The sequence below is a fragment of the Sphingobacterium mizutaii genome, assembly GCF_900187125.1.
Lineage (GTDB): Bacteria > Bacteroidota > Bacteroidia > Sphingobacteriales > Sphingobacteriaceae > Sphingobacterium > Sphingobacterium mizutaii.
Genome location: NZ_LT906468.1, coordinates 4,323,283 through 4,438,625, shown reverse-complemented (window position 1 = coordinate 4,438,625; position 115,343 = coordinate 4,323,283). Strand labels below are relative to the sequence as shown.

The window sequence follows — 115,343 nt, the reverse complement described above, 5'->3', positions numbered from 1 at the left end:
CTGTTGAGAGGTTTATCTCTTCCGGGAGGAAACCACAAAGTGGAATTTGTTTTTGCACCGGATTCTATGCGAATCAGCAATATCATTTCATTGATCGCGTCGATAAGCCTGGTTTTAGGTCTAGGATTCGCAATATGGTTGTCCATAAAACATAGAAAAGAAAAAGCTAAATAAATAGGCTTATACGTATAGAAAAAGGAGATTCTTGTCTAGAGAATCTCCTTTTTTATGTGTTTTGGTTGTTGTGCTCGACTACGACGGCTATCGAGCGAAGCCGGATCCCGCTCAACCATCGGATGCTGTCGTGCTGTTCCATAAATCAAAGCCCAGGGTGATCCCCGAAGTCCAGGGGAGAGAAAATATATCCCCCCTAAAACAAAGTCAACTGCGGTTCAGTAACTCTAAAGGTCTTTCTATGGTGAGGTGTCAATCCCAGTTTTAAGACGGCTTGTCTATGTTTTATGGTCGGATAACCTTTATTCTGCATCCAATCATACTCAGGATAATCATTCGCAATGTTTTCCATATACTCATCCCGATAGGTCTTTGCTAAGATAGAAGCTGCTGCAATGGACAGGTACTTGCCATCGCCCTTAACGATGCATGAATGGGGAACATTAGGATAAGGAATAAACTTATTGCCATCAATGATCAGGAAGCCGGGCTTCACGCCCAGCATATCCAAGGCTTTGTGCATGGCGAGGTAAGAAGCTTTATGGATATTGATTTTATCAATCTCTTCAGCCGACACACTCGCTACTGCATAAGCCATGGCTTCATTCTCGATGACAGGCCTTAATTCCATGCGCTTTTTCTCAGATAGCTTCTTTGAATCATTCAATACCGGATTACAATAATCTGCCGGAAATATCACTGCCGCCGCAAATACCGGCCCCGCCAAACATCCACGCCCAGCCTCATCACATCCCGCCTCTATAAAATCCTGCTGAAAAGTCGATAGTAATGTAATTGAATTCATGCTGTAAAGGTAGTATTTAGTAATTAGTAATTAGTAATTAGTAATTAGTAGTTAGATGGGTCCAACGCCGATAGATTAATCGTTTGGAAAACAAGAAAACAATGCCAAAATCATTGAAACCCTGACTGAAGATAGAGTCTAAATACTAAATTCTTTATACTAAATACTCTCCAATTAAATGTAACAACTCCGTGATTAACCTCGTTTTACACTAATTTACACTTCTTGTGTTTTTCTTTGCTATGTATTCGGGAATATAAATTTTTTTCTTATACTGCTGGTAAATACAAGATTACTTGAATTGTATGAAAAGGAATATCATTATTGCCATTCTAATTTTTGCTAGTTCAACCCTGTTGGCGCAGAAGAAAAAAGACCGATATGCTATTTTACCCACTTTCCAAGTCCAGGTCGACGGAGACCTCAAGGAATGGGAAAATCAGCTATCTGTAATAGGTCAAGATTCCAGCTGGAGTTTTGCTGTTACAAACGACGCTAACTATCTGTACACCGCAGTTCAAATCAAGAACCTTGCCTTGCAACAGGAAGCAGCTCGAAATGGTATCATCGTGAATATCAACCCTGAAGGAAAAAAGAAAGATGGGGCTATTTTAGTCTTTCCGATTCCAGACAGCGAGTCAGTCAGAGCCATGGTAAACGACGAAAACCTCCCGAATATGAATGTTCGCGAAGAGTTGATCAAGCGAAGCAGGGGTTATGGTGTGAAGGGTTTTGCTCGGATTGTAGATGGTAGGCTGTCATTCGATAACACGTATGGCGTGCTGGCACTAGCAAAATTGATGGACAATGATGTTTTGGTTTATGAATCAAAAATTCCGATTCAGGCAATTGGTATCAAGGATCTAAAAGGTCCAATTGCTATCCAAATCATGATTAACAATAGATTTACCATATTACAGAAAACTATCAAGAGCAGACCTGACCCCAGGGGATCGATGTACGGTCGATACAGCCCGACGGTTAAAAGTCCGTATAAGACCAAGATTGATGCTTGGGTCTTAGGGAGGCTGAACAAGAATTAGTTTAATTGATATATGGATAGATTATTGAAAGCCTTGTTATGCTTATGCTTCATGGCGATGGGAATTACCGTGTACGGTCAATCTGGCCGTGTTGTATCTGGGATGCTTCGGGATACCGAATCAAGACCCATATCGGGGGCATCAGTGCGGTTGATGACTGCTACTGATACCATAGCAACCAGCTCCACCAATGCTGGTTTCTATACCTTTGAAAATGTTAAAGCCACAAAATTTAAGATCAGGGTGAGCAGCTTAGGTTTCTCTCCTTTTGAAAAGGAAGTGGATTTTCCTGCAGGGCAAAAGGAAATCCAAATCCCTAGTTTTGAATTGGCTGTCAATGAAAACCAAATCGAAGAAGTAGTTATCCAAGGTGTACTGACTGTGCAGGTTAAGGGCGATACGGTAGAATATTCTACCAAAGACCTCAAACTTCGTGAAGGATCGGTTGCTGAAGATGCCCTAAAGAAATTGCAGGGGGTAGAAGTTGACAAGGACGGGAATGTAACTGCACAGGGTGAAACCGTTACCAAAGTGAGGATCAACGGAAAAGACTTCTTCGGTGGAGACGTGAAAACCGCTACACAAAACCTTCCAGCTAATATTATCGAGAAAATTCAAGTCGTTGATGACTATGGTGACATGGCTAATGTGACCGGAAATAAATCAGGCGATTCGGAAAAGATCATCAATATCCAGATCGACCCTAAATACAATAAGGGATTTATGACCACGCTCCGTGCAGGATATGGTACGGACGATCGCTACCAAGCCACCGGTATGTGGATGGGGATGACCAATAAAACCCAAGTCTCCATATTAGGTAACCTTAACAACGTGAATGCTTCCCTGTTTGACTTCCGGACCATCGGTGGTGGAGCAAGGATGCGTCAAGGGGGTGGTGGGCGCCCAGGTGGTGGCGGCGGAATGTTTGGAGGCGCATCTGGTATAACCGATGTTGGGTCAATCGGGGTCAATATCCGTCATGATTTCTCTGAAACCTTGAAAGTATATGGTAGTTACTCTTATGGCAGGGATGACAATACAACCCTGACCAACAGTTTGACGAGCTATAACATGGGGTCAGATGGCGATAATCTGGAACAACGTTCAGACTCTACAGCTAATAATATAGTTTCAAGCCATCGTTTTGAAGCAAATTTAGAATGGAATATTTCGGATAAAGATTATATTAAACTTACTCCACAATTAGGTTTTTCTGGGACGAAATCAAATTCACATTCCGTAGGGAATTGGTTTGATTTTGTGAACGATAGGGAAACCAATGACAATAGGGTAGAAAGCGGAAACTTGGACGCGCCTAGGTTTGGGATCAGTGGTCTATACAATAGAAAGTTAAGCGATAAAGGAAGGAACTTCTTCATGAACTTCAATTATGATAATGCCGCTACAACCCAAGATTATCAAGGTGTATTGGATCGCTTAATCGAAGATCCGAACAACGCCAATACAGCTATGGTGGAAATCTATGAACAAACTATCCGTGAAGTCAACAATAAAAGCTGGAATGCTGGGGCTAGTGTATCTTATCTAGAACCGATTTCCCAAAATGGAAAAATTGAGATCCAGTACGACTTCAATAAAAATAATTATAACAATAAACAGAATCAGGATGCCTTTGATGAAGAAGGGGGTGCGTTACCTAATTTAGATGATCGTATCCTTAACTATCATTATGATCAGGATTATTCCTTTACCACCCATAGAGTCGGAGCAAATTATGCTTTTGAAAACGATAAGGTGAAATACTCCATCGGTGCTGCTGTTCAACCTTCTTTATTAAAAGGTACGACCTCAAGTAGTGATGACAATGCGATTATCGATCGATCTAACCTAAACTGGATGCCGATCGCAAGGTTTGAGTATAAATTCTCTAGACAAAAGAATTTGAGTGTCAATTATTCTGGCTCCTCGACGGAACCTAATATCAATCAGATTCTTCCTTATGCTGTCGGAAATTCATCAACCAATGTAGTATATGGTAACCCGAACCTGAATCCTGAATTCAGACATAGAATGATGTTGAGGTACCGTGGTGGTGATTTCCAAAAAGGGAATACCTTCTTTGCCATGATTAATGGTAACTTGACTTCAGATAAGATCGTGAGCTTCGTAAAACGTGAAAACAACCCTACAGGTGGTGTGATTTCGGAGACTAGGTACCTGAATGAAGCCGATCCGGTTTATAACTTGAGTTCATTCTATCACTTCGGTAAATCTCTAAAGGAAAAAACCTATAACTTGATGTTGATGGGAAGTGTGAACTTCAACAAGAACATTGCCTATACGGCCAGAGAGTTGAGTGCCACCGAAGGGATGAAGAATATTACGAACAACTGGGTATTTATGCAAGGCCTGTTTTTCCGATACAATCCTTCTGAAAACTTTGAATTGAATCCAGGGGTAAGATATTCATATAACTATAGCAGAAGCTCCTTAGGCAATTTTAACAATAACGTTTCCTCTTGGACACCTACCGTGATCGGTTCGGTGAACATCACGCCAACCACAATTTTCGGGGCAGACCTTTCCAAGACATTCAATAACGGTTATGGACCATTGACAAATGCTAATCCATTTATCATCAACACCTATATTGAACAAAAACTATTGAAAGACCAACGCGGAACCATCCGTTTCCAAGCATTCGATTTATTGAATGAGCAAACCAACCTTTCAAGAACCGTTCAAGAAAACATGACCATCGACAGGCAAACAAACCGCCTTGGTCGTTACTTTATGCTAACATTCACCTTCAAACTCCAAAAATTCTCTGGCATAGCCCCAACCGACAACGACGGCATGCCTCCTGGAATGAGAAGGCCTAGGATGTAGTAAATTAGATTTGAGTATTGAGATATAAGATTTGAGAAAAGGGCTCAAAATCTTGTTTAAAGATTATTTCAAACATATAAGGTCAGTGATTTTCACTGACCTTTTTTTGAACAAGATATTTATACCTCCTTGATTATTAATATATATTGATTTCCCATCTGCTTTTGCCGCTTTATCGTCCTCTCATATCTCACGTCTCACATCTCAATACTATTCCCTACCTTTGTCATTCAATTTTTCTATATGGATCATAAGATATTCCAACTTGATAACGGGTTGCGAGTTTTGTTTCAGCCCCATTCCTCTTCCATTACGCATATTTGTTTGATTGTGGATGCCGGATCTAGGCATGAGGAGTTCGGTAAGTTTGGAACGGCCCACTTTATTGAGCACTTGTTATTCAAGCGTACGGAACGCAGGAGCACCAATCAGATCTTAAACCGATTGGAATCCGTTGGGGGCGACTTAAACGCCTATACGACCAAGGAATATACTTGTATCCATGCTTCCTTTTTAAATCCTTATCTGGAAAGGGCATTGGACCTATTTGAAGATATCTTATTCCACTCGTTATTTCCGGAGGAGGAAATGGATAAGGAAAAAGAGGTGATCCTAGATGAGATGGCTTCTTACCTGGATAGTCCTGAGGAGTCCATCATGGATGATTTCGAAGATCAGGTTTTCAAGGACACTGGACTAGGCCACAATATCCTCGGACTTGAAGAGGACTTAAAGGCCATTGAGCAAGACGATATCAAACGTTTCATCGACCGACATTATGATGCTTCCAAGATCGTAATTGCCATCTCTGGTAATTATTCAGATAAAAAGGTACTTAAGATAGCGGATAAATGCTTTGGCAATCCAAATAACCATCAGTGGACACATGCAGCCGAAGACCTGGTCAAGCCAGGGGTTGCCATGATAGAAAAAGAAAGGCCCATCAATCAGGCCCATGTGGTTTTAGGGGGACCCGCTTTTGGAATCCATGATGACAGAAAAACAGGCCTCTTGCTATTGAACCATCTCTTAGGTGGTTATGGAATGTCCAATATCCTGAACCTTAATATCCGTGAGAAATACGGCATTGCCTATACCATTGAATCCAACTACAGTCTTTATTCGGACACTGGCCTATTCAGTATCTATTTTGGTACGGATGCTGAAAAAGTGGATAAAACCTTAAAACTGATTTATAAGGAATTGACTAAACTAAAAGAACAGGCATTAAGTGCACAAGCGTTGGAAAAGGCGAAGGATAAATTCAAGGGACAGATAGCACTCGCTGAGGAAAATAGGATGAGCCTGTTGATCGCCGAGGCCAAGAACATCTTAGATTATAATCGCGTAGTTGGTCTTCCTGAAGTGTTCAATAAAATTGATTTGGTCAGCTCCAAAGAGATATTGGACATAGCAAATGAGGTTTTCAGTAAAGAAAATCTTTCATCTCTTTCTTTTCTACCCGAAGATTAAGTATATTTTTGTTGAATTAAACAATTGCATATGAAAACAGCATATATTTTTCCTGGCCAAGGTGCGCAATTTGTGGGCATGGGTAAGGACTTATACGACTCAAACGAAGATTCAAAGGCTTTGTTCGAAAAGGCTAATGAAATTTTAGGCTTCCGTATCACCGACATCATGTTCAATGGAACTGAAGAGGATCTGAAACAAACTAAAGTAACTCAACCGGCTATCTTTTTGCATTCTGTGATATTAGCAAAAGCATTAGGAGATAGCTTTAAGCCAGCAATGGTAGCAGGGCACTCCTTAGGTGAATTCTCTGCATTGGTTTCTGCCGGAGCATTATCTTTCGAAGATGGATTGAAATTGGTTTCTAAGCGTGCAAATGCCATGCAAAAAGCAACGGAATTGGAACCGGGAACCATGGCAGCTATTTTAGGATTGGACGATGTAATTGTAGAAGAGGTTTGTGAACAGGTTGATGATATCGTTGTTGCGGCTAATTACAACTGCCCGGGGCAATTGGTTATTTCGGGTTCGGTTTCTGGCGTTGACAAAGCTTGTGAAAAACTCTTAGAGTCAGGTGCTAAACGTGCTTTAAAGTTAAACGTAGGTGGAGCATTCCACTCTCCTTTGATGGAAGCTGCAAAACAAGAATTGGAAGCTGCTATCCTGGATGTTGAAATCCAGGTTCCAGTTTGTCCAATCTATCAAAACTACGATGCGTTGCCTTACCAAGACCCTACTGCCATTAAAGATAATCTTATTGCCCAATTGACAGGTGCGGTTCGTTGGACCCAGTCTGTCGAGACGATGTTAGCAGATGGTGCTGAAAGTTTTGTTGAGGTAGGACCAGGTACGGTGCTCCAGGGATTGGTTAAGAAAGTTAATCGTCAAATTCCGACTTCTTCAGCAACAATCGCTGAGTAAAATAAAAAATTAATCATTATTAAATAGGAAGTAATAAGCCCCGCAATTTGCGGGGCTTACTCGTTTATGATATATGCCGGGACAGTGGAAAAATAGGGGTTAAATTTTCTGGGATTTCCCTTCACCTTATTCGAGACATATTCCGAATGTGTCTCGAATGAGGTCAAAGCAAGGTCTGAAGCATGGCACAAAAAAAAAGCTTGAAATTTTCAAGCTTTTTCATGTATGTTTTGATCTTAAAGACCAAATGCTTTTTTCACTGGCTCAACATAATCAAGCTTTTCCCAAGTGAAAAGATCCACTTCTAGAGTTTTGGTTTCGCCATTTGAGTTTTCGAACGTCTTGCTTACTGTTTTTGGGGTCCTTCCCATATGTCCATAGGCTGCGGTTTCCGCATAGATAGGGTTACGAAGACCTAAACGCGTTTCTATACCGTAGGGAGTCATATCGAAGATCTCGGCAATGACCTGAGCGATTTCTCCGTCTGTTTTGTTCACCTTGCTGGTACCATAAGTATTCACATAGATACCCATAGGGTCCTTAACGCCGATAGCATAAGAGATCTGAACCAGGATTTCATCTGCAACACCTGCTGCCACCAAGTTTTTAGCGATATGGCGCGTAGCATAGGCTGCAGAACGGTCTACCTTGGATGGATCTTTACCAGAGAAAGCACCGCCACCATGTGCACCTTTACCACCGTAAGTATCTACGATGATTTTTCTACCTGTCAGACCGGTATCGCCATGAGGGCCACCGATTACGAATTTTCCAGTAGGGTTGATATGGTATTTGATCTTATCTGTGAATAGCGTCTGTAGTTCAGGTTTCAATTGAGCTTTTACACGAGGAACTAGGATGTTTTCGATATCCGATTGGATTTTCGCTTGCATTTCTTTTTCAGAAGCGAAATCATCATGTTGTGTTGATATAACTATGGTATCGATGCGAACCGGTTTATGGTTGTCATCATATTCCAAGGTCACTTGCGATTTAGCATCAGGGCGAAGGTATTGGATTTCATTGTTTTCGCGTCTAAGAGCAGCAAGTTCATATAAGAGACGGTGTGAAAGGTCTAAAGCCAGGGGCATATAGTTTTCGGTTTCGTTATTGGCGTAACCGAACATAATACCTTGGTCACCAGCACCTTGTTCTTGTTTTGTGATACGATCCACGCCTTGGTTGATATCGGCGGATTGTTCGTGAATGGCCGAAAGGACTCCACAGGAATTCGCTTCGAACATATACTCGGATTTGGTATATCCGATCTTTTCGATAACCTGGCGAGTGATCTTTTGAACGTCCAAGTAGATTTTGGACTTCACTTCACCTGCTAAAACCACCTGTCCAGTAGTAACTAAGGTTTCAATAGCTACGCGGGCATCTTCATCCCAAGCGAGGAAGTTGTCGATTAAAGCGTCCGAAATTTGGTCTGCGACTTTGTCAGGATGTCCTTCAGATACCGATTCGGAGGTAAATAAATATGCCATAAAAATAATAAACGTTTGAAGGGAATAGCAGGCAGTATGTGAAAAATCATTTGTCCCGAATGGTTTTAGCACTTTTTTACTGTGGTTGCAATCTCCCATTTACATTATGATAATGCTAAATGCAAATCAGTCCACATTTTGTGTGGCACAAAGCTACGATACTTTGCAATATTTAAAAAGTATTTCAACCAAATTATTATCTTTAGCGGAATTAAATGACGTAAATGAGAAAGAAGCGCATACTGTTTGTAATCAATCCAGTATCTGGTGGGAAGAAGAAAACAACGTTTAATAAACAGGTACTCGAAGTACTGGATTTAAACAGATTTGACCCGACGTTTAAGATTACCAATCACGCTAATCACGCCTATGAACTTGCTAAATCTGCGATAGATGAGCAATATGATGCGGTCATTGCCGTAGGTGGCGATGGCACGATCAATGAAATAGGAACGGCCTTGGTCGGCAGTGATATTCCTTTGGGTATTGTGCCTGAAGGCTCGGGTAATGGATTGGCGCTCTATTTGGGTATCCCGATGAATGAGTCGGCTGCATTGCGCAGGATCAATAGATTTGAATCGGTGGGTATCGATTGCGGAAAGATTGGCGAGCGTTGTTTCTTCAACATTGCTGGGATCGGTTTTGATGCTTCAGTGAGTGATCGATTTGCCTCCGAAACATTTAGAGGGCCGGTCGGATACCTCCGCACCATTATTAACGTTATTAGTAAATACAAGCCTAAAAAGTATATCCTGGACATTGATGGAAAGGTCTACGAGCGGGAAGCCTTCATGATTTCGGTCGCGAATTCACCGCAATATGGCAACAATGCCTACATTGCGCCGAATGCATCTATTAACGATGGGGTGCTGGATGTATGTATCGTTCATAAATTTCCGTTATATACGTTGCCGATGATGATCTTCCATCTATTCAACAAGACGGCAGATCAATCCGAGTATGTGGAGATCATACCGGGGAAGAAGATCTGCATCGAGCAGGAGGGAAAGGCGCCACTACATCTGGATGGCGAGCCGATGGATTTAGGGAACAAGATTGATATTGAAGTGCAGGGCAATGCCCTCAAGATTATTTGTTAGTTATGGCAAAACAAAAAAAACAAAGATTTGAGGGGATCGTTTATTCGACCTCGGATGATTTTGACTATACGGATTCGAATGAGTTCGAGGAAGCGGATACGCTTCCCAATGAGAAGCAGAAACTGAAGGTAGGCTTGGACAAGAAGCAGCGGAAGGGAAAGGTTGTGACGATGGTGACGGGATTTATAGGATCCAGTTCAGATTTGGAGGATTTAGCCCGTAAATTGAAGCAACGCTGTGGCGTTGGGGGGAGTGCTAAGGATGGCGAAATATTGATACAAGGTGATTTTAAAGAAAAAATTATACAATATTTAAGTTCAGAGAAGTACCAAGTTAAATCCTTTGGTGGCTAAACATTGAATTGTCCTGTAAACGTTTAAAAAACAAAGAAATAATGGTGATTTGGTCAAAAAAGGTAGGCTTAAAGGCAGGGCGGATTGTAAGTAAACACTCACTTATTTTTAACATTTAACGATTTGATAATTTGCAATTCAAAAAAAAAATGGTTTTCATTGTAAAAAATATGGAATATTCAACCGTTATGTGATACGACAAAAGAAGCATTGATTTGAGAGCTGCTGAAGAACGTCAATGAGTAGGTAACACAGCCTAAAAGTTAAATAATCAGATATCTTCAAATTAATTTTGTTTTTAACAGAAAATGCTATATTTGTTTTGAATTAATGTAAAATAACGGCATTTAGCTTGCATTAAATTGAATTTAACTTAATAATTAAACAACAGTAAAAAATCTAAAAATTAGTAAAAAATGGCAAACGCACCAAAAACTACAACCCCAGCTAAACAAGAGAGTGGCAATGCGGGTAATCTATTTGCAAGTTTAGCAATTATCATTTGTCTAGTAATTGGTTTCTTGGTTTACAAGTTTGTGATGGGTGATCCTTCAAACTTTATCGATGAGAATCCAGCGAACCAACCAAAACCAGGTAACTACTACGGTATGGTTTACCATGCAGGATACGTAGTACCAGTTCTTCTTGGTTTATTCTTAATGGTATGGGTGTTTTCAATCGAGCGTCTTATCGTTATCGGTAAAGCGTCTGGAACAGGAAACGTAGGTAACTTCGTAAGAAAAGTACAAGGCTTATTGAGATCCGGTAACATTGATTCGGCTATCCAAGAGTGTGACAAACAAAAAGGTTCAGTAGCGAACGTTATCAAAGCTGGTCTTTTAAAATATAAAGATGTTGAAGCACATCCGGGATTAGATACAGAGAAGTCAGTATTAGCAATCCAAAAAGAAATTGAAGAGGCTACTACCTTAGAGATGCCAATGTTAGAGAAAAACCTAACGGTTATCGCAACCTTAGTATCTATCGGTACATTGACAGGTCTATTGGGTACAGTAACAGGTATGATTAAAGCGTTCTCGGCCTTAGCTACAGGTGGTGCACCAGATTCAGCAAAATTAGCAAACGGTATTTCTGAGGCCTTGATCAACACGGCTACAGGTATCGGTACATCAACAATCGCGATTATTTTCTACAACATCTTAACTTCTAAGATCGATACGTTAACATACTCTATTGACGAGGCTGGTTTCTCAATCGTACAAACATACGCTGCAAACCACAAATAAGAAGGTTCGAAAAAAAGTTGAATTTATTTTATGCATTGTTCAACGTTTTCGCATCATTATTAAAAAAGAATTAGAGTGTTCACATTAAAGAAGTAAAGAAATGGGAAAAGCAAAAGTAAAAAGAGCCAGCACATCGATCGACATGACGGCGATGTGTGACGTGTCTTTCTTGCTTCTTACATTCTTCGTTTTGACAGCAACTGCACGTCAGCCAGAAGTAATGCCCGTAGACACCCCTGCATCCACTACGTTGGATAAATTACCGGACGATAACTTAGCCGTTATTACTGTAGGTAACCAAGGGAAAGTATTTTTTGGAGAGAAGAACCCTGAGGTTCGCGTAAAGACTCTTAAAAATATGTCTGCAAAATATGGTGTTGCGTTCTCAGAACAAGACTATGAGAAGTTTAAAGGACTAGATGAGTTTGGAGTACCTTTCAAGCAATTGCGTGCCCTACTTTCATTACCAAATGACAAACGTACTTTAGAGGTTCAGCCAGGTATCCCTGTGGATAGCACCGAAGAACTTTCAAACGAGTTGTATCATTGGGTTCAACAAGCTCGCTTGGCAACGGTGGAATTCAACCGTGACCAAGAGACTAAAGTGAAGAACTGGTCAGATCCAGGAGCGATGAAAGTAGCTATCAAAGCAGATGCGGAAGAAAAGTACGCGGTAATGAATTTGATTATTGAAACACTGAGAAACCAAAAACAAAACAAATTCTTCTTTGTTACGGGTTTACGTCAGGAAAAATAATAAGAGAAAATGGCAGAATTAAATCAAGACTCCGGCGGCGGCAAAAAAGGTGGCAAAGTTAGGTCGAAGAAAAATGGAGGTCGTGTAGATCTAACCGCGATGGTGGATCTAGCTTTCCTTCTGATTACTTTCTTCATGCTAACAACTTCCTTGAACAAGCCACAAGCCATGGATGTTAACATGCCTGATAAGAATAAGGACATGAATGAGAAAAATCCGGAGATTGAGATCGCGGATAACCGTTCCATCACCTTATTGCTGGGATCAGATAACAAGATCGCTTGGTATTACGGTCAATTAGCAAACCCAATCTCGGCACCCGCTGTAGTAGACTATAGCAAAGAGGGAATCAGAAAGATCGTCCTTGAGAAGAAAGCTCAGGTTCCACAGGTGTCAGGAGGAAAAGACCTAATCGTCGTAATCCGTCCAAGTGACAGATCAGTACAACGTAACCTCGTTGATATACTAGATGAAATGAAAATCACTGATGTTAAACGTTTCATGATTTCGAAAATCAAACCTGAAGAAGTTGAGGTTTTGAAAACAAACGGAATCTATAACGAATAATTCATCAGACAAAAAGGAAAAAAATGATCGGTTCAAAATTAGATTTATTTAAGAAAGAATGGCTAGATGTCGTTTTCGAGAATAGAAATAAAGAGTACGGAGCATATGCACTGCGTAAATACGCACCAAAAGCTACCAACATCGCTTTATTCTCAGTTTCGGCAGTAGTCCTTGCTTTCACGGCTGTAAAAGCCTTCGATATAAAGCTTTTTCCTGAGAAACCTGTTGAGGAAGTAGTAGAAGTCACTCCAGTTACTTTAGAGGATCTAGAGATCCCTGAACCACCTGAAGAAGAGGAACCACTACCTCAAGAGGAAGAGCCACCTCAACGTATCGCGGAGGAACCACCGGCGGAAGACCTAATCCGTTTCCCAGAGCCTAAGGTTGTTGATGCGAGACAAGTAAAAGAAGAGGTTGTTTCTCAAGAAGAGATCAAAGAGAAAAACGCTACTCCAGCGCGAATTACCCTGAAAGGTACCCCAGGTGCATCAGGTGTTCCAACTGGGGAGTTCGGTCCGAAGAAAGTGGAAGGTGCTATCACCGGTAGTACAAAAGGAGTTGAGGACGGAGACGCTAACAAAGTCTATGACTTTGAGGCCGTTGAAGTTCCAGCATCTTACCCAGGTGGTATCAACGCATTCCGCCAGTTCGTGTCGACCACCCTTCAATATCCACAAGCTGCAATCGATGCAGGTGTGAAAGGTACAGTCGAGTTATCATTCGTGATCGACAGGACAGGTGCTTTGACAGATATTAAAGTGGTAAAAGACGTTTCTTACGGTACAGGTCAAGCAGCGATCACTGCATTGAAGAAATCAAAGAAATGGCAACCAGCTATCCAAAACGGTCGTCCGGTTCCAGTTCGTTATTCATTGCCAATTCGCTTAGACTTGTCGCAAATGTAATTCGGTATGTCGAATCATTCAACAAGAAATAATTTTAGACAGAAATCGCCCACACAGCGATTTCTGTCCATTTTAGGACTATTCATGTTCCTCTTTTATTTTGTGTTGGGATTATTGATCATCTTTTGGAGCGGGTTTCCAATCGAGATCGATCCAACCTATAAAAAGATCTTCGGGATACTCCTAATCGTCTATTCATTTATGCGTTTTGCCAGACTTTGGCAAAATAATTTCAGGAATTAATTAATCCTTGAGGCATTAAATCATTCTAAGTTAATATGAAGGGTAGATTATTGTATGTAATAGCGATACTCCTTGTCGTGGTTTCTGTAATTTCATGTTCACGAAATCGAAATACAGGACAGGAAAATGCCGACAGTACGACAGCTGGCGCTGGCACCAATGATATTTTAACAGGAGAGCTTTCGGTCATCGTTGATGAAGCGGTGCTTCCGATCATGTTGGAACAGGTTGAAGTTTTCAAGACCTCTTATGTAAATGCAAACATCAAGTTGATTCCATTGCCGGAGCGTGAGGCCATCAATGCCTTGATCAAAGGCCAGGCTGATATCGCGATCTTGGGCAGGCTCTTGACGAATGAAGAAAATGCAGGTTTCAGCAGCCGAAAAATTACCCCGCGGACTTTTCCTGCCTTCTATGATGGAGTGGTTTTTTTCAATAATTTGAGCGCTACAGATACTTCAATCAATATTCCGACGTTATCATCTTTATTGAAGGGTGAATCCAGCAATGGGAAACGCTTGGTTTTTGACAATGTGAATTCGAGCACTCTTCGACGCGTGAAAGAAATTGTAAAGTTGGATAAAGTCTCAGGGCAATCTGTAAAAGGTATGAAGACCTCCAAGGAGGTTGTAGAAGAGGTATTAGCTGATGCAAACAGTATCGGTGTAATGTCCTATGGTCAATATTTAGATTGCGTTTCCCAATTTGGAGAAGAAAATAAAATTCGTATCTTAAGCCTTCAAAGTTTGAGGGACGGGAAAAACCCAGGTTTTTTTAAGCCTTCCCAGACCACATTTGCTACCGATGAATACGCTCTGAAGACAGAGTTTCACGTGTTGAATTATCAACCAAATTTGGGTTTGGGAATTGGATTTTCTGCTTTCTTGACAGGAGACCGTGGGCAGCGGATTGTGCTGAAATATGGGTTATTGCCCGTGACGATGCCAGGTCGAGAAATTATCATACGAGAAGACAACATAAATTAGTTTATAACAAAGAGTAAATAACAGATTATGACAAACAGCAAATTATTTTTAAGCCTTTTGGTTGCGGGAGCTGTTGCTACAGGAACAGCACAAGCTCAAAGTATCAAAGATGCAAAGGCTGCAATTCAAGCTGAACAATATGACAAAGCTAAAGCTATGTTGCAAAATTTAGTTCAGAAAAAGGCAAAAGATGGTGAAAACTATTTTTACTTAGGTCAAATCCACTTGATCAACGATAAGGTCGATTCAGCACAGATCGTTTTCCAGGAAGGTGTAACGAACGCTCCTAAGGAAAAATTGAATACTGTAGGTCTAGGTATCGTAGACCTTGAAAAAGGAAACGTGAGTGCCGCTGAAACAAAGTTCTCAGAAGCTTCACAAGGTATAGGCAAAAAAGAGTATGAAATCCCTTACTTTATCGGTAGAGCGTACATTGATGCCCCAAAACCGGATTACAAGAAAGCGGTTGAATACTTGACCAAAGCGAAGGAAATGAATGCTAAGGATGCCTTAATCCCTACAGCATTAGGTGATGCTTACGCTGGACTGCGCGAAAGTAGCCCTGCATTCGTAGCGTACCGTGACGCTTTGGCAATCGATGACAAACTATTGGCTCCAAAAATTGGTCAAGCCATTATTTCCAGGAGAGCGCAAGCTTATGACGTAGTATTAGAGCAATTGACCACGTTGGCTGGTGAAAACCCAGAATATGGTCCAATCTACCGTGAATTGGCAGAAACTTATTACTTATCATCCATCAAAGCACCTGAAGAGCAATACCGTGAAATCAACCAGAAAGCAGTTGAAAACTATAAAAAATACTTGTCACTGACAGGTGATGCTTCCATTGATGCTAAAGTACGTTACGCTGACTTCTTGGTTTATTCAGGTAACTACGATGAATTGAAAACAGTAGCTCAAGAATTATCAACTGTAGAAGGTGTGGATGCTAAAGTGTACCGTTACTTAGGTTACATCTCTTTCTTGCAAGATAAAGACTATCCAAAATCATTGGAGTACATGACCACTTTATTCAGCAAAGTTGATACTGCACGTTTGATTGGTCGTGACTACTTATACGCTGGTTTAGCAAACTTAGTAGCAGGTGATGCTGCAAAAGGCGCTGAACTATTGAAAGTAGCTGAAACTAAACAGACTGAAGATGAGAACTATGATGAAGAAATTTCAGAGACTGCCTTTGAATACTTCAAGAACGGTGAGAACGAAATCGCAGCTAAGATCTTCAGGATCCCTGCCAGTAACGACAGCTCAGATTATTTCTTCGATTCAAACTTCTACTTAGGACAGATTGAGTACGGCATCGGTTCTAAATTGGTAACCGTTCCTGAAGGTACTGAATTGACTCCTGAAGAAGTTACTGCTAAGATGAATGAGGCTAGACCACATTTAGAGGCTGCAGTAAAATCGTTGGGTACAGTAGCTGCATCAACTAAAAAAGAAGTTGTTGACAAATACAAAATCCCTGCGTTATACTACAAAGGATTAACTGAATTAGCTTTGGATAACGTAATGTACGATCCAGAAAACGCTAAAGGTTTATTCGTAGATTCATTCACTCAATTGCTATCTGCTATTACCGCATCTGGCAAAGCTGAAGAAGAAGCGAACAAAACTTACGCTGCTGATGCTAATAACTATATCGGTTACTTCGCATACCTAAAAGGTGATACAGCTAAAGCTAAACAACATTTTGGGGAAACATTGAAGTTGAAACCAGATGATGCCTTCGCAACTCAGATGATGGGTGCACTTTAAGGGAGTTCGAACAAGATTTATATAATGGAGGCCGCTTTTTGCGGCCTCCATTATTATTTAGAAATTTAAGAGGATTGACCGTGGTTGGATTTGAATGGCCAGGCGATGAAATCGGGAATCCAAATACAAATACGTTAACGGTCATCAAGCGTTGATCTCCCTACGCCGTTTTGGTTGAAATCCGTATATTGTTCCATGAAGTCCTCAACTCTTTTATATTAAGTGCCTAGATTATGCGATAAGGGGATTTGATACCGGGACTAACCTAATTTTAAATGATTATTGAGGAAAGCTGGTTACTTGACCACTTTCTGACCTTTTCATCTTGTTCCGCTTGCCCAATCTTCTACTGTGTATTTCCTAAGATGTGATTTGCCCGGTCCAATGATCTTTAGTTTGAACCTGCCAGATTTTTTTCAACTACCTAAATTCCCCTGTATGGGATGCACATTCGTTCAAGATCATCAATTTCTTTTTAAGCGCGGTTTGCATATCCTTGCCAGGCCAATCAACCTTTTTTTTACTTCACCTTTCCTGATAAGTTAGCGTTTATGCAAAATGGCAAATTTTCCAAATTTTTCCTGTATTTGCCAAAATAATTACCGGTACCGTGAGTTCTGCAGGAGAATATAGGCTCAATTGGTAAAGGTCAGGGTTGTTTAACTGCTGTATAGTGGCCAGTCTTGCCCTAAATCTATCGGGCCGGCAGGAACAGCTTTTTTTAGTATATCACAACTGTTCTCATATCCGTTTGTGGGATTTTTGACAATACAGCTTCCCTAAATACTCACAAGCCAGTGGCGAGATAAAGTGGAGTGATTCTCCCAATTAGACCAAAATCATGAAACGATGCTTCTAGGATTAGATATTCAGGCCTATCTCTAATTCCTGGACTAGTTCATGGAGGCTAAAAAATCAATCTTGAACTGTATGGAGCTTCTTTCATTTTTATTTATTTTTGGCATGTGACGATTAATGAACTAAAAAATGAATTGCTCAACAGGCAATATGAAAACAACATACGGATCGCACCACACATTGTGGTGTGCAATGCAGAGCGGTTCCTTCAAAAACAGTTCAGGGACTGTGCCAATTGGAAAAAGGATCTTGATTCTTGCCCAAGCTACGATCGGTTGATTCTCTTCCATAAAGCTGTTTCAGGACGCTGATTGACCAGAACCAGGTTACCTGACTTAAGACTGCTTGTGTTTTTAAGCTAGTGATCCCATTGATCATGTGGAATTGAGTGATTTAGGACTATCAATTACCTTTATACTTGACGAAATGGAGTTTTGGATTGCTAGATAGGGACTCCATTTCCGGACCCTAATAATTGCTCGGCCAGTGTTACCTCAATTCTTAAAAAATGTAAAAAAACCACTTGACACTTGAATTTAAAGGATTTGATTTTTAGATTAGCCAAAACTTTATAAAAACGGGATTTTCCATTTCATTTGACATTTTTTCCAAAGCTATCAATTTAAAATAGTTTAATAGATTATGTTACGAGAAACCAAATTTTCCAGATTTCAGGCCAAGCCTTTTTTTATCCTTCTAATCTTCATGGTAATCCACTCGGGTTATGTGCTTAGCCAAAGCAACCACATCCAGACCAGTTCTACGCAGGCTCCATTTCGGAGTCGCTTGATGAATGTCGAGGCAGCTCGGAACGAGACATTTAGGTATCATGCAACCTTAGAAAACTTATCCAAGACAACTAAGATTTACATGCTCCAGGCCGAATTGCCTCCGGGGTGGTTAGCTAACTTCATGGTAGAGGGGACCCCCGTGCGCTCCCTAGAGATGACGGCTGGCAAAAGCTATGACATAAACATTGAGGTAAATCCCTCTCTATTGACCCCTCCGGGGAAAACGTCCTTTCTCATCCTCGCAATTTCCGAAATGGATACCCTTAAACTTCCGCTTGAGGCTGTTGTAAAAGGTTCATTCAATCTAGATCTCTCCACCCCTACCGGCAAGTTGAACGAGGAATTGGTTGCTGGGAGGAAAAAGGAGCTACTGTTTGAACTCAAAAATTCCGGCTCATTGCCTTTAACTGAAATTGAATTGAGCGGTCTCCCACCTAAAAGCTGGACGGTGACCTTCGAGGATGCGCAAGTGAAGGAATTGGCCCCCGGTAAGTCCATTACTGTAAAGGCTCTTATTGAGGTCCCTGAAAAGAGCATTGCGGGTGACTATGTCCTTAAGATTTCTGCAAAGAACGCCAATGTATCTGCAGAAAGTGCCATTAGGGTCCAAGTTAGGACCTCTGTCTGGACGGGGCTGTGGGGGATTGCCATAATATTGATTTCGATAGCCTCCATTTTCTTTTTGATAAGGAAATTCGGCAGGCGCTAGCAAATTTCCATCAGGTCCTAATTATATAATCCATTATTTTATTGTGGGTAAACTTCCATGAAATGAAAGAACCGATCATTGAATTTGAAAATCTTTGCAAAAATTATGGTAATAAAAAAGCCGTAGACAACTTGAACCTTCAAATATATGAAGGAGAAATCTACGGTTTGCTAGGTCCGAACGGTGCTGGAAAAACAACCACTATCTTAATGATGATGGGACTTACCGAACCAACTTCTGGTATGGCGTCCGTAGATGGCATGCAATCAAACAGGAACCCGATAGAGGTTAAGAAATTGGTTGGGTACTTACCTGACAGCGTGGGGTTCTACGAAGGAATGTCACCTTTGGACAATTTAAGGCTTATAGGCCGGTTAAATCAAATTCCTGAAAAAGAAATAGAAGAAAGATCGCATCTTTTACTCCAGCAGGTAGGGCTGGAAGAGGATAAGCAAAAGTTGGTGGGTACGTTCTCTCGGGGAATGAAGCAGCGTTTGGGCCTGGCAGAAGTGCTAATCAAAGATCCTAAAATTATTGTCCTCGACGAACCTACGTTGGGTTTAGACCCCCGCGGCATTAAGGAATTCCTGGCACTTATACAAGACCTTAGCAGGAGAAGGAACATTACTGTATTGTTGTCTTCCCACAATTTGCACCATGTCCAGCAGGTCTGTGACAGGGTGGGGATATTTGTCCAAGGAAAATTGATAGCGAGTGGAAATATTGCCGATCTGGGCCATTCATTGAATAAAAAAGATGGTTTTTTTACCAGTATTCAGACCCAGGTTTCGACCCTGGGGCCTTCTGTTTTGAAAACGCTTTTAAGGGAGCTTCCCGTCATGAGGATTGATTTAATTTCGGAAAACCATGCCGAGATCACTACCTCTGAGGAATGTACTGCTTCCATCGTAAAGATCCTTGTCACAAAAGGATACGATATTACCTCGGTACAAAGGGACAACCTGACCCTTGAACAGATTTACCAACAATATTTCCTTGAAAACCCTAAATTTCTATAAAGATGAATATCGATAGTACCTTACGCACAGCGCAAATTGGTGTAAGTCATTTTAGTAGTCCTTTTTGGATTCTGGCACGGAAAGAAATTGCTGACATGGTTAGAAGTTGGAGGTTCCGAATATTAATTTTGTTAGTTCTGTTAATATTAACGAGTTCCATTACCCACGTCGTGGAACAGGTGCCGGCCTGGATCCAGAACAATGATCTCTTAGAATCGGATTTTCCATTTCTCAAAATATTTACCTCGTCGGGTTCAACCCCTTCGTATTATGTACTCATAAGTTTCGTCGCTCCCCTACTTGGGATAAGCCTAGGGTTTGACAGAGTGAATTCAGAATTTCTAAGCGGAACGATGACACGAATTGTTACCCAGCCAATCTACAGAGACAATATTCTATTGGCCAAATTTTTTGCACCCATATTTGTCCTGAGTGTATTATTTCTTTGTGTAACGGGATTGGTCGTTGGAACCGGAATGATTTGGACTGGATTAAGCGTTCAGCTTGTAGAAATTATTCGGATATTCGCCTTCATCTTTCTGTTGATTGTTTACCTAGGGTTCTGGTTGGCCTTTTCGTTATTGATGTCCATAGTTTTTAGACAGCCCTCGTCTGCGGCCCTCACATCATTGAGTTTATGGTTGTTCCTGACCATATTTTTTCCCATGCTGACATCACTCATTGTCCAGCAGCTGCTGCCTTTGAAACCTTTCATGTCAGTAGAAGAGCAGTTCTCAAGGCAGGAATTGGTGCTGAATATATTGAGAGTCAGTCCAAGCCAATTGTTCATAGACGGGAGTACTTCCATCCTCATGCCAACCGTAAGGAGTTTAGGTCCGCTGAACATTGAGCAGATGGAGGCAGCGATCCCAGCACCATTGCCGATAATTGATAGTTTATTGATAGTTTGGTCCCAGTTAACTGGATTAATAGCGGGAACTTTGGCCCTCTTTGCCATATCCTACTATCTTTTTATGAGAAGGGAAATTAGAAATTAACCCGTTTCCTTACTGTCCCATGGCAAGGCCCCCACGGTAGCCAAATGTGCATAGCTGCAGCTCCAATGTAGGGGGACGAGCTTTTAGCGCGCAATCTATCTTCTGGCGATAGCATTAGGTTCTATCGAGGAGCTTGATTAGGGCGGACTGTAGTAGATCAAGGTAACCGTAGGCTTTTGGGAAATTTGGCTGTAGGTCCAATAACCAGGTGTCCAGACCACTTTCTTAGGATAAGCTAGGTCTTTGTCCTGCGGAATGGCGAGCGGCACACCAAATTGTGCTCGCTTACCGATGTGGAAAATCTAGCGGAATCTGAACGGTGCTGGTTCAAGCGTCAGGTATTGTCCATTGGGACTATTTATAATGTTTCAAAATAACAAAAAGCAGAGCTATACGGCTGTCCCTCACTTTTTTTATTGACATAAATTGTTATTTTTGCTAGACTACTAATAGCGATAAACTAAAGATATGGAAGGATTAGCAGGGCAAAGTGCACCTATAGATTATATTCCTATATTGATCCAATTGGCTGTGGCCGTTGGCTTCGGTGTTACGACAATCATCGGTACCCATTTAATTGGTCCTAAAGTGCGCACAGAGAATAAGCTTAGTGCTTTTGAATCTGGGGTTGAGGTTGTTGGGAATGCAAGGCAGCCGTTTTCCATCAAATATTTCCTGGTAGCAATCTTGTTCGTCATCTTTGATATCGAGGTGATCTTTATGTATCCATGGGCAGTTAACTTCCGTGAATTTGGCGTTCAGGGGTTGATAGAGATGTTTGTTTTCATGGGACTATTGCTTTTAGGGTTTATTTATGTCATTAAGAAAAAGGCATTGGATTGGGACTAGCCTTGGGCCTATTCCTAGAAGATCACTTTAATAAACAGAGAGATGAGTAATATTACCTTATCAGATGCGCCTCCTGGTGTAGAGGGAGCAGGATTTTTTGCAACGACTTTGGATAAAGCCATAGGTTTGGCGAGAGCCAATTCCTTATGGCCATTGCCATTTGCGACGTCCTGCTGTGGAATTGAGTTTATGGCAACGATGGGATCTACCTATGATTTAGCGAGGTTTGGTGCCGAGCGTCCGAGCTTTTCACCAAGACAGGCTGATATGTTGCTAGTGATGGGGACCATTGCAAAGAAGATGGCTCCGGTATTGAAGCAGGTTTATGTTCAGATGGCAGAGCCCCGTTGGGTAATTGCTGTTGGTGCATGTGCTTCTAGTGGAGGTATTTTCGATACCTATTCCGTGTTGCAGGGGATTGATGAGATCATTCCGGTGGATGTTTATGTTCCTGGCTGTCCTCCGCGTCCTGAGGCAATCTTAGATGGAGTACTAAGACTTCAAGATATTGTAAAGAACGAGTCTTTGAACCGAAGAAATACGCCTGAGTATAAGGCTTTATTAGAAAAGTACGGAATCGCAACAGATAATGGATAAGTTGACTAATCAAATGGTTATTGATAAACTGAATGCAGAATTCGGGGAATCAGTAAACCATATAACAGAACCTAAAGGACTGCTAACAGTCGAAACCGATAAGGAAAATATCATAAAGCTGTTGACCAGCATCAAGGATGATGAGGCGATGCAGTTTATTTATTTGACTGATATTACTGCGGTCCACTATCCGGAACGTGAAAAGCCTTTCGCTGTTGTGTACCATGTCCATAGTTTAGTTCATAATGTCCGCATTCGGATCAAGGTTTTCCTGGAAAAGGAAAATCCCAGTATTCCAAGTGCCACGGTTCTTTGGAACGGTGCGAATTGGATGGAGCGTGAAACTTATGATTTCTTTGGGGTCAATTTTGAAGGACATCCGGATTTAAGGAGAATTCTTAATATGGATGATCTGGGAGTTTTCCCGATGCGCAAAGAATACCCGCTGGAAGATCCAAACCGTGTGGACAAAAAGGATTTTTATTTTGGACGTTAAGAGAGGATGTCATGAGTAAATCGATTTCAAGAATATCACATAATGCACCAGTCTTTGATGATAATGATCCTCAAGACGATTTGGTGACCCTAAATATTGGTCCTACCCACCCTGCAACGCATGGTGTTTTTCAGAATGTCGTGCAGATCGATGGTGAGCGTATCGTCAGTGGGGTTTCCACCATTGGATATATTCACCGTGCATTCGAAAAAATTGCAGAGCATAGACCTTTTTATCAGATTACCCCTTTAACAGACCGCTTGAACTACTGTTCATCACCAATCAATAATATGGGTTGGCATATGACCGTTGAGAAGCTTTTGGATATAGAGATACCAAAACGCGTTCAATATATGCGCGTGATAGTGATGGAATTGGCGAGGATTGCTGACCACATCATATGTAACGGTATTTTGGGGGTTGATACTGGTGCCTTTTCAGGATTCCTGTATGTGATGCAGGAACGTGAGTTCATATATGAAATCTATGAAGAGATATGCGGAGCCCGATTGACGACCAATATTGGGCGTATCGGTGGTTTTGAGCGTGATTTCAACGACGTGGCATTTGAAAAGATCAGAGAATTCTTAAAGAGATTCCCGCCAGTTTTGAGGGAATTCCAAGAGTTGTTTGACAGAAACAGAATTTTTATCGAGCGTACCTCCAATGTAGCCGCGGTTACCCCAGAGGAAGCTTTAAGTTATAGCTGGTCAGGTCCAATCTTACGTGCAACAGGCGTGGATTATGATGTGAGAGCGCATTCGCCATACTGTTCATACGAGGAATTTGATTTTGATATTCCAGTAGGAACAAATGGGGATGTTTATGACCGATTTATGGTAAGAAATGAAGAGATGTGGCAATCCCTTCGAATCATTGAGCAAGCTTTGGAAAAAATAGACAAGGAGCCGAAAGGCATTTTCCATGCTGATGTTCCTGATTTTTACCTCCCGCCAAAAGAGCAAGTATATACAAGCATGGAGGCCTTGATCTATCACTTTAAGATCGTGATGGGAGAATGGGACGCTCCAAAGGCTGAGGTTTATCATTCCGTTGAAGGGGCAAATGGTGAATTGGGATTCTATATGGTACATGATGGAGGAAGAACTCCATATCGTCTGCACTTTAGAAGGCCTTCATTCATCAATTATCAGATGTTTGCGCCTATGAGTAGCGGAATGTTGATTTCAGATGCGATTATCAATATGAGTAGTTTAAACGTAATAGCTGGTGAATTAGATGCTTAGTGTTAAAGAAAATATGATTGTCGAGTTTTCGGCAGAGCTTTTGGGGAAATTCTCCGAAGTGGTAAGTCGTTATCCAGAAGGTAAGCAAAAATCAGCATTATTGCCTATCCTTCACCTCGTACAGGAGGAGTATGGATGGTTAAGCGTGGATGCCATGGAGAAAGTGGCGGCCTTCTTAACCATCCAACCTATTGAAGTGTTCGAGGTGGCGACATTCTATACCATGTATTTCCTACAGCCGCAAGGTAAATATGTCCTGGAGGTTTGCCGAACGGGGCCATGTTGCCTGGTTGGTGCAGAGAAGATCATGTCTCATATTGAAGAGAAATTAGGCGTAAAAGAAGGAGAAGTGACTGCTGATGGGATGTTCTCTTGGCGGGGCGTGGAGTGTTTGGCGGCATGTGGATTTGGTCCCGTGCTTCAGATCGGTCCAAGCTATACCTTCTATGAGAACCTGACACCGGAGAGTGTCGATCAATTAATCGGCGATTTAAAGAATAAATCAAAAAGCGAGGCTTAGTAATATGGGACGTAAGTTATTATTAGAACATATCAATGTGCCAGGAATCAATACCTTCGCTGTTTATCGGGAGAAGGGTGGTTACCGTGCTGTAGAGAAAGCCTTGAAAAGCATGTCTCCAGAGGATGTAGTGGAAGAGGTGAAGAAATCGGGTCTTCGTGGCCGTGGTGGAGCAGGATTCCCTACTGGAATGAAATGGAGCTTTTTGGCAAAACCAGAAGGCGTTCCGCGTTATTTAGTTTGTAATGGAGATGAGTCGGAACCGGGAACATTCAAGGACCGTTTCTTGATGACCTATATTCCGCATGCCTTAATTGAAGGGATGATCGTTTCCAGCTATGCATTAGGAGCACATACCTCCTATATCTATATCCGTGGCGAGATGATGCCTCAAATCCGAATTATGGAAAAGGCCATCGAAGAAGCAAAAGCGGCTGGATTTTTAGGTAAAAATATATTAGGGACTGGTTACGACCTGGAGATCTATGTACAACCGGGAGGGGGTGCCTATATCTGTGGTGAAGAGACAGCCCTGTTGGAATCCCTAGAGGGGAAAAGAGGTAATCCAAGGATTAAACCTCCATTCCCTGCTGTTGCGGGCCTATATGGCTGCCCAACGGTGGTAAACAATGTGGAATCCATTGCTGCGACAGTGCCTATCGTCAATGATGGCGGCGAGGAGTATGCAAAAATTGGAATTGAAAGAAGTACAGGAACTAAATTGATTTCAGCGTCAGGGAATATTGCAAAACCTGGAGTATATGAAATTGAGATGGGTGTCCCAGTGGAAGAATTTATTTTCTCCGATGAATATTGTGGAGGAATGGCAAATGGCAAGCGATTGAAGGCTGTAGTGGCTGGAGGTTCTTCGGTGCCTATCCTTCCTGCCAACCTGATTGTGAAAACGATGAAAGGCGAACCGCGCCTGATGACCTATGAGTCATTGGCAGATGGGGGCTTTATAAGTGGTACAGCAATGGGATCTGGAGGCTTCATCGTTTTTGATGAAGATCAATGTATTGTCAGGAATACCTATAACTATACTCGTTTCTACCGTCATGAGAGCTGTGGGCAATGTTCACCTTGTCGTGAAGGAACGGGTTGGATGGAAAAGATCTTGAACAAGATCGAGACCGGTCATGGTGACATGTCGGACATCGATCTATTGTGGCAAGTGCAACAAAAGATCGAAGGAAATACGATCTGTCCACTTGGTGATGCAGCGGCTTGGCCTGTTGCAGCCGCAATTCGTCACTTTAGGGATGAATTTGAGTGGCATATCCTACATCCAGAAGAAGCCCAGAAGAGAAACTACGGTTTAGCACATTATGCAGATCCATTGGTTCCAGTAACGGAATAATTAGGGTCATTTTAACAAAAAGCAACAATGGCAGAAGAAGTTCAAAATTTTAAAGTAACGATAGACGGAATAACGATTGAAGTTGCTCCGGGTACTACGATATTAAATGCTGCTAGGCAGATTGGTGGGGAGATCGTTCCTCCAGCCATGTGCTATTATTCTAAGCTAGAAGGTACAGGGGGAAAATGCCGTACCTGCTTGGTGAAAGTAAGCAAAGGATCGGAAAAGGATCCAAGACCAATGCCTAAATTGGTTGCATCATGCCGTACAACGGTCATGGACGGAATGGAGGTGCTGAATATTACCTCTCCAGATGTCGTGGATGCAAGAAAGGCGGTTGTGGAGATGTTATTGATCAACCACCCATTGGATTGTCCGGTCTGTGATCAGGCAGGCGAGTGTAAGCTCCAAGATTTGAGCTATGAGCATGGTGCTGAGAAAACCAGATATGAATTTGAGCGCAGGACATTTGAGCGAATTGATATTGGTGATAAGATCCAGTTGCACATGAACCGATGCATTTTATGCTATCGTTGTGTATATGTGGCCAACCAATTGACCAATAAAAGGGAACATGGTATTCTGTTCCGTGGAGACCATGCTGAAATATCGACTTATATCCATGAGGCACTGGATCATGACTTTATCGGTAATGTGATCGATGTATGTCCAGTTGGAGCATTGACGGACAAGACCTTTAGGTTTAAGAATAGGGTTTGGTTTACTAAACCGGTCGATGCCCACCGTGATTGTCCTAAATGTTCTGGAAAGGTGACATTATGGTACAAAGGTCCAGATGTGATCCGTGTGACGGGAAGAAAAGATGAGTACAATGAGGTTGATGAGTTTATCTGTGATACCTGCAGGTTTGAAACCAAGCGTACAGATGAGTGGATATTAGATGAACCGACCAAGATCAGCGATCAATCGGTTATTGCCTCCAACCACTACCATCAATTTGATCCTCCAAGTGTCATCAAGGACAATCCTGTATTGCAGGAAGCCAATGTGGAGCAGTTAGCAAGATCTGAAAAATTAAAATAGAAAATAGGGAAGATGGAAACGGCCTTTATTTTAGAGAAATTAATCTTAGTTGTCATCATATTCGTGGTTACCTTGGTCATTGCCATGTATTCCACGTTAGCTGAGCGTAAGATTGCGGGTTTTATGCAGGATCGCCACGGTCCGGATAGAGCTGGCGCATTTGGTATCTTACAGCCTTTATGTGATGGTGGTAAATTCTTTTTCAAAGAAGAAATCATTCCTGCGGGAGCACATAAAACCTTATTTATTTTAGGGCCGACCATAGCCATTATTACAGCCTGTATCAGTTCGGCGGTAATTCCTTGGGGGCAAACCTTGACCATTGGTGACAAAGCGATCAGCTTACAGGTTGCCGATGTGAATATCGGTGTCCTTTACATCTTTGGGGTTATTGCTCTTGGTGTTTATGGGATCATGCTTGGTGGATGGGCATCGAACAACAAGTTCTCGTTAATGGGAGCGATTCGTGCGGCTTCACAAAGTATCAGTTATGAAATTGCCATGGGTCTTTCCTTGATCGCTTTATTAATGGTGACCGGAACGCTATCCATTGGAGAGATCGTAGCACAACAATCAGGATTTGTAAACTGGAATATCTGGGTTCAGCCTTTGGGATTCCTGATCTTTATGACCTGTGCATTTGCAGAATGTAACCGTGTACCATTTGACTTGCCAGAATGTGAGACTGAGTTAGTTGGGGGATACCATACGGAATATTCATCCATGAAATTGGGTCTTTATATGTTCTCTGAATACATCAATATGTTCGTGTCCTCATCATTGATGGCAGCATTGTATTTCGGGGGCTATAATTTTCCATTTATGTATGATCTGGGTCTTTCAGAAAACTGGATCACCATCATTGGGGTATTGGTATTCTTTGCGAAGATATTTGGATTCATCTTCTTCTTTATGTGGGTAAGATGGACCTTGCCGCGTTTCAGATATGACCAGTTGATGAATTTAGGCTGGAAGATGTTGATTCCATTGGCCATTGCCAATATCGTTTTGACAGGGATCATTACCATCGTTAAAGATACTTACTTTTAATCGGGAGAGATATGCAGTCGTTATCAAATAGGAAAAAAGTATTAGAACAAAAGCCGATGAACTTTTGGGAGCGCATTTATTTGCCTGCTATCGCCAAAGGTCTATCGATTACCATAAGGCACTTCTTCAAGAAGATCCCTACCATTAAGTATCCGGAGGAAATCAGGCCTTATTCAAAGAACTTTAGGGGACAGCATTCCTTGAAGCGTGATGAACAGGGCAGGGAGCGTTGTACAGCATGTGGCCTATGTGCCTTGTCTTGTCCTGCAGAAGCCATTACGATGACTGCTGGAGAGCGCAAGAAAGGGGAGGAGAACCTGTACAGGGAAGAGAAATATGCAGTTGTTTATGAAATCAACATGTTGCGATGTATCTTTTGTGGACTATGTGAAGAAGCATGTCCGAAAGAGGCAATTTACCTAGACGGTAAACATGTTACTGCAGATTATTTACGTAAGGATTTCATTTATGGTAAAGACAAGTTGTTGGAACCAAAGTTTGATATCACCAAATTATCTCAAAATCAGCAAGCATAACCTATGACCATATTTTATTTTGTAGCGTTTCTATCGATATTCTTTGCGTTGATGACCATCTTCACGAAGAATCCCGTACATAGTGTACTCTACTTAGTTATCACTTTTTTCACCTTTACCGTGCATTATATCCTATTGAATGCGCAGTTTTTGGCCGTAGTTAATTTTATCGTTTACATGGGGGCGATCATGGTATTATTCCTGTTTGTCCTGATGTTACTGAACCTGAACAAAGATAGCGAGCCTATGAAATCCCATTTAGTGAAATTTATGGGAGCGATAGCTGGAATGTGCCTATTGGCCGTATTCTTAGGTGCTTTTAGGGTATTGGAATCTAATAATGAGTTTGTAAAGGGCCATGAAGATATTGGTTTGGTAAAGAACCTGGGCAAGGTATTGTTCAAGGACTTTTTATTACCATTTGAATTGTCCTCCATCCTGTTGTTAACTGCGATGGTTGGAGCTGTATTATTGGCAAAGAAAGAAACACGAGCGAAACAAAATGGGTAGTTTAATTGAAAATTTGCAGGGTATTCCCCTGAATCATTATTTGATATTCTGTAGCATCATCTTCGTGATCGGTGTGATCGGGGTATTGATTCGCCGGAACGTCATTATTATCATGATGTCGATTGAGCTGATGCTCAATTCGGTGAATCTATTGTTGGCTGCGTTCTCCGCTTATCGTGGGGATCCTAGCGGACAGGTTTTTGTGTTTTTTATTATGGCTTTGGCAGCTGCAGAGGTTGCGGTCGGTCTAGCGATAATTATTATGGTTTATAGGAATACCAAATCAGTGGATATTGATTCCCTGAATAAACTGAGGTGGTAAAAATAGATAAGAATTTTAGAGAGAATTGTATATGAAAGAATTCATTTGGATGCTCCCCTTACTTCCTTTATTAGGATTTCTGATGATTGGACTGCTGAGAAAAAGCACGCCAAGACCATTGATTTCAATTATTGGATGCGGAACAATCCTCATTTCATTTTTACTAAGCTGTGGTTTATTCAAGGAGGTTTATGATGCAAGACAAGCTGGGGGTGATGGTGTTATTTTCCAAGAAGTATTCAACTGGTTTACGGTAGGAAGTTTTAGTTTCAATATTAGTTTTTTGGTTGATCCATTGAGTTCAATCATGTTATTGATCATTACGGGAGTTGGATTTTTGATCCATCTGTACTCTGTAGGATATATGGCAAATGATGAAGGTTTTGGTAAATACTTCTCGTATTTAAACCTGTTTATCTTCTTTATGTTGCTTTTGGTATTAGGATCCAACTATTTGGTGATGTTCATCGGTTGGGAAGGCGTAGGCTTATGTTCTTATCTATTGATCGGATTCTGGTTCAAGAACAGCAATTATGCGAAGGCAGCGAAAAAAGCTTTTGTCATGAACCGTATCGGTGATTTAGGGTTCTTGATCGCCATGTTCTTTATCTTGGCCAATTTTGGTTCTTTAGAATTTCAACAGATATTTCCTGCTGCCGGACAACTGGCAATGGGCGATACGTCTTTATTGATCATTACCTTATTGTTATTTGTTGCAGCAACAGGTAAATCGGCCCAGATTCCATTGTTTACTTGGTTGCCAGATGCGATGGCAGGCCCGACGCCAGTTTCGGCCTTGATCCACGCAGCGACGATGGTAACTGCTGGTATCTATATGATCGCCCGTTCAAACATCATGTTCACATTATCTCCGGTTACCATGGAGGTTATTGCGATCATCGGTGTGGCAACGGCTTTGGTTGCTGCATTTATTGCGATTACGCAAAATGACATCAAAAAAGTATTGGCATATTCCACGGTTTCTCAACTGGGATATATGTTTTTAGGTTTAGGTGTTGGAGCCTTTACCGGAGCGTTTTTCCATGTGTTGACCCATGCATTTTTCAAGGCCTTATTGTTCTTGGGTGCGGGTTCCGTAATCCACGCGATGAGCGAGGAGCAGGATATGCGAAAAATGGGAGGCCTGAAAAAGTACTTGCCAATCACCTATGCAACGATGTTGATCGGAACGATAGCTATTTCCGGGATTCCACCATTGTCGGGTTTCTTTTCAAAAGATGAGATATTGGCACATGCCTTTGTTGCCAGTCCGATCTTTTGGGCGTTAGGTTTTATTGGAGCCTTATGTACCGCATTCTATATGTTCAGATTGTTGTATCTGACCTTCTTTGGTAAATTCCGTGGAACGGAGAACCAGAAACATCATTTGCATGAATCACCTAGCTCAATGACTATTCCATTGATCGTATTGGCTATTCTGTCGGTATTGGGTGGATTAATCAATATTCCTGAGGCATTATTCGGAGGCGCATGGTTGGCTAACTTCCTAAGTCCGGTATTTGCACAAACTAATCAGGTAGTGGAACCATTCCATCTATCACATAGCACAGAGTTTGTTTTAATGGGCGCATCAGCATTAGGTGCCATCATTATGGCTTTCGTTGCTTACAATAAGTACATTAAAAAATCAGATATTCCCGGGGCCGATGGTTCAGCAGAACAAGGCGGACTATATAATCTATCTTACCATAAAATGTACATCGATCAATTGTATGACACCTTATTTGTTCGTCCATTGAATGGACTGTCCAAATTCTTGCACACTGTTGTTGAAAAGACCGGTATCGATGGATTAGTCAATGGAATTGGCGAATTGTTTGTTTCTTCAGGGAAGGGCATTCGTCAGATCCAGAGTGGGAATGTTGGGTTTTATATATTTATGATGGTGATCGGAGTTATTGCTTTCATGCTTTATGGATTATTTACAATCTAGATCAGAATTTAGGAATCAATGGACAACCTTTTTATACTGCTAATTTTACCTGTAATAAGTGCTATTATTTTAGCCTTTATCAAGAACAGCTCTGCTAAATGGGCTGCATTGGTCTTGTCACTTATTCAATTAGGCTTAACAATTCCTTTCATCTGTACGTTTGTGCCTGATGCAAGTATTCAGTTTGCACAATCTTGGAACTGGATATCGAGCTTGGGGATTCAATTCCAGATAGGCTTGGATGGTATTAGCCTTCCTATGTTGATCTTAACAAATGGCTTGATCCCTTTAATCATCTTGGCAAGTTTTGGCCATGAGCAAAAGGGAGGATTCTATGGTTTAGTTTCCTTTATGCAGGCTGGATTGGTATTGGTATTTATCTCATTGGATGCTTTTTCATTTTATGTAGGTTGGGAAGCAGCTTTGATCCCAATTTACTTTATCTGTGCATTGTGGGGAGATGGAAACCGTATCAAAATAAACTTGAAATTTTTCGTATATACCTTCTTCGGGAGCTTGTTGATGTTGATTGCGATTATCTATCTATATCAACAAACAGGCGGAAAGGATATGTCATGGGCAACCTTGACTCAATTGGACCTGACAGATGCTGCTCAACGTTGGGTATTCTGGGCGTTCTTTATTGCTTTTGCAATTAAGATTCCTTTGTTCCCATTCCATTCATGGCAGCCAGATACCTATACTCATGCATCTACAGCAGGTACCATGCTTTTGTCGGGTATCATGTTGAAAATGGGTCTGTTTGGTCTATTGCGTTGGTTATTGCCTTTAGCACCTGAAGCGGTTTCTCGATATGGCAATATTGCATTGATCATGGGAATCATCGGTGTCGTTTATGGAGCGATCATCGCTTTCAAAATGAAAGATGCTAAACGCTTGATTGCTTACTCTTCTATTTCACACGTGGGTCTTATTGCCGCAGGTGTTTTTTCATTGACCCAAGAAGGAATGCAAGGAGCAATCCTGCAAATGATCAATCACGGTATTTCTGTTGTTGGTCTTTTCTTTGTAATCGATGTTATCCAGAGAAGGACAGGAACCAGGGATCTTGCTGAGCTAGGTGGTTTGGCGATTAAAATGCCTATCCTGGCGGTGACTTTCTTGGTGATCATCATGGGTGCAATCGGATTGCCACTAACAAATGGTTTCATTGGAGAGTTCTTATTGTTAAAGGGAATTTTCGGTAGTGGCGATAGTGGCGTTTGGTATGCTGTTCTTGGTGGTACGACCTTGATTTTTGCAGCAGTTTATATGTTACGTCTGTATCAGAAAACCATGTTAGGTCAGATCAATGACAATCAGACCCAGGTAAAGGATATTTCTGGCTATGAGGTGGTCTTATTATCGATCATTGTCATTCTAGTTATTTTAATAGGTGTTCTTCCGAATAGTTTATTACATCTTTCAGAGGCATCAGTTTCACAGTTATTACAACAAATTAAATAGTACGAGTTTAAAGATATATTATGGGTGCGATTATTACGCTTTCTTTGTTAGGTATTCTGCTTTTGTATTTAGGCTTGTACAAAGCTAAAAATGCATTACTGCCTGTTAGTATATTAGGCTTGTTGGTTGCCTTTGGGTTTGAAGCCTATTATTGGAATGTCCAGGCAGAGCCTTTATATAGAGGAATGGTTATTTTTGATCATTTTTCCCTTTCTTTTTCGATGCTATGTATAGCATTGACCATTCTGATCCTGTTATTGTCGAAAGAGTACTTTAAGTCTATTTCGGACAATATCGCAGAATACTATTCGTTGATCTTATTCTCCTTAACGGGTGCTATATTAGTTTGTTCTTACCATAATTTCGCCATGCTGTTTATCGGTCTAGAGATTATGTCGGTAGCCTTGTATATTTTGGCGGGGATCAGAAGGACCGATAAGGCATCCAATGAAGCTTCGTTGAAGTACTTCTTGATGGGGGCTTTTTCTACTGGTTTCTTGCTGTTCGGTATCACGCTATTATATGGATCAACTGGTTCATTCGATTTAGCTGTGATCAAACAATATATTATCGATAATCCAACAGACATTTCACCAATGTTCTATGGTGGTATCTTGTTATTGTTAGTTGGGTTGTGCTTCAAAGTTGGTGCTGCTCCATTCCATTTCTGGACTCCAGATGTATATGATGGTGCTCCTATATTGATCACGATCTTTATGAGTACCGTGGTGAAGATTGCTTCATTTGCTGGCTTCTTAAAATTGTTCAGTACCGTCTTGGTTCCATTGAATGAGTTTTGGACTCCGGTTTTATTGACCGTGGTGATCATTACCTTGTTTATAGGAAACGTGACTGCGCTTATGCAGACCAGTTATAAGCGTATGCTGGCTTATTCTAGTATTTCGCATGCTGGATATATGCTTTTTGCAATCTTGTCGATCGGTCCAAATTCAACTTCAGGAATCTTAACTTATTCAGCAGCTTACGGGTTGGCTTCGATTATTTCTTTTGGAGCATTGATCTTGGTGAAACGCCAAGCTGGATCGGATAGTTTTGAATCCTTCAATGGTCTAGGTAAAAGAAGTCCGTGGTTGGCATTCTGTATCACGATTTCTATGCTTTCATTAGCAGGTATTCCGTTGACAGCAGGTTTTATCGGTAAGTTTATGATGTTCTCCAATGTTATGAATGATTACCATACCGTACTGTTGGTTTTGGCAGCAATCAATGCTGCAGTTGGTGTGTATTACTACTTAAGGGTAGTGGTTCATATGTACTTCATGGATTCTAAGGAAGAGGTGACCGTTAGCATGCCGATTAATTTCCAGATCGTATTTGTTCTTTCCGTAATTCTGACTTTTGTGTTGGGAGTTTATCCGGATGCGTTGATTTGGTTAGCTAAATAGACATCAGACAATGGACATAAGACCTGGAGAATGGGTTTTGATGTCCGATAGAAGATATAAAGTAAAAAGGTCAGGATATCCTGACCTTTTTGTATTGATGTGTAGTTGTTGAAGATTTTTAGGCTTTGGTATTCCAGAATTCGTCTTCCCAAGCCATATCGTTTATTGGATGTTCGTGTTTAAGGCTGATATATTCCATTTCTTCATCGGTAGCTATGCTCTGAATGAGAGGGAACAGCTGTCTTTCTTCCATTCTGATATGGGATTCCATTTTTTCTTCAATTCTGTTGAGGGATTTGACGGTATGTGGCTCATTCAATATCAGTCTTTTTATAGCTCTATGTTCAGCAATAGCTTCGTTTGCAAGTTTGTTCTCAGAACCAAGGATTGGAAAAACATATTTCTCTTCAATATTGAAATGATGGGAGATCTGTTGATGCCAAGCATTGATCAAGAAGTTGCCGATACGGTCAGGGTCGATGTTTAGTTCCAGGCCGCGTCTTATCTTCCAACAAATCAAAAGGGAGAAATGATGTTCCTTACTAAGAGGCCTTAATGCTGGATGTCTTTTCAAAGGTCTAGTTTCCATGGTTCCAGTTTTTATGGTGATTCTGTTCTATAGAGGCACCCAGATCAACCGGGTGCCTATTTTCAAGAGCTGAACTCTTGGGCTACAGATTTATTAATTTAAAGACAGGGATGCTGGTCCAAATTCTTCGAAATGGATCGCTTCTGTGTCAACGCCCGCATCTTTCAGGAATTCATAATGTTTGCGGATAAAGCCTGCAGGGCCACATAAATAGTAGTTGGCTCCATTCAGCAATACCTTATCCTGAATCTCTTCGAGATTGACAACGCCAGATGTTGCATCAGCGCTTTCTTTTTCCAATTGTTCATAGAATAGATGATTCTGCAATGATGGATTGATGGCTGAAAGTTCCTGTAATCTATCTTTGAAAGCATGGACCTGTTCATTTCTACATCCATGGACCCAAACGATCGGTTGTGTACTGTTTTTATTGAGAATCAATTCCTCAAGCATGGCCAATAGAGGAGTCTGTCCGATTCCACCACTGATAAAGACTTGTGGATTGTTGTTTTCCTTTTGGTTCAAGACAAAGTTACCTGATGGTGAACTAATTTCGATCTTATCACCTACTTGGATATGGTCGTGCAATCTATTGCTGATCATGCCGTCGGGGTGTTTACTGCCTTTTTCTTTTTTAACAGAAATACGGTAAAACTTGCCGTTTGATGAGCTTGAGATACTGTATTGGCGAGGTTGGATCAGGTTTAATTCTGGTAAGAACAGCCTAACACTGATATATTGACCAGGTAAGTGGGCAGCGATATCTCCCTGATCGGTTGGATACAGGTAAAATGAGGTAATCTCTTGGGATTCCATTACTTTATCTCTGACCTCAAATGGCCTCCAACCGGTCCAGCCTCCTGGTCTATTTACTTTTGCTCTGTAAAGAGCGTTTTCATGACCGCTCATGATATCTGCCAATTGGCTGTAAGCAAGGGTCCATGCTTCTAACAGTTCGTCCGTAGCTGCATCGCCAAGAACTTCTTTAATGGAAGAGATCAGATGGTTTCCGACGATCTGATAATGTTCAGGGCGGATGTCTAAACTGGTATGTTTATGGCCAATATGGTCAACCACGCCTAAAAGAACCGACGGATTTTCAATATTTTCGGCATAAGCCAGCACTGCCATAGCCAAGGCCGTTTGTTGTTTCCCTGATTGTTGGTTGCCCATGTTGAAGACATGTTTAAGTTCAGGGTTGTGCTGAAACATGCGGTTGTAGAAATAGCTTGTTAATAATACTCCGTTTTCTCTCAAGACTGGTACTGTCGCTTTAATTAATGCTATTTGATTCTCTGTCATTACGTTGATAGTTTTCTAGTTTCTTATTTAAATTGAATTAAATTAAAACAAAGATAAAAAGAATAAAAGAGTTTTTTGTCCTTTATTAAGTTTCTGACATAAGAATGTTGTAGACGAGGGCGGGTAAAGAATAGGGCTCATTCTCAATTTTTATCCCTAATTTTGGAGAATGGGTATGTTTTCAAAGTCAACCGAGTATGCCATTCGAGCAGTCTTTTATATCGCTAAGTCCACACAACTTGGTAGAAAAGTGGGTATAAAAGAGATTGCCAGCAATATACAATCACCTGAACCCTTTTTGGGGAAGATCCTTCAGGAGCTGAGCAAGGGTGGTATTGTGAAATCTGTAAAAGGTCCCAATGGCGGGTTTTACCTGACTGAAGTTGAGATGAATAAGAGATTGTCGGAGGTAGTCAAAGCAATCGATGGGGATGATATTTTTATCGGTTGTGGCATGGGCTTACCGCAATGTTCCGAGGAACATCCATGTCCTTTGCACAATGAGTTTAAGGCCATCCGTTCGGAATTGGCAAGGATGCTCAACAGCATTACCCTGGGTCAGTTCAATGATGAGCTTATTCTGGGCAGCTTAAAACTGAACCGTGTTGATAAGAATCAATAATAAATCCATCGGTCCACAACATATTTTGCCCCCTTTTTTCGTTTAATAATTTGAACTTTCACAACAAATTGTATCTTTATAAAGTTCAGGTTTTATTATGAGAAGTGCCCCTTTCTTCTATTTTTTGTGCGCATTTGTATCGGTCCATTGCTTCACGGTTAACCTTTCGTTGGCCCAAACTGTCATTTCTGGCAAAGTATTGGATAAGGACAGCAAGCAGGCAGTTGCAGGGGCGACCATTCTGGATTTAGATACCAAAAGGGCAACTTCTGCAGATAATAAGGGCTTCTTCAGTTTGAGTTTGGATTCTCGGTCCAAACAGATTGAAGTCCGTGCCCTAGGCTTCAGGACCCTGATCGCCAATATCCCTGATTCACTTACCAATCTCGTCTTTGAATTGACCCATGATTCCAATAAGATCGAAGCAGTCTCCATTAGCCATAAATCTAAATATCGTAACAGGAACAACAAAGCGGTCGAGTTGATCGATTTGGTGATAAGACATAAACATCAAAACAGGTTGTCTGGAAAGGACAGTCTGGAGTTTGATCAATATGATAAGCTTAAATTCGGTTTTATTGACCCTAAGGTTTCCAATAAACAGGGAATGTTGGGACTGGGCTTTCTGTTCGGGAACATCGATAGTACCAGTTATGAAGGGAAAAAGCTGCTTTCCCTGTATTTGGAGGAGAGCAATGCAAAGGTCTATGGAAAGAAGGATCCCCCGAAATTTAAAAAGATAATAACCTCCCACAAAAAGACCGAGTTTGATAGGCGATATGTCAACAACCCCAACATCCAGGAATTCCTGAACTACATGTTCCAGCAGGTAGATGTTTATGATGAGAGTATCTATATCCTGAACAAGCAGTTCTTGAGTCCAATCGCAGATAACGGTAAACTGTTCTATAAGTATTATATCACGGATACTATCTTCAATGAAGAAGGATATTTTATCCAATTGAAGTTCGAACCAAGGAATAAAACGGATCTATTGTTCAATGGTATTCTTCAGGTAAGTATGGATGGCACCTATGCTGTTAAGAAAGCTAACCTCAAGATCAATGAGGAAACCAACCTTAACTGGGTAAAGGAAGGGGAGATAGTTTTTCATTATGAGAAAGACAAAACAGGGGTCATGTTAATGGACAGCACCCGGACTTTTCTGACTTTCGGAATTCGAAAGGGGGAGACGGTTTTTGCTGATCGCATAAGTATTAACGACAATTATCGCTTAGGAACCAAGTTCCCGATAAATGTTTTTTCAGGTCCACCGACTGAGATACTTCCCCAAGCAGACATAACCATCCCGAATCGACCAATTGCGTTGAACAACGCGGAACAGAATACGTACAGGAACATTGAAACGCTAAACCAGAAAAAGAGTTTTAAGACCGTTTTGGCTTTAGGCTACCTGTTGTCCCAAGGTTTCTATAACCTTGGGATGTTTGAGATAGGTCCGCTGGAATATCTGTACAGCCAAAATAATATTGAGGGGAACCGTTTCAGGATAGGGGGCAGGAGTACGCAAGCATTGACAGACAAAGCGTATTTTGAAGGTTATGTCGCATATGGATTGGATGATGCCCGATTGAAGTACTTTCTGAGATCTGCCGTTTCCCTGAACGGTAATTCGGTGGTGACTTTTCCAGCCCATTATATTGAAGGATCTGTTCAGAACGATATAATGGAGCCAGGTCAACAGATAGGTTTCTTAAAAGGGGATAGTTTCTTCAGGTCCATTCGAAGGAATAGACCTACAAAATGGTTTGATACCCGCGCTTATCAATTGCAACATGTTGTAGAATTTGGAAACCACTTCAGTGTTACCACTGGATTCACGCATAGAAACCAGAATACGGTTGGAGATTTGCGATTGATCAACTCAGGAAACCCAGAGGCGTTGCTGACCCATATCCAGAGCAATGAGGCACATGTGGACTTGCGATGGGCACCTTTTGAGAAATTCTATTATCGCAACTTAAATAGGAAGACCATCATTGAAAAACATCCGGTTTTCAACCTGACCTATACCCATAGTCTGGATGGTTTCTGGAATACGACCTATGCCTATGACAAGCTGACTGCTGCAGCTTCCAAGCGCTTCTTTTTAAATCAACTTGGTTTTGCAGACCTCAGGGCAGTTGGGGGTAGAATATGGGGAACCCTACCATACACAATGTTGGAGTTACCGAACGTAAAACAGCGTGAAGACCGACATGAAATCGATTTCGACATGATGAACCCCATGGAATTTGTTGCCGATAGTTATTTAAAGGTTGGGGTATACCATCAAATGCAGGGATTCTTATTCAATAAGATTCCATTGATCAAGAAATTGAATTTACGAGAGGTATGGGGAGCTCAGATGTTCTATGGTAAATTAAGTGACCAAAATAACCCGTATATTAGTAATGATGTGGTTGAATTCGACCGCAATAAGGAAGGAGAGATCTTGACAAATGTTCCTAATGGACAGCCTTATTGGGAGGGTACCTTGGGAATTGACAATATCCTAAATGTTCTGAAGGTTGAATATGTGAGGAGATTGAATTACAATGGACTTCCCAATGTCAGGAGTGAACGAGTAAGATTTTCAATCAATATTAATTTTTAGTATGAGCTATCAAAACATTACGCTAGAGATCAAGAATAAAACAGCCCAAATTACCATTAATCGCGAAGGCAAATTAAATGCCTTGAATCGCGATACTATTGCGGAACTGAAGGATGCAGTAAGCCGGGCTGAAGCTGATGGGTCCGTCAGGGGGCTGATATTGACCGGTGCAGGGGAAAAGGCCTTTGTTGCCGGTGCGGATATTAAGGAGTTCCTTGGCAAGAGCAAAGAGGAGGCAGAGGCGATGTCGAGGTCCGGGCATGAACTTATGAATAAAATTGCCAACCTTTCCAAGCCTGTGGTTGCTGCAATCAATGGTTTTGCGCTGGGGGGAGGGCTGGAACTCGCTTTGGCCTGCCATTTCAGGGTAGCGTCCTCTACCGCCAAAATGGGGCTCCCTGAAGTTTCCCTAGGTCTGATCCCTGGATATGGAGGGACTCAGAGGCTACCCGAGCTTATCGGCAAGGGGAGGGCTCTGGAACTGATCCTGACAGGCGAGATGGTCGACGCCAAAGCGGCGTACGGATGGGGCCTTGTAAGCTCGATCGTTGATCCTGATCTTCTTATTGACCAGTCCCAAAAACTCCTTGAAAGAATCTATTCCCGATCTGCTTCTGCAGTATCTGCGGCCATCGTAGCGGTAAACGGCAGCTCCCAGGGAAAGGTGGAAGGATACGGGCTAGAGATCCGGACCTTTGCCGAATGTTTTGTTTCCGAGGATTTCTCTGAAGGACTGAGTGCATTCACTGAAAAGAGGAAGCCAAGGTTCTGAGCAGTCCTTGCTGAGAAATCCATTTGTTTGCCTGATCCTTCGAAAAAAGCACCGTAAATATGGAGGTGGGGCAATTGGGGTTCGCAGGTGCCCAAAGTGAAATAACCTTGAGGTCCACATGCTTTTTGAGGAACCGCCTTATAGAATGATTTTGACATCGATAACCTTAATAATATTGCAATGGCAGGTACTATAAACCCTCTTCTGGCGTTTTCGGAAAATGTCTATCTGATGATTTTTTCGTTCGATCCCTCCAAATGGGAGATAAGGTACATGAACCATTCATTCAGATTTTTTATGGGATTTGAAAAGGTTGCCGAGAACCTAACGGAGATCCTTGACCATGTACACCCAGAAGATAGGGAATCTCTCCTAAGGGAAATCAAGGACATCAGGGTGAAGCCCATTGAAAAGAGAGCAGTCAGGTTTTCTGTAGCTGGAAATTTAAGGCACCTGAGACTTACCTTGTACCAGGTCGATACTTCAGGTAGGCCAGAGTGCGTAGGGTTCGCCGAAGACTTTACCGGAGAGGTCGAGTTCCAGAAGAACATACTCAGCCACAATGCAAAGAAAAATGCCATTCTCAATATATTGAGCCATGATATAGCAGGGTCCTTCGCCACCCTAAGGAACCTTACTGATTTAGCCATGGGGAACATGAACAACGGTGACCCCGGCAGCCTGGAGAACGCATTGTCTGCAATAAGAGACATCTGTATGAGCAACATGTCGCTAATCAAGAGTTTCCTAAAGAAGGAATTTATAACCTCCTTGTCGGTTCCCCTTAATATGGAAAGGGTGGACCTGGTGCCGATGGTACGTGATTTCATGGACCAATGTGCCAGAATGGAGAGCCATCTAGGGGTATCATTTGTGTTCAGTTCAGATTTTCCCACTATCACCATGGACATGGATGAGGATAAACTGATCCAGGTATTGAACAACCTTATTTCCAATTCTCTCAAGTTTACCCACACTGGCGGAACGATAACGGTATCGCTCATTGATATTGGAGATAAAGTCCGCCTATCCGTCAGGGATACGGGGATAGGTATACCCGAGGACATGAAATCTCAGGTATTCAACAAGTTCAATGACCAGAGCAGGGCCGGTCTAAATGGCGAAAAATCGAATGGAATCGGCTTATGGGTAGTTAAGACCGTTGTAGAGTGGATGGGGGGGCGCGTTGATTTTGAAAGCCGCGTGAATGAAGGGACAGAATTTTTCCTAGAGTTCCCCAAAACGTTTTCACATGGGTAGGGTGCCATCGGTATTAATCCTAATCAGAGCGGAAATGGATCTGATGCGGGCTAGCGAAATCCGGGGAGGGATCAGTTGGTAGGAGTCCTTCGCTCGGTGAAAATAATCAAGCAACTCTTTTCCAGCCCAGTGAAAAATGGCGCAGATTTTCTTTTACAGAACGGTTGCCCTGAAATAGTGGATTAAACAAAAAACCAAGCAATGCTCAAAACAAGACACCGTTACCAGCGGCATATGCTGAACCAGTTATTTAATCTTTTCTGGACGCTTGTATGCTTTACGCCCATATTTTGGTTCTGGTACCTGGTAGGTGCAAAGGGATCCTGGCTGTATATTGCAATTGGCTTAGCTATGCTTTTTGCCCTTGTGCCGGCATGGGTCCTAGAAAGGACCGTCTTGAGCGAGGATCCAGGATTTTATGAAAGGTACGGTGTAAGGTTCATGAGGAAATTTGTCCAGGACGGGGATATCGTGAATTCCATGACGAAAGAAAATCGACCTGCCCAAGGTAGGGGAAAGGCCCATGCGAAAAGATACCTTTCTACGATCGCGATGTATGAGCGTTACCATTGGACATGTATGGTGTTCTTCCTGCTTTCCACTGTCATTGCCTTTCTCCATGGATTTTGTATCGCAGGGATCTCAATTTTAGCTGCCAATTTCACATATAATGCAATCCCGATCTTTCTACAACAGTACAATAAGGTCCGGATAAAGAAAATTACAGATCTTCAGGATACTTAGTTGAGGATGCTCTTATCTTTTCGTCCTTTATCCTGATGTGGATGGCTGATTCCATCTTATAGCTAGAATGGCAGGGATTTCCGGCATTATGTAGCATGGTGCCGGACATTTTATTACTCCCCAGGGCATTATTTCCGAATTTGCTGGTCGGCGCAAGCCCCTTTTTTCCCATTGCCCTCCAAGCATCCAAGCGGCCTCAATGCAGAGGTCCGGAATTTCCCCCACACCCTGGCTTTACGATCCTTTTGGGAATGGGATTGTTGGGGCTAAGGTCCCGGAGGGCCTGGTCTTGGAGCCCTTTTTGGGTCTCTTGGAAACTCTCCTGGAATAACCTCGGGGTTTCCGTATGGTCTCTGCGGGTAATAGGGAAAATCGGTCGCTTTGCTTTCAGAAGTTTCCCAACCAACTTTTAATTTATATGTTATGGCATTAATTACAGCAATTGAATGCAAGGTCAGCAGGGAAATTGAAATTCAATCTCCAAAGATTCCTTCCATGGTCTTTTAGGGGATGTCCTTATTTCTAGGGGGATATCGGACCCACAAAAATTCGTTCGGTTGAGACAGGACAGAAGATAAAGGTCCTCTCTCCATCGGTCGATGGGCAGCACCATCCTTACGCTTAGGGATCCATAATAAAGCGGTGAAACCAATGGGGCATGATTGATTGACCATTGCCTGGCGCATAAACAAGGATTCCATTCCGAAGGCTTTAAGTACGTTAGGTAGATTGTGTAATATCTTTGGTACGCAATTAAACCTTCTGTTTTTGAGATTGTCGTTTACTTTATGAAAAGATCACCATCGATATTTCGGAAAAAAAAATTGGATATAGAGGATTTTGTTTTCACTCATGCATTTTGGGTGCTTCGCAACCATTCTAGGGACAAAGCGGTTTGTTTTGTTGATTCCCTATTGAAAAAGTACCCCAAGGCAAAAAAATCTGTTTTGCTGCGGTTGTCTCAGATAGACTGAGAAATGTCTTACCTGGTATATAGGCACATTGCCTTTGATTCTCATGTGGATTATTCGGCCATGTCCAGTGGGAGCAAGGGCATAGTTATATTCGATCCCTAGATTGCTCGTATCGTTTTGCATATCAGGGCAAATCGGAAGCCAAAGCCTTCATTGTAGCGCTAAATAAGATCCAAACAATCTGGTCAAAATAGACATGCCGATAGATGCCGTTGTAACGCAAAGCAACCAATAACTGAGACCTCCTAACCGCTATCAACTGGTCCAGAAATTCAAGTGAATTGGCCTTACCTGTGCGCATATCCTTTCTCGACATTCCTTAACGCGTATTTGAGGATATAATGTCCCTAGATTAGCTCCCGACTGAATAATCAGTCGATTGTCTGTCAGAAATGATAGGTTTTCCCTGGATTGTCAAAGAATTTCAGGTCAAGGATTTACTTGCCTTCAAGAATTCAGTACAATCTCAGGTCCATCAAAGGGAAAGGTTTCTCCAGAAACTAACTTGTTTGAAATGGATTATAAGAGTTTCGATTTAAATTAATGTACAGTGCGGATCTTCAAATATCTCATGCAACCATTCACCCAAAATGTTATTTATAAGCTCGAATCTGGATTACTTTCCGAAGTAAATAAGCTGTATTCCCGCCTTTGAGACCTATCCGCTGGAATTTTGACCATCCGGTTGAATAAAAGTTAGCCCGTCCAAACCAGACGGGCTAAAGCTTCTTTTAATATCCTGGATTTTGTGTCAGGTTCGGTTCTACCTTGAGTGAGCTCTCATGGAAAGGCCACAAGTACTGATTGTCTGTAAACCTCCGGTCTTCGATCTTCAATGACTGAAGGGTGTTATTGATCTTTCTTGTATGGCCCATTGCAGGTTGGTTCAATACTTTGTCCGCGATCTTCCAGCGTATAATATCATCATACCGTATACCTTCTCCTGCAAATTCAATCCTTCTTTCATTGCGGATTAGGTCAATCCACTGTTGCTGGGTTTTGCCCGTGAGTTTTACATCCGCGATCGTCATGTCCAATCCTGCTCTTTTGCGGATTTTATTGATGTTATCCTTCGCTAGTTCATCAGGTCCTCCGGACATAATCTTCGCTTCAGCATAGGTCAACAGCACTTCTGCATACCTTATCAGCGGGAAGGTCATGTTCCCACCGGACCTGAAGGCATCAGCTTCGTCCACGAACTTCCTGAACCAATAGCCAGATTTACTGCCCCTAAGTTGCTGATAGTACATTGGGCTGTTCACATTATAGATGTCGATCACCTCCCCCGAAAACTTATCACCGTGGCCAAAAATACTTTGTCCATATCGAGGATCCCTGTTCAATTTTGGGTCAAGCTCATATTCTTCTCTGGTATGAAGCGGACATTGGTCAATTGGACGCCCTTGCAAGGTCCAATAGCTATCAACCAAAGATTTGGTTGGGACCATATAGGATTGGCCTTTTCCGGTCCTGTAATGAGGGCCTAAATGTTCAAAGGATGCAGTTGCAGAGTTGTCGTGGCTCTCCATGTCAAATTTGATGATGAATTCCTTGTTTGTTTTGTCAGCCTTGTAACTAAACATATCCCCATAGTTGCCATGCAGGTCGTATCTGCCCGAGTCCATGATTTCTTTCGCAATTTTAGCCGCTAGGTCATATCGCTCAAAATAGAGCGCATACCTCATGATGATTGCCTTGAATGAGTATTTGTTGAACATGTAGGCATTGGTGGTTCCCTCTGACTCCGGTAACCTGGAGGCAATTTCCTCTGCCATGGGGAACAGTTTGTCCAAGATCTCTTTTTTAGGAGTAGATGGCTGTTTGGCTGTTTCAAGGTTTGCCGGTTCAAGGACAAACGGAACATCTCCCCAATGGGACACAATTCTAAAGTAATGCCATACGCGTAGTCCCTCAAGGACGCCTTTGTACTTTTGCCTCACGTTTTCATCTTCAACATAAGGGATATCGACGTTCGCGATAAAGGTATTTAGGCGTCCAACGTGTTTATTGAACAGGGTCCAATAGTACTCTGCGGCCCTTGAGTTGCTGTTGTAATTCCCATTTGCCATAATGCCGTGGTGGTCAGTTTCGATGCGGGCATAGCCGTTGTCCGATCTTCCGTCCAGCATATAGAAGACAAGCCTTCTGTCGGTCGGATGAGTGAAAACATCTCTATAAGAGCTATAGACCACTCTTCTCAAATCTTCTTCAGTATTGAAAAACTCTTGGAAATTAGTTGCTGTAGGATCTCGTTTATCTAGGAATTTCTCACAGCTCGTTGTTCCCAAAGAGCTGATCAGTGCTAATGCAAATATTGTCTTTTTCATTTCAGTAAAGTCATTCGTTAAAAAATGGTTGCTCTAACTCCAAAGCTGTATGTTGCCATTCTTGGGTACACACCATTACCTTGGTTTTCAGTCTTGGATTTGTCCAGTCCTCTTTCCGGTTCCAGGCCTTCCCATTTGGTAAAGGTGAAAGCATCCTGGGCATTGACATACAATCTGATGTTCTTGATGCTCTTTCCTATTCCTGGGAACGTATAGCCCAACTGTATCATCTTGATCCTGAAATATGAAGCGTCCCCCAGCCAGACATCGCTTAGGTAAGCATTTGAACTATTTCCGCTCCATATCCTTGGAAAACGGGCATTTGGATTGGATTCAGTCCAGCGATTATCTGCATATTCCTTACGGGGCGTCCCCAAGGAATTGCTGTCACCATCCACATAGACAGGGTAACCTTCCATTCCGACTAATCTTCCATTTCTTTTACCGACACCTTGTCCCATTACCGAGAAATCCCAGTTTTTATAGTTTAGGCCAAGGTTGATGGAGTAATTCATGTGAGGAAAAGGATCTCCTAAATAAATCCGGTCCTGGTCATTTATGATACCGTCGCCGTTTTGGTCCTTGTACCTGATGTCACCGGGAAGGGTGTTTGGTAATTTAGCTTCTGTATTTTCCACCTCAGTTGCATTCTGGAAGTAACCATTGCTCTCAAAACCATAATAGTTGTCGATAGCAGCACCATTGTACCAGATTTTATCACTATCGCCCTTGAATATCAGAGTATCACCCTTGTTGTAGCCTGCTTTCAACACCTTATTGATATTGTCGAACAGCATTGCGCCGACATTGTACTTCAAATTTCCAATCCTGTCGGACCATTTTGCGGATAGTTCCCAACCCTTGTTCTGGACCTCTCCGATATTGACTGCAGATTCCAATGTATTGGATCCAGTAAGGGGAGGGACAGGGAAGTTGTTGTAAATTAAGTCGTAAGAGAATTTATCGTATACTTCAGCGGTCAACGACAATCTATTGTTCAAGGCAGTCAAGTCCATACCGATGTTCCATTGTTTTTGTTTCTCCCATGAGAAATCGGGATTGGGAACTCGGATGGTCCACCCCCAGTTGTTTACGATCTCTTGCCATAGGTATGGAGCAACGTTCTCATTACCGATCAATCCATAAGATGCACGGATTTTCAGATTGTTGATAGCGCCGCTTTCGCGCAAGGAGCTAAAGAAAGACTCGTTGTGCATATTCCAGGCAATCGCCGCCGAAGGGAAGAAGCCCCATTTGTTGCCCGGCGCGAACTTGCTGCTCCCATCAGAACGGCCTGTCAATTCGATCAGATAGCGGTTATCGAAAGAGTAGTTCAGTTTTCCGAAGAATGAAGCTTTGTTCTCTTCTCTATAGTCGGTGTAAGTATAGCTCATCATTTCCGTTCCCAAGGTCAAATAGAGCTTATCTTTATTATCGCGTAGGTCTTTGGTGTAATTCGCTAAAGCTCTCGCGGTCAATTGGCTCGAGCTCACACCTTGTTCCGCAGTAACCGAATTGTTCCATATCGTAACTGGTGCGCCGTCCCCGTCGTAGAACTTAAAGGTCCTGCGTTCTGCCTTATTAGCTGATTTATTGATCATGTAGGAAACATTACCTTCGATGTTCAGGTTTTTATTGATGTTATATCGTGGCCTCAGGTTGATTGTACTTCTGTCGTGCAGGTAGTTTTTGATTCCGCCTTTTGCAATGGAAGCCAAAGGGTTCATGTTGTTATGAAGGATGTAATGCTCTGGGATGTCGGTGTCCCCATAAAAGATCTGCTGGGTAGGGTTCATTCTCCAGGCTATCTGGTAAAGGCCGTGGCCGTTGTCATTTGCCATCAGGCGATCGACCTGTAATCGATGGGCATAGAAATCCGCCAACAGGACGAATTTGTCCGCGATGTTGATGTTTGTGTTGAAACGCGCTGAGAACTTTTCGGTCCCTTCGATGTCGTTCAATCCTTTTTCCCCGATGTGCCCCAGCATCAGGTTGAATGTTCCAACACCACCACCCCCAGAAATGTTCGCTGTGGTGTTGTTTGCAAAAGGTTTCCTCGTCATGATCTCATCGAGCCAGTTCACACTTCTTGTTTCTCCTGATTCTGCCTTGCGTATGTCCTCATCGGTAAAGAGCAAGGTTTGGTTTTGGTGTGCGCGGGTCTCATTGTTCAACTTCATGTACTCCGCGGCATTTACCCAGTTCGGTAGGTCGATAGGGTTGCTGAATGCGCCCCAAGCGTTTAGGTCAACCTTGAATTTGCCGGTATAGCCGCGTTCCGTCTCCACTATGATCACTCCATTTGCACCTCTGGATCCGTACATGGAGGTTGAAGCGGCATCCTTTAGGACAGTAATGCTCTTGATTTGGTTAGGGTCAAGGTCAGTGATAGACTGTTCCATTCCGTCCACAATGACCAATGCATCTGCATTCTGCAGGGTGCTGATACCTCGAATGGAAATAGTTCCTGGAACAGCACCTGGGATATTGGACCCCTGGAGCATCGTTACCCCCGGTACGGTTCCGGAAAATGCTTCTTCCATTTTGAAAATGGGCCTGGTTTTGGTCGACTCCATATCCAGACTTGCCACCGAAGACGCAACGTGCTGTTTCTCCACTTGGGAATAACCCATTACCACCACCTCATCGATGGCTTTGTTGTCCGGTTCAAGTATGACGTTGAGATAATCCTTTCCTTTTATGTCGGTCTCCTGGGTCGTGTAACCGATAATGGAGAAAATCAAGATACCATCATTTGGGACACTTATTTGGAACTGTCCGTCGTCATTGGTCTGTGAACCGATGTTGGTCCCTTTCAGGAGGACAGATACATTTGATAATGGAACGTTGTCGGCTGTTCTGACCTTTCCGTTGATCGTTCGCTGTTGACTGAATGCTCGCGTTGTGCAAACTAAGCATATGAGCAATAAAAAAGCGGACCTCGCTATGGTTTTCGAAGTAAATTTCATGAGTAATAATGGTATTTATTGATTGTTATATTCTAGCAGATTGTATCGTTCTTTGAGATTTTTTCATAAACAAGAAATAGGTTTTGGTACAAAGGTTCTTTTTTTAAATTAAAAAATGGTTAACAAATGATTACTAAGGTATTAAATTATATTAAAAAGCCTTTCTTTAAGTTTACGCTTCTGATGTAATAATTTTGTTATCTTACTTTTTGTTAACTAATTGGTGTTGCTTGAAATTCCTCTTACTGAACCAATTGGGTTAGCATAGGCGAATGTCCGTTGACAAGACCAGCCGCTATCTGAGACCGGAGCATGGTAGGTTTGCAGGGAATTTAAACAGGATTCAGAACCAAATCAATAGTTCGTTGTTTTATTATTCTAAAATCAGTTATGAGCAACAACGATGTTTTTTCCCAGAAGGAACGTAATGTAATCATCCTAATCATAGTCATTGTATTGGGAGGGATCATCCTTTATGCCACCTCGGGGATATTCGGTGCCTTTTTGGGGACCATGGTCATGTATACCCTATTTCGGAACCTAAATATCTTCTTGATCGAGAAATGGCATTGGCCCAAGCCTGTATCTTCCATTTTTATCATCATCCTTTCCATCTTTATCATCGTCCTTCCCTTCTTGGGGATAGGGAAGATGCTTTTTGATAAAGCTATCGAGCTCCAACAGAATCCGCAATGGGTCAAGAAGATCATGGATGCCATCAATCATTTTGTGGGTGATAAATTAGGGCAACCTGATCTCATCGAGAAGCAACTTGAGGCCAGTTCTACCTATTTAGGGGGGCTTTTGACCACAGCGCTTACCGGAGCTGCAAATGTGTTTCTGGAAATCGCGGTGATGTATTTCCTGTTATATTTTTTGTTTGTGAATTATAAAGGATTCGAAGGCGGGATAGTTCATTACCTCCCTTTTGATGATGAGAATGCAGTTACTTTTGGGGAGGAGCTAAAAAACATCACCTATTCAAATATTATTGGACAAACGATCATTGCCATTATCCAGGGAGCATGTTTGGCGATCGGTTTTTGGATTTTCGGTGCCAAGGACCCGCTGTTTTGGGGAGTGATCTGTGCTATCCTTTCCTTTATTCCATTACTGGGACCACCGTTGATTTTTGTTCCTGCTGCGGTCATATTGTTGGCCGACGGACATAACTGGCAGGGGATTGGGCTGCTTGCCTGGGGATTTGGTTTAGTGATCAATATCGATAATGTACTTCGCTTGGTGATCGCCAAGAAACTAGGGGATATACATCCGATCATCACAGTGGTCGGTGTGATTATCGGATTGCCTTTATTTGGATTGATCGGTCTGGTCTACGGACCATTGTTACTGGCATATTTCTTAATCGCTGTTAGGATCTATAAATCAAACAAACGACTTTCCTTAAAACAGCATTTGTTGCAGGATGGGCAGACATAGTGTATTAAATTAAGTATTTAGACCTATGTGCATCCCTCTGAATATGGCTGGCCTATTCAACGACATACCCTAACATATATTCGTTAAACCTTTCATAGAACACATCAAAGGTCCGGACCGAATCATCCTTGGTGAGTATGACTTTCATGACGCCTTGCTGGGTATAGCGGAAAGGCTCAATCGTCATGTTATGGTAGAAGGAAACGCCCCTATTGCCCTGGAGTTTGTAGAGGGCTTCCTTGGCACACCAACAGGCATATAATTGGTTTACCATTTGGTCTCCTTCAATAAACGCTAGTTCTTCCGGTTTTAGGAACTTGTTTTTTATCCTGACCACCTTTTCTTTTACAATTTCAAGGTCTATTCCACAGACGCCAGCAGAGCTCAGCATCACGCCGGCATAATCATAGGAATGAGTCAATGAAATTTCATATGGGAAGTCTGGCAAATAGGGTTTCCCATTTGAATCAGAGGGGCAGCTGATATAATCCGGAGTTTGCAGCAAATAACGTAAAAGGGCTCTTGTTGCCAACCAATGTAAGGTCCTTTTCCCTTTTGCTAGGCTCCTGAGCTTTGTCAGTTCAGATTCGTCAAGTTGCAACATGGCAACCAATTCATCTTCCGTTTCTTCAATTTTCCACAGGGCTATGCGGCTGTGCGCATCCAATTCTTTTAGATATGCTAGTGACATAGCCAAATTTAGCGTTTACCAACTAGTATTTAGCTTTAGATATGTTTTTTATTTATTTTTAATGTATTTTTGAATCCTGCTAATCAGCAGTAGTTTAGCTTCAGAATATGATATTATCAGATAAGAGAATTTTAGAAGAAATCGATAGGGGGATGATCGTGATTGAACCTTTCGACAGGAAATGTTTGGGAACAAATTCATACGATGTCCATTTGGGAAAATATTTAGCAAGGTACAAGGATGAGGTCCTGGATGCGAAGAAGCATAATGAAATCGAACACTTTGAGATTCCGGCTGAAGGTTATGTTCTTCAACCAGGCACACTGTATTTAGGGGTAACCATAGAGTATACAGAAAGCCATGGGCATGTTCCTTTCTTGGAAGGGAAATCTAGTACTGGGCGTTTGGGTATCGATATCCATGCAACTGCTGGTAAAGGTGATGTTGGTTTTTGCAATACCTGGACCCTGGAGATTTCCGTTGCACAGCCAGTTCGCGTATATGCTGGGATGCCGATCGGGCAATTGATCTACTTTGTGGTGGAAGGTGATATCGAGACGATGTACAACAGTAAGGGAAATGCGAAATACAATAACAAAACCATTCGCCCTGTGGAAAGCATGATGTGGAAAAATGCTTTTTAGTGGTTGAATTAAAAGTATTTCCTAAGAAAATATATATTAGAAAGGGCTGGAATCATGATTCCAGCCCTTTCTAATGTCCCTGAATTCCTAAGTTTCCATTAACCTCCGAATTCCATCAGGTACGATTTCAGGAATCCGTCCAGATCCCCATCCAATACTGCCTGTGTATTCGAGGTTTCGGTATTTGTCCTTAAATCCTTGATCAATTTATAGGGATGGAGGACATAGTTGCGGATCTGTGAACCCCATTCAATTTTTTTCTTCGAACCTTCGATTGCAGCGGTTGCTTCTTGGCGCTTTCTCATTTCGATTTCATACAATTGGGACTTTAATAAGCGCATAGCATTTTCCTTGTTCTGCAATTGCGATCTTGACTCCTGGTTCTTGATAATGATCCCGGTAGGCTTATGGTGCAGCCTCACCGCAGTTTCTACCTTATTTACGTTCTGGCCTCCTGCTCCTCCCGAACGGAAGGTGTCCCAATCGATTTCTGAGTCCTTTACTTCGATCTCTATATTGTCATCCACCAACGGATAGACATATACCGATGCAAACGAAGTATGTCTCTTGGCATTGGAGTCGAAAGGAGAGATCCTAACCAAGCGATGTACGCCATTTTCACCTTTCAGATAGCCATAAGAAAAATTACCAGAAAACTGTAAGGTCACTGTCTTTATCCCGGCTACATCACCTTCTTGATAATCCTGCTCCGTTACCTTACAGCCATGTTTCTCGCCCCACATGATATACATCCTCATCAGCATCGCTGCCCAATCGCATGATTCGGTACCACCGGCACCAGCCGTTATTTGCAGAATCGCATCCAATTGGTCCTCTTCGGCACTGAGCATGTTCTTGAATTCCAGCTCTTCGATTTCTGTCAGTGCAATCTGGTATTGGTCTTCCAATTCCTTTTCGCTAGCATCACCGCTTTGAAAGAATTCATACAGAACACCTGTATCTTCCACTGCAGCATTGACATGATCAAACTGATCGGTCCAGATTTTATGGTTTTTAATGGAATGCAGGACCTTTTCTGCGGCTTTTGGGTCATCCCAAAAGTCGGATTGCATCGTGATTTGGGTTTCACGCTCTATCTCTTCCTTTTTGGCATCAATGTCAAAGATGCCTCCTCAGGGAAGTGATTCTGTCCCTCAAGTCTTGAATTTGTTCTTTGGTCATAAGAACAAAGATAAAATAAAATTGAGGATAGAATAGGCTGTATTCCTTATATTTGAACAAAAGTAAAGATATATGTTACCAAAAATTGATTTTACAACGACCCAAGCCTTCAAATATTTAGCCGATCATTTCATAACCATAAACGAATCCAGCATTAAGGATCTTTTTGCTAAAGATCCTGAACGTTTCGATAAGTTTTCCATCTATTTGGGCGACATCCTGTTGGATTATTCTAAAAACCGCATAAATGAGGAAACCATGGCATTGTTGATCCAATTGGCGCGCGAGTGCAAATTGAAAGATGCAATCGAAGCCATGTTCAACGGCGAGAAAATTAATGAAACCGAAAAACGTGCGGTATTGCATACGGCATTGAGAAATAGATCCGGCAAGCCTGTCCTTACTGAAGGAAAGGATGTAATGCCTGATATCCAAGCTGTCTTGGAAAGGATGAAAGACTTTTCCGGACGTGTTATTTCAGGAGACTGGAAAGGATTTTCGGGAAAAGGGATCACGGATGTGGTGAACATAGGAATCGGTGGTTCTGATCTTGGACCAGTGATGGTCACAGAGGGACTTAAAGCATATAAGACTAGATTGAACATGCATTTTGTTTCGAATGTAGATGCAACCCAGATTGCTGAGACCCTAAAAGAACTAGATCCTGAAACGACTTTATTCCTGATTGCATCAAAGACCTTTACTACCCAGGAGACAATGGCCAATGCAAATTCTGCCAAAGAATGGTTCTTGAAGGCAGGTGCAAAAGAGGCCGATGTTGCCAAGCACTTCGCAGCCTTGAGTACCAACGAGTCTGGCGTATCAGCATTTGGTATTGATACCAAGAATATGTTCGAATTCTGGGATTGGGTAGGCGGTAGATACTCTTTATGGTCCGCTATTGGACTATCGATCTGTTTAGCGATAGGTTTTGAAAAGTTCGAGGAACTTTTGACAGGAGCATACGAAGCCGATGAGCATTTCAGGAATGCGGAATTTGAAGAGAACATCCCGGTCATCATGGCTCTATTGGGCATATGGTACAATAACTTCTTCGAAGCTGAAAGCAGTGCCATCCTTCCATACGACCAATATTTACATCGATTTGCAGCTTATTTCCAACAGGGAGATATGGAAAGCAATGGGAAATATATCGATCGCAACGGCAAGCGAGTTGATTATGAAACCGGACCTATCATTTGGGGAGAGCCGGGTACCAATGGTCAGCATGCTTTTTATCAATTGATCCATCAGGGAACCAAGCTGATCCCTTGTGATTTCATTGCACCCGCTATTTCCCATAATCCACGGGGTAATCACCACCAAATGTTGCTTTCCAACTTTTTTGCACAGACCGAGGCCCTGATGAATGGAAAATCAGAGGATGAGGTAGTCGCTGAACTGGAAAAAGCAGGTAAATCCGAAGCGGAAATCAAGGAATTGACCCCTTTCAAAATCTTTGAAGGAAATCGTCCTACCAATTCATTCTTGATCAGAGAGATCACGCCTAAGACTTTAGGGGCCTTGATCGCACTTTATGAACATAAGATCTTTGTGCAGGGGATTATCTGGAATATCTTTAGTTTCGATCAATGGGGTGTGGAGCTTGGAAAGCAATTGGCAAACCAGATCCTGCCTGAGTTAGAGGGAGATGGAGCCGTTGAAACGCATGACTCCTCGACCAATGGACTGATCAATCAATACAAAGACTGGAGATCATAATCTAAGGGCAGGAACCCCTAAAGCCTCTAAAATATTTTTTTAATTAATACATGGAATTTTGATGGCCTGGGCAAATCCCAGGCTTTTTTTTGTGTTCGACAGGCTTGGCAAATCATCATAAAAATGGAAAAACCTGCATAACTCAACCGGGGCGAGCAAAGAAAAACTCCCTTTACCAGACTTATTGGTCTTATCTTTTTTTGCTTTTGGCAAATTTTGCCGACCTTAGGGTTTACCTAATTAATAACTAAACATTTACTATGAAATTCAAACAACAGACCATTTGCCGTTTCAGGAAATTAGCCTTTTTATTACTTTCAACAGGGATTGCATATACTCCAACCCAAGCACAGCGCATGGGACCCAATACCCCAAGATCCGTTGACCCAATAGTTGAGCAGATCGTAAATGAGGCAACAAATAATTCAGAACTAGAAACATTAGCTTTTGAACTGCTGGATGTCGTGGGGCCGAGATTAGTTGGTACCCCTCAAATGACCCATGCCAATGAATGGGCATTGAAAACCTTTCAACGCTGGGGGATCTCAGCAAAAAACCAGCAATTTGGTGAATGGCATGGATGGGAGCGCGGAATCTCGCATATCGATATGACCCATCCCAGGCAGAAAACGTTAGCTGGAACCCAATTAGCATGGAGCCCTACCACCAATGGTAAAGCCATTGAAGCGGAGGTCATTGCCTTTCCAGATATCAAAGATTCACTCGCCTTCAGGGCCTGGTTGCCTAAGGTAAAGGGGAAATACGTAATGGTTTCAATGCCACAACCAACCGGTAGGCCTGATGCCAACTGGAAAGAATACGCAACGCCTGAATCTTATGCAAAAATGAAGAGGCAAAGAGATTCTATCGGTTCCGTTTGGAATGAACGCATCAAGGCAACAGGATTAGCTCCCAACTCAATTCCTTCAGTTCTCGAGGATGCTGGAGCGGTAGGTGTACTGAGCAGCTATTGGTCGGCAGAATTTGGTGCAAATAAGATTTTCGGAGCTAGGACCCATAAAGCGCCTTCATTGGATATCTCCCTGGAGGACTACGGTATCCTATACCGTTTGGCTGAAAAAGGCTACGCACCAAAGATTAAAGTAGAGACTTCATCTAAACATTTAGGAAATGTTCCATCTTTCAATACCATCGCAGAGATCAAGGGGTCTCAGTTCCCTGATGAATATGTTATCCTGTCTGCACACCTGGATTCGTGGGAGGGTGGCTCTGGTGCAACAGATAACGGTACCGGAACAATTGCGATGATGGAAGTCGCTCGTGTTTTGAAAAAAGTCCTTCCTAACCCTAAACGTACGATCTTGGTAGGATTATGGGGAAGTGAGGAGCAAGGGTTAAATGGATCTCGTTCATTTGTCCTGGACAACCCTGAGGTAATCGAGAAAACTCAGGCAGTCTTCAACCTAGATAACGGTACAGGTCGTGTAGCCAATATCAATGGTTCAGGCTTTGTACATGCCTATGACTTTATGGGACGGTGGTTAGATGCCGTTCCCAGTCATATTACAAAAGATATCAATACACAATTCCCAGGGTCCCCAGGTGGCGGTGGTTCGGACCATGCCTCATTTGTAGCTGCGGGTGTACCAGGTTTTATGCTTAGCTCTTTGTCGTGGGGGTATTTCAGCAACACCTGGCATACCAACCTAGATACATACGATAAAATAGTCTTTGACGACCTGATTTCCAATGTGATCCTGACTGCAGTATTGACCTATAAAGCTTCGGAAGAACCTGCTCTGGTGAACAGAGAAAAAAGGGTTTTGCCAGCCGACGCAAGTGGAAGACCTGGAACTTGGCCAGCTATTCGCCAACCAAGGAGAACAGGGGTGGGGTATTAGGAGATAGACATGAGGCATGAGAACCGTTTGGCGTTAATCCACCTTATTTGGGACAGGATTGGAGGATAGAACAAGATTGTTATCCAGCTAGAAAGGGATACAGTTTTATAGTCACGGATCGCATTCGTCCACCGGATGCAGGTATATATGTCCTATCGGATTAGGTTACTGAAAAATTGGTTTAGCGCAGGCGATTCCATTTTTCAGTATCCTTTTTTATTGAATTACTCGCCGTCCCCATTAGCAGAATAGCACATTCGGGTTCTCCCAATCCGAACGGTAAATGAAGGATCTGTAAGGTTCTCCCCCCAGGACCCTGTCTCGATAATCGAAGATTATGCAACTGTGCGCCAATTCATGTTTTATTGGGTTTTGAAGGGTCTTAATACTTTGTTTTTCTCATTAATCATTTCATTTTTCTATATAAGGTCGGGCACAAACTTTTAGAGTTGAGGTATTGCAAACGTCCATCCTTTCAAAGAAAGTTCTATAGCCGCAGGCTCTTTTTCAGGTTGCATAAAAATGGAAAGGATGACGTTGACCTGTGCGATGGGATTGGCCTTGGAAGATATTCCTCACAGCAAGGTATTCCTTTGAAGTGCGCTGGGCAGTGCGAAGAGCTACCTTAAATGGGCCAAAGCGTTTACTGATCCGAGTTGTTTTTGGCGTCCGTGTGCTCCTTCGCCGGTTTGGTTATCTAAGGCATCAAAAGTAACGCAGAAGATATATTTTGCTTTTTTTTTGTAATTCATGCCATCGCTTCTATTGAGTTCACCGGAGGCCGGTTTTTTAAATTTGGTCCATTGCTCAACGGTGACACGAAAATCTTCCTGATCACAATTAAATAAGGACAAGTGACCATTTATATCCATTTAAAACAAAGCAGGCTGGACATTCAATGACCAGCCTGCTTCTTTTTTTATTTTTACCTAGACCAGGGTGTAATGGCCAATGTCTACCTTATTTCTTAAGCCTAATATAATCAGTCAGCACATTTGCACTTTCATCAAGCACAAAGTCGTAATCCAATTTTGGCTGCGGTTGACCTTCTTTCCAAAGTGGTTCACCTAAGAAAGAAAGCTGTTTGTTGATACGCTCTCGTTGCTTCAATCTGCTTTTTTCCCTTTCAGTTTTAAGTTTTTCCTCATTCAAGGAAATTGCAGGCATGGACTCATTTTTGCTGAATTCTGCAATGTCTTCCAGTAAGAACGAATATGCAGGTGATTTTTGCATACGTTTCTTATGGATGTCTTCCAATTGCTTACTGATTTCGGTCAAAGAACCGATTTTCGAGAATTTGGTTGGTTTGATCTGATCCCAGGGCAATGCGGAAGGCTCAGAACTTTCTCCAAATTTCTCAGCTGAATATTGTGTAGGGAATACTACGTCTGGGTCGACACCTTTATGTTGTGTGCTACTACCCGTAACACGGTAGAATTTACCCATCGTAATATTGATCTGCCCAAATTCTGGAGCACCGTTCGGGGTGTCCGGATCAGATTCGCCCGATGCCTTGATCAAAAGCTTGTTGGTGGCACTGATGAAACGGGACATATCCACCGCATTTTGGACTGTGCCTTTTCCGTAGCTCGTAGAACCAAGGATAATTCCCCTTCCGTAATCTTGGATCGCACCAGCGAAAATTTCAGAAGCAGATGCAGAGAACCTGTTGATTATCACACCAAATGGACCCTCCCATGCCAATCCCGTTTCTTGGTCGCTGTCTACCTGGACACGGTTCCGAGAATCTCTCACCTGAACTACGGGACCCTGGTCAATAAAAAGGCCGGTCAATTCAATAGCCTCTTGCAACGAACCGCCTCCATTATTTCTTAAATCCATCAATACAGCATCCACACCGTCCTGTTTCAGGCTATCCAATAACAACCTTACATCTCTTGTGGTGCTCTTATAGTCTTTATCTCCACGGCGGACCGCTTCAAAATCGATATAGAATTTAGGGAGGTTGATCACGCCGATTTTGTAGTTTTTGCCGTCCTCACCTTTAATGGTTCTTATTTCACGTTTTGCTGATTCCTCGGCAAGAATGATCTTCTCACGGGTAAGTTTTACGATTTTCGGTGCAGCGGATAATTCAGCTCCAGCAGGTAGGATTTTCAAACGAACCACAGTTCCTTTTTTCCCCTTGATCTTTGCTACAGCAGCATCCAGTCTCCAACCGATGATGTCTTCAAACTCACCATCATTGCCTTGCGCAACAGCTACGATGCGATCATTGATATGAAGTGACTTATCTTTGAATGCAGGGCCTCCAGCAATGATCTGCTTGATGGTCACCATTTCATTCTCCATTTGAAGTTGTGCTCCAATACCCTCTAATGTATTCGACATGCTCTCATTGAAAGCTTGTGCGAATGATGGATTGTAATAGGTGGTATGAGGGTCAACAGCGTCTGTCAATGCCGTCATGATCATTTGGAAAGCATCGTTGGAATTTGTTTTCTTAGCTTGGGAGATCAAGTTATTGTATCTGTTGCGTAGAGTTTCCTTGTTCTTTTCTCCATCCACCTTTGCAGAGTCTCCTGCAGTCAGTCTCAGGTTCAGAAGATCATATTTAACACGCTTTCTCCACTGGTCCTTCAATTCGGCCTCTGAAGTAAACCAATCTTGTTTCTCGCGGAAGTTGGTATAAGTTTCGTCTTTTGTGAAGTCATGTTTTGCATCGATTTGCTCCAAGGCAAAGTTCATGCACTGCAGATATCTGTTAGTGTATTTATTGAAGATATAGAATGCACTGGACAGGTCGCCAGCCCTGAAGTCTTGGCTGATGCTGTTCTTGAATTGTTGGAATTCGTCAATATCAGATTTCAACATGTAATTCTTCCCCTGGTCGATTCCTTCCAACAGGTTATTGAAAACAATATTGGAAAGGGAATCGCCCATGGGGACTTTCTTATAGCTGAAATTCTCCAATAAATTGGCTACTTCTTTCGCAATGATTTCATGTTGCGTTGTAGGCTTTAGTTCTAAGCCGTCCTGATCCAGGTTGACCCTTGGTTTTGCTCCACAGGCTACAACCGATATTAACGCAAGACAGAAAAGGAGATGTTTAAACATATATGTATAGTTCTTGAATTTGTTCATTAATTGTTCTTTCAGGGAATAACTCTATTCAAATAGTAAGAGGGTATTTTTATTAGCGCTCAATTTAGTTAAAAATTAACTCAATGTTAGGATGACAACGTAAAATATTCATTTCAATTGTCATTGCCGAGACCTTTTAAGTTTAATTAACTTTTTCTAGCATTCCTGTGGATGAATGGATATTAAAACAGCTCGTTTCTTAATCTCCAGTAACTTGAAAGCTCCTGTTCGGCGTCTTCAAAGTTGCCCATCATCAAGTATATGTCCCCCAATTTATCTGCAATGGCCAACTGTAGGACCTTGTTGTTTTCTACGTCTGCCAATGTTTTTGCCTTTTCAAATTCCAATTGGGCAACTTTATAGTTCTGCTGTATGTATTTGGAAAAAGCCAACATGTATTCGATCTCTGGCAATTCATTGTCGATTTTTCTTAATGTCGCTAGATCTTTTGCTTGGATCAAAAACCACTGCGCTTCGGTATGCTTGTTCTGCAACTGATAGATCTTTGCCAGATTAATCAGAGCATATACTTTGCCAAATTGGTTTTTGGTCCTGTTGTACAATGGAAATGCACGGCGGATAATGGTGTTTTCAGCAGCAAAATATTTCTTTTCATATGCTTGCACCAAGGCAATGCGGACCAAGGTATTGGCTTGGTCTACCATTTCCTTTTTCTGCACTGCAGATTGCAGGAATGTTTCCTGCATTGAAGCAGCGTCCGATAGGTTGCCATTGAATAGGTAGGCATTTGCAAGATTGTGCTCAAGCACGAATTTTTCGCCGGATCCTGAAGTTCTTGCTGCATTCAGTCCCCTTATCAATAGGTCGATAGCTCTATTGATGTCTCCTTGTTTAAGTAGTTCAAAAGCATATTCATTGGCCATTCCTGCTGCCAGAGGTAAATTCCTGTTATTTTCAAATTTCGTGATCAGGCTATTCCATTCCCCTTCAGTTGAAGGGTAGGGCTTGATGCTTTGTTTTAAATAGGCCGCATTTGAAGTTGGCCTATAATCTTCAATAATGGACTGGTATTCCAATTGACGGGCAATGGAGTCAAAAAAGCCTTTTTTCTCTTTATAGGAGTCCACCAATTCCTCTTCTTTTGTCCGAGGAGCAGGAAGAACATATACTTTCGGGCCAATTCCAGCAAATGTACTGTCATATTTTGTAACAAAACCCGAAGGGTCCAATGGTTTATCAGTGGTCTGGGCCTTTACGCTTACTGCCAACAGAATTAAGCCAAGAGTTAAGCTAACACGCACTTTATCAATCATTCTCAAATTCATTTTTTTCAAAAGTATTAAATAATCTGAAATATAAGATAAATGCAGCTGTTGGGAAAGGTAGAATAATTATTAAATAATGTTAAAATTTTTCGTTTAGCTGGAATTACCGGAGTTTAGCGAGTAAAAGATAGACGGAATGCCACATTCGTATTACCAATGCATATTTACATTGGCTTTGCTATGAAAAATCAATAGCTTTGTGGATTATGGCTACCAGAGTACCATTGGCTGAACGGATGCGTCCCAGAAACCTTGCTGAATATGTCGGTCAAAAACATATTATAGGCGAGGGGGCCGTGCTATGGAACGCCATAGAGCAAAAGTCCATTCCTTCCATGATCTTCTGGGGACCTCCGGGGGTCGGTAAAACAACATTGGCTTTATTGGTCGCTAAATCCTTGGATAGGCCCTTCTATAGCCTCAGTGCCATACAGTCCGGAGTAAAGGATGTGCGCGAAGTGATTGAAAAGGCTGAACAGATGCGCCAGTTCAACCAGGAACAGCCCATCCTTTTCATCGATGAGATCCACCGATTTTCCAAGTCACAGCAAGACTCGCTGCTTGGGGCCGTGGAAAGGGGAACGGTGACCTTGATCGGCGCTACCACTGAAAACCCGTCATTTGAGGTTATATCCGCTCTTTTGTCGCGGTGCCAGGTGTATGTATTACAGGAGTTGACCAAGGAAGACCTGGTCCAGATCGTTGATTTGGCCCTGAACCAAGATGAATTCTTAAAGGAAGAGAATATTTCCATCAAGGAATATGATGCCTTGCTGCAACTCTCAGGCGGGGATGCTAGAAAACTGTTGAACATCTTGGAATTGGTTTCCCAAGCGGCATCGCATGGTAAACAGGAAATAACAAATGAATTTGTTGCAAAGCATGTTCAACAGAACAGAGTGCGCTATGATAAGTCGGGAGAGCAGCATTACGATATCATTTCGGCATTCATTAAATCGATCCGTGGGAGCGACCCAAATGCTGCGGTATATTGGCTGGCCAGAATGATTGAAGGGGGAGAAGACCCTAAGTTTATTGCCAGGAGGCTTTTGATCTTGGCGTCGGAAGACGTGGGGAATGCGAACCCGAATGCCCTGCTGCTTGCAAATAACTGTTTCCAGGCCGTAAACGTGATCGGATGGCCGGAATCTAGGATAATTTTATCGCAAACAGTTATCTATTTGGCCTGTTCTTCAAAAAGCAATGCTTCCTACGAAGCCATCAATAAAGCTCAGGCTATCGTGCGCAAATCTGGGGATCTGTCGGTTCCACTTCACCTGAGGAATGCGCCGACCAAACTGATGAAAGATCTGAATTACGGAACAGAGTACATGTATGCCCATGCCTATAGCGGAAATTTTGTTGACCAGGAATACATGCCGGAGGGCCTGCATGACCAGAAAATGTACGAGCCGGGAAAAAATCCCGCTGAGGAGAAACTAAGGATTGCACTTCGAGATAAATGGAAAGGTAAATATGGATATTGAGTTTAATTTTTTTACTTTTATATAAATGTCTAAAACATTTACAACTATAGACTTTGAGCTCGCAACGGCAAAATACAATAGTGTTTGTGCTGTTGGTATAGTGGACGTTGTTGACGGCAAGATCGTAAATGAATTTTACAGTTTGGTCCAGCCCCCACAGAACAGGTATATGTGGCAAACGTCCAGGGTCCACGGTATTAAACCAAAGCATACAGCTGAGGCTCCGACCTTTATTGATCTATTTCCAAGCATTAAGGATTTATTGGTTTCCAAGCATATGGTGGCGCATGATGAATTATTAGATCGTTCAGTGCTCAAGGAGACCATGAATTTTTATAACCTTCCATTCCAAGAGCTTGGCCTGGAGCCTGTTTGGGAGTGTACCAGCAAGATCTATCGATCATTGGGATTTGCACGGACAAAGTTGAGCATATGTTGTGAATTGATGGGCGTGGAACTGAAGCACCATGATGCACTGTCCGATGCTAGGGCCACCGCCGAACTGTACCTAAAAGTGGACGATGCAATTGAAATGAAAAAATTAGGTTAATGATGGGCAAAATAATCAATGTAATATTATCTGGTGGTGTAGGCTCAAGGTTATGGCCGCTGTCCAGAAAGTCGAAGCCAAAACAATACCTGCCGATTTTTGGAGGAAAGACCTTGTTTGAATTGACCATCGCTAGGAATCAAGAGATTGCGTCCAAGGTGGTCCTGGTAGGGTCGGCATCCAACAAAACAATCGCCGAGCCATATTTGAAAGGTTATGACCATGATATCATTGCAGAGGCGGCCCCTAGGAACACCGCAGCTGCAATTGCATTTGCTGCCTTTCATGCAGATCCAGATGATATATTGATCGTTACGCCTTCGGATCACCTGATCGAGGGATTGAAGAACTACCGAGAGGCCATCAACCAGGGCATTATGTATGCCCAAGAAGGATTTATCGCAACCTTTGGAATTGTTCCAACTAGACCTGAGACTGGTTATGGGTATATTGAGCACGAAGGCAATTCCGTACTTTCTTTCCGAGAGAAACCCAACGAGGATACCGCAATGGATTTTCTAAAGAAAGGTAACTTCTTGTGGAATTCTGGGATTTTCTGTTTCAAGGCTGGCGTATATTTAGAAGAGTTGATGCGATTTGAACCCAAACTATACAATGCTGCCGAGGTGGCATTTGAATACGCCGAAGGCCTGGCCCTTGATGAAGCGCATTCCAAACTGATCCCTTCCAAGAGTATCGACTATGCGGTAATGGAGCGGAGTGACCTGATCAAGGTCGTGCCGGCGAGATTTGAGTGGTCCGATATGGGGGCATTCGATTCTTTATTTGAGTATTTTAAGAGCAAGGGACATCCAGTAGACGAGAATGGCAATATTGTTGTAGGAACTAATAAACACACGGTCTTTGTTGGTTTAACTGATTGTATGTTAGTGAGTACTGAGGATGCGGTCCTGGTTTTGGATAGAAACAGGGCGCAGGAGGTGAAGCAGGTTTATGAACAGTTGGAAAAGGACAATCCTGCGTTAATTTAAGGTGTTTTGTAGCAAATGGGTTTTATTGAACGTTTTCATTAAACCTTATCGAGAAACAGGATGTCTAATATATAATTAGGGACCTATTACCAAACAACTAATATTTTTAGAAACTATGGGATTTTGGAGTAATTTATTTGGGGGCAAGAAAAATGACGGAAAGTCTTACGCTAATAGATTGGCATGGGTAGGCTGGGACATACACAACCATATCCTTCCAGGGATCGATGACGGTAGCCCCAGCGTTGAGGATTCTTTGATCCTGATCAAAGGACTGAAGGAGTTGGGTATACATAACAGCGTTTCGACACCGCACGTTATGGCCGGGGTGCACAACAACACACCGCAGACCATCAAATCTGCTCATGCAGAGTTAAACGACCATTTAAAGGCAAATTCGCTGGATTTTAAACTTAACTTCAGCGCCGAGTACATGATCGATGACCAGATTCAGGAATGGATCCAGGCAGATAATCTGTGTCTGATCGCTGATAAGTACATGCTGGTAGAAATGTCCTACCTCTCAGAGTCCAAGGCCCTGTTCAGTGTTATCAAGGACATCCAGGATCGGGGATACCAGCCCATCCTTGCTCATCCCGAGCGCTACAATTATTTCCACAATAATTTCAAGATATTCGAAGAGATCAAACAAGCGGGTTGCCAACTGCAGTTGAACCTCCTTTCCATAAGCAAGTACTACGGAGAGAACGTGAAGACCTGTGCTCTGACGCTGATCCGTGCTGGGATGTATGATTTTGTAGGTACAGATATGCACCATACGCGGCACTTGGAGGCACTCAAGACGGTGGTTACCAAATATGACATCCAAGAGTTATTGAGGGGAAATCCAATCAAAAATTCAAAACTTTTCGAATCCAAAAGTGAAAAGAAAACAGCCTGACTGATTATCCAGAGGAGTTCACGGTCAAGGAGATAAATCACTTTGCCAACCCTGCCCTGATCCTGATATTCGATCCCCAGAAGCTTTGGGCGTTCTTTATCTCAGGTTAACTTATTTTGAAAATAGGTTAAGCAATGCAGCGATCGGTCTATGATTCCTTAGAGGTCGAACCTATCCTTTCGCCAAGGGGTCATATGGACTCTAAATAAAAGTTTAGGTTTCCATGGTCCCTAGTTCCTCCTCTGCTTAATAATGGACAAAGTTGGGGCATTTAACTATATGTTCCTTAACCTAGCCATACTCCATAGATTGAACCCATGAGACAATCACCTTATAATACCTTTGGAACGGTCGAATCTTTAAGTATCAATAACTAATTCCCATTTTTTAATTTTAAAGCGCCCGATTTTTCGAAAATTCTTAAATTTCCCGGAAATTTGTGGATTTGGATCCGCTTTTGCCGGTCAAATTTATATTTCTAGTAAATCTACGGGGAACCAAACTCTTTGAATTGCAGGAAAGTCTCTAAAGAAGAAAAATATAGACTTTCCTTCGTGTAGATTAGCGTTTTTTCACTCTTTTTTTGATAATTTAGTTCTATCACCTACCTTCGGCAATGGTCCTGAAATAGGCGGGTACCACCAAAAAATAGATTAACAAATGATCCTAATAGTTGACGACAAACCCGAAAACATCTTTTCTTTAGAAAAGACTCTGAAATTTAAAGGCTTTCGTACCGATTCTGCCCTTTCTGGAGAAGAGGCGTTGAAAAAATGCCTCAAGAACGAATATGCCCTGATCATCCTAGATGTACAGATGCCCGAAATGGACGGTTATGAAGTCGCAGAGTTCCTGTCATCGACAAAGAAGACCAAGGATGTCCCGATAATCTTCCTGTCCGCCGTCAACAGGGAAAAGAAGTATATCGCCAAGGGCTACGAATCAGGCGGCATCGATTACATTACCAAACCGGTGGACCCCGATATCCTTTTGCTGAAGGTTAATACCTTCTATCGACTATACGAACAGACGGCAGCATTGCATAAAATGCAGGAAGAGCTGCAGAGAGAAATCGAATGGCGCAAATCAGCTCAAAATGAGCTTTCCTCAAAATTTGAGGAACTGAACACGACCCTAGAATCATTGCCCCAGGTCGCTTTTACAACGGATTCCCAGGGGAATGTGGATTTCGTTAACGAACAGTGGTTCCGGTATTCTCATGATAGGTCCACATGGCCCGAACTCCATCCCGAGGATGGACACATTTTTGAGAAATGGAAGTTCCAATTGGAAGACAAGCTTCCATTGGAGGCAGAATTGAGGCTTCGGGAAAAACAATCTGATAATTACCGTTACCATCTCCTAAAGCTTGTGCCCGTTGCCCAGGGGTCAGCTGGGCACAGCTGGGTCGGTACCATGACCGATATAGATGAGCGCAAGCAATTAGAAAATAAAAAAGATGAATTCCTGAGCGTTGCGAGCCATGAGCTCAAGACCCCATTGACCAGTATCAAGGCCTTTGCAGAAATATCGCTGCGCTCAATGAAGGACATGAAGGACCACCGTGCCTACAATTATCTCTCCAAGGTTAAGGAACAGGCTGAAAAGCTCCATAGCTTGGTAGAGGACCTTCTGGATATATCCAGGTTGGAAAACGGCGGAATTAAAATCGCCCTTCAGGAAGTTGATTTCGAAGATCTCATCCAGCAGTCTGCTGATTCTGCAATGGTAGAACACCACGGTTCCGCAATCAGAATTGAGCGAACAGGCGCAAAGATCGATAGACCGATTTTAGCTGATCCCATAAGGTTGGAGCAGGTCCTGACCAATTATCTCAGCAATGCCATAAAGTACGCTCCAGGTTCGCAAGTAGTCCGCATTAACACAACTGTTAAGGACGATGCCCTGACCATAGAGGTCAGCGATGAAGGCATAGGGATCCCAGAACAGAAAATTCCTTTTGTCTTTGACAAGTTCTACAGGGTACAGGAAGCATCAGCAAAGTTCCAGGGCCTAGGCCTAGGACTGCACATTTGCAAAGAGATCATTTCCCTTCACGGGGGAGAATGTGGGGTCAGGAGCAAGCTTGGAGAAGGATCGACATTTTTTTTTACTCTCCCAATCAATAAATAATGGCAAAAAACGTATTTAGGAACCTTCAGATCGGTTTCGGTTTTTCCATGGCCATCCTTCTGGCCTCCTCCGCGGTCATGTTCCTCTCGCTCCGCAAACAGCGGGAGAACAAAGCCCTTATGGATCAGTCCCAACGGACCATACTCAATTCTCAGTTGGTCCTGATCGACCTGCAGAATGCTGAAACCGGACAGAGGGGCTATCTGCTGACAGGCCAGGAAGAGTTCCTGGCGCCGTACCGGGACAGCCGTAGGGATCTGCCCCAGCACCTGGGCAACCTTATCAATGGAGATCTGAGCCCAATCCAAATGACCAGGGCCCAAGGACTCGGACGCTTGGCCATGGAAAGGATTGAAGTGCTGGAGGAACTCATGGCACAGCGTTTAAGTTCCGGCAACCTATCTCCCGATCACCTAGACAGAGGGAAATCGATCATGGATTCATGTAGGGTCCTTATCGGCGAGATCCAACATGAGGAAGAAGCCAGGGAAGGAAAGCGTTCCGAGGAACTAGATAACTCCACCTTGACGACTACCATCCTGTTTGCCTTTGCCTCCTTAATGTCCTTGGTCATCACTGCCATCCTGTTCTGGAAACTTCGAGGCGACTACAGAAGGCGGGCAGAACTACAGCAGGAACTGCTAGAGAAGGACAGTGACATGAAACATAGGTTGAACATTATCAGGGGGATCGCCCGACAGGTTACCAAGGGAAACTATTCTGTGATCATAGATGACACGAAAAAGGACGATCTTGGGAACATAGCTGAGAGCCTTCGCATAATGACCGAGTCCCTGAAGAAGAACTTTGATCAGCTCCAAAGGAACGAATGGCGGAAAAATGGACTGGCCCAGCTGAATTCAGGTCTGATGGGAAACCCCGGTCTTGAGGAAATTGCAAAGTTCAGCATGGAATTCATCACCGACTACATGGATTTGGAGAACGGAGCAGTTTTCATGGTCGAAAGGAGTACGTTCAAGGTCATGCATACCGTCGGGCTCCAAAGCCTGCCTTTCTCAGAGGTCCCACTAACTGGAGGTATCTTGGGAGAGGTCTACAGGACCAAACGGTACAGGGTCCTAAAGGACCTATATCCAGAAGAGTTCAAGCTTTCCTTTGCACAGGGTGAAATATTAGTCCGCCAGATTGCATTGGTGCCCATTATCTACCAACAGGAATGCATGGGGATCCTCGAAGTCGGTTCTCGGGGAGATATAAGCGAAGAGAAGATTGGGATAATTTCCGACTTCTGTGAAACCATCGGGATATCCATGGCCGCGGCACAGAGCCGGCGCAGGGTCCAACAGCTATTGGAAGAAACCCAGACCCAGACTGAGGAGCTTCAGGTCCAGCACGCAGAACTGGAGACCCTCAATAGCGAGCTGGAAGCCCAGGCCGGTAGGTTGAGGGTCTCAGAAGAGGAGCTAAGGTCCCAGCAGGATGAGCTCCTGATCTCCAACCAGGAACTCGAGAAAAGATCACATCTCTTGGAGGAAAGAAACCAGGTGATCGTCGCACGGAACAGGGAAATCCAGGAAAAAGCAGAAGCCCTTGCCCTGAGCACCAAATACAAATCGGAGTTCCTTGCCAATATGTCCCATGAATTGAGGACCCCCCTTAACTCCATCCTCTTGCTTTCCCGTGTGCTCACTGAGAACACGGATGGAAACCTTAACCAGGAACAGGTTGAATCAGCCCAGGTCATCTGGTCATCAGGAACAGGGTTGCTTACCCTGATAGACGAAATATTGGACCTTTCCAAGATCGAGGCAGGGAAGATGGACATAGAGCTCGAGGAATTTAGGTTGGCAGACCTCATTTCGGAGCTCCAGCAGATGTTCAGTCCCCTCACCAAGGAAAAGAACCTGGAGCTCCGGATCGAGAACGGCCTGCCGGGAGATTTCAACTTGAAAAGCGACAGGCTCAGGTTGGAACAGGTCCTAAGGAACCTGCTGTCCAATGCCATCAAGTTCACGGAAAATGGCCACATAACCCTCAGGGTGGAGAGGACCTCTGGTCCTGGGGCTTCCATCCGGTTCCATGTCAGAGATACAGGGATCGGGATTCCCCAAGAAAAACAGAAACTGATATTCGAGGCCTTCCAACAGGCGGACGGGTCTACCAGGCGGCAATACGGGGGAACCGGCTTGGGACTTTCGATCAGCAGGGAAATCGCAAGATTGCTACATGGTGAGCTTAACGTGGAGAGCACCCCGGGCCAGGGAAGCTGCTTTATACTCTCACTGCCGCTTGATTTTGTGAATGGTGAGCAGATCGATGTCCAAAATGAGGAACCCATAGCTCCCCTAAATAAGGCCTTAGAGAATCCGGCAATTGGTCCTGGTATCCTTATCCCGCAATTTATTCCAGATGACCGAGGGACCATTGCTCCGGGGGACAAGGCGATCCTGATAGTGGAGGACGATGAAACTTTCGCCAGATTGGTACTGCAATATGCAAGGAAAGCTGGCTACAAGGCAATAGCTGTCGGCAGGGGTGACCTGGCCCTGGAAGCTGCCCTGAGGTTTTCTCCGAAGGCTATCCTGCTGGACATCGTCCTGCCCCATATGGACGGGTGGCAGGTTCTCGAAGGATTGAAGTCCAATCCGGATACCCGTCATATCCCAGTCCACATGATGTCGGCCGAACAAGCCAAGAAAAGCGAAAGCATACGCAGGGGCGCAATCGATTTTATCAGGAAACCTTTCCAAAACCAGGGCTTCCAGGAGATTTTCTCCAAAATAGATTCGGCCTTGAGCAACGGTCCCAAAAAGGTATTGATCGTTGAGGAAAATCCAAAGCACGCCGAAGCGCTTTCGTCCTATCTTGAGAGCTTCGACATTTCCACAGAGGTGAAGTCCTCCCTTGAACAGGGGGTAAAGGCCCTTACATCGGGTAAAGTTGAATGTGTCATCCTGGACATGGGGATCCCGGATCCAGGGGCATATGAGACCCTGGAAACAATAAAGGGCCAAGATGGCCTAGAGGACCTTCCCATAATCGTCTTTACCGGAAAGAGCCTCTCTGGGCAGGAAGAGATGCGCATTAAGGAATATGCGGACTCGATCGTCCTGAAAACGGCCCATTCCTTCCAGAGGATCCTAGACGAGGTGAGCCTATTCCTTCATCTGGTGGAAAATAAGACATCTGGTTTATCTCCGCAGGTGAATGCAAAAGGTAGCCGACTTGCCGAAATCTTGCATGGAAGGAAGGTCCTGATTGCCGATGATGATATCCGCAACATCTTTTCCATATCAAGGGCCCTGGAAAAATTCAATATGGAAATCTACTCTGCCATCGATGGTGTGGAAGCTTGCCAGGTCCTGGAAAGTCAACCCGACATCGACATCGTGCTGATGGACATAATGATGCCAAAGATGGACGGTTTCCAGGCCATCGAAAAGATCCGTTCCATGGAAATCTTCAGCAAACTCCCGATAATCGCAGTCACGGCAAAAGCGATGATGGGAGACCGGGAGCGGTGCATGAAGGCAGGAGCCTCAGATTATATATCCAAACCTGTGGATCTGGACCAATTGGTCTCTTTGCTCCGGGTGTGGCTTTTTAACCGTTAAACCTTAGAAAACAGATGAGCATATTGATTATTGATGATGACAGGCGGAATATCTTCGCCCTTAAGACCGCACTCAGATCAAGGGGGTACGATTCCCATGGCGTCCTCAGTGCCCAGGAGGGACTTGACCTCATAGAGGTTGGAATGGGCATCAGCGTAGTGCTGCTGGACATGATGATGCCGGAATTTGATGGGTTCCAGTTTTTGCAGCACATCAGGGATTCCAGCGGGAAGGATTACCCACCCGTAATTGCGGTGACAGCAAAGGCCATGAGCGGGGACAGGGAGAGGTGCCTTGGTGCGGGCGCGGATGGTTACGTATCCAAACCAGTGGATATAGATGTTCTCCTGGCCGAGATCCAGGGCTTAACGGGAGGGTGAGAATGGATATCGATTCCCAGTTAGATATTTTCCTTTTCAGGTTCCTCGAGGAATTCGGCTATGATTTCACAGGTTATAGCAGGGACTCCATTCAGAGGAGGATTTTACGGATTATGTCCCTATGGAAGGTTTCCGATCTGGAGGAGCTCTTGGACAGGATGCTCATGGAAAAAACATTGGCAGGGGACTTCGTGCAACAGGTCAGCGTTCCCCTGACCACGATGTTCCGAGATCCAGCTTTTTTCCTGGCCCTCCGTCAGCACGTGATCCCTTTCCTGAGTACCTTCCCCCTGATCCGGGTCTGGGTAGCAGGTTGCTCCACTGGTGAGGAAGCATATTCAATGGCCATATTGTTAAACGAATCTGGACTTCTTGAAAGGTCCCTGATCTATTCAACAGACCTAAACCCAGTCTCTGTGGAGCGTGCGTCCATGGGCCTGTTTCCCTTAGAGAACCTTGGGGAATTTGCAGATAATTATGTCAGTTCGGGCGGTACTAGGGATCTGTCTGAATATTACTCGCCTAAACTGGGCAGCATTAGCTTCAATGATGAGCTCCGTTCCCGAATGGTGTTCTCTACCCATAACCTTGCCAGTGACTCTTCCTTCAATAGCTTTCAGCTTATCCTGTGCAGGAATGTTCTGATCTATTTCAGGCGCTCCCTGCAGGGTTCGGTAATGGAGCTCTTCCACACGAGCTTGGAAAATGGCGGATTCCTAGGCCTGGGTCCCAAGGAAACCCTCCTGTTCTCCTCGCTTAGGGATAGGTTCCAACAAGTTGGTGACCAAAAAATCTGGCGGAAAATAAATTAATGTTTCAAATTTTGGGGAGATTTAATATTTTCGCATAATACGATGGAAAACAAAAGGATACTTATTTTCGATGACGACCGGCACGTACTGGAGATATTTACGATCGTGCTGGAGGACATGGGGCATATCGTCGAACAATGCCAGACTTCTCATGATGTTCTGGAAAAAGTGGAAAGGTTTCAGCCTGACCTGATATTGATGGACAATTGGATACCGGATATCGGAGGTGTAGCAGCAACCCAGATCTTGAAATCAAATCCCCAATATCGAGACATCCCGGTAATCCTGGTATCAGCGAACAGTGACATAGAGGACTTGGCCGCCACTGCAAAAGCTGACGGGTTCCTTTCCAAACCTTTTGACCTTGACAGTCTGGAGGGCATAGTCAATGAAACCTTCCAGGATAAGATAAAATAAATAGAATCCAAAAAGGTCATTTCGTTTTAAAAAGCGAATGTTGAACTAGGGTGATGTACCAGACACTTTGGTAGGTTTCCTAAAAAGAGCAGCCTAAGCTCCGATCTGTTTACCGCCGGGACAAACAACCGGGAAAATATGTGTTTTTCATAGAATCTTTATCTGATGATACTTAGACTGATCGCTTCCTGACCCCTCTTTCTGGGTGTCGGTTAGGTATATTCTAGACGTGTTTCCTCACCAGTGGCTTAATGGGATTATAGCTATTTCTTAGAAAAACGTATCCCTTAGCTCTGCTAAATCTGTTATATCCATAACTTTCTTCCCTTAGGAACCTTTCATGCTTCTCTGTTCTCAGGGCATAATGGACGGTAACCCCTCCAATGGAATTTATTTTTTTAACCAGCGAAATATCCGGGACTTATCTGTCTTGGCAACCTTTGAAGAGCTTTAATAGTTTTTTTTGTACAGCTGCTTCCCTATCCCTTTTGTTTGCCCTTGCGTTCCGCTTGATCCAGCTGTCCAGTTTTCCCGCTTCGAATTTTTCCAGTATAACGGGACATATGTAGCTTTTTCTTGCTATCGATGGCGTATTGCCAAGATGGTACGCCACAGACCTGACTAGTTCTTTGCTGCTCTTCTCCCTTACCTTTATATTTCCTGGGTAATTTTCCAAGAGATGCCCCAATGCTCGAAAGCAGGCATTCCACGTCCTGATGGTCTTGCTGGTCACGTCTCCTGCATATACCTCAGAAAGGTAATTGTTCAAATGGGTTGGTTGGATTGGCCTCTTTTTATTTTGGTGATCAAAGTATTGCAGGAGTTGCCTGCCCGGTAATTCCAATAATCTTACGATCTGGGAACAGATCATTTTCTTGTCACACGCTTTCTCCTGTCTGATTCCTCTCTTCCCCTTATATCTGAAAATCAACTTGCCAGTGATTATCTTGACATGCTTTTTCTGCAGTGTTGTGAGACCGAATGATCCATTTGAGTTACTGTAGAATGTATTTCCCGGTCTTATTGAAGTATATTGTATGATCGTAATTGCCAGGGCGCATACGAACCTTTGATCAAGATTCTTCCCTTTCAAGTCCCTTGCCAATTGCTTTTTCAAGGCTGCCAGTCCCTTGCCGTAAAGGTATAGCTTGCTGAATTTGTTCTGGTCCCGAAAGGAGGTCCAATTAGCGTGGTAAATATATTGCTTTCTCTGTCTATTATCGAGTCCCGTGGCCTGGATGTGCCCATTTTTGTGGGGGCAGATCCATACATCCGTCCAATTTGGTGGTATCGACAGAGAATTGATGCGAGATAAAACCGAAGGATCAGCGATCTGGGATCCTTCATGGTCACAATACTCAAATTCTCTTCCGGTATTGAGCCTGTAAATTCCTGTTGAAAAACTACGTATGTACTTAAAAGATTTTTTTGCTGCCATTTTCTTTCCGAGCGGTTATATTGTCCGTTTGCTTACTAGGGATAATCTCCTTGCTGACTAATTTGTTTTAACATTTGGTCATTTCCTGGAAAGAATCTCCTAAGGGCCTCCTGCCACCAATTATCTTTCTCCGTGACGACGACGGCACCTTGAATCAAATACTCATCGTTCAATGTCGTTCCACCATTTATTTAAAGAACTTAATATCTCTCTTGGTTCAATGGTTCGTTTTACAGTTTAGCGATTGCATTCCCTGAGCCTTTCAGGATTGACTCCTCGGGCTCAGTATGGCATTTAATGCACCCCCTTGGGATCCGGGGATCAAAATTTTGCCATTTCCATTTTGATTTTATGTTCAACCCGATGTGATTTCCGAATAGACCTTTAGCGCGACCTGGATGGGATTTGGCTTTCTTTTCCCATTAAGGATAACCAAATCGGTCCTAATCGACCTGGATCCGTTAAAATCCTACCGTCGAGCCTGGGAAGGCGGTATATCGTCACGGTATTTAGGACAGAGAGGGTCCTCTTCGTACAAGTTGTGACCTTCCCCAGACTCTATTATTTGTCCATTTTACGGCACAGGTTCTAGGTTCTGCCGAGAAAGATAATTTAATAGGATGGTTTACCCCTCCAGATTCTTTCGACATGCCATTGGTTGGATGGGATAACCGAATTATCTGGGGGGAGAGCTAGGTAGAGTGAAGGTCTGTATGTGCAACTCTAGGGAGCATCTTGGGAAAAACGGATAAGCTCAGGGCAATAAGTCCCCTAGATCAGCAAAGGTTCCCTCTGATGTTGAGAGGGACCTTCTATCGCTGGACATTATAACTATGGAAAATAACAAGACAGATAACAAATCCCGGCCCAAATTAGGTAAAGGTCGGGATTCGTGTTGATACTGAGAATTAATGGGAAACTAATTAGCAGCATTTAAGAGACCCGGTTCCGGTGAAGGAACCGGGTCCACGATGGATATATAAACTTAATTTGATCCTCTTCTGGTGCAAATTTAAAATCGGACAAAAGACAAATCAAGGGATTTAAGATCTTTTAACAGTTTCTTGAGAGGCTGCTCTTCAAACATCCCCGATCTTATTACCAAGGGCAACAGTTTTGGATCCCAAGGACAGGGTAGCTGGCAGTCCATGCCTGGTACGGGGGTTACTTTGGATGTTTACCAGGAAATGTGGGGAATAAATGCATGTAAGGCAGTATGAGCTTTTTGACCGTCCCTAAATGGCCAATAAATAACATAGCGGTTTTGGAGCCTAGGATACAATCAAGGCCGCCAAGAAGGTGAAAGGTGCAACCCGTATAACCCTGTTGTCCAAGGGGTAAGGTTTAGATGGACGTCTGGTGCCGGGAGATAGAATAGTGACATGGACTGGAAATGTACGTTCTGGGTCTCAATTTAATATTTTGTGAATCAACGCGGATACCAAAGCTAAGGGGATCGCCAATAGATAGTAGCCGGGGTGTAGGCCGTCCGATAAATATTCTCCTACTACCATGAAAAACATTGCGCACAGCGCGGAACAGCCACAGAATATAACAGCGGCACCATACCAGTCCTCTCTCGAAAACCGAAATGGTGAAGAGCTGGCCTTTCTCGCCAATAAGGTCTTTATCGCCATGGCCAGGTAATAGATAAAAAATACCCAGAACAGGGATACTAAAAAATAAAACACTGTACGTTCTTCACAACCCATTGTCTGCCTTCGTAAAACATAGGTAACTCCCAAGACCACTTGTGTCAACCATATCGATTCGTGGATAGGGAATTACCCGCAAACTACTAATTTACCAAATTTCCGGTATTCCCAAAGTTTTTTCCCTACGGCCACTTTGTACCGACGGAACTCCGTTCGCCACTCAACCCAATTTGACCGGCTCCTATATGCCCAATGACCTTCGGGCCATACCATTCTGGCGGTTTCCGGATTGTTCAGGTACCGGAGATGGTACCACATGGCAATCCTGATGCACCCAATCGCTGGAGAATTGTTGTCAATCGGTTACGCACAGTGCCTGCCAAACTGTTACCCTTCACCAAATCACCTAGCCATGTCGGTCATCAGCTGTGTCCTCAGCATTCCGGGATGAACCCGATTGAGGTCATTGCGGGCTGATGGCTTGTTAAATAGCGTATGTGATGGCATCGGTCCTTCCAGATCTGACTGGATTTCGGAGCTCGTGACAATTCCAGTATAATTGGCCTGGATAGATGCTATGCTAAATTGAATGTAGCGCTGTCTCTCAGGCGAACTATGCTTTAAGGGGAAATCCCTGTTCAGTTTAAAGTGAAAGCTCTGGAGAATTACGGAACGGACACGGCTAGGTATTCCCCTAAGGATGGGAAGCTGCTCGGGAGCCCTCCCCCTGGCTTTCCTTCAGGATATATCGAAGGTCGTCCGAGGCCGGGAGTTCAAAGACCTCTAAACCGAAGTATTTTATAGAGGCCAAAAGGTGGTCAAACAGATCGGATATTACGTCCTCATAGAATGTCCACTGTGTGCCTTTTGTGAACATGTACAGTTCCAAAGGCAGGCCATGCTGTGTCGCGGGAAGCTGACGGACCATAGCTGTCATCTTTTGGTGGATATTGGGGTTTTCCATGACGTACGCTTTTATGTAGGCCCTGAACAGACCAATGTTCGTGATCCTCCTCCCGTTCACTGGCATTTCGGGATCGATCCCATTTTCCGCGTTGAACGTTTTGATCTCCTGCTGCCTCTTCTGGATGTATTCAGAGAGAATGGATATTCTCTTGAGCGTTTCAAGTTCCTGGGGGTCCAGGTACCTTATCGTTGATATCTTAATATTTATGGCCCGCTTTATCCTGCGGCCGCCGCTTTCTTGCATTCCCCTAAAGTTCTTGAATGAGTCGCTCAGCAGTGTGTGGGTCGGGACGGTAACGATCGTCTTGTCCCAATTCTGTATCCTGACGTTGTTGAGGTTGATCTGTAGGACGTCCCCATCTGCCCCGTATTTTGGCATCTCTATCCAGTCACCTACCCGGACCGAATCGTTAGCGGAGACCTGTATGCTCGCAACAAAACCGAGAATGGTATCTTTGAACACCAACATCAGGACTGCAGAGGCCGCACCCAGGGAGACCAGGAAGGACCAGGGGGAATTTCCAGTAATGATAGAAACCGCCAAGGTGCCCCCGACAAACAATAGGAATATCTGCAGTACCTGAAGGTAACTGTCCAGGGGCTTGTCAACAAACGTCCTTGATGAGCGCAGGATGTCCCTTAGGGACTTAAATAAACCATTTAGCAGCGAATAACCCGCAAAGATCATGAAGATGTCCAGTAATTTGACCAGACCTGAATTAAGGGATGGAAATCCCACAAAAACCAAAGGGAGAAGCTTTTGGCAGATCCCCAGGAGGATCAGTCGGCTCAAATGGACGTTTACCCTGTTGTCGATGAGATGGTTGTCCCATTGGGTCCTTGACCTTTTTATCAACCGGCTAACGATCGAATTGAAGAACAGCCCCATTAGATAATCCAGGATGGCCAAAAGGAGGAAAGTCCCAATAAGGAGACATGCAGTTGTAAGGATATGGGAAAGTCCTTCCGATATCCCGCTGGAGCTGGCAAGGTCGAATATTGACTGATATAGGGTACTTGTTGTGCGTTGGTCTATGTTAATGATGTATGAGTTTTCCATATTAACGAACAAATGTACAAAAAAACAACAGGAATACGGGTAAGACAAGGTCCCTGGTCCATTGTCAGGTCATGTTTAAGTGCGGATCTTACATTCCATCTCAGTGGCGGAACTTGCCAAGGAGCAGTTGGGATGCCGTGCCAGTTCAGCTTTCAGGTCCAATGAACGGCATGTCCTCTGGTCCGGAAATATCGCCCTAGCTCCCATCTTAGCTTTGGTGAAGGTTATTGCGGATTGCCCGTCCACAGGAAGCATCTGGCCCTGACCCAACATTTCCAGGGATTGCACCGATACATTCGGGATGTTTGCCTGGGGGTACGGCCGATTATCCAATTTGGCCGGAGACTTTGGTCCAAACTTAACTCCTGCACGATTTTAAGGATGGGAAAGGGCTTTTTTTGGTATTCCGTCGTACTTCCGGTTTTGGTTGCCGCATTGAAGGGCCTCCGGAAGATAGGGTCCCTGGAACCGAGAGGTATGTTAGCTCGTCCCGTGAGTTTCTGGATATGGCGTTCCCCGTGGAATCTAGTTTCTCAATAGAAGGGCTTCCAAGGCTGTCGACCTTCAGGATGATCCTTTGCCTGCCCCGTGGATCATCCTGAAGGGAGGACCCTTGGTTGCAGTGGGCGCACCACTTCCTATTTCATCAAGCCACGGGAAAGCATGCCAGGAAACAGGGAGGTGGAGGATCCATCGATTCCTCAAGCCTGGGCACTTTGACGAATTCCTCTTGCAAATCGCGCCGGTGCAAAGGGTTCGATAGGAAAAAGTATCACAGGGGCATAAAGCAAGGTTCTCCCCCCCTCGGTCCTGACGACCCATTTGGGATAAGAGCTGAAAAAAGAGATGGCTCACTGCCCCAGCTGGGATCCAGGTTCATCCGGGACCGGTAGAGCCTGAGGGGGTCCACCAAATGCATAGGCCGGGGATTTTGAGCCACCCAATTGGGAGCTTATAGCCATAAGGCTACAAAAACGCAAATTCAGGGACAGTTTAACGGATATTTCCGTCTCCACGGCTTTCCGAAGGTGAAGTTGTTTCAGGATCTTCATACATTTTGCTAAATTGTTACGGGCATTACCCAGCATGGGCGATGTCCACGAAAATCTGAATGAAATATGAAAAATGAGAAGGAGGTCAACAAGCAACCTGACTACAATCCCGGACCGAGGGTGGGCATCACATTTTCGACGTTCGATCTCTTGCACGCCGGTCACATCATGATGCTGGCCGAGGCCAAGCGCCAGTGCGACTACCTGATCTGCGGCCTGCAGATGGACCCAACTTTGGACCGTCCGGAAAAGAACGCCCCGACCCAGACCGTCGTTGAACGATATATCCAACTCAGGGGATGCATATATGTCGATGAGATTGTTCCCTATTCCACCGAGCAGGACCTAGAGGACATATTGCGTTCTTTTAAACTTGACGTCCGGATAGTTGGGGATGAATATAGGGACAGGGACTTTACGGGCAGGAAGTACTGTGAGGAAAAGGGGATCGAGCTCTATTTCAACAGTAGGGACCACCGATTCTCGAGCTCTGGCCTGAGGAAGATCGTGGCCGAAAAGGAAAACCAGAAGAATGGCCGAACTTAACAGGGCATCTTCCCTTTACCCAAATTGACCTGCCAGGTCCGGCCGGCCTCGGCATGACCCTGGTATGGCGCGTGTTCCAGGAACCCTTCCTGCACCACGCTCGGTCCCATTTGTGGTTTCGGAGGATGCTATCTCCGTTTTTGAGGATACAGGGCCAAAGTAGATGACCATAGAGAGGCGGTGTTATTTGGATATTACGTAGACGATCCTGAGCGTTATGGTGTAGCGGCTTTAGATGGGGCCGGTAAGGTCCTTGGCATCGAGGTGAAACCAAGGGAACCTAAATCGAACTATGCCATCGTAGGGCTCTATTTCTATCCGAATTCCGTAGTCGAGATCGCAAAGAGCTTGAAGCCCTCGGATAGGGGCGAACTGGAGATCACCACGGTAAACCAGACGTACCTCAACAAATGGACGCTCTAGCTACAGCCCCTGGGACGCGGGTTTGCCTGGTTATATACAGGTACACATGAATCTCTCTCAGAAGCGACGGAGTTCATCAAGACCATTGAGAAAAGGACTTCCCTAAAGGTCGCCTTTCTGGAGGAGATCGTTCTCTCCAAGGGCTATATAGAAAAGGAAGCCCTCTTCGATCGGGCAAAGGACCTAAAAGGCGTCTATTTTGACTATTTAAAGAAAATCAGCAGGTAAGTCCAACTTATAATATAAGTGTATCTATCCGGGATTTTGAAAATTTTATTCCCTGGGCCGTTCCTTCGGGGGCGGTTTTCGTCGTTCGATGGTAAAACCATACCGATATTTGGTAATTTTCGATATTGGGCCATGGATGTTCACAAATTGTCCCGAAATTTGAGATGATGAAACCTAGACCGAGAAAACTGAACCTCTTTTTGATATTCGTGATGCTATTGCTCGCGTACCCATTCTGTTCCCTTAGCGCGCAAACGAAAGGAGAGGAGGAAATGGCGGCATTGGAGGAGGTCCTGGGGACCAATGTGAACTTCAATGGTGATACACTTGCCCTTGTCGCTCGGTTGGATTCGGTCAAATTGCTCGCCGAGGCGGAAAGGAGCGTTCCCCTGAAATGGGCCTATTACATGTTGATGGCAGATGGTTTCTCGATTGCTTTTGACAGGGTAAACCCAATTACCGACCGATATTACCGCTTGGCCAGGGAACTGGTATCATCTCCAAAGACAAGGGAACTCCTCCAGGTTGGGCTTATGCGCCAAGGATACTACCACTTTATCTACAGGGATGTTTCAAGGGCGATCCCGTTTTTCTTGAGAGCAGATGACATGGACCAGGAGGTTGATCTGGGAAAGGTGCCTAACATTACGGAAAACTATGGTTTTGCAGCTGGCTTCTATAGTTTCATCGGCAACCAGGCAAAGGCAAGGGAATATCTCCAAAAAGCCCTCCCCTTTGCCAAAAACCCAAGCAGGAAGCGCATCGATATGTTGAATTCACTCGGTGTATACAGTGTAAAGGACTCCCTGCTGGAGGAGGGGAACCGTTATTTCAAGCTCGCCATTGCAGCGGCAAAATCAGCCCAAGACTCGGTATGGATGGGGATCATCACTGGGAACATTGCCGATATCGAGAGGAAAAAAGGTAACAGAGAGCTTGCCATAAAGCTGCTCTTGAAGAACGTATCGCTTTCCAAGAGATTCGGGGAGACCCAGGATGCGATGAGGGCCAACCTTGAGCTGGCTAACATGTACATCGCAAAGGGTGAACCGGAAAAGGCCAGGGGCCATGTTCTGGATGCCCAGGCCGACATGGCCCAAAAACCGTACTACCTCCCATACATGATGGAGTCCAAGAGGCTCCTCTCCAAGGTTGCGGGGATACAGAAAAACCCCCAAGAGGAACTGAAGTACATAAAGGAGTACCTCCAACTAAAGGACAGCATAGACGAAAAGCTTGATTTTGAGAAGCTCCAGAAAGTGGCCTACCAGTGGGAAGTACAACGATATGCACAGGGGTTAGAGAACGAAGGGCTGAGGCGGAGGAAGGATTTACAGACCTACATCTATGTTTTCATCTTCATTGTACTTGGACTTGCGCTGATCCTCCTGCTCGTGAACCGCTCCAAGAACCGTATCATGTACATGAACGCTGCGCTTGAAAGGGACCAACTTGAGCTTTCGTACGAAAAACAGCTGGTGGACCACGAGCTGGAGGCCTTGAACAGGTCGCTCCAGGAATTTACCGATACCATCAAGCAGAACGACCTAACCATCCAGAGATTCCGCAACGAGGTCATACAGAACCTGGACCATTTTCCCGACCGTCAGGAACTGTTCAACGATAGCCTGAACAAGATGTTGGAAAAACAGGTGATGACCGAAGAGAGATGGGTAAAGTTCAACGATATTTTCGAACGTGTTTATCCGGGTTACCTGGCAAAGGAGAAAGAGGCATATCCAAGGCTTACCGATTATGATTTCCGCCTGATCTCCCTGATGAAGCTCGGACTGAGCAACAGGAGCATGGCCGATCTTCTCGGGATCACGCTGGAAGGGGTGAAGAAGGCGAAGCAACGGTTGAAGAAGAAAATGGAGCGACAGTAACCTGTTATTAAATTGTTAAGTTTTTCGTTAGGTAATTATATTCTTGATATTATGGAAAGCTATGAGTACTTTTGTTGCTCGCTTTTAATAGTATGCTAGATTCACTTATCACTTCCAAGACCCGACTGAAACTACTGATCAAGTTTTTCGTAAGCTCGACCAATAAGGGGTACCTGCGGGGAATCGCTGAAGAATTCAATGAATCGACCAATTCAATCCGAAAGGAGCTCAACCAGCTCTCAGACGCTGGATACCTGATCAAGTCCCAAGAAAACAACAAAATCTATTATCGAGCAAATGTGGAACATCCTCTTTTCCAGAGTTTGCAGGATTTGGTGCGCACCTTCCTGGGCATTGACCAGGCAATCGACCATGTGATCGAAAGGACAGGGGACGTGGAGCAGGTTTCACTTTTGGGGGATTATGCAAATGGAGTGGATTCAGGGATTATAGAAATATTGATATCGGGAAAGGAAATAGATTCGGCATATTTATTGCAGGTTAGCGGCAAAACCGAGAAACTGTTGGGCAAGAGGATCAAGATTTATCTCGAAAGGCCAAAAGAAGTGAATGGGCAGATAATTCTGTATCAGAAAGAAAATTGAAAACTGTAAATTGGTGTAGGCCAATTATCACTCGGTAATTCAACAATGGAAATCAAGAAGATTACATGTATAGGAGCAGGATATGTTGGGGGACCGACGATGTCTGTCATTGCTCAGAAAAATCCAAATATCCAGGTAACGGTCGTTGACTTGAATGCAGCGCGCATTGAAGCTTGGAATTCAGAAAATTTAGAGGAACTTCCAGTTTATGAGCCCGGACTTGACACAGTTGTTAAGGAGGCAAGGGGACGTAACCTGTTTTTTTCTACCGAAATTGAAAAAGCTATCTCTGAGGGCGATATGATCTTTATTTCGGTAAATACCCCTACAAAAACGTACGGGAAGGGAAAGGGCCAGGCCGCAGATCTTAAGTTTATTGAGCTATGTGCCAGACAGATTGCGGAAGTTGCAACATCTTCGAAGATCATAGTTGAAAAATCAACAATTCCCGTCAGGACTGCCGCTACGATCAAAAGTATATTGGACCATACAGGAAAAGGCATACAGTTTCATGTATTGTCGAATCCAGAGTTTTTAGCTGAAGGTACTGCAATTCCAGATTTACATAATCCTGATCGGATTCTGATCGGAGGTGAAGATCCGGAAGCTATCAATGCCCTGAAATCAATCTATGAAGCTTGGGTTCCCACTGAAAGGATTATCAGTACCAACCTATGGTCTTCGGAACTGTCCAAATTGGTTGCAAATGCCTTTTTGGCGCAACGTGTTTCATCGATCAATTCGATTTCGGAACTATGCGAGGTTACGGGAGCGAATGTGGACGAGGTTGCACATGCCATAGGACAGGATTCCAGGATCGGTTCAAAGTTTTTGAAGGCATCTGTAGGTTTTGGCGGTTCTTGTTTTCAGAAAGACCTGCTTAACCTGGTCTATATCGCTCGATCCTATAATCTGAACGAAGTCGCTGATTACTGGGAACAAGTGATCTTGATCAACGACCATCAAAAGACAAGATTTGCAGAAAAGATCATCCAATCGATGTACAATACGGTTAATGGCAAAAAAATTGCTTTCCTTGGTTGGGCTTTCAAGAAAAACACTAATGATACAAGAGAATCTGCCGCCATATATGTTGCAGACCATTTACTGGATGAGCAAGCACAGATTTCAGTATACGATCCAAAAGTTCAGGAAAATCAGATCTATAAGGATCTGGATTACCTTGCTACAAGAAGTGCAGATGAAATTAAAGAATTGTTAAAGGTGATCAATGACCCCTATGAGGTTGCAAAGGATGCCCATGGTTTGGCAATTCTTACAGAATGGGATGAATTCAAGGACCTTGATTGGAAAAGAATCAAAGAATCTATGAAAAAACCCGCATTTATATTTGATGGGCGAAAGCTTCTGGATAAACAGAAACTTGAGAGTTTGGGATTTGTTTACTATGCTATAGGTGAGTAAAAACTAATATTTTCCATATATGAAAGAGCAAAAAAACATTGATGTAAAACATCAAGACTATAATCCAGGGCCAAGAGTAGGTATAACTTTCTCTACTTTTGATCTATTGCATGCCGGACATATTATGATGTTGGCAGAAGCTAAACGCCAATGCGATTATTTGATCTGTGGACTGCAAATGGACCCTACCTTGGACCGTCCTGAAAAAAATGCACCAACACAGACCGTGGTTGAAAGATATATTCAATTAAGGGGGTGCATTTATGTAGATGAAATTGTTCCTTATTCTACTGAACAAGATCTGGAAGATATATTGAGGTCTTTTAAGCTTGATGTCAGGATTGTAGGGGATGAATATAAGGATAGAGATTTTACAGGTAGAAAATACTGCGAAGATAAAGGCATCGAATTATATTTTAATAGTAGAGACCATAGATTTTCAAGCTCTGGATTAAGGAAGATTGTTGCGGATAAGGAGAATCAAAAGAATAATAATTAGCAAATAATACTATAAATGAGTAAAATATTAATTACCGGAGGGGCGGGTTTTATCGGTTCAAATCTTACTGAATATTTTTTAGGAAAAGGTCATCAAGTTGTCGTATTGGATAATTTTGCAACCGGACATAGACATAATTTGGTTCAACATGAAGGGAATCCAAATTTTGAATTGATTGAAGGTGATATCCGTAATACAGCTGATTGTGAAAAGGCAGTTCAAGGTGTTGATTATGTTTTACATCAAGCTGCTTTAGGATCAGTGCCTCGTTCTATTAAGGATCCACAAACTTCAAATGAGGTGAATGTTTCTGGGTTTCTAAATATGCTTGTTGCCGCTAGGGATGCGAATGTCAAGCGTTTTATTTATGCGGCATCTTCTTCAACCTATGGAGATTCTGAATCACTTCCTAAAGTGGAAGAAAAAATTGGAAAACCATTATCCCCTTATGCAATTACCAAATATGTAAACGAACTCTACGCAGAAATTTTCTCAAAAACCTACGGAATTGAAACGATTGGTTTAAGATATTTTAATGTTTTTGGTAGAAGGCAAGATCCTAATGGAGCGTATGCAGCAGTTATTCCTTTGTTTGTAAAGAAATTTATGAATCATGAAAGCCCAGTAATTAATGGAGCCGGCGATTATTCTAGAGATTTTACTTATATAGATAATGTAATTCAGATGAATGAAAGAGCTATGCTAACTGAAAATCCGGATGCTATTAATACCGTTTATAATACTGCTGTAGGAGATAGAACAACATTAAATCAATTGGTAGGATACCTAAAAGAATTTTTAACTGAATATGATTCAGAGATTGCGAATGTTGATGTTATTCATGGACCAAATAGGCAAGGTGATATACCACATTCATTAGCGTCTGTGGAAAAAGCAAAAAAACTTTTGGGTTATGAACCAAGCCATGTGATTAAAGAAGGTTTAAAGGAAGCAACTAAATGGTATTGGGATAATTTAAAATAATACTAACTACTAAAATCAATAAATAAAAATCCAATTAATGAAAAATATAGCAGTTATCGGATTAGGTTATGTGGGATTGCCTTTAGCACGTTTGTTTGCTACAAAATATCCTGTATTAGGTTTTGATATTAACCAAAAAAGAATTGATGAATTAAGATCTGGAAAAGACTTAACATTAGAAGTTGAAGATGATGTTCTTCAATCTGTTTTGGTTAAGGAAAATCCATTCAATAATCAAGTTAATGGATTATTCTGTTCTAATATTCTTTCAGATATTGAGGATGCAAATTTTTATGTAGTTACTGTTCCTACTCCAGTTGACAAACATAATAGACCTGATCTAACTCCTCTTTATAAAGCTTCTGAAACTGTAGGTAAAGTTTTAAAAAAAGGAGATATTGTTGTATATGAATCCACAGTTTACCCAGGAGTAACTGAAGAAGAATGTATCCCAGTTTTAGAAAAAGTTTCAGGATTAAAATTTAATGTGGATTTCTTTGCTGGTTATTCACCGGAAAGAATTAATCCAGGAGATAAGCAGCATACGGTTGAAAAAATATTAAAAGTGACTTCAGGTTCAACTCCAGAAATCGGAAAAGAAGTTGATGAGGTGTATAAATCTGTAATTACTGCAGGAACTCACTTAGCCCCTGCTATTAAAGTTGCAGAGGCAGCCAAAGTTATTGAAAATTCACAACGTGATATCAATATTGCTTTTGTAAATGAATTGGCAAAAATCTTCAATATTCTTGAAATTGATACTCATGCAGTTCTGGAAGCTGCAGGTACTAAATGGAACTTTTTGCCTTTTAAACCAGGATTAGTTGGAGGCCATTGTATAGGTGTTGATCCATATTATTTGGCTCAGAAAGCTCAAGAACATGGTTATCACCCAGAAATTATTCTAGCAGGAAGAAGACTGAATGATTCAATGGGTGAATATGTAGCCTCACAAGTTGTTAAAACCATGATTAAAAAAGGTATAAATGTGAATGGTTCAAATTTATTAATGTTAGGCGTAACATTTAAAGAAAATTGCCCAGATGTTAGAAACACCAAAATAGTTGACGTTATAAATGCTTTGGAAGATTATGGAATTGAAGTTTCAACTTATGATCCATGGGCAAATCCTTCGGAAGTAAATCATGAATATAACATAAAGAGTACAACAAATATCCCTTCCGATAAGTTTGATGCTATTGTTTTGGGAGTGGCACACAAGGAATTTTTGGAATTAGACTTGGATAAATTTAAAAAGGATAATGCTATAGTCTATGATGTTAAAGGAATTTTACCATTTGAGGTTAATGCTAAACTTTAATTAGGGAATGTCTAATTCTAATCGCATAGCAAAAAACACTTTTTTCTTATATATAAGAATGATCTTGATATTAGGGGTTACTTTATATACATCAAGAATCGTTTTAGAACAATTAGGGATATCTGATTACGGTATATACAGTTTGGTTGGAGGAATAGTTGCAATGTTAGGTTTCTTTAATGCAGCTATGGCAACTTCTACTCAAAGGTATCTAGCAATTGATATAGGTAAAAATAATTTTGAAGATTTAAAAAAAACTTTTAGTTCTGCTTTTATTATACATGTAGGTATAGCGTTATTGATTCTTTTATTAGCTGAGACAGTTGGATTATGGTATATAAATAACGTCATGGTTTTTCCAAAGAACAGAGTTGTAGCAGTAAATATTGTTTATCAATTTTCAATTTTGACTTTTATTTTAAATGTTATCCAAGTACCCTACAATGCCTTAATTTTTGCTAGAGAAAGAATGGGTATTTATGCTTATGTTAGTATCTTAGAAGCAATTCTAAAACTAATTATAGTATATGTGTTAGTATTTTTCAATGATGACAAATTAATAATTTTTTCAATTTTAACTTTTTTAGTAGCTTTTATCATTAGAGCAATTTATCAAATTTACTGTAGAAAAAACTTTCAAGAAAGCAAAATTTCTTTAAATTATGATCCTATTTATTTTAAAGAATTACTATTTTATTCTGGATGGAATTTATTTGGTAATCTAGCATCTATTGCTAGAAATCAAGGGAATAATGTTGTTTTAAACATATTTTTCGGAACAATGGTTAATGCATCTTATGGTCTAACAATGCAAGTACAGAGTGCTGTTCAAATGTTTATTAATAGTTTTCAAAATGCAGTTAACCCTCAAATAACAATTAATTATGCAAAAAGTAACATCAACGGAATGCAAAATTTAATGTTAAAAAGTTCAAAATTTTCATTTTTTTTAACTTTAATATTGGTTGTTCCAATTCTATTGAATTTGGATTGGCTCTTAAAAGTTTGGTTGGGAACCCCACCTGAATATACAAATATATTCATTTCAATCAGTCTTATTAATATTTCGATAGATTCACTTTCAGGGTCATTAATGACAGGCATACAAGCTACTGGACGTATTAAAATGTATCAATTAGTTGTTGGCTCATTGGTTTTTTTAAATATGCCTTTATCATTTTTGTTTTTAAAATTTTCACAATTCAATTCTCCTTGGGTTATTTTTATTATTTCAGGAGTTATTTCAATATTATCTCTTTTATTCCGAATTTATTTTTTAAAAAAAGTAATAAATTTTAATTATTTAATATTTATTAGAACCGTTTTATTACGAGTGATTATTGTTAGTTCGTTAATAGTTTTGATTTTGATAAAAATGCAAGATATCATCAATTACAACAATTTTTTTTCAATATTTTGTTATACAATTTTAATTGTACTTATTTTAATAGGACTAATATATTTTTTTGGTATTAATAAGGATGAAAAGATGTTTTTTTTAAGTCTAAAATCTAAACTCATAAAAAAATGAAACCTACTATTAAGGACATAGTAAAAAATGATTTATGTACTGGTTGCGGAGTTTGTACCTCTAAAATCAAAAATTCTAAAATGGTATGGAATAAGGATGGTTTTTTAGTACCAGAATATGAAGATATTCATAATACCGATGATGCATTAAAACTTTGTCCATTTAATCCAATCCCAGAAGAAATTGTAAGAGATGAAGACAATATTGCTGAAATATTTTTAGCAGATTCAACAAAATTCAATAATAAACTTGGTAAATACATAAATACTTACATAGGATATTCAAAAGAATTTAGAATAACATCATCTTCAGGAGGTCTTGCTACTTACGTTTTTAAATCACTTTTGAGTAAAAGGGTAGTTACAAATCTTTTTGTTGTTAAAGAAGTAAATGGTACTTATGAATATCAGTTGTTTAAAAATACAGAAGACATCATTTCTCAATCAAAAACGAGATATATACCTGTATCAATGGATGGGTTATTTGATATAATTAATTCTGTAGATGGTACTGTAGGTATTGCAGGTGTAGCGTGTTTCATTAAAGCCCTTAGGTTGAAACAATTTTATGAACCGGAATTGAAAGCGAAAATACCTTTTTTAATTGGGATTATTTGTGGGGGGTTAAAAAGCAAATTTTATACTGATTTTTTAGCTCAAAGTGCTGGTATTAAAGGTTTATATCATAATCAAGAATATAGACTGAAAGACGCAAATTCAATTTCCTCTAATTATTCGTTTGGAGCTTTTGATTCTGCAAATAATTTTCACAAAATGAGAATGAAAAAAGTAGGTGATATGTGGGGATCAGGTTTATTCAAAAACCATGCTTGTGATTTTTGTGATGATGTTACAACTGAGTTAGCTGATATTTCCTTAGGAGATGCTTGGATAGAACCATATTATCATGAAGGATTAGGCAATAGTATAATTATTACAAGAAGTCCTTTGGCGGATCAAATAATAAAGGATGGAATTTTTCAAGATAACCTAAACGTAAAGGAAGCGAATGAAAATGAAATAATCTTTTCACAAAGAGGTAGTTATAACCATAGAAATTATGGATTAAAATATAGAGTTGAAAAGTTACAAAAGAAAGGTTTATTAATTCCGTTTAAAAGGACTCGATTATTTCAAGATATTCCGTTTTATTTTAAATGGGTACAAAATCAAAGAATGAAGGTAAGAAAATTAAGTCTTGAATTCTGGAAAGATTCTAAAAATTTAACAGAATTCAATCAGAGAATTAGAAAAGACAGGGAGAAACTTACCAAATTAACAAAGTACTATCACAAATTTAATAAGATAAAAACTCTCTTATTTGGCAAATAATATGAAAAAGAAAATAGGGATATTGACACAACCACTTCATGACAACTATGGTGGATTATTTCAAGCATATGCATTAAAAGAAGTATTGGAGTCTCTAGGTTATGATGTAGTCGTGATAAATAGGCAAATTGTTACAAGTGAAATAAGAAAAAAGTTTTCTCTTTTAAAAAGTTTTCTTACAGGGAGAAAAATTAATAAAAAAGCTCTCTTAAGTAAAAATCAGAGTAAATATATTTCTAAAAATACAGCTTCTTTTATTAAAAAATTTATTCCGAATCTATCACCTAGAATAACATCTAAAAAACAAATGAATTTGTTAAATAGTCAAGGATTTTATGGATATGTCGTAGGAAGTGATCAAAGTTGGAGGCCAAAGTATTCACCTGATATTTATAATTATTTCCTAGATTTTGCTGAAAACCAAAAAAATATCAAAAGAATAACTTATGCTGTTTCTTTTGGAGTTTCAGAGTGGGAATTCACTGAAGTTGAAACTAAAAAATGCAGGGATCTTGCTTCAAAATTTGATTCTATCAGTGTTAGAGAAGATTCTGGAGTTGAACTAGTAAAAAATTATTTTGCACTTAATTCTACTCATGTGGTTGATCCGACTATGTTACTAAGCCCTGATAATTATAAGAAGTTGATTGATAATAGTCAAAGCAAATTTGATGGTTTAAAAGAGCTTAATATTTATGTCTTAGATAAAACTTTATTTAAAAAGGATATAATTGATTATGTTAAAAGTAGGCTAAATTTTGAATCATTTGAGGTGTTACCTAAAAAAAATATTAACGATGGAAAAATAGATTCTAAAAATATTGATGATTTTGTCTTCCCTCATCCATTAATGTGGTTAACAGCGTTTGAAAAAGCTAAATTTGTAATCACTGACTCATTTCATGGTACAGTTTTTTCTATTTTAAATAATGTACCATTTATAGCTATTGGTAATCAAGGAAGAGGGTTGGCTCGTTTTGAATCATTATTAAGAATGTTTGGGCTTGAGGATAGATTAATTACTGATTTTGACAAAAATAAATTAGATTCTATTATTTATTCAGATATTAATTGGTTTAGAGTTAATGAAAAAGTCAGTGAAGAAAGAAAAAAAGGAATTGAATACTTGAAAGAAAATCTTAAATAATGGTATCAGTAGTTATTCCACTATATAACAAGGAAGAAAGTATTAGTGGTACAATAAACTCTGTTTTAAATCAAACCTATAAAGAATTTGAATTAATTATAGTAAATGATGGTTCAACAGACGAAAGCTTAAATATTGTTAAACAATTTTCTGATCCAAGGATTGTTATCTTGGACAAAAGGAATGGAGGCGTATCAAGTGCAAGGAATTTAGGAGTAGAGAATTCTAATTATGATTGGATAGCTTTTCTGGATGGGGATGATATTTGGTTTCCAGATCATTTAGAAACCCTATTCAAAGCTATTAATATTTATCCAAATGAGAAGGTTTTTTCAACATCTTATTCTCACTCAGATAGCATTTCAAGAGATAATAATTCTATCGAGGTTTGGACAGATTATTTTAAACACGCAATTAATGGAGATGTATTATGGACAAGTGTTATTTTAATACATAAATCTTGTTTTAAAAAGGTTGGAATGTTTTCTGAAAAAATGAATCGAGGTGAAGATATAGATTTATGGATTCGATTAGCAGGAAATTATAATATTGTAAAAATAAAAAAGATTACAGCTATATATCGTTTGGAGGCAGAAAACAGAGCTTGTAATAATAAACTTGATTATAATAAGTCTATAGCAGCATTTATTTCCTTTTCAAAATCTGAAAATTCAAACAGCCGACAATATAAATTAATGATTTTGAAAGAAAGGTTAAAAATATTTATTTCAACTGGAGATTTTAAGGCTGCGATAAGTATTATTAAAAAACATTGGAAAAATATATTATTTAAGTAAAAATGAAGACTATAATAATAACAGGTGGAGCTGGATTTATTGGTTCACATGTAGTTAGGGAATTTGTGCGTAAATATCCTAATTATCAGATAATAAATTTAGATGCCTTAACTTATGCAGGGAATTTAGAGAATTTAATTGATATTCAAGATGCCCCTAATTATTCATTTGTAAAGGCTGATATTACTGATGCCAATAGAATTAATGCTATTTTTCAGGAATATAAACCAGACGGAGTTATCCATTTAGCAGCTGAGTCGCATGTGGACCGTTCAATAACTGATCCATCGGCATTTGTAATGACCAATGTGATTGGAACGGTAAATCTTTTGAATGCTGCAAAGGAACTCTGGAAAGATAACTTTGAAGGTAGGAGGTTTCATCATGTTTCAACAGATGAGGTATATGGTACCTTAAGCGAAACCGGACTTTTTACAGAAGAAACCTCTTACGATCCACATTCGCCTTATTCAGCTTCTAAAGCTTCTTCCGATCATTTCGTAAGAGCGTATCATGATACTTATGGCTTGCCGGTTGTTATTACAAACTGTTCAAACAACTATGGCCCGAATCATTTTCCTGAAAAATTGATTCCACTATGTATTCATAACATCTTAAATAATAAGCCACTACCAATTTATGGTGATGGCAAATTTACCAGAGATTGGTTATTTGTAAAAGATCACGCTAAAGCAATTGATTTAGTGTATCATAATGGAAAATTGGGGGGATCATATAATGTTGGTGGCTTTAATGAATGGAAAAATATAGATCTTGTTAAGGAACTATGCAATCAAATGGATTCAAAATTAAAGAGAGATCCAGGTTCTTCGGCAAAACTTATCACATTTGTTAAAGATAGGCCAGGTCATGATTTGAGATATGCCATTGATGCAACAAAAATTAATCAAGAATTGGGCTATAAACCCTCAGTTACATTCGAGGAGGGGTTATCTCAAACAATTGACTGGTTTTTGAATAATCAAGAATGGTTGGACAATGTGACCTCAGGTGACTATCAGAATTATTACAACAAACAATATTCTTAAATAGAGATGAAAGCTACAGAAACCAAGTTAAAAGGATGCTTTATTATGGAGCCTTCAGTGTTTGGAGATTCTAGAGGCTATTTTTTTGAATCTTTTAATCAGTTAAAATTCAAAGAATTAACCGGGGTAGACCCTTTGTTTTTACAGGATAATCAATCTAGTTCTAGTTATGGAGTGCTTAGGGGTTTGCATCAACAAATAGGAGAATTTGCACAGGCAAAATTAGTTCGTGTACTTGAAGGAAAGGTTTTGGATGTTGCAGTGGATGTAAGGGAAGGTTCTGAAACATATGGACAATATGTTGCGGTCGAACTCTCTGCTGAAAATAAACTTCAACTCTTTATACCAAGAGGATTTTTGCATGGTTTTGCTGTGCTTTCTGAAAAAGCAACTTTCTTTTACAAATGTGATAATCTCTATAATAAGGAATCTGAAGATGGTGTAAATCCATTGGATGAAACTTTAGCAATTGATTGGAAGATTCCCGCAGCCCAAATAATCTTATCTGATAAAGATAAGGTTGCAAGAGCTTTTGATAAAAAATAAAATAATATTATGCTTAGGATATTGGTTACTGGTGTGAATGGTCAATTAGGATCAGAATTAAAGGAATTGTTAGCAAAGGAAGAAACATTTGATGCGAGTTATCTTTCAAGAGCCGAATTACCATTAGAAAAAACAGAAACTATTAGAACCATATTATCTACCTATAAGCCAGACATAATTATTCATTCTGCAGCATACACTGCTGTTGATAAAGCTGAAAGTGAAATTGAATTAGCTGATAAAGTAAACCATATAGCAAGCAAGGAAATTGCAAATTATTGTAAGTCAAAAGACTGCAAATTGATTTCAATTTCAACCGATTATGTTTTTGATGGAAACTCTAATATTGCATTAAAGGAAAATGCTGAAGTAGATCCAATAAATATATATGGAAAGACAAAATTATTAGGGGAAAAGGCAATTGAAAGGGAATATCCTGATGCTATACTAATTAGGACTTCTTGGGTTTACTCTACTTACGGGAATAATTTTGTTAAAACTATGATTCGGTTGATGAGTGAAAGGGAGGAAATTTCTGTTATTAATGATCAAATTGGTTCACCTACTTATGCCAGAGATTTAGCAAAGGCTATATTAAAGATTATCAAATCGGATAAGTGGGTTGGAGGAATTTTTCATTATTCAAATGATGGAGAGATTTCATGGTATGATTTTGCAGAAGAAATTAAAAAAATCAAAGGTTTTAGCACGAAAATTAACCCAATTCCAACATCTTCATATCCTACACCTGCAAAAAGACCTAAATTTTCTCTTTTAGACCAAAGCAAAATTCAAGATACATATAATGTAGATGTACCATTCTGGAAGGACAGTTTAAAAGAAATGATAAATCTATTAAAATAATATAGACCACAATATGAAAGGAATAATTTTAGCCGGGGGCTCAGGAACAAGACTTCATCCATTAACATTGGCTGTTTCAAAACAATTGATGCCGGTCTATGATAAACCTATGATTTATTATCCATTATCAACATTAATGTTGGCTGGAATCAATGAGATACTAATAATTTCTACTCCTCAAGATTTACCAAATTTTGAAAAATTATTGGGTGACGGCTCACAAATAGGATGTAAATTCTCTTATATTGAGCAGCCTTCACCTGATGGACTTGCACAAGCATTTATTCTAGGTGCTGATTTTATTGGGAATGATAAGGTAGCCTTGATTTTAGGCGATAATATTTTTTATGGTTCTGGAATGTCTAAATTATTACAGGCTTGCGCAGATCCTGATGGAGGCTATTTATTTGCATATCCTGTCCATGATCCTGAAAGATATGGTGTCGTAGAATTTGATAAAGATAAAAATGTTGTATCTATTGAAGAAAAACCAACAGAACCCAAATCTAATTATGCTGTTCCAGGTCTGTATTTTTATGACAATAATGTTGTTGAAATAGCAAGATCTATAAAACCTTCTCCTCGAGGTGAACTAGAAATTACTGATGTCAATAAAGAATATCTTAGGAGCGGCAAACTAAAAGTAGGAATATTTGACAGAGGTACAGCTTGGTTAGATACTGGAACTATTCAATCATTGATGCAGGCTGGACAATTTGTCCAAGTTATTGAAGAAAGGCAAGGAATGAAAATCGGAGCAATAGAGGAAGTTGCTTATAGAATGGGTTATATTGATAAAGACCAATTATTAAATATTGCAGGTCCACTAAGGAAAAGTGGCTATGGAGATTATCTTTTAAGAATAATTTAGATTCACCATTGAAATGAAATATTTAATATTCGTTATTTCTTTATTAATGTATTTTTTTGCACCAAACAAATATGATTACACTTTTTGTTTAATAGTATTGATAATATTTCTAATTAATGTTGGTCAATTATTAACAATTCAAATTAATAAAAATGGAATTGGCCTATTTTCATTTTCTTTATTATTTTCTATAAGTTTTTTATTTGTAAACTTTATTTATCCTGTAATAGTATACCCAATAGACAAGGGGTATTTTCCAGTATTTGATAGGTTCTATTTCAATGAAAATCTAATTTCTAAAACTTCTGCATTAGCATTGGTTGGATTTAATTCTTTTGTTTTAGGTTTTCTATTAGTTAAGCGAAAGGTTATAAATAATATAAAAGAATTTAAAGTTTCAAATATTTATAATTTTATTTATTACGTCTGTTTAATATTTTCAGCCATACTTATTTTATATGTATTCCTTTCTGGTTTAAGCGGAGTTATTGCAAGAAAAACCGATACGTATCAGGAATTTAATCAAACAATTTTATTAATTGTTCAATGCTTAATAAATATTACAATAGTCTTAAACTTTTTGTTACGAAAACCCATATTTAATCTATTAATGGTTTTCATTTTCGCGGGAATATTTGTATATATTGGTGATAGGGGCCCAGCTATTCAAACAGTATTAGTAATGTTATTTTCTTATTCGATACTTATAAGAAAATTTACGAAAAAACAAATCATCCTTCTTATAACAGGAGGGTTTATTATTTTAACCATTGCATCTTCATTAAGAAGCAGGGATGGTGGGTCATTAGACCTATCAAAAGTGAGAATAGAAAATAGCTTTGATTTTGCAATGGATTTAATAGTTAATAACAGAAATCTTTATGCAGGCTATGAATATGCGCTAATGAACGGTTTAAGTTATGGTAAAAGTTCTATTTATTATATATTTTCTCCCATTCCATTTTTACCTTCATTTATTACACAAAATTTGTTTGGGGCTATGCCCCAGGAATTATCCTCTTCAACTATTTTAACAAAAGATGTAGATGCGGGTTATGGCTTAGGAACAAATCTAATTTCTGATTTATATATGCAATTTGCTTTACCGGGGGTTTTGATATTTATGTTCCTTTTAGGGTTAATCATATCAAAATTAGAAAGCAGAGTCCTCTCCAGTTTTAATAGTTTATTAATATATATTACTATAGCAAGTTTCTCAGTTTACATGGCTAGGTCAAGTATGTTCGATTCTGTAAGATATATCGCTTGGTCTTTCATGATTTTTTATATTATTTATTATTTTATTTACCCGCATGTCCAAAAAAAAATTATTATTAGTAAATAATACGATATTTTATGAGTCTGAATCAAAGCTTTATTTAAATAAAGAAACAGGAAAATTTTTTGTTGAAATATCTGATTTAAATTTTGATGTAACTGTTTTTCAGATTAGTCAACAAAAAACTTTAAATGATAATTTTGCTAATTTTCCTATTACAGATACTTCTTTAAATATAATTGATATAAAAAGAAAAAATAATAGATTTTTTTCATTTTTAAAAGCATTTTTACAAATCCCAATCATAGTTTTAAAAAATGATTTTATCTATTTATTTTACCCTGGCCCAATATGTCAATTTATTGCTTTAGTATGTGTTTTATTTAGAAAAAAATTTGGGTTATACGTACGGGGTGAGCAAGGTATTAATTCAAGGTTTTCAAAATATCTTTTAAAGAGAGCAAAATTTGTAATGACAATATCCCCCTTATTTACGGATGAAATTAAGAAAATAAATGTGAGAACTAATACTATAAGACCAATGATTGGTTTTACAGAATTAGATATAGTAAAAACTAAATTGATTGATAACAACAAGAACTTAAAAATTTTGTATGTTGGTCGTCTCGTTTTTGATAAAGGAATATTTGAACTGATATCTGGTTTTATTAAGTTGATTAATGAAGGCTATGAGTTAGAGTTGATACTTGTAGGTAGCGGGCCGGATGAAGAACACATTAGAAATATTATTGTTGACAATAAAATTGAAGACAAAATTTCGTTAAAAGGAATGATTTCTAATAAGGATGATTTGAAAGAGATTTATAATGAATCTGATGTTTTTGTCTTACCTTCTTATCATGAAGGATTTCCCAGAGTATTATACGAAGCTTTGATTATGGGCGTTCCAATTATTACCACATTTGTAGGATCTATTCCATATTTAATGAAAGATTCTTTTAACTGTGTTAGAATCGATCCAAAATCAGAAGAATCAATAGTAAAAAAGTTAAAATTAATAATTTCAAATGCCAAATTCAGGAAACAAATAGCCGAGAATGGAACCAAAACCATTGAAAAATATCTAAAAGATAAAAAGCAATCACATGCTGAACAAGTTGTACATTTAATAAATAAAATAGATGGTTAGTGTAATTATTCCATTTTTTAAAGGAGAAAAGTGGTTAATTGAGGCTGTTGAAAGTGTTTTAAAACAGTCTTATAAAATGATTGAAATTATTGTAGTAAATGATGGTTCTAAGGAGGATTTAACCACTTTTTTGCGTCAATATAGAGATTTCATTAGATATTATAAAATCGAAAATTCTGGACCTGCCACTGCTAGAAATTTTGGAATTTCTAAATCAACTGGTAAATATATTGCCTTTTTAGATTCTGATGATTTGTGGCTTGAAACTAAGTTGGAAAAACAAGTTTCCTTAATGGAAAGCAATAATCTCATTTGGTCTCATACTAATTATTTTGTTTTTGATGAAGGTAAACCATTAGATTTAAAATTATTTAATAATTTAAACTTTAAGGGATTTGTTTTTCCGAATAGTTTGAAGAGATTAAATATTGCCACTCCATGTGTTATGATTCTTCGTGAGGTAATTTCTGAATTTGAATTTTTAAGATTTTCTAAAGATATGCGGTATGGTCAAGATGGGTACTTATGGATATTAATGAGTGTAAGATATGAACTAGGGTATTTAGATGAGCCATTAGTTAAAGTTAGAAGGACAGGAGGGAATGCTGTTCAGCGTGCTTATGTTCACCTCAATGTAAAGGCTAATTTATATCAACATTTAGTGAAAAAATTCAATAAATTTTTTCCACAAATCAAGTTGCCATTAATTGTTCAATTTCTATATAAATATTGTTTTTATCTCTGCAAAAGTTTAGATTATTTATTTAATAAATCATTAATCAATAGTTCAGCAAGAGAATTTTTGTCAAAAATTTTTTATTTCCCTGCATATATTTTATTCAAATTATTATGAAGCCTAAAACTTATGAGCCCCTTGGATATATAAGATTAATTATATTTAAAATAAGAAGTTATTTTTTATTTAAAAACAGTAGAATTATACGATTCCCCTTTTACATACGTGGAAGGAGATATATAAAAGTGGGCAATAATCTAACAACTGGATATAACTGTAGATTAGATGCTTTTCCATTTAAGAATGATATTAATTTAATTGAAATTGGAAATGATGTTCAAATAAATGATTACGTTCATATAGCAAGTATTGAGTCTGTCAAAATTGGTAATAATGTGTTAATCGCGAGTAAAGTATTTATTACTGACCATAATCATGGGAATTATTCAGGTGACAATCAAGATAGCCCATTAGTAACTCCTAATTCAAGACCTATAATTAGTAAACCTGTAATAATTGAAGATAATGTATGGTTGGGAGAACAAGTTTGTGTTTTGCCTGGAGTTAAAATTGGAAGAGGCACGATAATTGGAACTATGTCTGTTGTAACTAAGGATATTCCTCCATTTAGCATTGCTATAGGTATTCCAGCAAAAGTTATTAAAACATATTCCTTTGATTCAGGAAAATGGGAAAATATAAATAAATAAATAAAAAATGCAAGTTGGATTATCGGTTGTTCTTTATAACACTAAAGAAGAAGAAATTAAATTGTTATTAGATTCTATTAGTTTATCAAGTATTAAATATTTGTTAATTATTGTTGATAATTCTCCAGTAAGCGATAGAAAAGTATTATTTGATGGAAATGAGAATTATTATTATATACATAATCCATCAAATCCTGGATTTGGAGCTTCTCATAATATCGCTATTAAAGAATCTATTTCAAGGAACTATGAATATCATTTTGTAATAAATCCAGACGTATTTTTTAAAGTTGATGTTATCACTCCTATGATTGCTTTTATCAAATCAGATGCTAAAATAGGTATGGTTATGCCACAAATCTTAAATTTAGACGGATCTATTCAAAATTTACCTAAATTATTACCTTCACCAATAAGCTTACTATTGAGAAAATTGAAATGGCCAAATTTTCTTTATGAGAAGTTTATAAATAAATATGAATTAAGGTTTGTTCCAAATAATAAAATATATAATGCTCCTATTTTATCTGGATGTTTTACTCTTTTTCGAATTGAGGCGTTGGAAAAAGTTGGCCTTTATGATGATTCTTTTTTCATGTATTTTGAAGATTGGGATTTGTCTAGAAGAGTTCATAAAATTTATAAGACAGTTTATTATCCGAATGTTTCAATATACCATGGATACGAATCTGGCGCTAATAAGAGTAGAAAATTATTCAACATTTTCATAAAATCTGCCCAAACCTATTTTAATAAATGGGGCTGGATACGCGATAAGGAAAGGAAAAATATTAATAGAATTACATTAAAACAATTTTACAATGAAATATAATTTTACTATAGTATTAATAATTTGGACTGTTTTATTATATGGTCAAGGTTTTTCAAAAAAAACCTATTCAGTAAACCAAATAAGTAATATTATTGAATCTAGTTTAGCGGATCAAATTATTAATAAATATAAAACTCAAGCCAAATCTATTGAAAACTATTTGCCTAAAGGATACTCAAAAAGAGGAAATATTGATTATACAATTTATTTACAAGAGGCAATTAACAATTCAAAAATAATTTTGATGCCAAATTTTCCTATTCTAATTAATGACAGAGGGCTTATACTAAATGATGGGCAAATATTAATTTTTCAACCAAATTCTAAATTAATATTAAAGCCAAGTTCAAAAGAAGGATATTCAATGATTGCAATTAATAATAAATCCAATATTAAAATTGTCAACGCGAATTTAAAAGGAGACAGGGAAAGTCATTTGGGGAAAACAGGTCAATGGGGGTTTGGAATTTCTATTAAAGGAGGTGAAGATATAACTATAGTGGGAGGGCAATTTCAAGATATGTGGGGAGATGGTATTTATATCGGTGGTACTAAATCTAAAGTTAGTTCAAAAATTTTAATTTCAAATAATTTTATAAATAATTCTAGAAGAAATGGGATTTCTATTACTTCAGGAAAATCAATAACTATTGAGAAATCTACTATTAGTAATTCAAATGGTCATAGCCCTGAGAGTGGTATTGATATTGAGCCTAATAATATCTCAGATATAATAGAGGATATTAATATAAAAAACTTAATTACTTCAAACAATAAATGGAGTGGTATATTAGTAGTTCTTGAAAAATTCAAAGGTAAACAGTTAAAAGATGTTAGTTTGAACATTACTAATCATACCGACAATGGTTCAGATTCTGGCATTGCTATTCATGGCTATAGAAATGATAAAACTCATAAAAATTTGCACGGAACAATTAAGGTTAGTTCTTCAAAATATAATAATAACAAAAGACAGCCAATTTATTTTTATAGGTCTAATTTTGGAAATTTAAAAATAGATTCTGATAACTCTAATTTGAAATCAGAATTTCAGAAAAGGAGAGTTAAATAATTGAATAATTTATTAATAACAGGTTGCTCTGGGTTTGTAGGATCAAATCTTAGTGAATTTTTAAAAAATAATAATTTTAATATATTTTGTTTATCTCTAAGAGATTCGCAATGGGAAAATAGAATTTCCAATGATATTTTAGGATATATTCATTTAGCGGGAAAAGCACATGATACCTCTAATAAATCAAACAGTGAGGAATATTATAAAATTAATCGAGACTTGACTATATCCATATTTAATAAGTTTTTAAAATCATCTGCAAAGGACTTTTTTTACTTTAGTTCTGTTAAAGCGGTTGCAGATACTTTAGATTCTAAATTATTTGAGGATGTAAATCCACAACCAAAAACACCATATGGCAAATCTAAGCTAGAAGCAGAATCTTATTTGATGGAAAAAGTTTTGCCAGTTGGTAAAAGACTTTTTATTATTCGTCCCTGTATGATTCATGGACCTGGAAATAAAGGGAACTTAAATCTTTTATTTGAAGTTGTAAAAAAGGGAATTCCTTGGCCATTAGGTAGTTTTTATAATGAAAGATCTTTCTTAAGTATAGATAATCTAAATTTTTTAATACTTAAGATGATAACGGATTCTAATTTAAAATCAGGTATATATAATTTTTCTGATGATGGCACATTGTCAACCAATGAATTGGTTGAATTAATCTCAAATTCTTTAGGAAAAAGAAGTCGCATTTTAAATATCAATAAAAACATTGTTCAATCAATTGCCAAAATTGGGGATAAATTAAAACTTCCATTAAATTCAGAAAGGTTAAAAAAGCTTACTGAATCATACATTGTTTCTAATGACAAAATTAAAAATGAGCTAAATATAGATAAATTACCATTAAATATTAGGCAAGGAATACAAATTACCATTGATTCATTTAAATTTAAATCAGTTTAATTTTATGCAATATTTGATATTATTATCAATACTTTTTGTAATTGAGTTACTCTATTTCAAAACTGCTGATAGATATAATATAATTGATAAACCTAATTTAAGGTCTTCCCATTCAGCCATTACATTAAGAGGTGGGGGTATTATATTTTATTTTGCTGCATTAGCATATTTTATTGTTTCTGGTTTTCAATATCCGTGGTTTTTTTTAGGCTTAACATTTATGACATTGATATCATTTTTAGATGATATACTTACACTATCAAATAAAATTAGATTAATAGTTCATTTTGGTTCTGTTTTATTATTAGCCTATCAATTGAATTTATTTTCTCTACCTTGGTATTATTTAATAATTACTTTCATTATTGTGGTAGGTGTTATTAATGCTTATAATTTTATGGATGGAATTAATGGCATGACTGCTTGTTATAGCTTATCTGTTGGTATTCTCTTGCTAATTGCTAATTCAACTAAAAGCTTTATCGATCAAAATTTGATAATTTATTCCATGATTGGTGTTTTAGTTTTCTCGTTTTTTAATTTTAGAAATAAAGCAAAAACTTTTGCAGGAGATGTTGGAGCTGTTGCAATTGCCTTTATTTTGTTATTCTGTCTTGGTGCATTAATTATTAAAACAGGTAATTTACTTTATATATTGTTCTTAACAGTATATGGAATAGATACTGTTTGGACAATTTTAAGAAGATTGAAATTAGGTGAAAATATTTTTGAGGCCCATAGGTCGCATTTATATCAATTTTTAGGAAATGAAGCAGGATATAATAAACTTTTGATCTCATTTCTATATAGTTTAATTCAATTCATGGTAGGTTTACTTGTAATCTATTTTTCAGTTTATGATTTTAAGACTCAGGTTATTTTTTCAATCTTGATTTTATTAATCATTAGCCTGATTTATTTAATATTGAAGAATTCAATTGTAAAAAAATATTTACCTAAAGATAAATAATTATGTTTCATTTCATTCAAGGCGGTATTGCCAAAGATAATCGAGGGCAAATTCGTTTCGTCAATGATTTTGATATGAAAGATGTTGAAAGATTTTATGTCATAAAAAATACTGATCTTGATTTAATAAGAGGTTGGAGAGCCCATAAAATTGAAAAAAGATGGTTTTATGTTCTTTCAGGAAGTTTTTTAATTTCAGTGGTCAAAATCGATAATTGGCATAATCCAAGTAGAGATTTGATTGTGGAGGATATAATTTTAAATTCAATGGATAACAGAATCCTTCATCTCCCTAATGGTTATGGAACAGCATTTAGAGCGTTAGAGGAAGACAGTCAAATTCTTGTTTTTGCTGACCATACTATAGATCATGCTAAATATGATGATTTTACTTATGATTTGAGTTATTTTCTGAACTATAAAATTAAAAAAGATTGATATTAACCAAAAAATTAGATTATTACAATTAATACATTATTTTTGTGGGTTCATACTAAGTTGGACTAATTTTTGTTTCTTCTGACCAAATAATTAAATATAATATGAGAATACTTCTCGCTTTTATTATCGCTGTGAGTTTATTTACTTCTTGTGCCTCACGGAAGGATTTAGTTTATTTTCAACCCGATTCTTTAGAGTTGAATACAACTTATGAATTAAATGCTCCAAAACTTCAACCAGGAGATATTTTAGCAATTTCAATCACTGCTGACGATGTTAGAGCTACTGCGCCTTTTAATCAAGTTTCAAGTTATAACAGTACAGGAACATTACAAACTACGAATCCTTTTATTCCAACTTATTCAATAGATGTAAACGGTGAAATTGATTTTCCTAAAATTGGGAAAATAAAGATTGGAGGAAAGACTAGAACAGAAGCCATGGAATTTTTGAAATCAGAAGTTTCTAGATTTATTATAAACCCTGGTGTTAGTATGGAAATTAGAAATTTTAGAATAACAGTTTTAGGTGAAGTTAAAAGTCCCGGTTCATATTCGATAAATAATGATAGAATTACTATCCTTGAGGCAATAGGAATGGCGGGAGATTTAACTATTAATGGAATAAGACATAATGTATTAGTAATTAGAGAACAAAATGGGAAAAAGGAAGAGTTTAGAATAGATTTAACTAAGAATAATTCATTAAACTCTCCAGTTTATTATTTGGCTCAAAATGATGTTATATATGTTGAACCCAATGGGGCTAAGATTCAATCTTCGAAATATACGCAAAATACATCCATCTTTGTTTCAATTGCTAGTTTAATCATAACTATAATTGCCGTTATTGTTCGCTAATATTATTTTAAATTCATGAATAATTTACCATCAAATGTTTCTTTTAAAACTGAAGAAAAGGAAATAAATTTAAAGCAGTTGTTCGAGCAATATGTTTATTATTGGAAATGGTTTGTATTTTCAATAATATTATGTTTAATGATTGCATTTGTATATTTACGGTATGCAAATAAGATATATAATGTAACATCAAAAATTTTATTACAAGATGAAAACAAAGCGTCTGGTGAATTGGCAGGTTTATCTGAGATTGCGAATCTTGCTGGAGGAAGTCAAGGGTCAGCTTTTGTGCTTGATCAAATTGATGTTATGAAATCAAGAAGAATTTTTCAAAAGGTGGTTGAACAAAACAGATTAAACATAATCTATTTAAATAAAGGAAATGTAAAGTCTTCTGAATTATTAGAATCTCAAACTCCATTAAGACTTGTTTTATTAGATCAAAATAACCCTAAGTTAGATTCTATTTCTCGTAATTTTTTGATTACTAAAAAAGGCGATGAATATATAATAGAGGATGAAGAATACGGTCAAAGGAATTTCAAATTAGGGAATAAATTCGAAACTTCATTAGGGCCTGTTATAATCCTTCCCCAGGGTAACAAAAAAATAGATTCTGAACTTAAGATTTCATATGTTCATGTTAATAAGGCAGTTGATGATTTACTTAAAGCAGTTCAAATTACTCCAAATAAGGAAAAGCAATCATATGTGGTTAATTATTCCATTAATTCTGGAAATATAAAAAAAGCTGAACTTATTTTAAATTCAATTGTCGATCAATATAATCAGGATGTAACTGATGATAAAACAAAATTAAGTAGAGCTACCATTTCATTTATAGATTCTCGATTGGACTTAATTTCTAAGAACTTGTCTGATGCTGATTCTAAAGTTGCAGATTATAAGGACAGAAATAATATGGTTGATATGACTTCTGAAGTTCAATTATATATGCAAAATGCTTCTGAAAATGAACGTAAATTAGTTGAATATCAAACTCAATTAAGGCTTGCCGATATGATGGGTTCTGCTGTAAATACCAATACTGGAAATTTATTACCCACTAATATTGGATTAGATGATCAATCCATCCAGAATAGTGTTAAGAGTTATAATGATTTGGTTTTAGAACGAGAAGACCTCTTAAAATCTGCTACACCAGATAATCCAATTGTTCAGAATTTGAATAAAAATATTAATGAATTAGGTTCATCTTTAAAAATGTCTCTTTCTAATTATAGACAGGTTTTGCAAAGTAATGTAAATTCTGTACAGTTACAAAAGAATAAGTTTGAAGGAAAATTAAATGAATTGCCAAACCAAGAAAGAGGCTTTAAAGATATTTCAAGAGAACAGCAAATAGTTGAATCCTTATATTTGTTTCTATTACAGAAAAGAGAGGAAACTGAAATTAAAGCATCTGCAACTCCTGCAATTTTAAAGGTAATTGATAAAGCGTATGGATCAAATGTACCTGTTTCACCAAATAAAATATTAATTTTATTTGGGGCATTATTTGCAAGTATTGTTATACCTTTTACAGCACTTTATTTGAAATTCTTAATGGACAATAAGGTTCATTCAAGGAAAGATATTGAGGAGAAATTTAATGCACCTATTTTGGGGGAGATTCCAGCTTCGGATGATCCGGTTGTTAAGGACAATGATAGATCATCTTTGGCAGAGGCATTCCGGATCTTGCGAACGAATATTGCTTTTATGTTAGGAGCCAAAAAGGATTCAGCAGTAATCTTTGTGACTTCAACAACATCGGGTGAGGGTAAATCCTTTGTTTCGACGAACCTTTCCAGAATACTTGCTATGTCTGGTAAAAGGGTATTATTGATCGGTGCAGATATTCGTTCTCCAAAAGTATTGGATTATCTTGGCTTATCCCATTTACAGCATACCAATATTGGTATTACACAATATTTGATCAATCCGGATATGCCGGTGGATAATATTATTATTCGCAAGCCTGCACCTTATGATTTTGATATTATCTATTCAGGTTATATTGCTCCAAATCCTGCTGAGTTATTGATGAATGGCCACTTTAAGGAAGTAATCGAATACGGCCGTGAACATTATGATTTTGTTATTGTTGATACGGCTCCGGTAAGTTTGGTAACCGATACCTTATTGATTTCTGAATTTGCAGATCTGACTATGTATGTTACTAGAGCGAATTACCTAGATAAACGCTTATTGAATGTTCCTAAAGAACTATATGAAGATGGCAAACTTCGCAATATGGCAGTAGTATTAAATGATGTTGACTTTGCTAGAGGATATGGCTATGGTTATGGCTACGGTTATGGTTATGGTTATGTTGATGCGAGTTCAGTATCATTACGAGCTAAAATTGGAAAACAATTCAGAAAGCTTTTCAAAAAGAAAAAGTAATGATCATTGCATAATTGAACTTGATTTCAATTATTTGTTATAAATTTATAGAATCATTAATTGACATCCACACGTTAATTTTGATTTTTCGTAAGTGCAATGAATTATTTCATTGGACTTTTCTTTTGAAGTTTACGACTACATCAGCATATTCTTCACAAATTAGTATTTGGTAACAATCTGGTAATCAACCCTTAATATTATTTTATCGCAAAACAATAAATTAAATATTAAATTTATATTGTTTATTGAGAAGGTTTTGATTTTAAATTTTTAATCCAATATTAATATAGTTCGTATGTCAACAGATTCCCAGAATGTATAAAACGGAGGCTATTGGGCCACTGATTTCGTTGTCCACTGCGCCAAAATTCCGTTTGATTTTCGGAGGTTATTGGGCCAAATAAGTGTTGTGGATATTCTGGAGTAAGCTGACCCCAGCAATCTGGACAAAAAAGAAATCACCATCTGCATTTAGAGGCTGTTAAAGCATGGCATTCTGGCGGATATTGACCCCTCAAATAAGGGTTTGAACAATTTATTCTGGAGCAAGCTGACCCCTCTTTCGAGATATGGTCATTTTATTCTGGACGATGTTGACCCCTTATACACTCATTTTTCATGGGTTTCTGTTTTTTGGTTTATTTGGGCTAGACCTAATCGATATATTCCAATGGCCGGTAAATCAAGACCCATGAGTCAGATCAAACAGTTAATACGATTGCACAGGGAGAATTATCCCATTAAAACAATAGCCCGTCATCTTTCCATCAGCAAGAATACGGTAAAGTCCTATCTAAAGAAGGTAACGGACCTGAATCTATCTCTGGAAAGGATACTGGAGCTGGAAGATCCAGTTCTTGAGCGGATGCTCAGATCGGGGAACCCCGCCTATCGGGACGAGCGTTTCGAGTACCTCTTTGAAGACACTCTACAAGTACAGATACTTGCAGAAGAATGGCTACAGGATTACAACTACAAAAGACCACATGAATCATTGGGAGGAAAGACACCAATGGAATACGATGCCCTGCCGGCGGCATGTTATCAATAGGTCAACTTTAAAAAAGATTGACCTATTGATAACAACTATATTTATATTTGAAAACTCGCCTGGATGCCAGTTCGAAAACAGGGAGGGTTACAATGAAATTAAGTTCTTGTTAAATTATTCATTAGATTGTTTCGCGTAGTTTATATTTCTATCTTTGTTAAAGATTTAATCAATCTAAGCAGAGTACACTAACGAATTTAACCATAACTTGTTAATAGACAATTGATAGTATTTTTACGTCATCTTGTGGCACTAACTTTGTAGCTGTTTACTCTGATACACGACACACGGACCTACTCCCAAAATAGGTTTGGCTTTAATTTTAAAGGAAAATATTAGTAGTTAATGGACATAGTTGGACTGAGAAAGTATTTCAAGAAAGACAGCCCTAGATGGGTTATCTTACTGATCGATATGATGATAGTAATTTTTTGCTATTACCTATCGAATTTTGTGGTTAATAGTTTCAAGGGAAGATTCACTGTGGAGTTGATGGTCAAGAAGTCCATTTTGATCGGGGCAGTTTACTACTTGTCCTTTCTATATTTCAAGACATATCGCGGTATTGTAAGGCAGGCTGGTTTTCGGGATGCTTGGGGGATTTTCAAGGCTGTTTTTGCGGCTTGGGCTGTACTGATGTTGGTTTCAACGGTTATACGCTTCAATTATGAGCGTACGGCTGAAATCAGTGAATATCTGCGTCCTTCTTATGCCGTTTTGTTTACCCATGCATTCTTTACAACGGTATGTCTCGTGGCGGCAAGGATTTTTTACCGCACCATCTATGAGAGCTTTTTCTTTGGCGGCCGTGAGGTGGAGAATGTGCTGATCTTTGGTGCCGGCAATATGGGAAACACCACCTTGAACTTATTGCGCAATGATACGCGCAGAAAGGTAAAGGTGGTGGCATTTGCAGATGATAATCCTAATAGAATCGGGAAAATGATCAATGGCTATAAGATTATCAGCATGGCTCGCTTGACGAAGGAATTTGTTGAGAAACTGAAGGTCGACAGTATCATTATCGCGTTGGACGACAATAACAAAGATCGGGTTTCACGTATTTCTTCTCAAATAGAACCATTGCCTGTAAAGCTTAAAATCATGCCTACTTCAGCAAGGTTGATGAGCGGAAAAGTGGCTACTAGACAATTACGTACCTTGAAGATCGATGATTTATTGGGTAGGGAGGCCATAAAATTGGAGAATCCTGTTGTCCATGAAATGATGCGCGACCGGGTTATCTTGGTTACGGGTGGAGCGGGATCTATTGGCTCGGAGCTGGTTCGTCAGATCAGTTTTACGGATTTTGATAAACTGATCGTTATAGATCAGGCTGAATCTGCACTCTATGATATACAACAGGAGTTAAGGGCCAATTGCCATAAAGATACTTTATTTATGGTTGGCAATGTCCGTGACCGTCAGTTTATGGAATCTGTCTTTGAGCATTATATGCCACAGATTGTGTTCCATGCAGCTGCCTATAAGCATGTTCCTTTGATGGAACAGAATCCATATGAGTCTATTTTGACGAATGTTTGGGGTTCGAAGAACCTTGCCGACATGGCTGATAAATATGGGGTTGAGAAATTCGTGATGGTGTCTACGGACAAGGCGGTGAACCCTACAAATGTCATGGGTGCAACTAAGAGAGCAGCGGAGATCTACGTCTCTGCACTGAACAGACAGAGCAAGACCAATTTTATTGTGACTCGTTTTGGGAACGTTTTGGGCTCGAACGGTTCGGTTATTCCATTATTTGAGAAGCAGCTGAAACGTGGCGGTCCACTGACTGTTACCCACCAAGATATTACGCGTTATTTTATGACCATTCCGGAGGCCTGCCAATTGGTGCAGGAAGCGGCAGTGATGGGTCAGGGCGGTGAGATCTATGTGTTCGACATGGGACAGCCTGTGAAGATCATGGATCTTGCGATACGAATGATCCGCCTGAAAGGCTATAATTATCCTGAAGACATCGGTATTGAAGTAACTGGCCTGCGTCCGGGTGAAAAGATCTATGAGGAGCTGCTTGCGGACAATGAAAACACGACCAAAACTCATCATCAGAAAATTATGATCGCCAGGGTAAGGACCGAAGAACTGGATGTCAACAAACAACGTATTGAACACCTATGTGCTCAGGTAGCCAATCAAGGCGCTAACCATAACCCAATGGTATTGGTAGAGCTGATCAAGGAAATCGTACCGGAATATATCTCGCAGAATTCGGTATTTGAGCAGTTGGATAAACACATCACTAATCAAGAATAAAAAATAGGTAAGTTTATTTTTTTTTAATAAACAAATTTATAATTTTAATTGGTGCGAAATGCAGTTAGGCTTACGATCTATTGAATTTATGCTATTGCCTAGTTGTAAAAAATAAAAAAGTTATAATAGAACCTACTCTGTTTATAATTCTTAGAGACTTTTTTTATTGAATAAAGGTTACTTTCTAATTTTAATATAAAGCATAAGTTGTCGAAGATAGATAATTATATAGGAAGTAATGGGAAAAAATCTTGTGGGCTACATTCAAGGAATTTAGCTAATTCGTTTAATTGATTATATGTATACATACTTGAGGAATTTTTAGATTCTACCTGTCCTATATATCCAGCAGACACCTTTAAATAAGCAGCTAAATCTCTTTGGGTATATTTCTTTCTTCTTATTTCCACAGTTCTTTTAATGATTTCAAGTTCAAAATATGATTTTGGCATAAAAAATTATAAAAATGTTTGCTTAGTTATTACTTAGTTTGTATATTTGGTGAAATCAATCAAGGATTGATGAATTAAATTGATAACTGAATCTATTATAAATAGATTGTGAGTTGAACAAGCCTCTGAATCCAAAGAGTAGCAACTTTAAAATTCAACGCGAGGCAACAGGTTTAACCCACGTCTAAAGAATTTGTGTATTTTAGCACAAGCTTTAGGCAGGGCCTGTTGAATACTGCGTTGAGGGTGCTACTCCCTGGATCTTCAGTTGAAAACAGAAACCCTGCCTTCTGCTTTTTGGTTTGTTCAATTAACCACATAAACTGTTATGATTATGAATGTGCAAACCAAAATACCACAAACCCTGCTCCAGGAGCAGAGTTCATGGTTTTCCGAAAAGATTCTATACAAGAACATATTCTGTTCTCCAGAATAACCTTCGGTCAATATAGCAGGATGCAAAAGGGCCCTTCGAATCGCAGTTTCAGGCCAATCCCTCCAGTATTCCTGTTCTACCAGTCCCCTTCTTAAAACAAGTGGCAAGGGCAACTTTGCAGAACGTTAATATCAGCATCATGATTTATTTCTCGACAATCTAAATCTAGGCTAATTTTTTCATTCTGTCAAGTTTGTCGGATATAGTTTTCAGGTCAATTCGATCTGGAAGGGGGCTGGTTATTGTTCAATGTGACAATAAAGTCATTCATTTTAAAGTGTTTGATTCCAAAAAAATGAATGCCTTTTGCCATAAGGTACAAACCTGTGAATTTTTCAGTGCTCGTACAATGGCCTGGATCTGCACGTAACCAAATAACCAATGGTGAATTTAAATCAAAAAAGATTTAGTAAGACGTTAACGTCCAAGGTCTGGCCGAGCGATCGGTTTGATGGTTCCTCCGCTTCTTGGAAAAAGATTGAGAAAGCGATTTTGCTGACATTATGTTTCAGTTTGTTTAATAATCAGTTAGTAGTAGCCCAAGATCCCCACGAGAGTGGGGGCAATGGGCACAACGGGATTATTCCGATACAGGCGGGCGAGACGCTCCCGGAATCCATGTGGGAAGCGCCAATGAACGTGGCAAGGCATTCCCAGGGGAAACACAGGATAATCCTCAATGATTTCAGGTACAAGAAACTGATCATCCTTGACTTTGGGGCAACATGGTGCTCCCACGTGCGTGGCCACGATACCCAAAAACGTAGCGTTGAAGAAAAAATTCTAAAAGGACCTGGAAGTGATCATGCTCACCGACAAGCCCAAGGATCTCATGTCGCCTTTTCTGGAACGGGTAGAGCAGCAAGGCTGGCTGACCCAGCAGGTATGGAATACTTGGGCAACCAGGATTTCCATAAGATTTTAAATAGACTGCATTGCCAATGGCAGCGATCATATAAGAGGGGTATACAAAAGGGCTGTTTTTTGAAATGAGCATACAGCGGAAATGATCGAGCTTGTGCGATGAGGCAGATGGGATGATATATGTCTTTAAAAGACCGCAGCTTGCCACAGAATATAAGTAGATAAGGACAGCTTACTGCACATTGACAGAAATAGAGGCGGGCAGGGTCCATTTACTATTCATCGGTACTGGATAGCTACATTCTTTCCATAGCCAGAGGAAAGTTTGTTCACCAATACTGATGGAGGAGAGAGAACCCAGCGGTTCTGGACATGACCCATCCAATTTTCTATCAGTTCGAAGATGGTAAAAGTAGGAGCATGTTCTATCCGCTCCCTCCACAATAAACTGGAAATTGCAGGCCGGTCACCGCTTACCTCTCCCTGAAAAAAGGGGAAGGCTGCATTGGATCGGACAAACGTGGGGACCCTATCCTATTGCAAGCAGGGGGGATGCACATTTAAGATAAGAATCGATATGACCATGACGGATGCCTTGTAAATGGCTGGCCCCAAATAAGGGAAAATTGGACAATTGATCGTTTTTTATTTTTCTATTGCAAACAGCATAGATAACCTTTAGAAACCAAATTAACACTATGCAACATAAAACTTTTAAAAATGCAATACCTAAGTTTTTGTTAAGGAGTTCATCAGCAGTGAAACCTTTCATCAATGAAAATTATTGCCTGAAAGAGATTTTTCTCTTTCCTATCCTTCTAACGATAGGTTTCTTTCTTCTGGGCAATCAGCTGGTCGCCCAAGAACACCTAACAATGGAAACAAAAGGTAAATTGGCCACCGGGACAGTTCTGGATGCCGTTACTGGTAAACCCGTTCAAGGGGTCAGCATCCGGGGACTGGAAGTAGAGGCCAAGACCGACAGCAAGGGACGGTTCCAGCTATCATCGGACTCGTCGGAACGAAGGATATCTCTGAGCCATGTTGGGTACAGGGATACGGCAATTTTATGGGACCCATCGATCTTATCGATGGAGATAATGTTGGTGCCCGTGGCCAACATGATCGAGCAGGTGGAGGTCGTGAGTACCGGATACCAGTCCATCCCAAGGGAAAGGGCAACGGGCAGCTTCTCATTTGTAGACTCCAAGACCATCCGGCGCAACCCTGGCATGAGCCTGCTCTCCAGGTTGAACGGGGTCACCAATGGCTTGCTGATCGATCGGAATACGGGAAATCCGGACGGACTGAGCGTAAGGGGCAGGAGCACTATATTTTCCAGCACGAGGCCACTCATCGTTGTCGACAACTTCCCGTACGAAGGTGACCTTGACAATATCAATCCCAATGACATACAGAGCGTTACAGTACTGAAAGATGCCACGGCGGCATCGATCTGGGGCGTCCGCTCTGGCAATGGCGTCATTGTCATTACCACCAAGAAGCCCAAGGATAGGCTGTCAGTTGAATTTTCCTCCAATTTCCTGTTCAGGAAAAGGCCTGATCTGTCCACCGAAAGGTGGATGTCCTCCAGCGATTTCATAGATTCAGAGATATTTCTTTTCGAAAAGGGGTATTATGACAGGGACATCAACGTACCCTACCAGCAGATCTCACCGGTCGTTGAGATCCTGGCCCAGGTCAGGGACGGGTCACTCAGCGAGCTGCAGGGGAACTCCCAGATAGATGGATATAGGGGGCAAGATGTAAGGGCCGATCTAGAAAAATACTTCTATAGGGATCTCTTCCAGCACCAGCAGCAGTTCAGTGTTTCCTCCTCGACCCCTTCTTTCAGGAATATCCTGAGCGGGGGCATTGACAGGTCGATAAGTGACAGGGTGGGAAGCGAGAACGGACGTACCAGTGTCCGGAATGCCAGCATCTGGAGTCTTTTGAAGGACCGCATGACCCTAAATTCCGAAGTCTGGTATGTCCAAAGCAGTTCACAGGTGGGCAATTCCCAGGGCTATACCCCCAAATATCCTTACGAAAGACTGGCCGACGGAAATGGGAATGCCCTAGAGGCATCCTATGGGACCTCCACGCTCAGGAGGTCGTACACAGATACCGCCGGATCAGGACACCTTCTCGACTGGAAATACCGTCCCTTGGACGAACTCCGGGGCTCGCTCTCCAGCTCGGAGCTCTCTGATAAGCAGTTGCGCTTTAATTTTGGGATAAAGGGCAAGCTGTACCGCAGCCTCAGCCTGGGCATCAGCTACCTGAACAGCACCAACTGGCAGGAAGGGAGTCTGCTCTACGGTAAGGAATCGTTCTATGTGAGGAACCTGGTCAACCAGTTCAGCTCATTCGATCCGGTGAACGGTACCATGGTAAGTCCAATCCCCGTCGGTGGGATCCTCAGCCGGAACGGTACAAGGATGGGCTCCCGGTACGGTCGGGCCCAGGCAGACTGGAACGAGACCATTGCGGACAGGCATTCCATTAGCGGTCTGCTGGGAATGGAATTCAGGCAGGACCGCAGGACCTTTGAGGACCATGGGCTCCTCTATGGTTACGACCCGGTCCTGGAGAACTTCTCCACGGTGGACATCTTCACCTATTTTCCGCTCTACCATAAGGGGACATATTCCCGCATTGCAAATGGGGGCAGCCGGACCCGGTACGTGGACAATAACCGCTCCTTCTATGGGCTGGTATCCTATAGCTACCGGGGGAACCTGGCCTTGAATGCCAGTTTCCGAAAGGACGAATCCAACATATTCGGTGTTAAGGCAAACCAAAAGGGCGTTCCCCTGTGGTCTGTGGGGGCCGCATATTCCTTTCATGAGGCCATTGGCTGGAAGCCGCTCGACATGCTCAAGCTCCGCGCCACCTATGGATACAACGGGAACATCGACAAGAACACTTCGGCATTCCTGACCTCGACCCTTTTCAGGACGCTGAACCCATGGGGTTACCCGATCGACAGGATCCTTAACCCACCCAACAGCACCCTCCGGTGGGAAAGGGTGAGGAACGTGAACATAGGCCTGGACTTTTCCCTGTTTGGAGACCGGTTCGGTGGGAGCCTGGAATATTACAGCAAGAAAGGGATGGACCTGATGGGGAACAGCCCACTGGCACCCCAGACTGGCGTGACGGAATTCTATGGGAACGTCGCAAACACCCTCACTGATGGGGTTGATCTTCAGCTCAGGGCACTATGGCTTGAGAGGGGCGGATTCGGCTTTCGGAGCGATCTCATCTTCAATGCGGTCAGCGACCGGGTGACCAAGTACCTGATGGATCCGGGGGCAAACAGGGATATCGTGTTCGCATCGGGCATCGTGCCGCTGGTGGGCCATCCCATAAATTCCCTTGTCCTGTTCAGGTCTTCCGGACTGGACGGGAACGGTGATCCGAAAGGATGGTCAGATGGCGGCCCCAGCACCGAGTACAGTGATATCCTGAACGGGCTTGACAGGACTGGCATCACCATAATGGGCTCTAAGGTTCCGACCAGGTTCGGGAGCCTCAGGAACACAGTTTCCTACAGAGGGGCCGAGCTTTCCTTCCAGGTCCTCTATAAGTGGGGTAATTTTGTCAGGGTAAACAACTCCTTCAGTTCCAATGGCCTGATCTCTGGCTCATACCGCTTTTCTGACTATGCCAGCAGATGGCAGGAAGCTGGGGACGAAGGGTCAACGGACGTCCCCCGTTTCAATTACCCCATGAATGCAAACCGGGAGGACTTCTATCAGTCCTCCGAGGTACTGGCGATCCCCGGTGGTACGGTGCGTCTGCAGGACGTGCGGCTTTCCTACCTTGTCAGACCTTTCGAAGGGCGGAGGAACTCGGCCCTGCAGCTCTATGTGTATGCATCGAACCTCGGGCTGCTGTGGAAACAGAATGACCGCGGACTCAATCCCGATCTCATTTCGGGATATAGGGTTCCCTCGGAATGGTCCATCGGAATGAAATTTAACTATTAACAACCATGAAGAATATATTGAAACTATTGACGGCCGCCCTGGTAATAGCCGGATGTTCCAAGGGCTTCCTCGAGGAACAGCCCAGCAGCAAGATCTTTACCCCGGAAAAGGTGGCCGATTTCCAGAGGCTCCTGGACAACTTTGACATGATAGGCCATACCAGTGTATTGCCCCAATTGTCTGCAGATGAATATTATATAGTCTCCGAGTCCAGTTGGCTGTCCAGCAGGACGGCCGTAGAGAGGAATTCTTACATATGGGAAGAGGATGTGTACGGAGGAGAGGTAGATATCGATGAATGGAACATACCCTACCGTACCGTATTCTACGCCAATAGCATGATCTCGCAGATCGATAGGGCGGGAGGGCCCGATGGCGGTGACGGGGGGCTCCGGGATGTCTACGGTCAGGCCCTGTTCCACAGGGCCAGGGCAAACTATGACCTCCTGAAGAACTATTCGGTGCCCTATGATGAATCCACTGCTTCCCGGGACCTTGGCATCCCCTTGAGGAAGGACCCATCGGTGGACTATAACCAGCCCCGGTCCACGGTTGAGGAATGCTATGATCTCATCTTCGACGACCTGGTAAGGTCGATCGATTTGCTGGCGAGCACCGGACCTATCCCGCAAAGGAACAGGGCGACAAAATTGGCATCCTATGCCATGCTGTCAAGGATATGCCTTTATCGCAGGGAATACGGCCTGGCGGAGAAATGGGCCGATGAGTTCCTCAAGAGGTACGATGTCCTGATCGATTACAATACCCTCTCCAGTACCTCGGTGGCCCCTTTCACCAGGACAAACGAGGAGCTCATCATGTTCGGGATCAGTACAAAATACAACAATGCTAGCAGCTACAGTTCGGCCAGGACATTCTTTGTCGAC

Annotated in this window: 95 protein-coding genes (2 of these 95 only partly in view); 81 read left to right on the top strand and 14 right to left on the bottom strand. The window is 40.8% G+C overall.

Annotated features, from left to right (window positions below; genetic code table 11):
- A protein-coding gene (locus CKW03_RS19235; protein ID WP_093099617.1) for a YfhO family protein crosses the window boundary here: on the top strand, window positions 1-174 show its end. It extends 2,298 nt beyond the left edge of the window; 174 of the gene's 2,472 nt are visible here — the last part of the coding sequence; its start codon lies off the left edge, out of view; the stop codon is at window positions 172-174.
- A gap of 196 nt (window positions 175-370) precedes the next feature.
- On the opposite strand, the gene CKW03_RS19230 is transcribed toward CKW03_RS19235, so the two are convergent.
- Complete coding sequence (locus CKW03_RS19230) at window positions 371-979, bottom strand: ribonuclease HII (RefSeq protein WP_093099615.1); 609 nt, start codon at window positions 977-979, stop codon at window positions 371-373.
- A gap of 305 nt (window positions 980-1,284) precedes the next feature.
- Here CKW03_RS19230 and CKW03_RS19225 point away from each other — a divergent pair, with 305 nt between their 5' ends.
- The 4 genes from CKW03_RS19225 (at window position 1,285) to fabD (ending at window position 7,269) form a co-directional block, all read left to right on the top strand.
- Window positions 1,285-2,022: a hypothetical protein gene (locus CKW03_RS19225; RefSeq protein ID WP_093099613.1), complete on the top strand. Its 738-nt coding sequence runs from the start codon at window positions 1,285-1,287 to the stop codon at window positions 2,020-2,022.
- A 12-nt stretch (window positions 2,023-2,034) separates the two neighbouring features.
- On the top strand, window positions 2,035-4,875 hold the full coding sequence (locus tag CKW03_RS19220) for a TonB-dependent receptor (protein ID WP_093099612.1): 2,841 nt from the start codon (window positions 2,035-2,037) through the stop codon (window positions 4,873-4,875).
- A gap of 243 nt (window positions 4,876-5,118) precedes the next feature.
- Entirely contained in the window at window positions 5,119-6,348 is a 1,230-nt protein-coding gene (locus CKW03_RS19215; RefSeq protein WP_093099610.1) for a M16 family metallopeptidase, read from the top strand.
- Between the two features lie 30 nt (window positions 6,349-6,378).
- Window positions 6,379-7,269, top strand: a complete 891-nt coding sequence (gene fabD / locus CKW03_RS19210) for an ACP S-malonyltransferase (RefSeq protein ID WP_093099609.1) — start codon at window positions 6,379-6,381, stop codon at window positions 7,267-7,269.
- Window positions 7,270-7,505: 236 nt separating this feature from the next.
- Here the strand turns inward: fabD and metK are convergent, their stop codons facing one another.
- Window positions 7,506-8,759, bottom strand: a complete 1,254-nt coding sequence (gene metK / locus CKW03_RS19205) for a methionine adenosyltransferase (RefSeq protein WP_093099704.1) — start codon at window positions 8,757-8,759, stop codon at window positions 7,506-7,508.
- 224 nt (window positions 8,760-8,983) lie between these two features.
- Here metK and CKW03_RS19200 point away from each other — a divergent pair, with 224 nt between their 5' ends.
- The 26 genes from CKW03_RS19200 to CKW03_RS19075 all read left to right on the top strand — a co-directional run bounded on the left by CKW03_RS19200 (window position 8,984) and on the right by CKW03_RS19075 (window position 34,426).
- Entirely contained in the window at window positions 8,984-9,859 is an 876-nt protein-coding gene (locus CKW03_RS19200; RefSeq protein ID WP_093099607.1) for a diacylglycerol/lipid kinase family protein, read from the top strand.
- A gap of 2 nt (window positions 9,860-9,861) precedes the next feature.
- Complete coding sequence (locus tag CKW03_RS19195) at window positions 9,862-10,212, top strand: translation initiation factor (RefSeq protein WP_093099606.1); 351 nt, start codon at window positions 9,862-9,864, stop codon at window positions 10,210-10,212.
- A gap of 416 nt (window positions 10,213-10,628) precedes the next feature.
- Window positions 10,629-11,459, top strand: coding sequence for a MotA/TolQ/ExbB proton channel family protein (locus tag CKW03_RS19190; RefSeq protein WP_093099604.1), 831 nt, complete (start codon window positions 10,629-10,631; stop codon window positions 11,457-11,459).
- Between the two features lie 100 nt (window positions 11,460-11,559).
- Complete coding sequence (locus tag CKW03_RS19185; protein WP_093099602.1) at window positions 11,560-12,216, top strand: ExbD/TolR family protein; 657 nt, start codon at window positions 11,560-11,562, stop codon at window positions 12,214-12,216.
- Window positions 12,217-12,225: 9 nt separating this feature from the next.
- Entirely contained in the window at window positions 12,226-12,783 is a 558-nt protein-coding gene (locus CKW03_RS19180; protein WP_093099600.1) for an ExbD/TolR family protein, read from the top strand.
- A gap of 23 nt (window positions 12,784-12,806) precedes the next feature.
- Window positions 12,807-13,688: an energy transducer TonB gene (locus tag CKW03_RS19175; RefSeq protein WP_093099598.1), complete on the top strand. Its 882-nt coding sequence runs from the start codon at window positions 12,807-12,809 to the stop codon at window positions 13,686-13,688.
- A 278-nt stretch (window positions 13,689-13,966) separates the two neighbouring features.
- Window positions 13,967-14,917: a PstS family phosphate ABC transporter substrate-binding protein gene (locus CKW03_RS19165; protein ID WP_093099594.1), complete on the top strand. Its 951-nt coding sequence runs from the start codon at window positions 13,967-13,969 to the stop codon at window positions 14,915-14,917.
- Between the two features lie 27 nt (window positions 14,918-14,944).
- A complete protein-coding gene (locus tag CKW03_RS19160) occupies window positions 14,945-16,693 on the top strand; it encodes a tetratricopeptide repeat protein (protein ID WP_093099592.1) in 1,749 nt (582 codons plus the stop codon).
- 965 nt (window positions 16,694-17,658) lie between these two features.
- Complete coding sequence (locus CKW03_RS20965) at window positions 17,659-17,862, top strand: DUF6965 family protein (RefSeq protein WP_373865672.1); 204 nt, start codon at window positions 17,659-17,661, stop codon at window positions 17,860-17,862.
- Between the two features lie 559 nt (window positions 17,863-18,421).
- Window positions 18,422-19,051 carry a COG1470 family protein gene (locus tag CKW03_RS19155; protein WP_157739584.1) on the top strand — a complete coding sequence of 210 codons (630 nt, stop codon included), beginning with the start codon at window positions 18,422-18,424 and terminating at the stop codon, window positions 19,049-19,051.
- Between the two features lie 62 nt (window positions 19,052-19,113).
- The gene (locus tag CKW03_RS19150) at window positions 19,114-20,070 is read left to right on the top strand and encodes an ABC transporter ATP-binding protein (RefSeq protein WP_093099588.1); all 957 of its coding nucleotides are present in this window, start codon (window positions 19,114-19,116) and stop codon (window positions 20,068-20,070) included.
- A 2-nt stretch (window positions 20,071-20,072) separates the two neighbouring features.
- Window positions 20,073-21,068, top strand: a complete 996-nt coding sequence (locus CKW03_RS19145) for an ABC transporter permease (protein WP_093099586.1) — start codon at window positions 20,073-20,075, stop codon at window positions 21,066-21,068.
- Between the two features lie 468 nt (window positions 21,069-21,536).
- Window positions 21,537-21,917 carry an NADH-quinone oxidoreductase subunit A gene (locus tag CKW03_RS19140; RefSeq protein ID WP_093099584.1) on the top strand — a complete coding sequence of 127 codons (381 nt, stop codon included), beginning with the start codon at window positions 21,537-21,539 and terminating at the stop codon, window positions 21,915-21,917.
- A 42-nt stretch (window positions 21,918-21,959) separates the two neighbouring features.
- Complete coding sequence (locus CKW03_RS19135; protein WP_093099582.1) at window positions 21,960-22,514, top strand: NADH-quinone oxidoreductase subunit B; 555 nt, start codon at window positions 21,960-21,962, stop codon at window positions 22,512-22,514.
- Window positions 22,507-23,010, top strand: coding sequence for an NADH-quinone oxidoreductase subunit C (locus CKW03_RS19130; RefSeq protein WP_093099580.1), 504 nt, complete (start codon window positions 22,507-22,509; stop codon window positions 23,008-23,010). Before CKW03_RS19135 ends, CKW03_RS19130 begins: the two co-directional genes overlap by 8 nt.
- A gap of 11 nt (window positions 23,011-23,021) precedes the next feature.
- Window positions 23,022-24,257, top strand: a complete 1,236-nt coding sequence (locus CKW03_RS19125) for an NADH-quinone oxidoreductase subunit D (RefSeq protein ID WP_175486330.1) — start codon at window positions 23,022-23,024, stop codon at window positions 24,255-24,257.
- A complete protein-coding gene (locus CKW03_RS19120; protein WP_093099578.1) occupies window positions 24,250-24,777 on the top strand; it encodes an NADH-quinone oxidoreductase subunit NuoE family protein in 528 nt (175 codons plus the stop codon). Before CKW03_RS19125 ends, CKW03_RS19120 begins: the two co-directional genes overlap by 8 nt.
- A 4-nt stretch (window positions 24,778-24,781) precedes the next feature.
- The gene (nuoF, locus tag CKW03_RS19115) at window positions 24,782-26,137 is read left to right on the top strand and encodes an NADH-quinone oxidoreductase subunit NuoF (protein WP_093099576.1); all 1,356 of its coding nucleotides are present in this window, start codon (window positions 24,782-24,784) and stop codon (window positions 26,135-26,137) included.
- Window positions 26,138-26,164: 27 nt separating this feature from the next.
- Window positions 26,165-27,181 carry an NADH-quinone oxidoreductase subunit G gene (locus CKW03_RS19110; RefSeq protein WP_093099575.1) on the top strand — a complete coding sequence of 339 codons (1,017 nt, stop codon included), beginning with the start codon at window positions 26,165-26,167 and terminating at the stop codon, window positions 27,179-27,181.
- Window positions 27,182-27,193: 12 nt separating this feature from the next.
- Window positions 27,194-28,231 (top strand): NADH-quinone oxidoreductase subunit NuoH, encoded by a 1,038-nt coding sequence (nuoH, locus tag CKW03_RS19105; RefSeq protein WP_093099573.1) that lies wholly within the window; start codon window positions 27,194-27,196, stop codon window positions 28,229-28,231.
- 11 nt (window positions 28,232-28,242) lie between these two features.
- Window positions 28,243-28,767, top strand: coding sequence for a NuoI/complex I 23 kDa subunit family protein (locus CKW03_RS19100; RefSeq protein ID WP_093099572.1), 525 nt, complete (start codon window positions 28,243-28,245; stop codon window positions 28,765-28,767).
- Window positions 28,768-28,770: 3 nt separating this feature from the next.
- Window positions 28,771-29,277 carry an NADH-quinone oxidoreductase subunit J family protein gene (locus CKW03_RS19095; protein WP_093099570.1) on the top strand — a complete coding sequence of 169 codons (507 nt, stop codon included), beginning with the start codon at window positions 28,771-28,773 and terminating at the stop codon, window positions 29,275-29,277.
- Window positions 29,270-29,599, top strand: coding sequence for an NADH-quinone oxidoreductase subunit NuoK (gene nuoK, locus CKW03_RS19090; protein WP_093099568.1), 330 nt, complete (start codon window positions 29,270-29,272; stop codon window positions 29,597-29,599). Before CKW03_RS19095 ends, nuoK begins: the two co-directional genes overlap by 8 nt.
- 31 nt (window positions 29,600-29,630) lie before the next feature.
- Window positions 29,631-31,553 carry an NADH-quinone oxidoreductase subunit L gene (nuoL, locus tag CKW03_RS19085; RefSeq protein ID WP_093099566.1) on the top strand — a complete coding sequence of 641 codons (1,923 nt, stop codon included), beginning with the start codon at window positions 29,631-29,633 and terminating at the stop codon, window positions 31,551-31,553.
- Between the two features lie 18 nt (window positions 31,554-31,571).
- Window positions 31,572-33,020, top strand: a complete 1,449-nt coding sequence (locus tag CKW03_RS19080; RefSeq protein ID WP_093099565.1) for a complex I subunit 4 family protein — start codon at window positions 31,572-31,574, stop codon at window positions 33,018-33,020.
- A gap of 20 nt (window positions 33,021-33,040) precedes the next feature.
- Complete coding sequence (locus CKW03_RS19075; protein ID WP_093099563.1) at window positions 33,041-34,426, top strand: NADH-quinone oxidoreductase subunit N; 1,386 nt, start codon at window positions 33,041-33,043, stop codon at window positions 34,424-34,426.
- Window positions 34,427-34,544: 118 nt separating this feature from the next.
- On the opposite strand, the gene CKW03_RS19070 is transcribed toward CKW03_RS19075, so the two are convergent.
- Together CKW03_RS19070 and hmpA are read right to left on the bottom strand one after the other, a co-directional pair.
- Complete coding sequence (locus CKW03_RS19070) at window positions 34,545-35,015, bottom strand: hemerythrin domain-containing protein (RefSeq protein ID WP_093099562.1); 471 nt, start codon at window positions 35,013-35,015, stop codon at window positions 34,545-34,547.
- A gap of 93 nt (window positions 35,016-35,108) precedes the next feature.
- On the bottom strand, window positions 35,109-36,317 hold the full coding sequence (gene hmpA / locus CKW03_RS19065) for an NO-inducible flavohemoprotein (RefSeq protein WP_093099560.1): 1,209 nt from the start codon (window positions 36,315-36,317) through the stop codon (window positions 35,109-35,111).
- 175 nt (window positions 36,318-36,492) lie between these two features.
- Between hmpA and CKW03_RS19060 the strand changes: the two genes are divergently transcribed.
- The 5 genes from CKW03_RS19060 to CKW03_RS19040 all read left to right on the top strand — a co-directional run bounded on the left by CKW03_RS19060 (window position 36,493) and on the right by CKW03_RS19040 (window position 42,332).
- A complete protein-coding gene (locus tag CKW03_RS19060) occupies window positions 36,493-36,939 on the top strand; it encodes an RrF2 family transcriptional regulator (RefSeq protein ID WP_236736537.1) in 447 nt (148 codons plus the stop codon).
- Window positions 36,940-37,036: 97 nt separating this feature from the next.
- On the top strand, window positions 37,037-39,556 hold the full coding sequence (locus CKW03_RS19055) for a DUF5686 family protein (RefSeq protein WP_093099556.1): 2,520 nt from the start codon (window positions 37,037-37,039) through the stop codon (window positions 39,554-39,556).
- 1 nt (window position 39,557) lies between these two features.
- A complete protein-coding gene (locus CKW03_RS19050) occupies window positions 39,558-40,328 on the top strand; it encodes an enoyl-CoA hydratase/isomerase family protein (RefSeq protein WP_093099555.1) in 771 nt (256 codons plus the stop codon).
- Window positions 40,329-40,508: 180 nt separating this feature from the next.
- The gene (locus CKW03_RS19045) at window positions 40,509-41,588 is read left to right on the top strand and encodes a PAS domain-containing sensor histidine kinase (protein ID WP_093099553.1); all 1,080 of its coding nucleotides are present in this window, start codon (window positions 40,509-40,511) and stop codon (window positions 41,586-41,588) included.
- A gap of 201 nt (window positions 41,589-41,789) precedes the next feature.
- Window positions 41,790-42,332 (top strand): glycosyl-4,4'-diaponeurosporenoate acyltransferase CrtO family protein, encoded by a 543-nt coding sequence (locus CKW03_RS19040; RefSeq protein ID WP_095067932.1) that lies wholly within the window; start codon window positions 41,790-41,792, stop codon window positions 42,330-42,332.
- 1,705 nt (window positions 42,333-44,037) lie between these two features.
- Here the strand turns inward: CKW03_RS19040 and CKW03_RS19015 are convergent.
- Both CKW03_RS19015 and CKW03_RS19010 read right to left on the bottom strand, forming a co-directional pair.
- Complete coding sequence (locus CKW03_RS19015; RefSeq protein ID WP_093099543.1) at window positions 44,038-45,633, bottom strand: RagB/SusD family nutrient uptake outer membrane protein; 1,596 nt, start codon at window positions 45,631-45,633, stop codon at window positions 44,038-44,040.
- Between the two features lie 17 nt (window positions 45,634-45,650).
- The gene (locus CKW03_RS19010) at window positions 45,651-48,602 is read right to left on the bottom strand and encodes a SusC/RagA family TonB-linked outer membrane protein (protein WP_093099541.1); all 2,952 of its coding nucleotides are present in this window, start codon (window positions 48,600-48,602) and stop codon (window positions 45,651-45,653) included.
- 390 nt (window positions 48,603-48,992) lie between these two features.
- Between CKW03_RS19010 and CKW03_RS19005 the strand changes: the two genes are divergently transcribed.
- On the top strand, window positions 48,993-50,042 hold the full coding sequence (locus CKW03_RS19005; RefSeq protein ID WP_093099540.1) for an AI-2E family transporter: 1,050 nt from the start codon (window positions 48,993-48,995) through the stop codon (window positions 50,040-50,042).
- A gap of 52 nt (window positions 50,043-50,094) precedes the next feature.
- Here CKW03_RS19005 and CKW03_RS19000 read toward each other — a convergent pair whose 3' ends face one another.
- Window positions 50,095-50,733 (bottom strand): 4'-phosphopantetheinyl transferase family protein, encoded by a 639-nt coding sequence (locus CKW03_RS19000; protein WP_093099538.1) that lies wholly within the window; start codon window positions 50,731-50,733, stop codon window positions 50,095-50,097.
- A gap of 107 nt (window positions 50,734-50,840) precedes the next feature.
- On the opposite strand from CKW03_RS19000, the gene dcd reads away from it, so the two are divergent.
- Window positions 50,841-51,377, top strand: a complete 537-nt coding sequence (gene dcd, locus CKW03_RS18995) for a dCTP deaminase (protein WP_093099536.1) — start codon at window positions 50,841-50,843, stop codon at window positions 51,375-51,377.
- Window positions 51,378-51,475: 98 nt separating this feature from the next.
- Here dcd and prfB read toward each other — a convergent pair.
- A protein-coding gene (gene prfB / locus CKW03_RS18990; protein ID WP_139185500.1) for a peptide chain release factor 2 occupies window positions 51,476-52,559 on the bottom strand; the annotation gives its coding sequence in 2 pieces (ribosomal slippage) (window positions 51,476-52,498 and window positions 52,500-52,559; 1,083 coding nt in all).
- A 72-nt stretch (window positions 52,560-52,631) separates the two neighbouring features.
- On the opposite strand from prfB, the gene pgi reads away from it, so the two are divergent.
- Together pgi and CKW03_RS18980 are read left to right on the top strand one after the other, a co-directional pair.
- Window positions 52,632-54,281: a glucose-6-phosphate isomerase gene (gene pgi, locus CKW03_RS18985; protein ID WP_093099535.1), complete on the top strand. Its 1,650-nt coding sequence runs from the start codon at window positions 52,632-52,634 to the stop codon at window positions 54,279-54,281.
- Between the two features lie 260 nt (window positions 54,282-54,541).
- Window positions 54,542-56,143 (top strand): M20/M25/M40 family metallo-hydrolase, encoded by a 1,602-nt coding sequence (locus CKW03_RS18980; protein ID WP_197700957.1) that lies wholly within the window; start codon window positions 54,542-54,544, stop codon window positions 56,141-56,143.
- Window positions 56,144-56,763: 620 nt separating this feature from the next.
- On the opposite strand, the gene CKW03_RS18975 is transcribed toward CKW03_RS18980, so the two are convergent.
- The 3 genes from CKW03_RS18975 to CKW03_RS18965 form a co-directional block, all read right to left on the bottom strand.
- Window positions 56,764-57,015: a hypothetical protein gene (locus CKW03_RS18975; protein ID WP_093099533.1), complete on the bottom strand. Its 252-nt coding sequence runs from the start codon at window positions 57,013-57,015 to the stop codon at window positions 56,764-56,766.
- 88 nt (window positions 57,016-57,103) lie between these two features.
- A complete protein-coding gene (locus CKW03_RS18970) occupies window positions 57,104-59,248 on the bottom strand; it encodes a carboxy terminal-processing peptidase (protein WP_093099532.1) in 2,145 nt (714 codons plus the stop codon).
- 182 nt (window positions 59,249-59,430) lie between these two features.
- Window positions 59,431-60,522 (bottom strand): tetratricopeptide repeat protein, encoded by a 1,092-nt coding sequence (locus CKW03_RS18965; protein ID WP_139185499.1) that lies wholly within the window; start codon window positions 60,520-60,522, stop codon window positions 59,431-59,433.
- Window positions 60,523-60,740: 218 nt separating this feature from the next.
- Between CKW03_RS18965 and CKW03_RS18960 the strand changes: the two genes are divergently transcribed.
- The 9 genes from CKW03_RS18960 to CKW03_RS18920 all read left to right on the top strand — a co-directional run bounded on the left by CKW03_RS18960 (window position 60,741) and on the right by CKW03_RS18920 (window position 71,781).
- The gene (locus CKW03_RS18960) at window positions 60,741-62,021 is read left to right on the top strand and encodes a replication-associated recombination protein A (RefSeq protein ID WP_093099528.1); all 1,281 of its coding nucleotides are present in this window, start codon (window positions 60,741-60,743) and stop codon (window positions 62,019-62,021) included.
- Between the two features lie 25 nt (window positions 62,022-62,046).
- On the top strand, window positions 62,047-62,571 hold the full coding sequence (locus tag CKW03_RS18955) for an exonuclease domain-containing protein (RefSeq protein WP_093099527.1): 525 nt from the start codon (window positions 62,047-62,049) through the stop codon (window positions 62,569-62,571).
- Window positions 62,571-63,563, top strand: a complete 993-nt coding sequence (locus CKW03_RS18950; protein ID WP_236736536.1) for a mannose-1-phosphate guanylyltransferase — start codon at window positions 62,571-62,573, stop codon at window positions 63,561-63,563. The genes CKW03_RS18955 and CKW03_RS18950 overlap by 1 nt, the downstream gene beginning before the upstream one ends.
- A gap of 115 nt (window positions 63,564-63,678) precedes the next feature.
- Window positions 63,679-64,464, top strand: coding sequence for a tyrosine-protein phosphatase (locus CKW03_RS18945; RefSeq protein ID WP_093099524.1), 786 nt, complete (start codon window positions 63,679-63,681; stop codon window positions 64,462-64,464).
- Window positions 64,465-65,124: 660 nt separating this feature from the next.
- On the top strand, window positions 65,125-66,597 hold the full coding sequence (locus CKW03_RS18940) for a hybrid sensor histidine kinase/response regulator (protein ID WP_093099522.1): 1,473 nt from the start codon (window positions 65,125-65,127) through the stop codon (window positions 66,595-66,597).
- Window positions 66,597-70,172, top strand: a complete 3,576-nt coding sequence (locus tag CKW03_RS18935) for a response regulator (RefSeq protein ID WP_093099521.1) — start codon at window positions 66,597-66,599, stop codon at window positions 70,170-70,172. Before CKW03_RS18940 ends, CKW03_RS18935 begins: the two co-directional genes overlap by 1 nt.
- Before the next feature lie 14 nt (window positions 70,173-70,186).
- Window positions 70,187-70,552 (top strand): response regulator, encoded by a 366-nt coding sequence (locus tag CKW03_RS18930; RefSeq protein WP_093099520.1) that lies wholly within the window; start codon window positions 70,187-70,189, stop codon window positions 70,550-70,552.
- 2 nt (window positions 70,553-70,554) lie between these two features.
- Window positions 70,555-71,364 (top strand): CheR family methyltransferase, encoded by an 810-nt coding sequence (locus tag CKW03_RS18925; RefSeq protein WP_093099518.1) that lies wholly within the window; start codon window positions 70,555-70,557, stop codon window positions 71,362-71,364.
- 42 nt (window positions 71,365-71,406) lie between these two features.
- On the top strand, window positions 71,407-71,781 hold the full coding sequence (locus CKW03_RS18920; protein WP_093099517.1) for a response regulator: 375 nt from the start codon (window positions 71,407-71,409) through the stop codon (window positions 71,779-71,781).
- Window positions 71,782-72,202: 421 nt separating this feature from the next.
- Here the strand turns inward: CKW03_RS18920 and CKW03_RS18915 are convergent, their stop codons facing one another.
- Window positions 72,203-73,219 (bottom strand): DNA topoisomerase IB, encoded by a 1,017-nt coding sequence (locus tag CKW03_RS18915; protein WP_093099515.1) that lies wholly within the window; start codon window positions 73,217-73,219, stop codon window positions 72,203-72,205.
- A gap of 2,349 nt (window positions 73,220-75,568) precedes the next feature.
- Entirely contained in the window at window positions 75,569-76,900 is a 1,332-nt protein-coding gene (locus CKW03_RS18910; protein WP_093099512.1) for a mechanosensitive ion channel family protein, read from the bottom strand.
- A gap of 1,118 nt (window positions 76,901-78,018) precedes the next feature.
- On the opposite strand from CKW03_RS18910, the gene CKW03_RS18900 reads away from it, so the two are divergent.
- The 29 genes from CKW03_RS18900 (at window position 78,019) to CKW03_RS18760 (ending at window position 108,709) form a co-directional block, all read left to right on the top strand.
- Window positions 78,019-78,498: an adenylyltransferase/cytidyltransferase family protein gene (locus CKW03_RS18900; protein ID WP_093099509.1), complete on the top strand. Its 480-nt coding sequence runs from the start codon at window positions 78,019-78,021 to the stop codon at window positions 78,496-78,498.
- 180 nt (window positions 78,499-78,678) lie between these two features.
- Window positions 78,679-78,921 (top strand): sugar phosphate nucleotidyltransferase, encoded by a 243-nt coding sequence (locus CKW03_RS20830; protein ID WP_214606703.1) that lies wholly within the window; start codon window positions 78,679-78,681, stop codon window positions 78,919-78,921.
- 392 nt (window positions 78,922-79,313) lie between these two features.
- On the top strand, window positions 79,314-81,035 hold the full coding sequence (locus tag CKW03_RS18890; RefSeq protein WP_139185498.1) for a tetratricopeptide repeat protein: 1,722 nt from the start codon (window positions 79,314-79,316) through the stop codon (window positions 81,033-81,035).
- Between the two features lie 92 nt (window positions 81,036-81,127).
- On the top strand, window positions 81,128-81,640 hold the full coding sequence (locus tag CKW03_RS18885) for a winged helix-turn-helix domain-containing protein (protein ID WP_093099506.1): 513 nt from the start codon (window positions 81,128-81,130) through the stop codon (window positions 81,638-81,640).
- A gap of 45 nt (window positions 81,641-81,685) precedes the next feature.
- Complete coding sequence (locus CKW03_RS18880; protein WP_093099505.1) at window positions 81,686-83,065, top strand: nucleotide sugar dehydrogenase; 1,380 nt, start codon at window positions 81,686-81,688, stop codon at window positions 83,063-83,065.
- Window positions 83,066-83,084: 19 nt separating this feature from the next.
- A complete protein-coding gene (locus CKW03_RS18875) occupies window positions 83,085-83,564 on the top strand; it encodes an adenylyltransferase/cytidyltransferase family protein (protein WP_093099503.1) in 480 nt (159 codons plus the stop codon).
- 15 nt (window positions 83,565-83,579) lie between these two features.
- Window positions 83,580-84,548, top strand: coding sequence for an SDR family oxidoreductase (locus tag CKW03_RS18870; protein ID WP_093099502.1), 969 nt, complete (start codon window positions 83,580-83,582; stop codon window positions 84,546-84,548).
- A 37-nt stretch (window positions 84,549-84,585) separates the two neighbouring features.
- On the top strand, window positions 84,586-85,869 hold the full coding sequence (locus tag CKW03_RS18865; RefSeq protein ID WP_093099500.1) for a nucleotide sugar dehydrogenase: 1,284 nt from the start codon (window positions 84,586-84,588) through the stop codon (window positions 85,867-85,869).
- 7 nt (window positions 85,870-85,876) lie between these two features.
- Window positions 85,877-87,400, top strand: a complete 1,524-nt coding sequence (locus CKW03_RS18860) for an MATE family efflux transporter (RefSeq protein ID WP_093099499.1) — start codon at window positions 85,877-85,879, stop codon at window positions 87,398-87,400.
- A complete protein-coding gene (locus CKW03_RS18855) occupies window positions 87,397-88,731 on the top strand; it encodes a Coenzyme F420 hydrogenase/dehydrogenase, beta subunit C-terminal domain (protein WP_093099497.1) in 1,335 nt (444 codons plus the stop codon). Before CKW03_RS18860 ends, CKW03_RS18855 begins: the two co-directional genes overlap by 4 nt.
- 1 nt (window position 88,732) lies before the next feature.
- A complete protein-coding gene (locus CKW03_RS18850) occupies window positions 88,733-89,878 on the top strand; it encodes a polysaccharide pyruvyl transferase family protein (RefSeq protein WP_093099496.1) in 1,146 nt (381 codons plus the stop codon).
- Complete coding sequence (locus tag CKW03_RS18845) at window positions 89,878-90,675, top strand: glycosyltransferase family 2 protein (protein ID WP_093099494.1); 798 nt, start codon at window positions 89,878-89,880, stop codon at window positions 90,673-90,675. Before CKW03_RS18850 ends, CKW03_RS18845 begins: the two co-directional genes overlap by 1 nt.
- A gap of 2 nt (window positions 90,676-90,677) precedes the next feature.
- A complete protein-coding gene (gene rfbB / locus CKW03_RS18840) occupies window positions 90,678-91,724 on the top strand; it encodes a dTDP-glucose 4,6-dehydratase (protein ID WP_093099492.1) in 1,047 nt (348 codons plus the stop codon).
- Between the two features lie 6 nt (window positions 91,725-91,730).
- Window positions 91,731-92,270, top strand: a complete 540-nt coding sequence (rfbC, locus tag CKW03_RS18835; RefSeq protein ID WP_093099490.1) for a dTDP-4-dehydrorhamnose 3,5-epimerase — start codon at window positions 91,731-91,733, stop codon at window positions 92,268-92,270.
- Window positions 92,271-92,279: 9 nt separating this feature from the next.
- On the top strand, window positions 92,280-93,134 hold the full coding sequence (rfbD, locus tag CKW03_RS18830; RefSeq protein ID WP_093099488.1) for a dTDP-4-dehydrorhamnose reductase: 855 nt from the start codon (window positions 92,280-92,282) through the stop codon (window positions 93,132-93,134).
- A 13-nt stretch (window positions 93,135-93,147) separates the two neighbouring features.
- A complete protein-coding gene (rfbA, locus tag CKW03_RS18825) occupies window positions 93,148-94,005 on the top strand; it encodes a glucose-1-phosphate thymidylyltransferase RfbA (protein WP_093099486.1) in 858 nt (285 codons plus the stop codon).
- A 13-nt stretch (window positions 94,006-94,018) separates the two neighbouring features.
- Window positions 94,019-95,350: an O-antigen polymerase gene (locus tag CKW03_RS18820; RefSeq protein ID WP_093099484.1), complete on the top strand. Its 1,332-nt coding sequence runs from the start codon at window positions 94,019-94,021 to the stop codon at window positions 95,348-95,350.
- Window positions 95,319-96,434, top strand: a complete 1,116-nt coding sequence (locus CKW03_RS18815; protein WP_093099482.1) for a glycosyltransferase family 4 protein — start codon at window positions 95,319-95,321, stop codon at window positions 96,432-96,434. Before CKW03_RS18820 ends, CKW03_RS18815 begins: the two co-directional genes overlap by 32 nt.
- Window positions 96,427-97,287 (top strand): glycosyltransferase family 2 protein, encoded by an 861-nt coding sequence (locus CKW03_RS18810; protein WP_093099481.1) that lies wholly within the window; start codon window positions 96,427-96,429, stop codon window positions 97,285-97,287. The genes CKW03_RS18815 and CKW03_RS18810 overlap by 8 nt, the downstream gene beginning before the upstream one ends.
- A complete protein-coding gene (locus tag CKW03_RS18805; protein ID WP_093099479.1) occupies window positions 97,284-97,880 on the top strand; it encodes an LbetaH domain-containing protein in 597 nt (198 codons plus the stop codon). Before CKW03_RS18810 ends, CKW03_RS18805 begins: the two co-directional genes overlap by 4 nt.
- A 7-nt stretch (window positions 97,881-97,887) precedes the next feature.
- The gene (locus tag CKW03_RS18800; protein WP_093099477.1) at window positions 97,888-98,712 is read left to right on the top strand and encodes a glycosyltransferase; all 825 of its coding nucleotides are present in this window, start codon (window positions 97,888-97,890) and stop codon (window positions 98,710-98,712) included.
- A complete protein-coding gene (locus tag CKW03_RS18795) occupies window positions 98,702-99,784 on the top strand; it encodes a right-handed parallel beta-helix repeat-containing protein (RefSeq protein WP_093099476.1) in 1,083 nt (360 codons plus the stop codon). Before CKW03_RS18800 ends, CKW03_RS18795 begins: the two co-directional genes overlap by 11 nt.
- The gene (locus CKW03_RS18790) at window positions 99,785-100,699 is read left to right on the top strand and encodes an NAD-dependent epimerase/dehydratase family protein (RefSeq protein ID WP_093099474.1); all 915 of its coding nucleotides are present in this window, start codon (window positions 99,785-99,787) and stop codon (window positions 100,697-100,699) included.
- Between the two features lie 4 nt (window positions 100,700-100,703).
- Window positions 100,704-101,669, top strand: a complete 966-nt coding sequence (locus CKW03_RS18785; RefSeq protein WP_093099473.1) for an MraY family glycosyltransferase — start codon at window positions 100,704-100,706, stop codon at window positions 101,667-101,669.
- 2 nt (window positions 101,670-101,671) lie between these two features.
- Window positions 101,672-102,106, top strand: coding sequence for a WxcM-like domain-containing protein (locus CKW03_RS18780; RefSeq protein ID WP_093099472.1), 435 nt, complete (start codon window positions 101,672-101,674; stop codon window positions 102,104-102,106).
- 104 nt (window positions 102,107-102,210) lie between these two features.
- On the top strand, window positions 102,211-102,969 hold the full coding sequence (locus CKW03_RS18775; RefSeq protein ID WP_093099470.1) for a polysaccharide biosynthesis/export family protein: 759 nt from the start codon (window positions 102,211-102,213) through the stop codon (window positions 102,967-102,969).
- A 15-nt stretch (window positions 102,970-102,984) separates the two neighbouring features.
- A complete protein-coding gene (locus CKW03_RS18770) occupies window positions 102,985-105,378 on the top strand; it encodes a GumC family protein (protein ID WP_093099468.1) in 2,394 nt (797 codons plus the stop codon).
- A gap of 694 nt (window positions 105,379-106,072) precedes the next feature.
- Window positions 106,073-106,432 (top strand): integrase core domain-containing protein, encoded by a 360-nt coding sequence (locus CKW03_RS18765; protein WP_337975702.1) that lies wholly within the window; start codon window positions 106,073-106,075, stop codon window positions 106,430-106,432.
- 345 nt (window positions 106,433-106,777) lie between these two features.
- Window positions 106,778-108,709, top strand: coding sequence for a polysaccharide biosynthesis protein (locus tag CKW03_RS18760; protein WP_093099464.1), 1,932 nt, complete (start codon window positions 106,778-106,780; stop codon window positions 108,707-108,709).
- Window positions 108,710-108,933: 224 nt separating this feature from the next.
- Here the strand turns inward: CKW03_RS18760 and CKW03_RS18755 are convergent, their stop codons facing one another.
- Window positions 108,934-109,161, bottom strand: a complete 228-nt coding sequence (locus CKW03_RS18755; protein WP_093099462.1) for a helix-turn-helix domain-containing protein — start codon at window positions 109,159-109,161, stop codon at window positions 108,934-108,936.
- A gap of 949 nt (window positions 109,162-110,110) precedes the next feature.
- Between CKW03_RS18755 and CKW03_RS18750 the strand changes: the two genes are divergently transcribed.
- From CKW03_RS18750 to CKW03_RS18740, 3 genes are all read left to right on the top strand, one after another.
- The gene (locus tag CKW03_RS18750; RefSeq protein WP_139185496.1) at window positions 110,111-110,590 is read left to right on the top strand and encodes a hypothetical protein; all 480 of its coding nucleotides are present in this window, start codon (window positions 110,111-110,113) and stop codon (window positions 110,588-110,590) included.
- A gap of 569 nt (window positions 110,591-111,159) precedes the next feature.
- Window positions 111,160-114,456: a SusC/RagA family TonB-linked outer membrane protein gene (locus CKW03_RS18745; protein WP_093099456.1), complete on the top strand. Its 3,297-nt coding sequence runs from the start codon at window positions 111,160-111,162 to the stop codon at window positions 114,454-114,456.
- Window positions 114,457-114,461: 5 nt separating this feature from the next.
- A protein-coding gene (locus CKW03_RS18740; RefSeq protein ID WP_093099454.1) for a RagB/SusD family nutrient uptake outer membrane protein crosses the window boundary here: on the top strand, window positions 114,462-115,343 show its 5' portion. It continues 495 nt past the right edge of the window; 882 of the gene's 1,377 nt are visible here — the first part of the coding sequence; the start codon lies at window positions 114,462-114,464; its stop codon lies off the right edge, out of view.

Bases quoted from the DNA above. Each gene is read 5' to 3' on its own strand.
- CKW03_RS19230 (WP_093099615.1), bottom strand. From the start codon at position 979: ATGAATTCAATTACATTACTATCGACTTTTCAGCAGGATTTTATAGAG.
- CKW03_RS19225 (WP_093099613.1), top strand. From the start codon at position 1,285: ATGAAAAGGAATATCATTATTGCCATTCTAATTTTTGCTAGTTCAACC.
- CKW03_RS19220 (WP_093099612.1), top strand. From the start codon at position 2,035: ATGGATAGATTATTGAAAGCCTTGTTATGCTTATGCTTCATGGCGATG.
- CKW03_RS19215 (WP_093099610.1), top strand. From the start codon at position 5,119: ATGGATCATAAGATATTCCAACTTGATAACGGGTTGCGAGTTTTGTTT.
- fabD (WP_093099609.1), top strand. From the start codon at position 6,379: ATGAAAACAGCATATATTTTTCCTGGCCAAGGTGCGCAATTTGTGGGC.
- metK (WP_093099704.1), bottom strand. From the start codon at position 8,759: ATGGCATATTTATTTACCTCCGAATCGGTATCTGAAGGACATCCTGAC.
- CKW03_RS19200 (WP_093099607.1), top strand. From the start codon at position 8,984: ATGAGAAAGAAGCGCATACTGTTTGTAATCAATCCAGTATCTGGTGGG.
- CKW03_RS19195 (WP_093099606.1), top strand. From the start codon at position 9,862: ATGGCAAAACAAAAAAAACAAAGATTTGAGGGGATCGTTTATTCGACC.
- CKW03_RS19190 (WP_093099604.1), top strand. From the start codon at position 10,629: ATGGCAAACGCACCAAAAACTACAACCCCAGCTAAACAAGAGAGTGGC.
- CKW03_RS19185 (WP_093099602.1), top strand. From the start codon at position 11,560: ATGGGAAAAGCAAAAGTAAAAAGAGCCAGCACATCGATCGACATGACG.
- CKW03_RS19180 (WP_093099600.1), top strand. From the start codon at position 12,226: ATGGCAGAATTAAATCAAGACTCCGGCGGCGGCAAAAAAGGTGGCAAA.
- CKW03_RS19175 (WP_093099598.1), top strand. From the start codon at position 12,807: ATGATCGGTTCAAAATTAGATTTATTTAAGAAAGAATGGCTAGATGTC.
- CKW03_RS19165 (WP_093099594.1), top strand. From the start codon at position 13,967: ATGAAGGGTAGATTATTGTATGTAATAGCGATACTCCTTGTCGTGGTT.
- CKW03_RS19160 (WP_093099592.1), top strand. From the start codon at position 14,945: ATGACAAACAGCAAATTATTTTTAAGCCTTTTGGTTGCGGGAGCTGTT.
- CKW03_RS19155 (WP_157739584.1), top strand. From the start codon at position 18,422: ATGCTCCAGGCCGAATTGCCTCCGGGGTGGTTAGCTAACTTCATGGTA.
- CKW03_RS19150 (WP_093099588.1), top strand. From the start codon at position 19,114: ATGAAAGAACCGATCATTGAATTTGAAAATCTTTGCAAAAATTATGGT.
- CKW03_RS19145 (WP_093099586.1), top strand. From the start codon at position 20,073: ATGAATATCGATAGTACCTTACGCACAGCGCAAATTGGTGTAAGTCAT.
- CKW03_RS19140 (WP_093099584.1), top strand. From the start codon at position 21,537: ATGGAAGGATTAGCAGGGCAAAGTGCACCTATAGATTATATTCCTATA.
- CKW03_RS19135 (WP_093099582.1), top strand. From the start codon at position 21,960: ATGAGTAATATTACCTTATCAGATGCGCCTCCTGGTGTAGAGGGAGCA.
- CKW03_RS19130 (WP_093099580.1), top strand. From the start codon at position 22,507: ATGGATAAGTTGACTAATCAAATGGTTATTGATAAACTGAATGCAGAA.
- CKW03_RS19125 (WP_175486330.1), top strand. From the start codon at position 23,022: ATGAGTAAATCGATTTCAAGAATATCACATAATGCACCAGTCTTTGAT.
- CKW03_RS19120 (WP_093099578.1), top strand. From the start codon at position 24,250: ATGCTTAGTGTTAAAGAAAATATGATTGTCGAGTTTTCGGCAGAGCTT.
- nuoF (WP_093099576.1), top strand. From the start codon at position 24,782: ATGGGACGTAAGTTATTATTAGAACATATCAATGTGCCAGGAATCAAT.
- CKW03_RS19110 (WP_093099575.1), top strand. From the start codon at position 26,165: ATGGCAGAAGAAGTTCAAAATTTTAAAGTAACGATAGACGGAATAACG.
- nuoH (WP_093099573.1), top strand. From the start codon at position 27,194: ATGGAAACGGCCTTTATTTTAGAGAAATTAATCTTAGTTGTCATCATA.
- CKW03_RS19100 (WP_093099572.1), top strand. From the start codon at position 28,243: ATGCAGTCGTTATCAAATAGGAAAAAAGTATTAGAACAAAAGCCGATG.
- CKW03_RS19095 (WP_093099570.1), top strand. From the start codon at position 28,771: ATGACCATATTTTATTTTGTAGCGTTTCTATCGATATTCTTTGCGTTG.
- nuoK (WP_093099568.1), top strand. From the start codon at position 29,270: ATGGGTAGTTTAATTGAAAATTTGCAGGGTATTCCCCTGAATCATTAT.
- nuoL (WP_093099566.1), top strand. From the start codon at position 29,631: ATGAAAGAATTCATTTGGATGCTCCCCTTACTTCCTTTATTAGGATTT.
- CKW03_RS19080 (WP_093099565.1), top strand. From the start codon at position 31,572: ATGGACAACCTTTTTATACTGCTAATTTTACCTGTAATAAGTGCTATT.
- CKW03_RS19075 (WP_093099563.1), top strand. From the start codon at position 33,041: ATGGGTGCGATTATTACGCTTTCTTTGTTAGGTATTCTGCTTTTGTAT.
- CKW03_RS19070 (WP_093099562.1), bottom strand. From the start codon at position 35,015: ATGGAAACTAGACCTTTGAAAAGACATCCAGCATTAAGGCCTCTTAGT.
- hmpA (WP_093099560.1), bottom strand. From the start codon at position 36,317: ATGACAGAGAATCAAATAGCATTAATTAAAGCGACAGTACCAGTCTTG.
- CKW03_RS19060 (WP_236736537.1), top strand. From the start codon at position 36,493: ATGTTTTCAAAGTCAACCGAGTATGCCATTCGAGCAGTCTTTTATATC.
- CKW03_RS19055 (WP_093099556.1), top strand. From the start codon at position 37,037: ATGAGAAGTGCCCCTTTCTTCTATTTTTTGTGCGCATTTGTATCGGTC.
- CKW03_RS19050 (WP_093099555.1), top strand. From the start codon at position 39,558: ATGAGCTATCAAAACATTACGCTAGAGATCAAGAATAAAACAGCCCAA.
- CKW03_RS19045 (WP_093099553.1), top strand. From the start codon at position 40,509: ATGGCAGGTACTATAAACCCTCTTCTGGCGTTTTCGGAAAATGTCTAT.
- CKW03_RS19040 (WP_095067932.1), top strand. From the start codon at position 41,790: ATGCTCAAAACAAGACACCGTTACCAGCGGCATATGCTGAACCAGTTA.
- CKW03_RS19015 (WP_093099543.1), bottom strand. From the start codon at position 45,633: ATGAAAAAGACAATATTTGCATTAGCACTGATCAGCTCTTTGGGAACA.
- CKW03_RS19010 (WP_093099541.1), bottom strand. From the start codon at position 48,602: ATGAAATTTACTTCGAAAACCATAGCGAGGTCCGCTTTTTTATTGCTC.
- CKW03_RS19005 (WP_093099540.1), top strand. From the start codon at position 48,993: ATGAGCAACAACGATGTTTTTTCCCAGAAGGAACGTAATGTAATCATC.
- CKW03_RS19000 (WP_093099538.1), bottom strand. From the start codon at position 50,733: ATGTCACTAGCATATCTAAAAGAATTGGATGCGCACAGCCGCATAGCC.
- dcd (WP_093099536.1), top strand. From the start codon at position 50,841: ATGATATTATCAGATAAGAGAATTTTAGAAGAAATCGATAGGGGGATG.
- pgi (WP_093099535.1), top strand. From the start codon at position 52,632: ATGTTACCAAAAATTGATTTTACAACGACCCAAGCCTTCAAATATTTA.
- CKW03_RS18980 (WP_197700957.1), top strand. From the start codon at position 54,542: ATGAAATTCAAACAACAGACCATTTGCCGTTTCAGGAAATTAGCCTTT.
- CKW03_RS18975 (WP_093099533.1), bottom strand. From the start codon at position 57,015: ATGGATATAAATGGTCACTTGTCCTTATTTAATTGTGATCAGGAAGAT.
- CKW03_RS18970 (WP_093099532.1), bottom strand. From the start codon at position 59,248: ATGAACAAATTCAAGAACTATACATATATGTTTAAACATCTCCTTTTC.
- CKW03_RS18965 (WP_139185499.1), bottom strand. From the start codon at position 60,522: ATGATTGATAAAGTGCGTGTTAGCTTAACTCTTGGCTTAATTCTGTTG.
- CKW03_RS18960 (WP_093099528.1), top strand. From the start codon at position 60,741: ATGGCTACCAGAGTACCATTGGCTGAACGGATGCGTCCCAGAAACCTT.
- CKW03_RS18955 (WP_093099527.1), top strand. From the start codon at position 62,047: ATGTCTAAAACATTTACAACTATAGACTTTGAGCTCGCAACGGCAAAA.
- CKW03_RS18950 (WP_236736536.1), top strand. From the start codon at position 62,571: ATGATGGGCAAAATAATCAATGTAATATTATCTGGTGGTGTAGGCTCA.
- CKW03_RS18945 (WP_093099524.1), top strand. From the start codon at position 63,679: ATGGGATTTTGGAGTAATTTATTTGGGGGCAAGAAAAATGACGGAAAG.
- CKW03_RS18940 (WP_093099522.1), top strand. From the start codon at position 65,125: ATGATCCTAATAGTTGACGACAAACCCGAAAACATCTTTTCTTTAGAA.
- CKW03_RS18935 (WP_093099521.1), top strand. From the start codon at position 66,597: ATGGCAAAAAACGTATTTAGGAACCTTCAGATCGGTTTCGGTTTTTCC.
- CKW03_RS18930 (WP_093099520.1), top strand. From the start codon at position 70,187: ATGAGCATATTGATTATTGATGATGACAGGCGGAATATCTTCGCCCTT.
- CKW03_RS18925 (WP_093099518.1), top strand. From the start codon at position 70,555: ATGGATATCGATTCCCAGTTAGATATTTTCCTTTTCAGGTTCCTCGAG.
- CKW03_RS18920 (WP_093099517.1), top strand. From the start codon at position 71,407: ATGGAAAACAAAAGGATACTTATTTTCGATGACGACCGGCACGTACTG.
- CKW03_RS18915 (WP_093099515.1), bottom strand. From the start codon at position 73,219: ATGGCAGCAAAAAAATCTTTTAAGTACATACGTAGTTTTTCAACAGGA.
- CKW03_RS18910 (WP_093099512.1), bottom strand. From the start codon at position 76,900: ATGGAAAACTCATACATCATTAACATAGACCAACGCACAACAAGTACC.
- CKW03_RS18900 (WP_093099509.1), top strand. From the start codon at position 78,019: ATGAAAAATGAGAAGGAGGTCAACAAGCAACCTGACTACAATCCCGGA.
- CKW03_RS18890 (WP_139185498.1), top strand. From the start codon at position 79,314: ATGATGAAACCTAGACCGAGAAAACTGAACCTCTTTTTGATATTCGTG.
- CKW03_RS18885 (WP_093099506.1), top strand. From the start codon at position 81,128: ATGCTAGATTCACTTATCACTTCCAAGACCCGACTGAAACTACTGATC.
- CKW03_RS18880 (WP_093099505.1), top strand. From the start codon at position 81,686: ATGGAAATCAAGAAGATTACATGTATAGGAGCAGGATATGTTGGGGGA.
- CKW03_RS18875 (WP_093099503.1), top strand. From the start codon at position 83,085: ATGAAAGAGCAAAAAAACATTGATGTAAAACATCAAGACTATAATCCA.
- CKW03_RS18870 (WP_093099502.1), top strand. From the start codon at position 83,580: ATGAGTAAAATATTAATTACCGGAGGGGCGGGTTTTATCGGTTCAAAT.
- CKW03_RS18865 (WP_093099500.1), top strand. From the start codon at position 84,586: ATGAAAAATATAGCAGTTATCGGATTAGGTTATGTGGGATTGCCTTTA.
- CKW03_RS18860 (WP_093099499.1), top strand. From the start codon at position 85,877: ATGTCTAATTCTAATCGCATAGCAAAAAACACTTTTTTCTTATATATA.
- CKW03_RS18855 (WP_093099497.1), top strand. From the start codon at position 87,397: ATGAAACCTACTATTAAGGACATAGTAAAAAATGATTTATGTACTGGT.
- CKW03_RS18850 (WP_093099496.1), top strand. From the start codon at position 88,733: ATGAAAAAGAAAATAGGGATATTGACACAACCACTTCATGACAACTAT.
- CKW03_RS18845 (WP_093099494.1), top strand. From the start codon at position 89,878: ATGGTATCAGTAGTTATTCCACTATATAACAAGGAAGAAAGTATTAGT.
- rfbB (WP_093099492.1), top strand. From the start codon at position 90,678: ATGAAGACTATAATAATAACAGGTGGAGCTGGATTTATTGGTTCACAT.
- rfbC (WP_093099490.1), top strand. From the start codon at position 91,731: ATGAAAGCTACAGAAACCAAGTTAAAAGGATGCTTTATTATGGAGCCT.
- rfbD (WP_093099488.1), top strand. From the start codon at position 92,280: ATGCTTAGGATATTGGTTACTGGTGTGAATGGTCAATTAGGATCAGAA.
- rfbA (WP_093099486.1), top strand. From the start codon at position 93,148: ATGAAAGGAATAATTTTAGCCGGGGGCTCAGGAACAAGACTTCATCCA.
- CKW03_RS18820 (WP_093099484.1), top strand. From the start codon at position 94,019: ATGAAATATTTAATATTCGTTATTTCTTTATTAATGTATTTTTTTGCA.
- CKW03_RS18815 (WP_093099482.1), top strand. From the start codon at position 95,319: ATGTCCAAAAAAAAATTATTATTAGTAAATAATACGATATTTTATGAG.
- CKW03_RS18810 (WP_093099481.1), top strand. From the start codon at position 96,427: ATGGTTAGTGTAATTATTCCATTTTTTAAAGGAGAAAAGTGGTTAATT.
- CKW03_RS18805 (WP_093099479.1), top strand. From the start codon at position 97,284: ATGAAGCCTAAAACTTATGAGCCCCTTGGATATATAAGATTAATTATA.
- CKW03_RS18800 (WP_093099477.1), top strand. From the start codon at position 97,888: ATGCAAGTTGGATTATCGGTTGTTCTTTATAACACTAAAGAAGAAGAA.
- CKW03_RS18795 (WP_093099476.1), top strand. From the start codon at position 98,702: ATGAAATATAATTTTACTATAGTATTAATAATTTGGACTGTTTTATTA.
- CKW03_RS18785 (WP_093099473.1), top strand. From the start codon at position 100,704: ATGCAATATTTGATATTATTATCAATACTTTTTGTAATTGAGTTACTC.
- CKW03_RS18780 (WP_093099472.1), top strand. From the start codon at position 101,672: ATGTTTCATTTCATTCAAGGCGGTATTGCCAAAGATAATCGAGGGCAA.
- CKW03_RS18775 (WP_093099470.1), top strand. From the start codon at position 102,211: ATGAGAATACTTCTCGCTTTTATTATCGCTGTGAGTTTATTTACTTCT.
- CKW03_RS18770 (WP_093099468.1), top strand. From the start codon at position 102,985: ATGAATAATTTACCATCAAATGTTTCTTTTAAAACTGAAGAAAAGGAA.
- CKW03_RS18765 (WP_337975702.1), top strand. From the start codon at position 106,073: ATGAGTCAGATCAAACAGTTAATACGATTGCACAGGGAGAATTATCCC.
- CKW03_RS18760 (WP_093099464.1), top strand. From the start codon at position 106,778: ATGGACATAGTTGGACTGAGAAAGTATTTCAAGAAAGACAGCCCTAGA.
- CKW03_RS18755 (WP_093099462.1), bottom strand. From the start codon at position 109,161: ATGCCAAAATCATATTTTGAACTTGAAATCATTAAAAGAACTGTGGAA.
- CKW03_RS18745 (WP_093099456.1), top strand. From the start codon at position 111,160: ATGCAACATAAAACTTTTAAAAATGCAATACCTAAGTTTTTGTTAAGG.